Source organism: Mesorhizobium sp. M1252, assembly GCF_040318265.1.
In the GTDB taxonomy this organism is placed as follows: Bacteria; Pseudomonadota; Alphaproteobacteria; order Rhizobiales; family Rhizobiaceae; genus Mesorhizobium.
In genome coordinates, this window is sequence record NZ_JAMYLX010000012.1 from 55658 (window position 1) to 168742 (window position 113085).

General features: G+C 61.8%; 114 protein-coding genes, 1 tRNA gene and 1 pseudogene (2 of these 116 only partly in view). 64 read left to right on the plus strand and 52 right to left on the minus strand.

Features of this window, described 5'->3' with window-relative positions; translation table 11 throughout:
* On the plus strand, positions 1 to 1511 hold the 3' portion of the coding sequence (locus NKH22_RS22735) for a sodium-translocating pyrophosphatase (RefSeq protein WP_023689501.1). It extends 631 nt beyond the left edge of the window; only the last 1511 of its 2142 coding nucleotides appear in the window; its start codon lies off the left edge, out of view; it ends in the stop codon at positions 1509 to 1511.
* Positions 1512 to 1588: 77 nt separating this feature from the next.
* Here the strand turns inward: NKH22_RS22735 and NKH22_RS22740 are convergent, their stop codons facing one another.
* Positions 1589 to 2587, minus strand: a complete 999-nt coding sequence (locus NKH22_RS22740) for a glycosyltransferase family 2 protein (protein ID WP_023727522.1) — start codon at positions 2585 to 2587, stop codon at positions 1589 to 1591.
* 1 nt (position 2588) lies between these two features.
* Complete coding sequence (locus NKH22_RS22745) at positions 2589 to 3134, minus strand: dTDP-4-dehydrorhamnose 3,5-epimerase family protein (protein WP_245260290.1); 546 nt, start codon at positions 3132 to 3134, stop codon at positions 2589 to 2591.
* Positions 3135 to 3429: 295 nt separating this feature from the next.
* On the opposite strand from NKH22_RS22745, the gene NKH22_RS22750 reads away from it, so the two are divergent.
* The gene (locus NKH22_RS22750; RefSeq protein ID WP_023727523.1) at positions 3430 to 3891 is read left to right on the plus strand and encodes an anthrone oxygenase family protein; all 462 of its coding nucleotides are present in this window, start codon (positions 3430 to 3432) and stop codon (positions 3889 to 3891) included.
* Positions 3892 to 3966: 75 nt separating this feature from the next.
* A complete protein-coding gene (locus NKH22_RS22755) occupies positions 3967 to 4524 on the plus strand; it encodes a hypothetical protein (protein WP_023705063.1) in 558 nt (185 codons plus the stop codon).
* A gap of 58 nt (positions 4525 to 4582) precedes the next feature.
* Here NKH22_RS22755 and NKH22_RS22760 read toward each other — a convergent pair whose 3' ends face one another.
* Positions 4583 to 5497, minus strand: coding sequence for a LysR substrate-binding domain-containing protein (locus NKH22_RS22760; protein WP_023727524.1), 915 nt, complete (start codon positions 5495 to 5497; stop codon positions 4583 to 4585).
* A gap of 209 nt (positions 5498 to 5706) precedes the next feature.
* Between NKH22_RS22760 and NKH22_RS22765 the strand changes: the two genes are divergently transcribed.
* Entirely contained in the window at positions 5707 to 6747 is a 1041-nt protein-coding gene (locus NKH22_RS22765; protein WP_198024431.1) for a helix-turn-helix domain-containing protein, read from the plus strand.
* 100 nt (positions 6748 to 6847) lie between these two features.
* Here the strand turns inward: NKH22_RS22765 and NKH22_RS22770 are convergent, their stop codons facing one another.
* Complete coding sequence (locus NKH22_RS22770; protein WP_023669368.1) at positions 6848 to 7360, minus strand: outer membrane protein assembly factor BamE; 513 nt, start codon at positions 7358 to 7360, stop codon at positions 6848 to 6850.
* 115 nt (positions 7361 to 7475) lie between these two features.
* On the opposite strand from NKH22_RS22770, the gene NKH22_RS22775 reads away from it, so the two are divergent.
* The 7 genes from NKH22_RS22775 to NKH22_RS22805 all read left to right on the plus strand — a co-directional run bounded on the left by NKH22_RS22775 (position 7476) and on the right by NKH22_RS22805 (position 12274).
* Positions 7476 to 8018: a ubiquinol-cytochrome C chaperone family protein gene (locus NKH22_RS22775; protein ID WP_352911073.1), complete on the plus strand. Its 543-nt coding sequence runs from the start codon at positions 7476 to 7478 to the stop codon at positions 8016 to 8018.
* A 15-nt stretch (positions 8019 to 8033) separates the two neighbouring features.
* A complete protein-coding gene (locus NKH22_RS22780) occupies positions 8034 to 8582 on the plus strand; it encodes a YceD family protein (protein ID WP_023715400.1) in 549 nt (182 codons plus the stop codon).
* A 147-nt stretch (positions 8583 to 8729) separates the two neighbouring features.
* Complete coding sequence (plsX, locus tag NKH22_RS22785) at positions 8730 to 9800, plus strand: phosphate acyltransferase PlsX (RefSeq protein WP_352911077.1); 1071 nt, start codon at positions 8730 to 8732, stop codon at positions 9798 to 9800.
* Between the two features lie 9 nt (positions 9801 to 9809).
* Entirely contained in the window at positions 9810 to 10781 is a 972-nt protein-coding gene (locus tag NKH22_RS22790) for a beta-ketoacyl-ACP synthase III (RefSeq protein ID WP_023669373.1), read from the plus strand.
* A 104-nt stretch (positions 10782 to 10885) separates the two neighbouring features.
* The gene (locus NKH22_RS22795; protein ID WP_006201891.1) at positions 10886 to 11209 is read left to right on the plus strand and encodes an integration host factor subunit alpha; all 324 of its coding nucleotides are present in this window, start codon (positions 10886 to 10888) and stop codon (positions 11207 to 11209) included.
* A 134-nt stretch (positions 11210 to 11343) separates the two neighbouring features.
* The gene (locus NKH22_RS22800; protein ID WP_023669374.1) at positions 11344 to 11886 is read left to right on the plus strand and encodes a MerR family transcriptional regulator; all 543 of its coding nucleotides are present in this window, start codon (positions 11344 to 11346) and stop codon (positions 11884 to 11886) included.
* An 85-nt stretch (positions 11887 to 11971) separates the two neighbouring features.
* Complete coding sequence (locus NKH22_RS22805) at positions 11972 to 12274, plus strand: hypothetical protein (protein WP_023669375.1); 303 nt, start codon at positions 11972 to 11974, stop codon at positions 12272 to 12274.
* A gap of 73 nt (positions 12275 to 12347) precedes the next feature.
* Here the strand turns inward: NKH22_RS22805 and NKH22_RS22810 are convergent, their stop codons facing one another.
* Positions 12348 to 12617, minus strand: coding sequence for a hypothetical protein (locus NKH22_RS22810; RefSeq protein ID WP_023669376.1), 270 nt, complete (start codon positions 12615 to 12617; stop codon positions 12348 to 12350).
* Between the two features lie 413 nt (positions 12618 to 13030).
* Here NKH22_RS22810 and NKH22_RS22815 point away from each other — a divergent pair, with 413 nt between their 5' ends.
* Complete coding sequence (locus NKH22_RS22815; protein WP_023693274.1) at positions 13031 to 13234, plus strand: hypothetical protein; 204 nt, start codon at positions 13031 to 13033, stop codon at positions 13232 to 13234.
* Between the two features lie 234 nt (positions 13235 to 13468).
* Here the strand turns inward: NKH22_RS22815 and NKH22_RS22820 are convergent, their stop codons facing one another.
* Both NKH22_RS22820 and NKH22_RS22825 read right to left on the minus strand, forming a co-directional pair.
* Positions 13469 to 13663 (minus strand): hypothetical protein, encoded by a 195-nt coding sequence (locus NKH22_RS22820; protein ID WP_032906048.1) that lies wholly within the window; start codon positions 13661 to 13663, stop codon positions 13469 to 13471.
* Positions 13664 to 13822: 159 nt separating this feature from the next.
* Positions 13823 to 14437 (minus strand): hypothetical protein, encoded by a 615-nt coding sequence (locus NKH22_RS22825; protein ID WP_023693276.1) that lies wholly within the window; start codon positions 14435 to 14437, stop codon positions 13823 to 13825.
* Positions 14438 to 14732: 295 nt separating this feature from the next.
* Here NKH22_RS22825 and NKH22_RS22830 point away from each other — a divergent pair, with 295 nt between their 5' ends.
* Positions 14733 to 15026 (plus strand): helix-turn-helix domain-containing protein, encoded by a 294-nt coding sequence (locus NKH22_RS22830; RefSeq protein ID WP_023693277.1) that lies wholly within the window; start codon positions 14733 to 14735, stop codon positions 15024 to 15026.
* A gap of 92 nt (positions 15027 to 15118) precedes the next feature.
* Here NKH22_RS22830 and NKH22_RS22835 read toward each other — a convergent pair whose 3' ends face one another.
* Positions 15119 to 15571, minus strand: coding sequence for a cupin domain-containing protein (locus NKH22_RS22835; protein WP_023693278.1), 453 nt, complete (start codon positions 15569 to 15571; stop codon positions 15119 to 15121).
* A 237-nt stretch (positions 15572 to 15808) separates the two neighbouring features.
* On the opposite strand from NKH22_RS22835, the gene NKH22_RS22840 reads away from it, so the two are divergent.
* From NKH22_RS22840 to NKH22_RS22850, 3 genes are all read left to right on the plus strand, one after another.
* Positions 15809 to 16267, plus strand: a complete 459-nt coding sequence (locus NKH22_RS22840) for a YbaK/EbsC family protein (RefSeq protein ID WP_023821112.1) — start codon at positions 15809 to 15811, stop codon at positions 16265 to 16267.
* Positions 16268 to 16362: 95 nt separating this feature from the next.
* Entirely contained in the window at positions 16363 to 17151 is a 789-nt protein-coding gene (locus tag NKH22_RS22845; RefSeq protein WP_023693279.1) for a hypothetical protein, read from the plus strand.
* A gap of 266 nt (positions 17152 to 17417) precedes the next feature.
* The gene (locus NKH22_RS22850) at positions 17418 to 17723 is read left to right on the plus strand and encodes a CatB-related O-acetyltransferase (RefSeq protein WP_050587086.1); all 306 of its coding nucleotides are present in this window, start codon (positions 17418 to 17420) and stop codon (positions 17721 to 17723) included.
* A gap of 82 nt (positions 17724 to 17805) precedes the next feature.
* Here NKH22_RS22850 and NKH22_RS22855 read toward each other — a convergent pair.
* Positions 17806 to 17882 (minus strand) — tRNA-Pro (locus NKH22_RS22855).
* Between the two features lie 248 nt (positions 17883 to 18130).
* On the opposite strand from NKH22_RS22855, the gene NKH22_RS22860 reads away from it, so the two are divergent.
* Both NKH22_RS22860 and NKH22_RS22865 read left to right on the plus strand, forming a co-directional pair.
* Positions 18131 to 19096, plus strand: a complete 966-nt coding sequence (locus tag NKH22_RS22860) for a glycosyltransferase family 8 protein (protein WP_210164288.1) — start codon at positions 18131 to 18133, stop codon at positions 19094 to 19096.
* Complete coding sequence (locus NKH22_RS22865) at positions 19093 to 20121, plus strand: glycosyltransferase family 8 protein (RefSeq protein WP_155921568.1); 1029 nt, start codon at positions 19093 to 19095, stop codon at positions 20119 to 20121. Before NKH22_RS22860 ends, NKH22_RS22865 begins: the two co-directional genes overlap by 4 nt.
* On the opposite strand, the gene NKH22_RS22870 is transcribed toward NKH22_RS22865, so the two are convergent.
* From NKH22_RS22870 to NKH22_RS22885, 4 genes are all read right to left on the minus strand, one after another.
* Positions 20039 to 21424 carry an O-antigen ligase family protein gene (locus NKH22_RS22870; RefSeq protein ID WP_023693281.1) on the minus strand — a complete coding sequence of 462 codons (1386 nt, stop codon included), beginning with the start codon at positions 21422 to 21424 and terminating at the stop codon, positions 20039 to 20041. The genes NKH22_RS22865 and NKH22_RS22870 overlap by 83 nt on opposite strands.
* Positions 21421 to 22956: an undecaprenyl-phosphate glucose phosphotransferase gene (locus NKH22_RS22875; RefSeq protein WP_023689486.1), complete on the minus strand. Its 1536-nt coding sequence runs from the start codon at positions 22954 to 22956 to the stop codon at positions 21421 to 21423. The genes NKH22_RS22870 and NKH22_RS22875 overlap by 4 nt, the downstream gene beginning before the upstream one ends.
* An 85-nt stretch (positions 22957 to 23041) precedes the next feature.
* Positions 23042 to 24172 (minus strand): glycosyltransferase, encoded by a 1131-nt coding sequence (locus NKH22_RS22880; RefSeq protein ID WP_023821111.1) that lies wholly within the window; start codon positions 24170 to 24172, stop codon positions 23042 to 23044.
* 7 nt (positions 24173 to 24179) lie between these two features.
* A complete protein-coding gene (locus tag NKH22_RS22885; protein ID WP_023669390.1) occupies positions 24180 to 24743 on the minus strand; it encodes a polysaccharide biosynthesis/export family protein in 564 nt (187 codons plus the stop codon).
* 264 nt (positions 24744 to 25007) lie between these two features.
* On the opposite strand from NKH22_RS22885, the gene NKH22_RS22890 reads away from it, so the two are divergent.
* Complete coding sequence (locus tag NKH22_RS22890; RefSeq protein ID WP_023821110.1) at positions 25008 to 27218, plus strand: GumC family protein; 2211 nt, start codon at positions 25008 to 25010, stop codon at positions 27216 to 27218.
* Positions 27219 to 27316: 98 nt separating this feature from the next.
* On the opposite strand, the gene NKH22_RS22895 is transcribed toward NKH22_RS22890, so the two are convergent.
* The 6 genes from NKH22_RS22895 to NKH22_RS22920 all read right to left on the minus strand — a co-directional run bounded on the left by NKH22_RS22895 (position 27317) and on the right by NKH22_RS22920 (position 33301).
* Complete coding sequence (locus NKH22_RS22895) at positions 27317 to 28153, minus strand: GNAT family N-acetyltransferase (RefSeq protein WP_023669392.1); 837 nt, start codon at positions 28151 to 28153, stop codon at positions 27317 to 27319.
* Between the two features lie 5 nt (positions 28154 to 28158).
* The gene (locus NKH22_RS22900; protein ID WP_023730871.1) at positions 28159 to 28905 is read right to left on the minus strand and encodes an aspartate/glutamate racemase family protein; all 747 of its coding nucleotides are present in this window, start codon (positions 28903 to 28905) and stop codon (positions 28159 to 28161) included.
* Positions 28906 to 28907: 2 nt separating this feature from the next.
* Positions 28908 to 29726 (minus strand): ABC transporter permease, encoded by an 819-nt coding sequence (locus NKH22_RS22905; RefSeq protein ID WP_023730872.1) that lies wholly within the window; start codon positions 29724 to 29726, stop codon positions 28908 to 28910.
* A gap of 1 nt (position 29727) precedes the next feature.
* Positions 29728 to 30639, minus strand: coding sequence for an ABC transporter permease (locus NKH22_RS22910; RefSeq protein WP_023821109.1), 912 nt, complete (start codon positions 30637 to 30639; stop codon positions 29728 to 29730).
* Positions 30640 to 30876: 237 nt separating this feature from the next.
* Complete coding sequence (locus tag NKH22_RS22915; RefSeq protein WP_023689479.1) at positions 30877 to 32166, minus strand: ABC transporter substrate-binding protein; 1290 nt, start codon at positions 32164 to 32166, stop codon at positions 30877 to 30879.
* A gap of 34 nt (positions 32167 to 32200) precedes the next feature.
* Positions 32201 to 33301 carry an ABC transporter ATP-binding protein gene (locus tag NKH22_RS22920; RefSeq protein ID WP_023821108.1) on the minus strand — a complete coding sequence of 367 codons (1101 nt, stop codon included), beginning with the start codon at positions 33299 to 33301 and terminating at the stop codon, positions 32201 to 32203.
* Positions 33302 to 33565: 264 nt separating this feature from the next.
* Between NKH22_RS22920 and NKH22_RS22925 the strand changes: the two genes are divergently transcribed.
* Positions 33566 to 34276, plus strand: a complete 711-nt coding sequence (locus tag NKH22_RS22925; protein ID WP_023669398.1) for a GntR family transcriptional regulator — start codon at positions 33566 to 33568, stop codon at positions 34274 to 34276.
* Between the two features lie 3 nt (positions 34277 to 34279).
* Here the strand turns inward: NKH22_RS22925 and NKH22_RS22930 are convergent, their stop codons facing one another.
* The gene (locus NKH22_RS22930; RefSeq protein WP_023821107.1) at positions 34280 to 35509 is read right to left on the minus strand and encodes a GNAT family N-acetyltransferase; all 1230 of its coding nucleotides are present in this window, start codon (positions 35507 to 35509) and stop codon (positions 34280 to 34282) included.
* 91 nt (positions 35510 to 35600) lie between these two features.
* On the opposite strand from NKH22_RS22930, the gene NKH22_RS22935 reads away from it, so the two are divergent.
* The gene (locus NKH22_RS22935) at positions 35601 to 36659 is read left to right on the plus strand and encodes a polysaccharide deacetylase family protein (protein WP_023821106.1); all 1059 of its coding nucleotides are present in this window, start codon (positions 35601 to 35603) and stop codon (positions 36657 to 36659) included.
* 15 nt (positions 36660 to 36674) lie between these two features.
* On the opposite strand, the gene NKH22_RS22940 is transcribed toward NKH22_RS22935, so the two are convergent.
* A complete protein-coding gene (locus NKH22_RS22940) occupies positions 36675 to 36890 on the minus strand; it encodes a DUF2842 domain-containing protein (protein ID WP_023821105.1) in 216 nt (71 codons plus the stop codon).
* A gap of 150 nt (positions 36891 to 37040) precedes the next feature.
* On the opposite strand from NKH22_RS22940, the gene NKH22_RS22945 reads away from it, so the two are divergent.
* Positions 37041 to 38165, plus strand: a complete 1125-nt coding sequence (locus NKH22_RS22945; RefSeq protein ID WP_023669402.1) for a COX15/CtaA family protein — start codon at positions 37041 to 37043, stop codon at positions 38163 to 38165.
* A 53-nt stretch (positions 38166 to 38218) separates the two neighbouring features.
* Here the strand turns inward: NKH22_RS22945 and NKH22_RS22950 are convergent, their stop codons facing one another.
* The 3 genes from NKH22_RS22950 to speB all read right to left on the minus strand — a co-directional run bounded on the left by NKH22_RS22950 (position 38219) and on the right by speB (position 41077).
* Positions 38219 to 39058 carry an aminoglycoside phosphotransferase family protein gene (locus tag NKH22_RS22950; RefSeq protein ID WP_023669403.1) on the minus strand — a complete coding sequence of 280 codons (840 nt, stop codon included), beginning with the start codon at positions 39056 to 39058 and terminating at the stop codon, positions 38219 to 38221.
* Positions 39059 to 39119: 61 nt separating this feature from the next.
* Positions 39120 to 40046 (minus strand): N-acetyl-gamma-glutamyl-phosphate reductase, encoded by a 927-nt coding sequence (argC, locus tag NKH22_RS22955; protein ID WP_023682318.1) that lies wholly within the window; start codon positions 40044 to 40046, stop codon positions 39120 to 39122.
* A 29-nt stretch (positions 40047 to 40075) separates the two neighbouring features.
* Positions 40076 to 41077 (minus strand): agmatinase, encoded by a 1002-nt coding sequence (speB, locus tag NKH22_RS22960; protein WP_023669405.1) that lies wholly within the window; start codon positions 41075 to 41077, stop codon positions 40076 to 40078.
* Between the two features lie 98 nt (positions 41078 to 41175).
* Between speB and NKH22_RS22965 the strand changes: the two are divergent.
* Positions 41176 to 41396: pseudogene (locus NKH22_RS22965) on the plus strand (glycerophosphodiester phosphodiesterase family protein); the annotation flags it as partial.
* 200 nt (positions 41397 to 41596) lie between these two features.
* Here NKH22_RS22965 and NKH22_RS22970 read toward each other — a convergent pair.
* Complete coding sequence (locus NKH22_RS22970) at positions 41597 to 42469, minus strand: aldo/keto reductase family oxidoreductase (protein WP_023821103.1); 873 nt, start codon at positions 42467 to 42469, stop codon at positions 41597 to 41599.
* A 91-nt stretch (positions 42470 to 42560) separates the two neighbouring features.
* Here NKH22_RS22970 and NKH22_RS22975 point away from each other — a divergent pair, with 91 nt between their 5' ends.
* Positions 42561 to 43460, plus strand: coding sequence for a LysR family transcriptional regulator (locus NKH22_RS22975; RefSeq protein WP_023682316.1), 900 nt, complete (start codon positions 42561 to 42563; stop codon positions 43458 to 43460).
* Between the two features lie 262 nt (positions 43461 to 43722).
* Here the strand turns inward: NKH22_RS22975 and rpsI are convergent, their stop codons facing one another.
* From rpsI to NKH22_RS22990, 3 genes are all read right to left on the minus strand, one after another.
* Positions 43723 to 44205 carry a 30S ribosomal protein S9 gene (gene rpsI / locus NKH22_RS22980; protein WP_023669408.1) on the minus strand — a complete coding sequence of 161 codons (483 nt, stop codon included), beginning with the start codon at positions 44203 to 44205 and terminating at the stop codon, positions 43723 to 43725.
* Position 44206: 1 nt separating this feature from the next.
* The gene (rplM, locus tag NKH22_RS22985; RefSeq protein ID WP_023669409.1) at positions 44207 to 44671 is read right to left on the minus strand and encodes a 50S ribosomal protein L13; all 465 of its coding nucleotides are present in this window, start codon (positions 44669 to 44671) and stop codon (positions 44207 to 44209) included.
* Between the two features lie 215 nt (positions 44672 to 44886).
* On the minus strand, positions 44887 to 45351 hold the full coding sequence (locus tag NKH22_RS22990; RefSeq protein WP_023669410.1) for a PaaI family thioesterase: 465 nt from the start codon (positions 45349 to 45351) through the stop codon (positions 44887 to 44889).
* 145 nt (positions 45352 to 45496) lie between these two features.
* On the opposite strand from NKH22_RS22990, the gene NKH22_RS22995 reads away from it, so the two are divergent.
* From NKH22_RS22995 to NKH22_RS23020, 6 genes are all read left to right on the plus strand, one after another.
* Entirely contained in the window at positions 45497 to 46318 is an 822-nt protein-coding gene (locus NKH22_RS22995) for an enoyl-CoA hydratase (protein WP_023821102.1), read from the plus strand.
* Positions 46319 to 46329: 11 nt separating this feature from the next.
* Positions 46330 to 46752 (plus strand): VOC family protein, encoded by a 423-nt coding sequence (locus NKH22_RS23000; RefSeq protein ID WP_023821101.1) that lies wholly within the window; start codon positions 46330 to 46332, stop codon positions 46750 to 46752.
* Positions 46753 to 46760: 8 nt separating this feature from the next.
* Entirely contained in the window at positions 46761 to 47537 is a 777-nt protein-coding gene (locus NKH22_RS23005; protein ID WP_023711526.1) for an AAA family ATPase, read from the plus strand.
* Positions 47534 to 48055, plus strand: coding sequence for a CoA-binding protein (locus NKH22_RS23010; protein ID WP_023669414.1), 522 nt, complete (start codon positions 47534 to 47536; stop codon positions 48053 to 48055). The genes NKH22_RS23005 and NKH22_RS23010 overlap by 4 nt, the downstream gene beginning before the upstream one ends.
* 167 nt (positions 48056 to 48222) lie before the next feature.
* Positions 48223 to 49503: an O-acetylhomoserine aminocarboxypropyltransferase gene (locus tag NKH22_RS23015; protein WP_352911091.1), complete on the plus strand. Its 1281-nt coding sequence runs from the start codon at positions 48223 to 48225 to the stop codon at positions 49501 to 49503.
* A gap of 216 nt (positions 49504 to 49719) precedes the next feature.
* On the plus strand, positions 49720 to 50052 hold the full coding sequence (locus tag NKH22_RS23020; protein ID WP_373420123.1) for a cupin domain-containing protein: 333 nt from the start codon (positions 49720 to 49722) through the stop codon (positions 50050 to 50052).
* 20 nt (positions 50053 to 50072) lie between these two features.
* Here NKH22_RS23020 and NKH22_RS23025 read toward each other — a convergent pair whose 3' ends face one another.
* From NKH22_RS23025 to NKH22_RS23040, 4 genes are all read right to left on the minus strand, one after another.
* Positions 50073 to 50600 (minus strand): type 2 periplasmic-binding domain-containing protein, encoded by a 528-nt coding sequence (locus NKH22_RS23025; RefSeq protein ID WP_280790547.1) that lies wholly within the window; start codon positions 50598 to 50600, stop codon positions 50073 to 50075.
* Positions 50485 to 50787 carry a transporter substrate-binding domain-containing protein gene (locus NKH22_RS23030; RefSeq protein ID WP_348625504.1) on the minus strand — a complete coding sequence of 101 codons (303 nt, stop codon included), beginning with the start codon at positions 50785 to 50787 and terminating at the stop codon, positions 50485 to 50487. Before NKH22_RS23030 ends, NKH22_RS23025 begins: the two co-directional genes overlap by 116 nt.
* Positions 50788 to 50805: 18 nt before the next feature.
* Positions 50806 to 52053, minus strand: a complete 1248-nt coding sequence (locus tag NKH22_RS23035) for a cytochrome P450 (RefSeq protein ID WP_352911094.1) — start codon at positions 52051 to 52053, stop codon at positions 50806 to 50808.
* Between the two features lie 107 nt (positions 52054 to 52160).
* A complete protein-coding gene (locus NKH22_RS23040; protein ID WP_023689466.1) occupies positions 52161 to 52751 on the minus strand; it encodes a hypothetical protein in 591 nt (196 codons plus the stop codon).
* Between the two features lie 310 nt (positions 52752 to 53061).
* On the opposite strand from NKH22_RS23040, the gene clpP reads away from it, so the two are divergent.
* The 4 genes from clpP (at position 53062) to NKH22_RS23060 (ending at position 58415) form a co-directional block, all read left to right on the plus strand.
* Complete coding sequence (gene clpP / locus NKH22_RS23045) at positions 53062 to 53691, plus strand: ATP-dependent Clp endopeptidase proteolytic subunit ClpP (protein WP_023682306.1); 630 nt, start codon at positions 53062 to 53064, stop codon at positions 53689 to 53691.
* A 295-nt stretch (positions 53692 to 53986) separates the two neighbouring features.
* On the plus strand, positions 53987 to 55261 hold the full coding sequence (gene clpX / locus NKH22_RS23050) for an ATP-dependent Clp protease ATP-binding subunit ClpX (RefSeq protein WP_023682305.1): 1275 nt from the start codon (positions 53987 to 53989) through the stop codon (positions 55259 to 55261).
* 273 nt (positions 55262 to 55534) lie between these two features.
* Positions 55535 to 57946, plus strand: coding sequence for an endopeptidase La (gene lon / locus NKH22_RS23055; RefSeq protein ID WP_023682304.1), 2412 nt, complete (start codon positions 55535 to 55537; stop codon positions 57944 to 57946).
* Positions 57947 to 58142: 196 nt separating this feature from the next.
* Entirely contained in the window at positions 58143 to 58415 is a 273-nt protein-coding gene (locus tag NKH22_RS23060; protein WP_023669423.1) for an HU family DNA-binding protein, read from the plus strand.
* A 91-nt stretch (positions 58416 to 58506) separates the two neighbouring features.
* On the opposite strand, the gene NKH22_RS23065 is transcribed toward NKH22_RS23060, so the two are convergent.
* Positions 58507 to 59529 (minus strand): aldo/keto reductase, encoded by a 1023-nt coding sequence (locus NKH22_RS23065; protein ID WP_023669424.1) that lies wholly within the window; start codon positions 59527 to 59529, stop codon positions 58507 to 58509.
* Positions 59530 to 59712: 183 nt separating this feature from the next.
* Here NKH22_RS23065 and NKH22_RS23070 point away from each other — a divergent pair, with 183 nt between their 5' ends.
* Positions 59713 to 60279, plus strand: coding sequence for an SIS domain-containing protein (locus NKH22_RS23070; protein ID WP_023821099.1), 567 nt, complete (start codon positions 59713 to 59715; stop codon positions 60277 to 60279).
* A gap of 3 nt (positions 60280 to 60282) precedes the next feature.
* Positions 60283 to 61026, plus strand: a complete 744-nt coding sequence (locus NKH22_RS23075) for a creatininase family protein (protein ID WP_023821098.1) — start codon at positions 60283 to 60285, stop codon at positions 61024 to 61026.
* A gap of 233 nt (positions 61027 to 61259) precedes the next feature.
* On the opposite strand, the gene NKH22_RS23080 is transcribed toward NKH22_RS23075, so the two are convergent.
* From NKH22_RS23080 to NKH22_RS23090, 3 genes are all read right to left on the minus strand, one after another.
* The gene (locus NKH22_RS23080) at positions 61260 to 62177 is read right to left on the minus strand and encodes a carbohydrate ABC transporter permease (protein WP_023739336.1); all 918 of its coding nucleotides are present in this window, start codon (positions 62175 to 62177) and stop codon (positions 61260 to 61262) included.
* Positions 62178 to 62186: 9 nt separating this feature from the next.
* Positions 62187 to 63302 carry a carbohydrate ABC transporter permease gene (locus NKH22_RS23085; protein ID WP_352625287.1) on the minus strand — a complete coding sequence of 372 codons (1116 nt, stop codon included), beginning with the start codon at positions 63300 to 63302 and terminating at the stop codon, positions 62187 to 62189.
* Between the two features lie 98 nt (positions 63303 to 63400).
* Positions 63401 to 65065, minus strand: coding sequence for an ABC transporter substrate-binding protein (locus NKH22_RS23090; RefSeq protein ID WP_023739337.1), 1665 nt, complete (start codon positions 65063 to 65065; stop codon positions 63401 to 63403).
* A 273-nt stretch (positions 65066 to 65338) separates the two neighbouring features.
* On the opposite strand from NKH22_RS23090, the gene NKH22_RS23095 reads away from it, so the two are divergent.
* The 5 genes from NKH22_RS23095 (at position 65339) to NKH22_RS23115 (ending at position 69675) form a co-directional block, all read left to right on the plus strand.
* Positions 65339 to 66394, plus strand: coding sequence for an ABC transporter ATP-binding protein (locus NKH22_RS23095; RefSeq protein WP_023689461.1), 1056 nt, complete (start codon positions 65339 to 65341; stop codon positions 66392 to 66394).
* A gap of 41 nt (positions 66395 to 66435) precedes the next feature.
* Positions 66436 to 66888 (plus strand): RbsD/FucU family protein, encoded by a 453-nt coding sequence (locus tag NKH22_RS23100; protein ID WP_023693301.1) that lies wholly within the window; start codon positions 66436 to 66438, stop codon positions 66886 to 66888.
* 4 nt (positions 66889 to 66892) lie between these two features.
* Positions 66893 to 67822: a ribokinase gene (gene rbsK / locus NKH22_RS23105; protein ID WP_023821096.1), complete on the plus strand. Its 930-nt coding sequence runs from the start codon at positions 66893 to 66895 to the stop codon at positions 67820 to 67822.
* Between the two features lie 110 nt (positions 67823 to 67932).
* Positions 67933 to 68910, plus strand: a complete 978-nt coding sequence (locus NKH22_RS23110) for an alpha/beta fold hydrolase (RefSeq protein WP_352911098.1) — start codon at positions 67933 to 67935, stop codon at positions 68908 to 68910.
* Positions 68911 to 69039: 129 nt separating this feature from the next.
* The gene (locus NKH22_RS23115; protein WP_023669434.1) at positions 69040 to 69675 is read left to right on the plus strand and encodes an SGNH/GDSL hydrolase family protein; all 636 of its coding nucleotides are present in this window, start codon (positions 69040 to 69042) and stop codon (positions 69673 to 69675) included.
* A 60-nt stretch (positions 69676 to 69735) separates the two neighbouring features.
* On the opposite strand, the gene NKH22_RS23120 is transcribed toward NKH22_RS23115, so the two are convergent.
* A complete protein-coding gene (locus NKH22_RS23120) occupies positions 69736 to 70749 on the minus strand; it encodes an NADP-dependent oxidoreductase (RefSeq protein ID WP_023669435.1) in 1014 nt (337 codons plus the stop codon).
* Positions 70750 to 70841: 92 nt separating this feature from the next.
* On the opposite strand from NKH22_RS23120, the gene NKH22_RS23125 reads away from it, so the two are divergent.
* The 5 genes from NKH22_RS23125 (at position 70842) to NKH22_RS23145 (ending at position 75849) form a co-directional block, all read left to right on the plus strand.
* Positions 70842 to 71774, plus strand: coding sequence for a LysR family transcriptional regulator (locus tag NKH22_RS23125; RefSeq protein WP_023730894.1), 933 nt, complete (start codon positions 70842 to 70844; stop codon positions 71772 to 71774).
* A gap of 195 nt (positions 71775 to 71969) precedes the next feature.
* Entirely contained in the window at positions 71970 to 72374 is a 405-nt protein-coding gene (locus NKH22_RS23130; protein ID WP_023682292.1) for an MAPEG family protein, read from the plus strand.
* A 646-nt stretch (positions 72375 to 73020) separates the two neighbouring features.
* Positions 73021 to 73926, plus strand: a complete 906-nt coding sequence (locus tag NKH22_RS23135) for an SMP-30/gluconolactonase/LRE family protein (protein ID WP_023693321.1) — start codon at positions 73021 to 73023, stop codon at positions 73924 to 73926.
* A 68-nt stretch (positions 73927 to 73994) separates the two neighbouring features.
* Positions 73995 to 75167, plus strand: a complete 1173-nt coding sequence (locus NKH22_RS23140) for an alpha-hydroxy acid oxidase (RefSeq protein ID WP_352911103.1) — start codon at positions 73995 to 73997, stop codon at positions 75165 to 75167.
* Positions 75160 to 75849 carry an RraA family protein gene (locus NKH22_RS23145; protein ID WP_023743581.1) on the plus strand — a complete coding sequence of 230 codons (690 nt, stop codon included), beginning with the start codon at positions 75160 to 75162 and terminating at the stop codon, positions 75847 to 75849. The genes NKH22_RS23140 and NKH22_RS23145 overlap by 8 nt, the downstream gene beginning before the upstream one ends.
* Positions 75850 to 75862: 13 nt before the next feature.
* Here the strand turns inward: NKH22_RS23145 and NKH22_RS23150 are convergent, their stop codons facing one another.
* From NKH22_RS23150 to NKH22_RS23180, 7 genes are all read right to left on the minus strand, one after another.
* The gene (locus NKH22_RS23150; protein ID WP_023669440.1) at positions 75863 to 76816 is read right to left on the minus strand and encodes a response regulator; all 954 of its coding nucleotides are present in this window, start codon (positions 76814 to 76816) and stop codon (positions 75863 to 75865) included.
* Between the two features lie 64 nt (positions 76817 to 76880).
* Positions 76881 to 77900 carry a chemotaxis response regulator protein-glutamate methylesterase gene (locus NKH22_RS23155; RefSeq protein WP_352911106.1) on the minus strand — a complete coding sequence of 340 codons (1020 nt, stop codon included), beginning with the start codon at positions 77898 to 77900 and terminating at the stop codon, positions 76881 to 76883.
* A gap of 21 nt (positions 77901 to 77921) precedes the next feature.
* A complete protein-coding gene (locus NKH22_RS23160) occupies positions 77922 to 80195 on the minus strand; it encodes a hybrid sensor histidine kinase/response regulator (RefSeq protein WP_352911109.1) in 2274 nt (757 codons plus the stop codon).
* Positions 80192 to 80896 carry a chemotaxis protein CheW gene (locus NKH22_RS23165; protein ID WP_081726107.1) on the minus strand — a complete coding sequence of 235 codons (705 nt, stop codon included), beginning with the start codon at positions 80894 to 80896 and terminating at the stop codon, positions 80192 to 80194. The genes NKH22_RS23160 and NKH22_RS23165 overlap by 4 nt, the downstream gene beginning before the upstream one ends.
* Positions 80896 to 82137, minus strand: a complete 1242-nt coding sequence (locus tag NKH22_RS23170; RefSeq protein ID WP_023734098.1) for a CheR family methyltransferase — start codon at positions 82135 to 82137, stop codon at positions 80896 to 80898. The genes NKH22_RS23165 and NKH22_RS23170 overlap by 1 nt, the downstream gene beginning before the upstream one ends.
* Positions 82134 to 82601 carry a chemotaxis protein CheW gene (locus NKH22_RS23175; RefSeq protein WP_023700505.1) on the minus strand — a complete coding sequence of 156 codons (468 nt, stop codon included), beginning with the start codon at positions 82599 to 82601 and terminating at the stop codon, positions 82134 to 82136. The genes NKH22_RS23170 and NKH22_RS23175 overlap by 4 nt, the downstream gene beginning before the upstream one ends.
* A 23-nt stretch (positions 82602 to 82624) precedes the next feature.
* The gene (locus NKH22_RS23180; protein ID WP_352911112.1) at positions 82625 to 84262 is read right to left on the minus strand and encodes a methyl-accepting chemotaxis protein; all 1638 of its coding nucleotides are present in this window, start codon (positions 84260 to 84262) and stop codon (positions 82625 to 82627) included.
* A 1111-nt stretch (positions 84263 to 85373) separates the two neighbouring features.
* Here NKH22_RS23180 and nanR point away from each other — a divergent pair.
* The 12 genes from nanR to ligD all read left to right on the plus strand — a co-directional run bounded on the left by nanR (position 85374) and on the right by ligD (position 98187).
* Positions 85374 to 86081, plus strand: a complete 708-nt coding sequence (nanR, locus tag NKH22_RS23185; RefSeq protein WP_023682279.1) for a transcriptional regulator NanR — start codon at positions 85374 to 85376, stop codon at positions 86079 to 86081.
* Positions 86081 to 86386, plus strand: a complete 306-nt coding sequence (locus NKH22_RS23190) for a putative quinol monooxygenase (protein WP_023669450.1) — start codon at positions 86081 to 86083, stop codon at positions 86384 to 86386. Before nanR ends, NKH22_RS23190 begins: the two co-directional genes overlap by 1 nt.
* A gap of 47 nt (positions 86387 to 86433) precedes the next feature.
* Positions 86434 to 87210: an HpcH/HpaI aldolase family protein gene (locus NKH22_RS23195; RefSeq protein ID WP_023807875.1), complete on the plus strand. Its 777-nt coding sequence runs from the start codon at positions 86434 to 86436 to the stop codon at positions 87208 to 87210.
* Positions 87211 to 87224: 14 nt separating this feature from the next.
* Positions 87225 to 88277: an NAD(P)-dependent oxidoreductase gene (locus NKH22_RS23200; protein ID WP_352911114.1), complete on the plus strand. Its 1053-nt coding sequence runs from the start codon at positions 87225 to 87227 to the stop codon at positions 88275 to 88277.
* Between the two features lie 120 nt (positions 88278 to 88397).
* Entirely contained in the window at positions 88398 to 90053 is a 1656-nt protein-coding gene (locus NKH22_RS23205) for an extracellular solute-binding protein (protein WP_352911117.1), read from the plus strand.
* A gap of 27 nt (positions 90054 to 90080) precedes the next feature.
* On the plus strand, positions 90081 to 91079 hold the full coding sequence (locus NKH22_RS23210) for a carbohydrate ABC transporter permease (RefSeq protein WP_352911119.1): 999 nt from the start codon (positions 90081 to 90083) through the stop codon (positions 91077 to 91079).
* Positions 91079 to 91927 carry a carbohydrate ABC transporter permease gene (locus NKH22_RS23215; RefSeq protein ID WP_023827582.1) on the plus strand — a complete coding sequence of 283 codons (849 nt, stop codon included), beginning with the start codon at positions 91079 to 91081 and terminating at the stop codon, positions 91925 to 91927. Before NKH22_RS23210 ends, NKH22_RS23215 begins: the two co-directional genes overlap by 1 nt.
* A gap of 12 nt (positions 91928 to 91939) precedes the next feature.
* Positions 91940 to 93034: an ABC transporter ATP-binding protein gene (locus NKH22_RS23220; protein WP_023669457.1), complete on the plus strand. Its 1095-nt coding sequence runs from the start codon at positions 91940 to 91942 to the stop codon at positions 93032 to 93034.
* Entirely contained in the window at positions 93031 to 95004 is a 1974-nt protein-coding gene (locus tag NKH22_RS23225; RefSeq protein WP_352911122.1) for a D-apionate lactonase family protein, read from the plus strand. Before NKH22_RS23220 ends, NKH22_RS23225 begins: the two co-directional genes overlap by 4 nt.
* 423 nt (positions 95005 to 95427) lie before the next feature.
* A complete protein-coding gene (locus NKH22_RS23230) occupies positions 95428 to 95922 on the plus strand; it encodes a YidB family protein (protein ID WP_023669459.1) in 495 nt (164 codons plus the stop codon).
* A 39-nt stretch (positions 95923 to 95961) separates the two neighbouring features.
* Complete coding sequence (locus tag NKH22_RS23235) at positions 95962 to 96321, plus strand: DUF4112 domain-containing protein (RefSeq protein ID WP_023669460.1); 360 nt, start codon at positions 95962 to 95964, stop codon at positions 96319 to 96321.
* A 96-nt stretch (positions 96322 to 96417) separates the two neighbouring features.
* Complete coding sequence (gene ligD, locus NKH22_RS23240; RefSeq protein ID WP_352911125.1) at positions 96418 to 98187, plus strand: DNA ligase D; 1770 nt, start codon at positions 96418 to 96420, stop codon at positions 98185 to 98187.
* 81 nt (positions 98188 to 98268) lie between these two features.
* Here the strand turns inward: ligD and NKH22_RS23245 are convergent, their stop codons facing one another.
* From NKH22_RS23245 to NKH22_RS23265, 5 genes are all read right to left on the minus strand, one after another.
* A complete protein-coding gene (locus NKH22_RS23245) occupies positions 98269 to 98391 on the minus strand; it encodes a DUF3606 domain-containing protein (protein ID WP_348529184.1) in 123 nt (40 codons plus the stop codon).
* Between the two features lie 576 nt (positions 98392 to 98967).
* Positions 98968 to 100005, minus strand: a complete 1038-nt coding sequence (locus NKH22_RS23250) for a sensor histidine kinase (RefSeq protein ID WP_031199112.1) — start codon at positions 100003 to 100005, stop codon at positions 98968 to 98970.
* Positions 100005 to 101492 carry an ATPase domain-containing protein gene (locus NKH22_RS23255; protein WP_023669465.1) on the minus strand — a complete coding sequence of 496 codons (1488 nt, stop codon included), beginning with the start codon at positions 101490 to 101492 and terminating at the stop codon, positions 100005 to 100007. Before NKH22_RS23255 ends, NKH22_RS23250 begins: the two co-directional genes overlap by 1 nt.
* A 174-nt stretch (positions 101493 to 101666) precedes the next feature.
* Complete coding sequence (locus NKH22_RS23260) at positions 101667 to 101870, minus strand: CsbD family protein (protein WP_023669466.1); 204 nt, start codon at positions 101868 to 101870, stop codon at positions 101667 to 101669.
* Positions 101871 to 102142: 272 nt separating this feature from the next.
* Positions 102143 to 102907, minus strand: coding sequence for a CGNR zinc finger domain-containing protein (locus NKH22_RS23265; RefSeq protein ID WP_352911127.1), 765 nt, complete (start codon positions 102905 to 102907; stop codon positions 102143 to 102145).
* Between NKH22_RS23265 and NKH22_RS23270 the strand changes: the two genes are divergently transcribed.
* Complete coding sequence (locus NKH22_RS23270; protein WP_352911129.1) at positions 102894 to 103865, plus strand: DMT family transporter; 972 nt, start codon at positions 102894 to 102896, stop codon at positions 103863 to 103865. The two genes, NKH22_RS23265 and NKH22_RS23270, sit on opposite strands and share 14 nt — an antisense overlap.
* Before the next feature lie 276 nt (positions 103866 to 104141).
* On the opposite strand, the gene NKH22_RS23275 is transcribed toward NKH22_RS23270, so the two are convergent.
* From NKH22_RS23275 to NKH22_RS23285, 3 genes are all read right to left on the minus strand, one after another.
* Entirely contained in the window at positions 104142 to 104402 is a 261-nt protein-coding gene (locus tag NKH22_RS23275) for a hypothetical protein (RefSeq protein WP_245260004.1), read from the minus strand.
* A gap of 1032 nt (positions 104403 to 105434) precedes the next feature.
* Positions 105435 to 106325, minus strand: coding sequence for an adenylate/guanylate cyclase domain-containing protein (locus tag NKH22_RS23280; protein WP_023669471.1), 891 nt, complete (start codon positions 106323 to 106325; stop codon positions 105435 to 105437).
* Between the two features lie 416 nt (positions 106326 to 106741).
* Positions 106742 to 107770, minus strand: a complete 1029-nt coding sequence (locus NKH22_RS23285) for a LacI family DNA-binding transcriptional regulator (RefSeq protein ID WP_023669472.1) — start codon at positions 107768 to 107770, stop codon at positions 106742 to 106744.
* Between the two features lie 357 nt (positions 107771 to 108127).
* Between NKH22_RS23285 and NKH22_RS23290 the strand changes: the two genes are divergently transcribed.
* The 5 genes from NKH22_RS23290 to NKH22_RS23310 all read left to right on the plus strand — a co-directional run.
* Positions 108128 to 109741, plus strand: coding sequence for an extracellular solute-binding protein (locus tag NKH22_RS23290; protein ID WP_352639233.1), 1614 nt, complete (start codon positions 108128 to 108130; stop codon positions 109739 to 109741).
* An 81-nt stretch (positions 109742 to 109822) separates the two neighbouring features.
* Entirely contained in the window at positions 109823 to 110683 is an 861-nt protein-coding gene (locus NKH22_RS23295) for a carbohydrate ABC transporter permease (RefSeq protein ID WP_023697398.1), read from the plus strand.
* Positions 110680 to 111636, plus strand: coding sequence for a carbohydrate ABC transporter permease (locus NKH22_RS23300; RefSeq protein ID WP_023713725.1), 957 nt, complete (start codon positions 110680 to 110682; stop codon positions 111634 to 111636). The genes NKH22_RS23295 and NKH22_RS23300 overlap by 4 nt, the downstream gene beginning before the upstream one ends.
* Entirely contained in the window at positions 111633 to 112724 is a 1092-nt protein-coding gene (locus tag NKH22_RS23305; protein ID WP_023697396.1) for an ABC transporter ATP-binding protein, read from the plus strand. Before NKH22_RS23300 ends, NKH22_RS23305 begins: the two co-directional genes overlap by 4 nt.
* 1 nt (position 112725) lies before the next feature.
* On the plus strand, positions 112726 to 113085 hold the 5' portion of the coding sequence (locus NKH22_RS23310) for an ABC transporter ATP-binding protein (RefSeq protein WP_023697395.1). Its footprint extends 702 nt past the window's final position; only the first 360 of its 1062 coding nucleotides appear in the window; the start codon lies at positions 112726 to 112728; the stop codon falls past the right edge of the window.

The window sequence follows — 113085 nt, forward strand, 5'->3', positions numbered from 1 at the left end:
CCACCATCGCCGACAATGTCGGCGATAATGTCGGTGATTGCGCCGGCATGGCCGCCGACCTCTTCGAGACCTATGCGGTGACCGTCGTTGCCACCATGGTGCTGGCTGCCATCTTCTTCGGCGGAACCGCCGCTCTGGGTGCGGCGATGCTCTATCCGCTCGCCATCTGCGGCGCCTGTATCCTGACCTCGATCGTCGGCACCTTCTTCGTCAAGCTCGGTTCCAACGGCTCGATCATGGGCGCCCTCTACAAAGGCCTGATCGTCACCGGCCTGCTGTCGATCGTCGGTCTCGGTGTCGCTACCTCGGCAACCGTCGGCTGGGGCGAGGTCGGCACCGTCGCCGGCATGACCATCATCGGCAAGAACCTGTTCATCTGCGGCCTGATCGGTCTCGTTGTGACCGGTCTTATCGTGGTGATCACCGAATATTATACCGGCACCAACAAGCGCCCGGTGAACTCCATCGCCCAGGCCTCGGTGACCGGTCACGGCACCAACGTCATCCAGGGACTTGCGGTGTCGCTCGAATCGACCGCACTGCCGGCAATCGTCATCGTCGGCGGCATCATCTCGACTTACCAGCTCGCCGGCCTGTTCGGGACGGCGATCGCGGTCACCACCATGCTCGGCCTGGCCGGCATGATCGTCGCCCTCGACGCCTTCGGCCCGGTCACCGACAATGCCGGCGGCATTGCCGAAATGGCCGGCCTGCCCAAGGAAGTGCGCCACTCCACCGACGCGCTCGACGCGGTCGGCAACACCACCAAGGCGGTGACCAAGGGCTATGCCATCGGTTCGGCCGGTCTTGGCGCGCTGGTGCTGTTTGCGGCCTATTCGAACGATTTGAAGTTCTTTGCCGCCAATGGCGACAAATATCCGTACTTCCAGGGCATGGGCGATGTCTCCTTCGACCTCTCCAATCCCTACGTCGTAGCCGGCCTGATCTTCGGCGGTCTGATCCCGTACCTGTTCGGCGGCATCGCCATGACGGCCGTCGGCCGCGCGGCGGGCGCCATCGTCGAGGAGGTGCGCAAGCAGTTCCGCGAGGATCCGGGCATCATGGCCGGCACCTCCAAGCCGAACTATGCCCGCGCCGTCGACCTTCTGACCAAGGCGGCGATCCGCGAAATGATCATCCCCTCGCTGCTGCCGGTGCTGGCGCCGCTCGTCGTCTATTTCGGCGTGCAGCTGATCTCGGGCTCCAAGGCGTCCGCCTTTGCGGCACTCGGCGCCTCGTTGCTCGGCGTCATCGTCAACGGCCTGTTCGTCGCCATCTCGATGACTTCGGGCGGCGGCGCCTGGGACAATGCCAAGAAGTCGTTCGAGGACGGTTTTGTCGACAAGGACGGCGTCAAGCACCTCAAGGGGTCCGAAGCGCACAAGGCTTCGGTCACCGGCGACACGGTTGGCGATCCCTACAAGGACACCGCCGGCCCGGCGGTCAACCCGGCAATCAAGATCACCAACATCGTGGCGCTTCTGCTGCTGGCCGTGCTCGCGCACGGCTAAGGCAACGCCACTGCTTCAGGAACAAACCCGCGGGAGCGATCCCGCGGGTTTTTGTTTGAGATTTACGCTGGTGGCAGTCAACCCTCATCCGGCTCGGTCCCCACATCGCCGCGCTTGCTGTAGCGATCCAGCAATTCGCTCACGCCAGGTTCGCGCTCAGGCATCGGCGCCAGGCCACGCAGGCGCCGCAGCTTGGCAAGGAAGGCGCCTCGCTTATACTTGCGGCGGAAGGCGCGGGCGCGGGGATGGATGCCAAGAGCCGCCATCAGCCTGCGCCTGAGATAACTCGATGCCGCCAGGCGAATGGGTTCGCCCGCGCAGCCAAGGATTTTCACGCGCAAGGCGTCCGGCGTCTGCATGGCATCCAGAAGATCCTTCTGTTCCTGCGCATTGTCGCCGAGATAGGAACCCTTGCGTATGCCGGAATGCAACTTGATCACCGTGAGGTGCGGCATCGTCGCGATCACCGCGCCCTTTCGCCATGCCCGAAACAGCCAGTCCTGCGAGCTTTCGCAAAAGCACTGGCTGGCGGGTCGCCAAGGTCCGAGCAGGCTGAACGAAGCGCGGCGAAACATGTGTGCCGAGCCAAATCCTTCCGTCGTGACGGGGTCGTAAAAACCATCCTTGCCGATCCCGAAGATCGAATTGACAGGATTGCCGGCCGCTGACGGCGGCTGGATGACGGCACCGCGCGCCAGCACCACGTCGGCGCCCGAGGCGTCGATCCAGCCGGTCATCGCCGCCAAATGGTCGGGAAACCACAGATCGTCGTGGTTGAGCAAGGCGACGAAGCGGCCACGCGCCCTGGCAAAGCCGATATTGTTGGGACCGGACTGTTCGCCGAAATTGACAGGAAGATCGATGTAGACGATGCGGGCATCGTCAAATTCAGCGACAACGGCCGCCGTATCCGGCCTGCAACCGTCGCCGATGACCAAGGCTTCCCAGTCTTGCATCGTCTGGCGCATGACGCTGGTCAATGCCTGCCGCAGTGCTGCCGGCCGGTTGTGCGTCGCGATCACGATCGAAACCAGCGGTTCGCCGCCGGCCTGTTCGCGCTGCGCCGATGCTTCCACGCTACACCAGTCTGTAGGGAATGTGGTCGGTGTCTGGCGGCAGGCGCCAATGGTCGGGCTGATCGTAGGCATAGGCCTTGTCGACGAGGTTGAGCAGCACCGCCGTCTCCGCTCCGAGCGAAACAACACCGTGCCATATTCCGGGTGGAATGATGACGACCGCCGGGCGCAACGGGCCGATAATCTTGTGCCAGACGGCGCCGAAGGTCGGCGAGGCCTTGCGTCCGTCAAACAGCGAAATGCGAACGCTGCCGACGCAGCAGAACAGCCGGTCGGTCGTCACCGCATGGGCATGCCAGCCCGTCACCGCGCCGGGATACAAGGTGCGTTGGAAGACCTGGCCGACCGGCTCCGAATCGAGCTCCCACTCCTCGCGAAAGATCTCGGTCAGATAGCCGGTGGAGGTTGCGACCGGCCTGATCTCCTTGACCCTCACGCCATCGATCGCCACCGGCTCGATGGGTATCCAGTCAGGCGTGACCACCTGGCCGTCAGCCGTTCCGGTCGCCATCCAGTCTGTCGGTTTTGTCCGGGTTTTTTCCGGCACGGATGCTCCTCCCAATTCAGCGTGATGCGCCATTGGCCAGCACGGTCTGATACGAATTTGACCGGTCGCTGGCAAGTACGCGTCAAGGTTTGCTGATGGGTTTCGATCTCACGGCACTTGATGTTTTGATGCAATCGGAGGGCCGCATTGCCCAAACATCGTTCCGTTCTGCCCAAGCCCGGACCGTTCGCCTGCTTTAATACCCCGGCCATGGCCAGGACATTGCGATCGACGCGGTGTCTGCTCGCCCTCGCGGCGATTTCGGGCAGGGAAAGGCATTTCGGCAGGAAAAGACATGGACATGTTTTTGATGACGGCTTCGCTTGCGCTGGCTGGAATTATTGCCGGCATCTACGTCTCGGGCGTAATCCATGATTTTCGCATCGATGATCTTACCGCCGGCCAGTACATGGCCATGCATCAGATGCGCGACCGGACGTTTACCCGGGTGATGCCGGTCGTCAGGCTGACGACGCTGGTGCTGATCGCGGCGACGGCGATGTTTGCGGTCGATGCCGGCCTGCCGCGCATCCTGACGATCGTCGCCGCGGCGCTGGTGGTGATCGACATTGGCTTCACCGTCAGCCGTCAGGTGCCGCTCAACAAACAGGTGCAGAGCTGGACGCCGGTGACCATCCCCGATGATTGGGCGCAGACGCGCGACAGCTGGGCGGCCAACCACAATCTGCGCCTTGTGCTTGGACTGGCCGAATACGCCTGCCTGTTTGCCGCGGTCATCCTGACGCTCAGCCGGTGATTCAGTTTTCGCGGAACGCCGCGGCATGGGTCGGCACTTCTGCCGGCCGCCGCCGTTGAAAACAGGAGTATTGCCATGCTGCACCACGCTTCATTCAACGCCCGCGATCCGCAGGCCGTCGCCAGCGTCCTTGCCGAAATGCTTGTCGCCACCGCGGTTCGTGCGCCGTCGCCGCCATTTCCTGAGGGAGCATGGTTCGTCTGCCTCGGCGACGATTTCGGCTCGCTGATCGAAATCCTGCCGTGCGGCACGGTTCTGGACCAGCAAGCGCCGCTCGGCATCGGCTTCGACCCGAACATGCGCCTGCGCTCCGGCTCGCATGTGCTGCTCAGCACGCCCAATTCGACCGAAACCATCCAGGGCATTGCCGCCCGCATGGGCTGGCATAGCGAGCTGATCGATGCGCGCCTGTTCAAGGTGCTCAAGGTCTGGGTCGAGGACGAAACCCTCGTCGAATTCCTGACGCCCGAGATCGCACCGCTGTACCGCGCGACATTCGGCTGGGGCGGCATGGCGACACTCGACGCCAAGCTGCGCGAGCTGGAGAGCCAGATGGCGGCAGCGCTTGCCGCCAAGGCCGCGAACCAGTCGGGCCGCAAGGATGACCAACCGGCCGGTGCAATGAGTCCGTGAGCACCGGGGGGCGCCTTCTGCTGACCTCCCGAGGAGAGTTCCCAAACGGCCGCCGAGGTCAACCGGCGCCGGCGCTGTCGCCGGCTTCCGCCTTCAGCCAGTTGATGAATGATCTGGCAGGCTCCCAGGCGGAGATGGACGGGTGGACGACGACGTAGTGGTTCCAGTTCGTCGGTATGTCCGTTGTCAGGAGGCGGACGAGCCTGCCTGTGCGCAAATCGCTCTCGACCAGCGACTTCCTCGCGATGGCGACGCCCAGACCGCTCGCCGCCGCTTCGACCGCCAGCAAGGTGCCGTTCAGATTCATGCCGTCGCCAACCGTATCCAGCGGCAGATTGTTTCTCTCGAACCAGTGGCGCCAATTGGCGCCGCTCTCGTCATTTTCGGCCGTCGTGTCGAGGATGCGAAACAGTCGCAGCACATCGTGCTGGTCTCTGACCGGGCCGTTGGCGGCGAGATAGTCGGGACTGACGACAGGAAAGATCGCATCTGCCATCAGCCATTCGGTCTTGACGGCCGGATAGTGTCCGCCGCCGAAGCGCAATGCGATGTCGACTGTTCGCTGCGAAAGGTCGACGACTGCAAGATCCGCATTGATGTCGATCTCTGTTTCGGGATGCTTTTTGCGAAACCTGTGCAGGCGCGGGGCCAGCCAGCGTACGGCATGCGAAGGAATGGCGGTGACCCTCAGCCTCGTGCGCTCGTTGCGCGCGACACTCGCGATCGTGCTCTGGATTTCCAGCAATGCGCGTCGCACGCCTGCGGACAATCTTTCGCCTTCAAGCGTGAGTTCGACGCGGCGGACATGGCGGGTGAACAGAAGCACGCCGAGATCGGCTTCGAGATCGGCGATGCGGTGGCTGAGCGCGCTTGGCGTAACATTCAGCTCATCGCCGGCGCGCTTGAAGCTGCCCAGCCGGGCAATGACCTCGAAAGCCCGAATGGATTCCAGTTGTGGAAGCCGTCTTGTCATTTGCCGTTACCCTATCCTGCCCATGGGTTCCTTAGCATGAATGAACTAAGCTCATCCATAGCTTCGTAAATAGTCTTTTGTCCAAGTGCGCAAATCATTGTAGCCATCCACTGCCCCCCGATTGCCGCCGTCGGAATGAGAGGCCGTTCATGGAACGAGCCTCGACTACGAACGACAGTGAAATGAAGACAATCGCTTGGGAGTACCCCATGACTATTCGACCCCCCGAGTTTGCGCATGCGCGCTTTTCGACCGCCATGTGGCCCCGAGCCGAATGGAGAAACGTCTATTGCGACCTGTTGCGCCGGATGGTGACCGACATGGATTTTAACGTCACGGAGGAAAAGCTCTCCGTCGACGCGACCATCCTGCGGCTGCCGGGCGTCGGCATTGCCGATTCGAGGACCACCGCCTTCCGCACCATCCGTTCCAGCGCCATGGCCAAGGGGACCGATGACTACATTTTCTTCATGTGTCTGGAGGGCGCTGCCACCTTCTCGCATCTCGGCCGCGAGGCCAGCATCGAGGCCGGCCAGGCAATCCTTCTGTCCTCCTCTGATCCGCATGTGATCGAGCGGGCGATGTCGCATCATCTCTTCATCACCATCCCCAAGGCAGCGCTCGGGCCCGTGGCTGCGAATGCGGATGCCGCCCTGATGACGCCGATGTCATGCGTGGGCGAAAAGTTCTTGCTGCTGACCAGCTATGTCCGTCTGCTGATGCAGGAGCCGAACCTGGCCGCGTCCGAATTGCGCTGGCTTGCCGCCAAGCACATACAGGACCTTGTCGCGGTCGTGGTCGGGGCAACGCAGGACGCCACTGAGGTCGCCGCAGGCCGCGGCATACGCGCCGCGCGGCTGCGCGCCATCAAAGCCGATATCGAAAGCAATCTGGCTTCCGGCGATGTCGGGTCCGACGCGCTGGCCGGGCGCCACCGCGTCAGCGCGCGCTATATCAGAAAGCTGTTCGAGGGTGAGGGTACCTCGCTGTCGCAGTTCGTGCTTGGCCGGCGGCTGGCGCTGGTTTGCAGCAAGCTATCCGACCTGCGCCTGGCACACCGCACCATCGGCGCCATCGCCTTCGACGCCGGCTTCGGCGATCTCTCGACCTTCAACCACGCCTTCCGCCGGCATTTCGGCATGACGCCTTCGGAAGCGCGGCAGAGTGCGGCTGTGCACCGCGCCTCGCTGGAGCCCGGCGGCCGAACAGGCCACGCGCGGCAAAGCGCGACGGGTGTTGCGGCCGCATGACCTCAAAACAAAAGCCCGCAGGATCGCTCCCGCGGGCTTTTGGTCGCCTGAGATGGTGTCGCTTCGGGGGAAGCAAAAATCTAAGGAAGGCGGTCGCTTCTTAGGCGCCGCCGCCAGGAATGGGGGGCGCCAGCTTGCTGGCGCCTTTGATGATCTGGCTGAGGAAGTTCTGGTCCTTCCCGCCGGTCGGCGTGGTGCGCGAGATGAAGTCGAAAATCTTACCGTCCTTCAGACCGTAATTGGCAATCTGGGTGACGCGCCCGTCCTCGCCAAAATAGACCGCGAGCACTTTCTGGTCGACCAGGCGCGGCTTGTCGAAAGCGACATAGCGCTTGCGCGTCTGCGAAATGTAATAGAACGCCTCATTGTCGAAGGTGGCTTTCGTCGATGGCGTGCCGAGCGCCAGAAGCACCTGTTCGCGGCTGGAGCCCACCGGCACCGAATCGACCGCCTGCTGGTCGATAACATAGCCCTGCGTCAGCGTCTCGCTAGGGTTAAGGTCGCCGAACATCTTGGACGAATTGCAGCCCGACAGCGCGGAAGCCACCAGCACCAGCGAAACCGCGGCGGTGGCCCCAGGCAGAAAAGTCGACTTGAATTTCAGCGCGCGCAACAACAACTCCATTAGCTGGCCGCAACTTGCGCTGGGCGGCAAAACCGGTAAACCAGCTTGCTTGCCGATGCAACAAGGCCCATTCAAACAATCGGTCCCCAGGAGACCACCCTCAATGTTCCAGCGCCTTTTTGGCCGCGAACGCAACGCCAACCGCGCTATCACCGAGGCGCTTTACGCACAAATCGTGGCGGCGGCGCGGCAGACCGTGTTTTATTCCCACTGGAATGTGCCGGATACGCCGCTCGGCCGTTTCGAGATGCTGTCGCTGCATATGTTCCTGTTTCAGCACCGGCTCCGCGGCGAAGAGGGCGTCGCGCATGAGGTCGCGCAGGTGCTGATCGACGAGTTCTTTCTCGATGTCGAGCATTCGCTGCGGGAACTGGGCGTTGGCGATGTCGGCGTGCCCAAGCGCATGAAGAGGCTGGCCAAAATGTTCTACGGCCGTACCGCCGCCTATGACGACGCGCTGGAACGCAGCGACCGCGACGCGCTTGCTGCCGCCCTGGCGCGCAATGTCAGACCCGATGTCGGCGCCTGGCCGCAAGCCTTGCCGCTGGCGTCCTATGTAATCGATGCCGCAAGGCAGCTTGAAGCACAGCCGTCCGAATCGATCGTTTCCGGTGCCGTGGCGTTTCCCGTCGCGAAAGCGGAGTGAGGAGGGGAGACCAAGATGAAACATGTGGACACGCCTAGCCCGGTCTCATTTGCGGCCAATGTCGGCCGCCTGCCGCACAAAGGTTTGCAGGTGGTGATCGACGCCGACGCCGCGCAGCGCGCAATGCTTGCGCGCGAGCACGAGCTGCTTTCGGTCGAAAACTACCGTGCTGAGCTTTTGGTGGCGCCGTGGAAGCGCAATGGCGTCAAGGTCAGCGGCCGCGTCGAGGCTGATATCACCCAGGCCTGCATCGTCACCCTTGAGCCGGTCGCGGCCCATATCGACGAAGAGGTCGAGGCGCTGTTCCTGCCCGAACAATCCAAACTCGGACGGCAAGGTTTCGAAGGCGGTGGCGAAATCCTGCTCGACGCCGAAGGGCCGGACAGCCCGGAAACTTTCTCCGGCGACACGATCGACGTCGGCGCGCTCGCCGAACAGTTCTTCGGGCTGGCGATCGATCCCTATCCGCGCAAGGCAGGCGCCTCGCTCGATGCCGCCGGCCCGAACGAGCCCGTCGAGAATGAATTCCAGCAAAAGCTGCGATCCTTGCTTGGAAAATCCTAAAACACGAAGCGATCGGAGAAAAGCCGGTTGTGCGGCAGCCCAAAACCGCTATTTTCGCCGAACCTTCGCGAGCCCCTGAATTTCGCGAGTTTCGTATTTCTTTCGCGGGCCATGTGCCCTGGCCCAAGCTAGTGAGATAAAGACCGCGTGATCAGGATTTCCATCGATGCCATGGGTGGCGATCACGGGCCAAACGTGGTCATCCCGGCACTCATGACGGTCGCCGTCAGGCGTCCCGACATCCGCTTCGTCATATATGGGCGCGAGGAATTGGTGCGCACCGAACTCGCCAAATTCCCCAAACTGGCCGAGGTCAGCGAGTTCCACCATTGTGAAGTCGCGGTCAGGATGGACGACAAGCCGAGCCAGGCGCTGCGCCACGGCCGCTGGAAGTCGTCGATGTGGAAGGCTGTCGAAGCAGTCAAGAGTGGCAGCGCGCAGGCCTGCATTTCGGCCGGCAATACCGGCGCGCTGATGGCGATGTCGAAATTCTGCCTGCGCACGATGGCGACCATCGACCGTCCGGCGATCGCGGCGATCTGGCCCACGATGCGCGGCGAGAGCGTGGTGCTGGATGTCGGCGCCACCATCGGCGCCGATGCGCACCAGCTGATCGACTTTGCCATTCTCGGCACCGGCATGGCGCGCTCGGTGTTCGGCATCGACCGGCCGAAAGTCGGCCTGCTCAATGTCGGCGTCGAGGAGATCAAGGGACAGGAAGAGGTCAAGGAAGCCGGGCGCATGCTGCGCGAGGCCAACATGGCCTCGATGAATTATCATGGCTTCGTCGAGGGTGACGACATCGGCAAGGGCACGGTCGACGTGGTCGTCACCGAGGGCTTTGCCGGCAACATCGCGCTCAAGACGGCAGAAGGCACTGTGCGCCAGATCTCAGGCTATCTGCGCGCCGCGATGAACCGCACGCTGATGGCCAGGATCGGCTATGTCTTCGCCAAGGGCGCTTTTGACCGCCTGCGCGAAAAGCTCGATCCGGGCCGCTCCAATGGCGGCGTTTTCCTGGGTCTGAACGGCATCGTGGTAAAGAGCCATGGCGGCGCCGATTCGGACGGTTTCGCGGCGGCCATCGAGCTTGGCTACGACATGGTGCGCAACAATCTGATCGACCGCATCGAGGCCGATCTCGACCTGTTCCATGCGCGCAACCCGCATGCCCAGGCAAACAGGAAATCCGACGCCACCGTCGACGAAAAGGAATAGGAAAGAGCTTTGATCAGATCAGTCGTGCGCGGCACCGGTGCTGCGCTGCCCCGCCGCATCATGAAGAATGCCGATTTCGAAGGCATGGTCGAGACCTCGGACGAGTGGATCGCCCAGCGCACCGGCATCCGCCAGCGTCATATCTCCGCTGATGACGAGACGACGGCGTCGCTGGGCGAGGCGGCGGCGCGCGCAGCGCTCGACAATGCTGGTCTTACGCCTGCCGACATCGACCTGATCGTGCTGGCGACCTCGACGCCCAACAACACCTTTCCGGCGACCGCCGTCGAGATCCAGAACCGGCTCGGCATGCATCACGGCTTTGCCTTCGACCTGCAGGCGGTGTGCTCGGGCTTCGTCTATGCGGTGACCACCGCCGACCTCTACATCAGAGGCGGCCTCGCCAAGCGCGTGCTGGTGATCGGCGCGGAGACCTTTTCCCGCATCCTCGACTGGAGCGACCGCTCGACCTGCGTCTTGTTCGGCGACGGCGCCGGCGCGCTGGTGCTGGAAGCGGATGAGGGCACCGGCGGCATTGCCGACCGTGGCGTGCTGGCGATGAGCCTGCGCTCCGACGGCGCCCACAAGGACAAGCTTTTCGTCGATGGCGGTCCCTCGACCACCGGCACGGTCGGCCATCTCAGGATGGAAGGTCGCGAAGTGTTCAAGCACGCCGTCGGCATGATCACCGACGTCATCGAGGCGACGTTTTCGCAGGCCGGCATAACCGCCGACGACCTCGACTGGTTCGTGCCGCATCAGGCCAATAAACGCATTATTGACGCTTCGGCCAAGAAGCTCGGGATTGCTGAGCAAAAGGTGGTGGTCACCGTCGATTTGCACGGTAACACCTCGGCTGCTTCCGTGCCGCTGGCGCTTTCGGTGGCCGTCGCCGACGGTCGCATCAAGAAGGGTGATCTCGTGCTCCTGGAAGCGATGGGCGGCGGCTTCACCTGGGGCGCGGTTCTCGTTCGCTGGTAAGTGCCGAACGGTCCGGTTTCGGTCCTTGACCTTGCCGGATCAATTACTTAGGCTCTGCCTTTACCTGTATCGATTTATGTTTTTTGAACTGATGGGACGGTCGCATGGGGGGAAAGACACTTACGCGCGCCGACCTTGCCGAAGCTGTTTACCGTAAGGTCGGCTTGTCACGCACTGAATCGGCAGAACTCGTCGAGGCGGTGCTGGACGAAATCTGCGAAGCCATCGTACGCGGCGAGACGGTGAAGCTGTCGTCCTTCGCCACCTTCCACGTCCGTTCCAAGAACGAACGCATCGGCCGCAATCCCAAGACCGGCGAGGAAGTGCCGATCCTGCCGCGCCGGGTGATGACCTTCAAGTCGTCGAACGTGCTGAAAAGCCGTATCCTGCGCTCGCACCAGAACAGCAAGGCCAAGGGCGGCAAATAGGTTCTGCCGCAGGCTTCGGTTGAAAACGCCGGGCCGTTTTGACGCCGGGCTTGAATATTGTTTCATAAACCGCTGAAATGATACCCGATTCGGCAGACTGGGCCGGATCGCCGTCCAGCGTGAGGATTTCGCCCATGGACAAGAGCCCCGACGCTTTCCGCACCATCAGCGAGGTCGCGGAGGATCTCGATCTGCCGCAGCACGTGCTGCGCTTCTGGGAAACCCGTTTCAACCAGATCAAGCCGATGAAGCGCGGCGGCGGCCGCCGCTACTACCGGCCGCAGGATGTCGAACTGATCAAGGGCATCCGCCACATGCTCTACGACCAGGGTTACACGATCAAGGGCGTGCAGAAACTGCTGCGCGAGAACGGCAACCATTTCCTGGTCGCCATCGGAAATGGCGACATGGCTGCCGTCGAAGCGATCTCGCAGCGCAGGCAGGCCGATCAGGTGCCGCTGACGCCAGCCGCCCAGCCGCGCGGCATGGATGACGAGATGCTGGTCGGCCAGCCCAAGGTAAAACCCAGCCGCCGCTTTTTCGGCCTGGGCAAGACCGAGGAGGAAGGTCCGGTCCAGCCCGGCGCATCGAAACTGTCGCGCGACAACCGGGCCTTGCTGCAGGAGGCGCTGTTTGACCTCCTGGAGTGCAAGCGCCTGCTCGACCAGGTGCGCTAACCTTTCCGCTGCCCTCGGGCAAGCAGACCGGAACCGGTTCTGCGGCCATGCGTTTGGCCTTCTCTCAAAAGAAGGAAAAACAATCATGGTATCGCTTTCGACCCTCTCCGATCTCGATCTCGAAAAGCAGGTCGCGACCCTTTCCAAAGAGCTCGCCGCGTTGCGCAAAGTCGTGGCCAAACGCGGCGGTGCTTACTACGAGGACGGGCGCGATGCCGCTTCGGACTATTATGGGCAGCTTGCCGACCTTGTCAGCGATGCGCTGCCGGCGATCAGGAAGCAGGGCAGGGCGATCGAAAAGACGGCGCGCGATCGTCCGGCAACAGCCGCTGCTGTTGGGTTGGTCGTGGTCGGCCTTCTCGCCAGCCTGTTGCTCAGCCGGCGCTAAAACAATTCACGAAAACAAAAAGAAAATGGCGGCCGTCCCGCGGACGACCGCCATTTCCCTGATCTGCGGCCGATTACTTGGCGAGCTTGATCTTGGCCTGCGGCGAAACCTGCGCGGTCTGGCTGCACTTGCCATAGACAGTGCCATTCTTGTCCGTGGCGTCGGTATAGGTGCCTTTGCACTCGATCGAGAGCACCAGGCAATGACCGGAGCCCTTGCAAACCGCGCCGCCGTCGCCCGTGGGATGCGTGCCGTTGGCGAAAGCCGAGGTCGGAACGGAAGCCGAACCGAAGGCCGAGACGATGAGGGCTGCGGCGAGCGTGATGCGCTTGAAGTTGGTCATCTGAGCATTTCCTTCTCTGGATCGAGGATCGCCACCATGGCGTCCTTCTGTGTTGGGATCGCCTTCTCGGCGTCCATGCCGGTTAGTGCGGCCTCCAAAGCAAAGGTTCATGCGTGGTTCGAATTTTCTTCGCGTTTTTTCGCGACGTCGATTTTTAGCCTTCGCCAACGGACGGCGCCTGGCGGGGGCGGCATCGATCATGCATTTTCGCGTGAAGGCCGCTGACGTAGTAGCGCGGCATCCCATGCGAAGGTCACACCGTGGCGTGCCCAAATGGCCGGCCAAGACCGAGTCCGCGCCCGGCTCTTGTCAGGTGGCGGCAGCAGTCATTGCCGCCACTTGGCACCGCGCTTTCTGCCACTCCCGGCTGCGACTATAACGCCAGTCCAAAGGTACCGGCGGAGGAGACGGGCGTGGTCGCAAATTACATCGACGAGTTCATCATGTTCTGCGCTGGGCTGTGGATGACAGGCGTTGGTTTTGGGCTGCTCCAAAGTCCTTTTCAGGCCCAGAATGGTCAGCAGCCAGGGTGGCTGCAGGTCGCGAAGCATTTGAAATGGATGGGACCGCTTTTGATTTTGATCGCAATAGTGCTCGCGTTCGCGGCGCCGTCCTAGCGGGTTCCGACAGCATTGAGAGACCCGTGGTGTCCTGCAACTGGCAACCGCTGTGTTGTCGGCCTTGCGCCTGATACGTTCGTTGGGGTGCGCTGTGGTTGCTCGCGTTCTGGCGCATCGGCGCCATCGAATCCTGCCTTCGGCTTTTCCACGTGTCGCCTGGCAAAAACCAACGGGAAGGCGGCCTTGGCGAGGACTCCAGGGCCGGCCTTCCCGTTGGGCAAGTCGGCCGTGTCAGGCCTTCTTGGCCTCCACCTTCTTGTGGTGGTGGTGGTGATGGTGATGGCGGTGATGCTTGTTGTGATGATGATGATGGTGGTGATGCTTCTTGTGCAGCGGTGCTGCGTCGGCGCTGCTGGCGCCGATGAGGGGCAGAGAGACAGCCAGGGCAAAAGCCAGCCCGAGAGCCGACAGGAGGGACTTCTTCATGACTTCGTTTCCTTTTCTGCGGGCTGAATTTGACCGTCACGGAGCAAGATCGGTGCCGGTTAACCCCGCAGTCATGACTATCGCCTCCGAACTTTTCGACAGTTTTTCCGGACTGTAGAATTTTGTTTCTGGATTGTGTCTGGCGGCTTCGTCGGCAACTTACATCGGCGGAACGACGCCGTTGGTGCCGACCACGACCCGGCCCGCGGTCAGCTTGCCGTCGCTGCCACGCTCGGCGTTGACGAACACCACAGCGCCAGGCTTGAGGTCGGCGGGCGTCGCCGGCGCGAAGGTCACCACCGGCGTCGTCTGCGGAATGGCGATCTGCTTTTTCTGGCCATTGTCATAGGTCAGCGTCACCGTGCGGCCTGCGATCTCGGTGACATCGGCGACCGTGCCGTTGGTCATCCGGCTGTTGGGCTCGAGATCCCACGGGCGGTCGCCTTCGCCGGCGCCTTTGAGCGCGGCCGGGAAGATCACCACCTCGAGCGCGCCGCTGCCGCCATCGGCCTTCGAAACAGAGGCAATGCCGAGGAAATCGCCTTGCTTGATATCCCCGGCATCCGCCTTGACGACGCCGGAAATCTTCCACCCTTCAGCCAGCGCGATGGCGTCGGTAGCGCCTTCGCGGGTCTTCACCGTCAGCGTCGATCCGGCAAAGGCGGTCACCGTGCCGCGAATGCGCACGGCCTCGGCGGCTTGCGCCGCGACCACGCTCGCGCCGGCGAGGCCTGAGATCGTGGCGAGCACGATGGCTGATGTCTTAAATGTCATGGATCTGATCCTCTTGGGGAAAGCTGGCCCGATGCGGCTGCCAGCAACATCAGGCTAACGCGCGAGCGGCGCAAAACCGCTGAACACTTCGGCGTGCGGTCCTTCAAAAGAACTTGATTGGGAGATCGGGGCAGAGATCCTATATGTGCCTGGCGCCTGGGGTTTTGACGCCGGTTCACGATGCTGTGACGGTCGGTTTGGGTCTTGGCAAATCGCCGTCAAGCGGGCATTGTCCCGGCTCTCAGGCAACACCCTATTATTTGATCCAAAACTCTTTAGCCCCATGGAGTTGCCAATGCCCCAAACTGCAAAACACGAACCCTTCTCCAGGCTGGCGGCCGATGTTGCGGCCGATGTTGCGCTTGAGCACCCCGGCCTCAAAGCCATCCGGGAGACAAAGGGATACAGTATTGAAGAGCTTTCCCTGACCTGCGGTCTGTCGACCAGCGAGATTGCCGACATAGAGAGCGGCAAGGACACCGATCCGTCGAAACTTCGCCGGATCGCCGCAGCATTGCAATTGCCGGAAACGGCCCTGATCGATGCCCCGGCGCCGACGGCCCCTGTGGAAAATCGGTCCGTTTCATAAACAACGACGCCAAAGCGTCGTTCAACGCGTCGTTCAACAAGCCCGCCATGGTTTGCCCTGGCGGGCTTGTTACATTCGCCCAATGGCGAATGTCATTTCTTGCTCGGATCGTCCGCCGGGTTGACGTAGGTGATCGCGAACGGTCCCTCGCCATGAACCTGGACAATGGTATCGCTTGTCGCCCAGGCGTAATGGTTCATTCCATGCGGGGCTACGCCGAAGCCGCCAGCGGTCAGTTCGATGCCTTTGGCCTCGTCGAGCTTGTCGCCCATGCCGATATGAAAATTGCCGGATATCACCGTCACATATTCCGAGGTGGGATGATTGTGCGCGGCAATTTTGTAGCCGGCCGGCAACTTCAACCGCAGCACGTAGATGCCCTCCTTCGACGGGTCCCCGGCGATGACAGCCATGTCCGCGCCGGCGGGCAGGACGGCAGGAGCAGGACCCCATTTGATAGCGTCCGCGTTTATCGGCATGTCGTCGGCAAGCACGGGCGCCGTTCCGATAAGCAGCAGCGCCAGAGCCGAGGCGAGCTTGAGCATGATGATCTCTCCGGTTGGTCGTGGGAGCACAGCATCAGCGCCGGCCCTGATCCATTGCGACCTACCAAGGCAGCAGCCCGAACACATCTCCCGCACGGGGGATGCGCCTTGCGTTGCCGACATGCGGCGCGACCCGTGGCATCGCTGCAGCCGTCGAGGGGCGGGGAGGTTGCCGCCGACCGAGCGTGAAGCTATCCAGTGTGAACGCTAACCGTTTTCGAATGGGACAATGCCGAGATGAGCCTTGAATCCGTGCGCGCCTTCCTGGCTGCCCATGCGCCCGATGTCGAAGTGCTCGTCACCGAAGCGAGTTCCGCGACGGTGGCGCTGGCGGCTGAGGCGCATGGCTTGGAGCCGGCGCAGATCGCCAAGACCATCTGCCTGCGCGTCGGCGGTGAGACCATGCTGATCGTGGCCGGCGGCATGTCGAGGCTCGACAACCGCAAATTCAAGGACCGTTTCGGCGGCAAGCCGCGCATGCTTGACGCCGACGAGGTTGTCGCAATTACCAGCCATCCCGTCGGCGGCGTCTGCCCATTCGGCCTGCCGGCGCCGCTGCCGGTCTATTGCGACGTCTCGCTGCGCGCCTTCGATGAAGTCGTGCCCGCGGCCGGCGCCACCAACGCCGCTGTAAGGCTCAGCCCGCAGCGCATGGCACAGATTGTCGGCGCCGAGTGGGTCGACGTCTGCCAGTAGCGAATCGTCGGCTGATTTCAGCAGGAGATTTCTGGGAGCAAAACGACTGCGAGCGCAGCTAGTAGAAGATTGAACGACCCATTATACGTGGCGGAATGAACGACGTTTTTGGTTACATCGCCTATGGTGAGAACGAGCTTTACCATCGCGGCGCGCTACTCAGCGCCCTCAAGCTTTTGCACCGTTGCCCGACCGCCAGAATAGTCGTCGCAACGGACAGGACTGACCTCTTTCGCGCTTATCCTGTTGAGACAATGCTCATAACGGCCGAACAGAAAGACCAGTGGTCTTTCGGCGGAAGCTACCATTTCGGTATCAAGGCCGGGGCTATGCGTGAGCTTTTGCAGCGAGCAGATCGGCTCCTTTTCATGGACACCGATATGTACCCGGTGGGTGACCCCTCGAAGGGCTTCCGCTCGATCTCTGCGACCCATTCCACTATGCGCCTGTGCGAAGGGCCGCATCGCATCTATCAGAACGCGCTGCCGGGCAAGAACATCAGCGTCGGCGGCCAGGTCCTGACCGGCCAGGAACCGATGTGGAACAGCGGCATCGTCGGGATCCACCGGGACAACCTCACAGCCATGGTGGACGCCTTCGCCGCTATCAAGGCGGTTCATGAGGTGACCGACACTTGGGCGCCCGAGCAGTTCTGCCTCGGGGTAGCCCTTTCTCAAAATGGCCGAACCATAAGCCCTCATAGCCTGCCGATCCGACACTACAATACCCGAGGCAAAAAGCAGTTCGCTGAGCCGCGCGTACATGCGTTCTTTAATGCTTACGGCTCGGTGCCAGTCGGCCAGCAGGTTGCAAAGGCCGGTAGATATCGTCTGTGGCGGACGCCCTTGGATTTATGGCATCAAAAGCATAGGAAGTCACTGTGACGGGGGGGCTATGCATGAGGAATCCGTTTCGATCCAGGCTGCCCTCAAGCGTGATCCTCGGACGTCACACCTATGGGGTGAGCCGGAGGAAGGTGTTTGGAACGTCTGCGGCCACTCCGTTGACCATAGGGGCGTTTTGTTCGGTGGCCGGCAATGTCAGCTTTGAGTGTTCGGGGGGAAGTCACACGCCCTGGGCTGCAACCACATTCCCGATCCATAGCCGCTTGATGGAATCAGTTGATCCCACTGAGCACGGTGGCGAACCCGTGGGCATCACCATTGCCAATGATGTTTGGATCGGCCGCGATGCGCTGATCATGCCAGGCATTCACATCGCCGATGGCGCCATTGTAGCGGCCGGGGCCGTCGTCACCAGGGATGTGCCGCCATACGCCATCGTCGGCGGGGTCCCGGCCAAGCTCATCCGCTATCGCTTTTCAGATGATGTCATTGGGAAGTTGCTGGCGATCCGGTGGTGGGAATGGAGCGACGAGAAGATCAAGCAGGAGGCTGCTTTTCTTACCGGCCCGATCGAATTTTTCTTGGAGCGACATGCCGGTGCGACACCGTAAGAACGCATCTTGCTGGTCGCTGCAGTGGGGCTGAGAAATTGCATGGCCACTTTGGGGGAAGCAGCTAGTCGCCTGTGTTGTTTGGTCGGAGTGGCCGGATTCGAACCGACGACCCCTTGACCCCCAGTCAAGTGCGCTACCGGGCTGCGCTACACTCCGGACCGCGCAAAGCCTTATATTTTCGAGAGTTGTGGTGCAAGGGCTAAAACGGCGCATGTGAACGAGCCGAACGAATATCACCTCGCTTGGCGACAGCGTGCCGAATCGCGGCGGCTCTGCGGATAGCTGAGAAAGTGGGACGCACCCAAATATCCAGGCAAACGTTCAATAGTGAGCACCAACATCCAACTTGTCGATGAAACACCAAGGGGATATGGCTCGCGCTTGAGCGACGAGAAGGATTGGACGTGAACTCCTGCTTTTTTCTTGCGGCTGACGGGGGCTATTTTCCGTATGCATGCTTGACAGCGCGCAGAATATTGGACGTCTCGGCGCCGACGACGCCAGGCTTCATTCTTTACGTTGGCGCAGGCGACGATGACATGCGGGTGGCGCGGCGCCTGCTCAAGGGTCAAGTCGAACTGGTCGACGTTTCGTCGTTCATGGAGAAGGTGAGATCCGGATTTCGCGACAGCGGCATTGCCGCGTTCATTCGACTGTTTGCGGACCAGATACCTGAATTCGAAGCTTATGATCGTATCGCGTACACGGACTGCGACGTGTTGTTCAACCGAGACATTGGCGACCTGACAGGCCAGAAGCTTCAGGCCCCGCTGCTGGCGGCCCATGATGATTATATGTATTTCCTGCCGACCTATCGGCAGAAGCTCTCGATGCAGCCGGGAGCTCCGTACTTCAATTCGGGCGTGCTGCTGTTTGACATGATATCTGTGCGTGCCCAATCGCTTTTGGAGCATACCCGTCAAGTCGCCATCGAGAAAAAGCTGAACGACCAGAACGCGCTAAACATCGCTTTCGAAGGCAAGTGGCAGACGATGCATCCGAACTGGAATTTGATGTCCAACTACACGAAAGAGTATCGATTCTCTCAGGCATACGCCCGGCATTTTTCAGGCAGCAAGCCATGGGGAAGCCAGGTCGGCGTAGAGCTCGACGCCTTGGCGGTCTATCGCGACCTTGCGAAGGACACGCCTTGGCTTCAACGCTTTCGGCAACGCATTCCATTCGAGCGAGGCGTGCTGAAGAGGCTGGGGCGCCGGATCGATGCCGCTCGGGGGCTTCTGCTCAACGATAAGAGAAAGAAACGGCGAGCTTACTATGATGGCCGCAAGACCCACAAGATCTATGCGGAGCAAGCTGATTCCGGGGCCCTGGCCGTCAGTTTCCCAGAAGTACTGGGAGGGTTCGCTTGAGCCGCTACGACGGGCCACAGTCAACGGGCGGGTATTGTAGCATGCAACAGAGATCATGTTTCTTTTTTGCTGCCGACCAAAAATTCTTCCCCTTTGCCTGTCTGGCGGCTCGCCGCGTCCTGGATGTTTCGGCACCGGTCGACGGCTTTATCCTGCACACTGGCATGATCTCCGCCGAAGACCGGGTTGCCGGCGAGCGTTTGCTCGATGGGAGGATCGGCATCATCGACGTGACGAAATTCATGGAGGCGACGAACTTCAACCGTGGAACGCATCCCACCCTTGCGACCTACATCAGGCTGTTTGCCGATCAATTGCCTGAATTCGAGCCATACGACCGCATCGCCTATTCAGACGCCGATGTGCTTTTCAACCGATCGATAGCCGATCTCGGCAACACCCCGCTCAATGCACCGTTGCTGGCCGCTCACGACGAGCAGAGTTACTTCGATGCAAAGTACAGGCAACATCTGCCGATGCAGCCTGGAGCGCCGAAATTCAACGCCGGCGTTCTTCTCTTCAACATGCCCCTGCTCAGGGCTGAGGGGCTTCTGGAGCGTACGCGGCAGCTGGCGTCCGAGCATGTCTACGGAATGGATCAGGGCGCATTGAACGTGGCCTTCGAAGGCCGATGGCAGACGATGCACCCGTTCTGGAACGTGATGACCAACTACAGCAGCCAGATTCCTTTCAGCAGGTGCTATGCTCGGCACTTCGCGTGGGGCAAACCTTGGGAGCCCCGGCCAGTCGGTGTCGAGGTCGACGCCATGGCGGTCTATCGCGACCTGGCGAAAGGCACCCCCTGGGCAGGACGCTTCAGCCGCAGCTGGCCGGTCAAGAGAGGGTTGATGAAGAATTTTGGCCGCAAGTTCGATGCCATCAGCGGCATCTTGTTGAACGACGAGAAGCGCAAACGCAGGGCGAGATTCGACGCCGAAAAGGTCAGCGCCATCTTCGCCGATCACGCCGACAAATCGATGCTGGCAGTGCAGTATCCCGAGCGGGTGACCGGTATCGCGAGATAATCGTCGGTCGCAATTCGTCCCGAGGGCGGGGCCACTCGAACCCGTCTGCTTTCCCATCGGTTCGGTTTGCCGCCACCGGCCGCAACCCGCGCTGATGCCTGTATTCCAGCGCGATCGCGCCCCAGATTAGGCCGAGCAGCAGGTAGACATGGCGCCAGTGGTCGATGTCGATGAAGGTGCCGAGCCCGATATTGCCGATGAAAGCGACGTAGGCGCAGAGCAGATAGGGCTGCCACGGCCGGTCGCGCAAAAGGATGCGGAAGCCGGCGGCGATCGTCCACAGCGTCAGCGACAGGAACGAGACGAAGCCGAGCCAGCCATAATCCATCAACGTCTTCAGCCAGATGTCGTGCGTGTCTTCGCCAAAAATGGTGCCGAACACCAGCGGGCCGATGCCGAGCGGATATTCGAGCGCCATCTCGAAGCCGATCGTGTAGCGGGCGAAGCGGCCAAGGCGCGCCGTGTCGTAGCTCTGTTCCAGCTGGGCGCGGCTTGAAAACATCTCGCCGACGCCGGGCAGCTGCAGGATGACGATCATGGCGACCACCAGCAGGGTGACGGCGGCAATGGTCATGATGATGACGCGCAGCCGGAACTTGCCGCTGTTGCTTTGCAGGAACAGGGCGCCGGTGAGCAGGATGGCCGAGACGGCGAACATGCCCCAGGCGCCGCGCGAGAACGAAAAGAAGATGCCCGCGGTGATGATCAGCAGCGGCACCGCCAGAAGCGGCATGCGCGCGATTGAGCCGGTCAACAGCAGATAGAGCAGATAGATGCCGGGCAGCACCAGGAACGGCCCGAACACGTTCGGATCCTGGAAGGCGCCCTGGGCGCGGTCGTATCTGGTGAAGATTTCAGCGCCCGGGAAAGCGTGGAAATAGCCGGCAATGCCGAGCAGCGAGGTCACCACCGCGGAGACAACATAGGCGATGAAGATCAGCCGGTAGAGGCCGGGCTGCACCGCCGTCACCGACGAGAAGAACACCGCGGTGACCGCGAGAAACAGCGAGACCGCGAGATAGAGCGGTGTGTTGGCGAGATCGGCCATCTGAGTCATTGCAATCATGCCGCCGATGTTCATCGTGATCAGCAGCACCAGCAGCGGCACGGCCGCGCGCGATATGCGCAGGCCAAACAGCCCCCACACCCCGATCAGCCCGACCATGAAAAGATCGTAAGGCGCCGGCTCGTCGATGACGAAGCCTGACAGGAAGACGCCGAAAAACACCGCGCCCGACGATATCAGCGCGATCAGCTTGGCATTGACCGCAGCCTGCGGCACATCATGGGAAATCGCGCTCAATAGGCGTTTTCCGTGTTGAGCAGCCGCAGCGGCGTCATGAGCAGGATGCGCAGATCGAACAGCATCGACCAGTTCTCGATGTAATAGAGGTCATATTCCGTGCGCATGCGGATCTTCTCATTGGTGTCCATCTCGCCGCGCCAGCCATTGATCTGCGCCCAGCCGGTAACGCCGGGCTTGACCTTGTGGCGGGCGAAATAGCCGTCGACCACCTCATTGTAGAGAAGGTTGTGCGACTGCGCGGCAATCGCATGCGGGCGCGGGCCAACCAGTGACAGCGTGCCGAACAGCGAGTTGAAGAACTGCGGCAGCTCGTCGATCGAGCTCTTGCGGATGAAGCGGCCGACGCGGGTGACGCGCGGATCGTTCTTGGTCACCGTCTGCTTGGCGGTCGGGTCCGAGCGGTCGGTGTACATGGAGCGGAATTTGTAGACTTCGACGATCTCGTTGTTGAAGCCGTGCCGCTTCTGCTTGAATAGCACCGGCCCCTTGCTGTCGAGCTTGATGGCGATGGCAGTCGCCAGCATCACCGGTGAGAACAGGATGATGCCGATCAGCGAGAAGACGATGTCGAAGGCGCGCTTGGCGACCGAATCCCAGTCGTTGATCGGCCTGTCGAAGATATCGAGCATCGGCACCGAGCCGATGTAGGAATAGGCGCGCGGGCGAAACTGCAAAGCGTTCGAATGCGCCGAGAGCCGGATGTCGACCGGCAGCACCCAGAGCTTCTTCAGCAGCTGCAGCACGCGCGTTTCGGCAGTCAGCGGCAGCGACACGATCAGCATGTCGATGCGCGCGATGCGAGCGAATTCCATCAGCTCCGAAATGGTGCCGAGCTTGGGATAGCCGGCCACGATCGGCGGCGAGCGCTTGTCGCCGCGGTCATCGAAGATGCCGCAGATGCGGATGTCGTTGTCTGGCTGCTTCTCGACCGAGCGGATCAGCATCTCGGCCGCCTTGCCGCCGCCGACGATGACGGCGCGGCGTTCCATGCGGCCGTTGCGCGCCCAGCGCCGGATCAGCTTCGACATCACCAGCCTGAGGCCGAACAGCAGAAGCAGGCCCACGACAAACCAGGTGCCGAACAGCAGACGCGAATAATCCTCCGACATTTTCATGATGAAGGCCGTCAGCGCCATCAGCGCGAAAGTGCCGGCCCAGACCATCAGCACGCGGCCGAGATTGGAGATCGGTCGCATCAAGGCGGAGATCTGGTAGCAATCGCTGACGTCGAGCAGCACCACGGCCACGAATGACGCCGCGGCAATGGTCAGCGGATATTGCCAGGCGAGATAGTTGAAGAAGCCGACAAAGTGGAAGTAGAGCGCGAGCCCCGACAGGAACAGCAAGCCGAATTCGACGATGCGCAATACGCCGCTGACCATGACCGGCGACATCGTATCGCGCCGGTATTGCGAGGCGACCTGGCGGGCAACACTGTTCATGCCGCCCGGCGTGGGGCTCTCGGCAGGACTGTCGAATTTGCGCACCGCATCGGCCGAAAAGCGGCGCGTGGGGTCGGTCTCGTTCATCGGGTTTCCCACAAGCTTCCGCGATGACGATAGCAGAAAGAGAGCTAAAAAAACCTTGAGACAACTTGTGGTTTTGGACGGTCGTCTATCTGTTGAGCGCGGCGAAATAGGCCTTTTCGATTTCGGCGGCCATCACATCGGCGCCGAATCGCGCCTTGAGGCTGGCGGTATCGGGCATGACGCGCCGGTAGGCGTCGAGATCGCGCAGCGCTTCACCCATCTTGTCGCCGAGTTGGCGCGGATCGGGACGGATCAGGGCAGGGGATCCCTCACCGAAGATTTCGGGAATGCCGCCGACGGCCGTGGCGATCATCGGCCTGCCGGCCGCCAGCGTCTCCAGCACGATATAGGGCATGGCTTCCGCGCGGGAGGGGACGACGACCAGATCGGCCAGCGAAAATGCCTCCCTGGCCGGCATCGGCGGCAAGAAGCGGACCTGTTTTCCGAGGCCCAGCCGTTTCACCTGCGCATGGTAGCGCGGCAGGTCGTCGCCATCGCCGACCATGACCGCGGTCAAGCGGCGCTCAAGCTGGGACCCGGCCAGCACCAGCGCGTCGATGAAAATGTCAGGCCCTTTGAGGTCGCGCATCATGCCGATGTAGAGCAGGTCGGCCGCGTCGGGCTGTGCGACCACCGGTTCGAACTCGGCGGCGCGCAGGCCGTTATAGACCAGCGTGTTCGGGATAGGCGGTTCACCGACCTTCCTGCGATAGGTGCGCCGCTCATAGTCGGAGACGAACAGCAGGCAGTCGGTGAAGCGCGCCATGAAGCGCTCGAGCGCGAAGAACAGCTTCCCGGTCGTCGTCGTTTCATCATAGTGGAGGGAGCCGCCATGCGGCGAATAGAGGCGGGCTACGCGAGACCTAGATACCCGCAACAATGAGCCGAACAGACGGGCATAGGCGCCACCTTTGGCGCCGTGCCCGTGCAACACGTCCGGCCGCAATTCCTTGATGATTCGATAGGTACGCCAGGCCGAGGCGAAGTCGCCCGGCCCGACATGGCGCTGCATCGGCGTGCGATGGATGCCGAGCGCCAGGCTGTCCTTCATCTGGTCGAACAGGCGTTCCTCGTATTCGCCGCCGGTGGTCGAATCGCAGACGATGCCGACAACATGTCCGGCGGCGAGCTGGGCCTCCGTCAGGTCGCGCACATGCCGGAAGATCCCGCCGACGGGTGAGCGAAAGCAGTGGACGATCCTGAGCTGGTCCGCCACGTTGATGTCAGAACAGGCGTTCGCGAACGTAGACCGTGTCGCCCGGCAGCAGCGGATCGGAGGTAACCACCCGGCCTGTCATCACCTTGCCGTTGATGTCGCGGGTGATGTCGACGCTTTCCTGGTTGGCGCGCGGCGAGAAACCGCCGGCAATCGCGATGGCCTTCTGCACGGTGAGGCCCGGCACGTAGGAATACTGGCCGGCGGCGCCCACTTCGCCCATGACGAAGATCGGCCGGTAGCGATCGATCTCGACCGACACGTCGGGGTCGCGCAGATAGCCTTGGCGCAGTTTGTCGGCGAGCGCTTTTTCCAGCTGCTGGGCCGTGTGGCCGCGCGCCGGCACCGCGCCGACCAGCGGGAAGGACATGTAGCCGGACTGATCGACACTGTAGGTGTTGGTCAGACCGTCCTGTTCGAACACGGTGACGCGGACACGGTCGCCGGCGCCGAGCCGATAGGGCTGGTCGAGTACCTCGTGGAAGGCCGCCGGCGTCGGCCGGTAGCTGGAGCAGCCGGCGAGCATCGACACGGCCAGCAGAGCGCGAAACAGACCAGCAGCGCTTTTCATGATCGGACACACACCTTCGTCGCTATGGCCGCCAGGACACGGCGGCAAACCTTAAGGATCTGGGTTCGTTATCATCCTGTTAGGGTTAATGGCCGGTAAAGGGACGCGGCCGATTTGGCGGCAATCGACAAAAAGCCGTATAGTTTTGCTGGCTTTGTTTACCGGATGTCAGCAAACCCTAACAGCTGCTTACCGCGATCTTAACGGCTGAGTTACCATAGTTGTTTACGCTACCATCTAGCCTCATGTCCGGAGCAGGAATGCATGTCCGACCAGTCCGCGGCCGCAGATGTCGATGTCGACCTGAGACAGCTCTTCGCCAGCCTGGCGCGGAACTGGCTGCGCATTCTTGTGATCACGCTTCTCGTCACTGGTCTCGCCTTCGCGTTCGCGTGGCTTGCCACGCCGCATTATAAGGCCACGACGCAGCTGAAAATCCAGTTGAGCGAATCGGCCTATACGCGGCCTGCCGGCACCAATGAAGACGACAAACCTGTGCTCGATGCGGAAGGTGTAGCAACCGAGGTTCAGGTCATTTCCTCGTCCGACATTCTCAAGCAGGTGGCTGCCGACCTTAAGCTGGGCGACAAGCCCGAGTTCAACTATGCGCTCGGCATGTCGCCGGTCACCCGGCTCCTGGTCATTGCCGGGCTGAAGAGCGATCCGGAAGAAATTCCGCTCGAAGAGCGCGTGCTGACGAAGATGCGCGACAAGCTCAATGTTTATGGCGTGGAAAAGACCCGCGTCATCGCCGTCGAATTTTCCTCTGAAGATCCCCAGCTTGCCGCTGACATTCCGAACGCCATCGCCAAGGCCTACCTGGCCTATCAGGCGGACGCCAAGACCAAGTCGAACGCCGCCGCGACCGCCTTCCTCGGGCCGGAAATCGACGATCTGCAGAAGCAGGTCAGGGATGCAGAGGCCAAGGTCGCGGCCTTCCGTTCCGCCCAGTCGGACCTGTTGATGGGCGGCAACAATTCGGTGCTGGCGACACAGCAATTGTCCGAGCTATCGACCGAACTGTCGCGTGTGCGCGCCAGCCGCGCTTCGGCCGAGGCGACGGCCGAAAGGGTGCGCCAGGCTTTGCAGAATGGCGGTTCGCTGGACGCTGTACCCGAAGTGCTGTCTTCCGATCTGATCCAGCGGCTGCGTGAGCGTCAGATCGAGCTCAGAACCAACATCGCCGATCTTTCCACCACCTTGCTCGACAACCATCCCCGCCTGCGGGCGATGAGGTCGCAGCTTGCCGATCTCGACGGCCAGATCCGCAACGAAGCGCAAAAAATCATGCGCGGGTTGCTGACGCAGGCGCAGACCGCCCAGGCGCGCGAAAACCAGCTGATATCGGACGTCAACAAGCTGAAAGCGGCGTCGTCGCGGGCCGGCGAGGAGCAGGTCCAGCTGGATGCGCTGCAGCGCGAGGCGAACGTCCGGCGCCAGCAGCTTGAATCCTATATGGCGAGCTTCCGCGAAGTGTCCTCGCGCAAGAATTACCTGCCGGTCGATGCCAGCGTGTTTTCCGAGGCGCGCGTGCCGTCGGAACCCTATTTCCCCAAGCTCGTGCCGATCGTCGGCGCCGCCTTAGTCGGCTCGCTGCTGCTGATGTCGGTCATCACGCTGCTGCAGGAGCTGTTTTCCGGCCGCGCCATGCGTCCGGCCCCAGGGGCGCGCTTCGAGCGTATCGAGCAGGTTGCGATGTCGGCAATGTCGGCGCCGGTCGTCCACCCGGAACCGGCTCCTGAGGTCGTGGAAGTGGACGATCAGCCGACGACCGTGGAGTCTGAACTGGTGCCAGAGCCCGAGCCGGCTCCTTCAGTGCTGGAAGGAGCAGCGGCTGCCGGTTCCGAACCGCAAGCCGAACCTGTCCGCTCCAGCCTTGGCGAGATCGATGTCGAGAAGGCGGCGGAAAAGCTGATCGCCAGCGGTGCTGCGCGCGCCATCTTCGTGTCGCCCGAAGGCGATGAGGCGGCTGCATCGGCAGTGCTGGTAGCGCGCGAAGTCTCCGACGCTGGCCTGCGCGTGCTGCTGCTCGATCTCACGGCGTCAGGTGCCGCCTCGCGGCCGATGCTGGACAGCGGACTTTTCCCCGGCATCACCAATCTGCTGGCTTCGGAAGCGCAGTTCAGCGACGTCATCCACGCCGACCTCTATTCGGACTGCCATGTCGTTCCCGTCGGCACCGCCGATCCGGTTCGCGCCATGCGCGCCGCCGACCGGCTGCCGATCATCATGCAGTCGCTGACCACCGCCTATGATCTGGTCATCGTCGAATGCGGACCGGCCGATGCGCAAGGCATCAGCCGACTGGTCGGCGACAGCACCGAGGTCTTCATGTCCATGCTGCAGGCGGACGATGAGGTGGCGCAGGCCGCCGTCGAGCTGATCGAAAGCGGCTATCCCGACCTCACTCTGGTGACGCCGATCGGCCACGAGACGCCGGGTAACCCCGTGCCGGGACGACGTAGCGCCGCCTGAGACATCAGACAATTCAACTTAGGCGGCGCTACTACGGATCGGCTCGTCCATCGCCCGCCGGCTCCCGAAAAACCAAGCCTGTCAGTCGGCGCCGGGATCTACCCCAACTCCAGGGTCGTCACGCCAAATATTCGGCGCGAGTCGACCTTCGGAGGCGGGCCCTTGTACATGCGCGTGGTGGTGAAGGTCGGCCTGAAACCAATTGCTGAAAGCGCCGTGGTGAAATCGAAATTTTCGGCAGGAACGTCGATATGCAGGTCGCCACCTTCGCATGCGGCAGCCAGACTGCCCATGAGCTGCATCGCCGTCTCGGTGTCGTCGGCAAACAGCGGGCCGATCTTGTAACCCGAACGGCAGGGACGAGCCACGGCGTAGCCTATGGTGCCGAGTGAACTGATCGCGGCGAACCCGCAATGCGGCGGCTGCGCCCAGCGGTGCAGGAAGGCTCGTCGAGGCGCGGGGAAACAGCGGGCGTCATAGACGATGATGTCGGGCACGAGTTGCGTGGTTATCATGCGCACCCCTTCGCTTCGGACGGGCGGGGTCGCGATACGGCCGCTGAAGCGGATGGTTTCGTACGCCGAGCTGAATCCCGTGCGGCGATAATTCGCCAGCTGCGCGGCGACCCCGTCGAGGCCGACCGTTCGGCCGGCCAGCCTGGCCATGCCCGCATTCCAGACTGCTTTGCCATGGCCTTTGCCGCGCATGTCTGGTCGGCAGATGTAGAGACCGATGAAACCGAAGTTGCCGCCATAGGCGACAGCCGAGATGGCGGCGGTCATCTCGTTGTCGACAAAAGCGCCGATGAACCCTTCAGGATCGGTTGGCCGGAACGCGGCGGCATCGTCAAGGCCAGGATTCCAGCCTTCAGCCGCCGCCCAGTCGATGAGAACGGTCAGTTCCGGCGGAGACAATGCGCGGACGGTAGGCTTCATAGCGTTCACTCCGCGGCGACCACCCCCGGCGAGAAGGATTTCAGCACGCCGCGATAGGGCTTGGCCAGCGGACTGGCATAGGAGCCGCGCTTCGAGGTCGACAGGCCCAATGCGATCAGCGCCTCGGCCTGTTTGAGGGCGGCGCCGACGCCGTCGATGACGGGCAGGTCGAACTCTTGCTGCAACCGGTGTGCCAGGTCGGCCATGCCGGCGCAGCCGAGCACGATGGCCTCGGCGCGGTCTTCCGCTATGGCGCGGGCGATCTCGGCGCGCAGTTTCTCGACAGCGCCGGAAGCAGCGTCTTCAAGCGAGAGTACGGGAATGTCGGCGGCGCGCACGCGGGCACGCCCGGCCATGCCGTAGCGGTGCACCAGCCCCTCGACAGGGACACGCGAGCGTTCGGTGGTCGTCACCACTGTGAAGCGCTGGGCAATGTAGGAGGCGACACTGAGTGCGGCCTCGCAGATGCCGATGACCGGAATGGAGGCCATGGCGCGTGCCGCATCCAGGCCGGTATCGTCGAAGCAGGCGATGATGGCGGCCTTAGCCCCGGCACGTTCGCCGGCGGCGATCTCCATCAAAAGGCCGGGCACGGCCAATGCCTCGTCATAATAGCCCTCGATCGAGGCAGGACCCATCGAGGAGGTGACCGCGATCACCTCGGTCCCGGCGCCGGCAACGGCGCGCGCCGCCGCCGCGATCGTCTCGGTCATGCTCGCCGTCGTGTTGGGGTTCACCACCAGTATCTGCACGATCAAACCCTGGCCCGCTTGCGGCCGACATAGAGGATGGCGCCCAGTGTGGCCAGGATCACCAGGAAGGAGAACACGGTGGTCACCGTGCCCAGCGCATAGAGCACCGGCGTCGTGACATTGGTGGTCATGCCGTAGATCTCGAGCGGCAGCGTGTTGAAGGTGCCCGACGTCATCAGCGTGCGGGCGAACTCGTCATAGGACAGCGTGAAGCCGAACAGGCCGACGCCGATCAGGCTCGGCGCGATCATCGGCAGCACGACATGGGCGAAGGTCTGCCAGGAGTTGGCGCCCAGGTCACGCGCTGCTTCCTCATAGGCGGGCGAGAAGCGGTTGAAGACGGCGAACATGATGAGCACGCCGAAGGGCAAGGTCCAGGTCAGGTGCGCGCCGAAGGCCGATGTGTACCAGGCCGGGCGGAAGCCGACCTGCTGGAACACGACGCCGATGCCGAGCGAAATGATGATCGAGGGTACGACGAGGCTGGCGACCGCCAGGTAGAACAAAGCGGTGGCGCCACGAAATTTTTGCCGGAAAGCGAGCCCTGCCAGCAGCGACACGACGACGGTGACGATCATCACCATGAGGCCGAGCACGAGCGAGCGCTTGAAGCTGCCGCCGAAATCGCCGACCGCCTGGCGCTCGAACAGATTGGCGAACCAGTGCAGCGACACGCCATTGAGCGGGAAGGTGAGGCCGCCGGTCTCGCCTTGGAAAGAAAGGATCAGGATCGCCGATAGCGGGCCATAGAGGAACAGCACGAACAGAGTGAAGAAGGCCGCAAGCACATAGAACTCGAAGGTGCGTTTTTCGTGGCTCACCTCAAAGCTCCTTGCGGATGTCGACGATGCGCAGGATGCCCGCGACCATCAACAGTACCAACACCAGCAACACTACGGCATTGGCGGCGGCTGCGGGATACTGCAGCAGCGACATCTGGTTCTTCATCATCAGTGCGACCGACGCGCTCTGGCCGCCCGACATCACCTGCACAGTGGAGAAATCGGCCATCACCAGCGTGACGACGAAGATGGTGCCGATCGCCATGCCGGGCTTGGCCAGCGGGATGACGACGTTCCACAAGACCTGCCAGCCGGACGCGCCGGCATCGCGCGCGGCCTCGACCAGCGAGCGGTCGATGCGCATCAACGTGTTGAAGATCGGCGTTACCATGAACAGCGTGTAGAGATGCACCATGGCCAGCACCACGGCGAATTCCGAATAGAGCAGCCATTCGATGGGTTTTGGCACCAGCCCCAATTGCACCAGCGTCGAGTTGATCAACCCGTTGCGGCCAAGCACCGGGATCCACGAGATCATGCGGATGATGTTGGAGGTCAGGAACGGCACCGTGCAGACAAGGAACAGCACCATCTGCATGGCGGTGGTGCGGATATGGAAGGCGAGGAAATAGGCGACCCAGAAGCCGATGAACAAGGTCAGAGCCCAGACGATGGCAGCGAATTTGATGTTGTTGAGATAGGTCTTCCAGGTGACCCATGATCCCAGCACGTCGGAATAGTTCGTCGTCAGGAAATCCGGATACATGGCGGCGAAGTCGTAGTCCCAGAAGGAGACGACGACGATCATGATGATTGGCAAGAGCAGGAACGCACCGAGGATGACCGCCAGCGGCGCCGATTGCAAATAGGGCGTGACGGCGCCAAGGGAGACGCGGCGGCGTCTGGCGGGCTTGGCTGCTGCGATGGCGGGGCGTTCGAGCGCGACTGTCATTGGGAAAATCCTCCGCGTGATCGCGATGACTTGCGATCCTTCGCGCCCCCCTCTGTCCTGCCGGACATCTCCCCCACGAGCGGGGAGATCGAACTCTCATAACGGCCTTCGCCAAACTCCAACGTTGCTAACGAAGAGCCGGCCATGACGCTGCCAATCTCCCCCCAAGTGGGGGAGATGTCCGGCAGGACAGAGGGGGGCGCGAAGGATCGCAACATCACAGTGAACGCGTCCGCTCTACGCCGCGATGAATTCGTTCCAGCGCTTCACCATGTAGCGGTCCTCGTCCATGACCGAGTTCCAGCAGGCGACTTTGCCCATACGCTCTTCGAACGAGCCGCCGTCGCGCACGGCGCCGGCCTTTTCCATGACGGTGCCGTCCGGCGCCTTGATCTCGCCCTTGGCCGGCTTGCCTTCGATCCAGTAGCCCCATTCGTCCTCGGACATGAACTTCTTGGCCGAGACCATATTGGCGGAATAGTAGCCCTGGCGGTTGAGATAGCCGCCGACCCAGCCCGACGTATACCAGTTGATGTATTCGTAGGCGGCGTCGAGCTCGGCGCCCTTGAGATGGGCGGCAAGGCCAAGGCCGCCGCCCCATGAGCGATAGCCCTCCTTGAGCGGCTGGAAGCGGCATGCGATGCCTTTGGAGCGCACGGCAGCGACGGCCGGCGACCACATAGACTGGATGACCACTTCGCCCGATGCCATCAGGTTGACGCTCTCGTCGAACGACTTCCAGAAGGCGCGGAACTGGCCGGCCTGCTTGGCCTTGATGAGGAAGTCGATCGTCTTGTCGATCTCTTCCTTGGTCATGTTGCCCTTGTCGGCATATTTGATGTTGCCTGTGGCCTCCATGATCATGGCCGCATCCATGATGCCGATGGACGGGATGTTGAGGATCGCGGTCTTGCCCTTGAAGGCCGGGTCCATGATGTCGGCCCAGGTGGTGATGTCGCGGCCGACGAGGTCGGGCCGGATGCCTAGCGTATCGGCGTTGTAGATCGTCGGCACCATGGTGAACCACTTGGTCGGCGCCTTGGCGAAGGTCTTTGAGTCCTGCGCTTCGACATAGCCGACCGTGTGCGGCGCGGTGCCCTGGGCAATGATGCTGTCGGGCGTCAGCTTGCCGGTTTTGAACAACGGCACCAGTTCGTCGTAGTATTTCAGCTTGCTGACATCCATCGGCTGCAGCACGCCGCTCGGGAACACCTTCTTGCAGATCCAGTATTCGATGTCGGCGATGTCATAGCTGTCGGGCTGGGTCACGGCGCGCTGGGCGGCCGCGTCCGAATCGGTCGCCGTCATTTCCAGCGTGATGCCGAGGTCGGCCTTGCACTTGTCGGCGATCGCGTTCAGGTTCGACACGCCGGTGCCGAACTGGCGGAGCGTGATGTTGGACTGCGCCCAGATGGTCGGGAAGCCTGTAATGGCGCCCGAGCCTGCGGCGAGGCCGACGGCGGCCGCACCTGTCTTGAGCAACGAACGGCGCGAAATTCCGGTCTTTGTTTCTACTGTTTTTGTCATTCCTATTCCCCTGTTTTGTTTTGCTTCGTTGGATTCATGAATGAAGGCGCCCGAGGACGATGGCGTCCTTGGAATCCCAGGCGAGCGGTACGGCGTCGCCAAGGGCGACGGGTTTGGCGAAGAAGTCGGAATCGTCGATGATAACGGTGAAATCGTCGATGCCGCCGCCGGTGACCGACAGCTTCAACGTGGCGCCGCGATATTCGATGTTGGAGACGATGCCGGTGAAGCCAAGGCCGGGCGAGGGCGCTTCGCCGATGCGCACATGGTCGGTGCGGATGGCAATGTCGATCGGCGTGCCCACCTCCTGGCCCGCCTCCCGGCCTTGCCCGCGGGCGGCGAGCGAGGCGCCACCATTGACGTCGAAGACGACCATGCCGTCGCGCGCGCCGGTGACCCGGCCGGAGATGACATTGTGGTCGCCCATGAAGCGCGCGACGAAGGCGGTGGCCGGTCTTTCGAACACATCTCGCGGCGGCGCCGCCTGTTCGATGCGGCCGTCATTCATCACCACGATCAGGTCCGCCAAGGCCATGGCCTCTTCCTGGCTGTGGGTGACGTGGACGAAAGTGATGCCAAGCGAGGTCTGCAATTTCTTCAGCTCGGCGCGCATGCGTATCTTCAGGAACGGGTCGAGTGCCGACAGCGGCTCGTCGAGCAGCAGCGCCTCGGGATCGGTGATCAGAGCGCGGGCGAGTGCAACACGCTGCTGCTGGCCGCCGGAAAGCTGCGCCGGCCGGCGCGTCGCATAGGCCTCCATCTGCATCAGCTTGAGCATGTCGAGCGCCTTGGCACGGCGCTGCTCCTTGTCGACGCCCTTCATCTTCAGGCTGAAGGCGACATTGTCGACAAGGTCGAGATGCGGAAACAGCGCATAGGACTGGAACATCATCGCCGTGCCACGCTTTGCCGGCGGCAGGTCGGTGACGACAATGTTGCCGAGGCGGACATCGCCCGACGAAATGCTTTCGTGGCCGGCGATCATGCGCAGCGTCGAGGTCTTGCCGCAGCCGGAGGGGCCAAGCAGGCAGCAATAGGTGCCTGCCGGTATTTTCAGGCTGATGGCCTCGACGGCAGTCGTCGTTCCGTACACTTTCGAAACGGAGACGATGTCGATCTCGGCGGCTTTGGACATTCAGGCTTCCCCGTTTGGTCGCATTAACCAATGCATTATGCGTGCCAATCGGCGGCAATCGGCCCAAGCGTTTGAATCGACAGCGAAATCGGGGTTCTTGCCCACTGCCTAGCCGGTAGGCTATCTTGTGCATTGCACAAATTATGGGCGATTGTGCGCGATCTGCACAAGAATCGTATGCAATCTTTTTTGGCTTCGTGTCCACTTTGCCTCTCGTGCGCAGGCGACGAGTCGCGCTAGAAGAGGCTGGGAACCATCATCGCCATGAACATTGCCGATCAGATCCATTCCGCCGACAGCGCCAACCAGGATCGCGCCCAGGCGATTCGCGACAATCTGCGGGACGCCATCGTCGACCGTCGGCTGACGCCCGGCACCAAGCTGTCGGAAGGCGAGGTCGGCACGCTGTTCGACGTCTCGCGCACCGTCGCGCGCGCGGCGCTGCAGATGCTGTCCTTCGAGGGGCTGGTGCGTACCGAGCGCAACCGTGGCGCCTTCGTCGCCAACCCTTCGCCCGAGGAAGCGCGCCAGGTGTTCGCATCGCGCCGGCTGATCGAGCCGGGCATCGCCATTGCCGCCTGCGGGCGGGTCACAGCCACCGATATCGCTGCGTTCCGCGCGCAGCTCGACGAGGAAGGGCGCTTCATCGCCGAGCGCGGCCCAACCGCCCGGCGCTCCGAAATCAAGGCATCAGGCGATTTCCATCTGCTGCTCGCCTCCGTCGCCGGCAATGCCATCCTGCAGCGCTTCATGGAGGAGCTGGTGGCGCGTTCGTCGCTGGTCATCGCCCTTTACGGACGATCCGGCGTGTCGGCCTGCGGGCACAGTGAGCACACGGAAATGGTCGGCGCGCTGGAGAGCGGCGATTGCGGGTTGGTGAGCCGGCTGATGCTGCACCATATCGACCACATCGAGGCGGATCTCGACCTGCGGGTCAGGGCCGGCCCGGCGCTCCGCGAAGCGCTGAATTTCTGAACGCTAGTTTTCGTCGTCCGTGGGAGCGGGCGCTGCCTGTCCGGCGGCCTTGCGGCGCAGCATCTTGGTCAGCTTCCAGACCGTCGGGTTGTTCTTGATGAAGGCTTTCGCCCGTGCGCCCTGCCGCAGCGCCGACGCCAGGGCGCGTCCCTTCAGCGTCAGGGGCGCCAGCACCTCGAAATGCTGGGACTCGATATCGCACCAGAGCCGCTTGTAGGGCTCGTCGCCGACCGAGAAATCATAGACATCGAAGCCTGTTTGGCAGGCTTCCTCGATGATGTCGAAGAAAAGGAAATCGCCGGGGCTGGTGTGGCCGAGATCGTCCTCGGCGATGGCGCCGAATTCGCAGATCAGGCGTTTGCCCGAGCGGCTCGAGCCGGTGATTGCGCGCAGCTTGCCGGCCACTTCGAGCCCATGCAGCACAAAGGCCGGTTTCTCCTCGGCCAGCGCGCCGGCGAAGAGGGCACGGAAGAAAGCCCGCACCTCCGGCTCGCCGAAGACATTGGCGATGCCCATCTTGGCGAAGCGGAACTCCTTCATCTCGAAGAAAGCGTCGAGCAGCCGGTTCACCTCTTCGGGTGTCTGCGCCTCGATGCGGCGATGAACGCCGACCGCCTCGAACTTGCGTGTCTGCGAACGGTGCTTCTTGCGCTTGCGCTTGCCGCCCACACGCGACAGCAGCGCATCGAAACCACCGTCGAGATTGACGGCGAGCGACAGGTTTGGGCTCGGAAAGTTGGAGAACGCCGCCAGCGGATTGGCAAAGCCATCGAGGTCGGGCAGCAGCCTTTCCAAGGCAACGAGATCGATGTCGGGACGCGCCTTGCCGATCGCCGTCACCAGCCTGCGGATCCCCCCAGCATCTGCCTTTGCCAGCCATGCCGGATCGGCGGCGGCGAAATTGCCGTTGGCATGGCGCCCGCCCATGAAGCGGGCGACGCGGAATGGACCAGTTCGCGTGATTTCCAGTGCCAGTGCAAAGACCGGCCTGTCCTCGATTGTCAGCGTGGCGACGACCGCATCGGGATTGGCCTGCGCCGTCCAGGCACGAACCCAGGCCGCGCTTTGCGCCGGCGCAAACAGCGCCGAACGGCAGAATTCGCCGTAAGAGGCGAGCGCGGCAGCATCTGCGATCGACACCGACAGACTGGTCTGGTCGGCAGCCGGCGTGCGCGCAGACGCCTTGCTTGCGGCGAGCCGATTGCCGTCAAATGACGCGGTGGCGTCAACCATACCTCAATCCTTAAGGCGTATTCGTCGCGATCAGGAGTTCGCGTCGGCGCGTTCCGTGCTTGGATCGAGCCTAGGCGCAAAAGGTGAATGAATGATCGACGGTGGTGAGGCAGTTCGGAAACTGGCGCTTAATATCGCCCGCTTTACCGGCCTTGCACCGCTGGCCAAGCCGTTCGTCGGCGGCATTGGCGCAATCCTCATGTTGCATCGGGTCACCGCCACGCCGGAGAAGCCGGACGGCGTCAACCGCCACCTCAACATCGCCCCGCGATTCCTCGACGCTCTCGTCGCCGACATGAAGGCGAGGGGCTATGCCTTCGTCACCCTCGACGAGGCGATCGAGCGCATCAAGGCCGGCGGCAAGGACGGCCAGTTCGCCACCATTACCGCCGACGACGCCTATCGCGACAACATGACCGAAGCGCTGCCAGTGCTGGAAAAGCACGACGCGCCGATCACCATCTATGTCGCGCCGGGTCTGATCGACGGCAGCGCCGACCTCTGGTGGGACGTCGTCGAGGACATCGTCAACGCGCGCGACAGGCTGACGCTGGCGACGCCGAAGGGGCCGGTGACCATAGACTGCTCGACCCACAGCAAGAAACTCCACGCCAATGCGCGTCTGCATGCCTATCTGACGCTCGAGGTGCGCGAGGAGGATCAGCGCGCCGTGCTGCGCGATCTGGCGCACTCGAACGGCATCGACCTCGATGGCTTGCGCCCAAGCACGCTGATGACTTGGGACGATATCCGCGCCGTGGCCGGGCACAGGCTGGTGACGATCGGCGCGCATACGGTCAACCACCGCAATCTGAAGCGGCTCGACGAAGCCGATGCGCGCCATGAAATCTTCGACGTCAGGCGCCAGCTGCAGGCGCAGCTCGGCGAAGACCCCCGTCATCTCGCTTACCCCTATGGTTACGCCAGCGCTGTCGGCTGCCGCGAAGTGGGCTTTGCCCGCGACGCCGGCTACGCCTCGGCGGTGACCACTCGCCACGGCGTGCTGCACGCCGAGCACGCCGGCTTCCTGCACGCGCTGCCGCGCATTTCGATCAACGGCCGCTACCAGAGCGTCGCCCATATCCGCACCATGTTGTCGGGCGTAACGACGCCGCTGGCCAATGCCGGCAAAATGGTCGTCACCATCTAACCTGGGGCGGGCTCTTCAGCCTTTCGGCGGCGGCTCCAGGATCAGCCATTTGATGATGCCCATCGCAGGCAGCACCCAGCACAGGCCGCTGAACAGGAAGAACAGGAAGTGCACCAGCGGGCTGGATTGCGACAGCTGCGCGACCGCTATGATCGACGCGACCAGCGCATAGATGATGACCAGCGCCACCAGCAGGAAAGTTCCGATCAGCTTTTTCAGGCGGATGGGCATGAGCGTTCTCGTTGATCGCCTCCGCTTAGGCCCAACCGCGCGCCTGTGCAACCCGGGAGATGCGGCGCGACGGCGTGCCGCGCCGTCCGGTCTTGTCAGCCGGGTTGCGATGGTTCACCAATCCGCCACGTCAACCTGCCGGGACCAACCATGGCCGCCATATCAGCCGCCGCGCCTTACATTGACCGCGATCGCGACTTGAAAAATCGGGCGCTGGTGCGCGGCTGGCTGTATGTCGTGCTTCTGGTGCTGTTTGCGCTGGTGCTGGTCGGCGGCGCCACCAGGCTCACCAATTCCGGCCTGTCGATCACCGAGTGGAAGCCGATCCACGGTGTGATACCGCCGCTCAATGACGCGGAGTGGCAGGAGGAATTCCAGCTTTATCAAAAGATTCCGCAATATGCCGAGCTCAACAAGGGCATGAGCCTGGACGCCTTCAAATCGATCTTCTGGTGGGAATGGGCGCACCGCATCCTGGCGCGCAGTGTCGGCCTGGTCTTCGGCCTGCCGTTGCTGGTCTTGTGGGCGACGCGCCGCATCGAGCGCGGCCTTGGGCCAAAGCTGGTCGGTATTCTGCTGCTTGGTGGCCTGCAAGGCGCCATCGGCTGGTGGATGGTGGCCTCCGGCCTGGTCGACCGCGTCTCCGTCAGCCAGTACCGGCTGGCGACGCATTTGACGCTTGCCGCCCTGATCTTCACTGCCACCATGGTGGTCGCGCGCGGGCTGGCGCCGCATTCGGAGCCTGCCGCCGGCCGGTCGACGCAAAGACTGGCCGGTTTCATCGTGCTGCTGGCGCTGGTCCAGATCTATCTCGGCGGGCTGGTCGCAGGGCTCGACGCCGGCCTGAGCTACAACACCTGGCCGCTGATGGACGGCAAGATCATCCCCGGCGAGCTGCTGCTGCTCGAACCGGCCTGGCGCAATTTCTTCGAGAACCCGAAGACGGTGCAGTTCGTCCACCGGCTCGGCGCCTATACGGTCTTTGCCATCGCGCTCTGGCATATGATAGCGACGCGCCGGCGGCTGCCGGGCACGACACACGCACGCCGCGCAACGCTGCTGTTTCTGCTGGTGCTGGTGCAGGCCTCGATCGGCATCGGCACGCTGCTGATGCAGGTGCCGCTGCACATGGCGCTGACCCATCAGGCCTTCGCGCTGGTCCTGCTGGGATTTGCCGCCGCCCACTGGCGCGGCAACAAGGGCGCCTATCCACTGCCAACGCGGCCGCCCATGAACGCAGGTACATCGTCTACGGTGTCTTGGCCGTCGCAATAATCTATTTCGCGAACGAACTGCCTCGCTACGTCTAAAGCGCGAGGCTGCGCCGGTCAGAAGCTGAGCCGCACCTTTCGGATCACTCCCGCAACCGACAGCTCGCGGTTCTCGTCGACCGCATTCTCGTCCTCATGATGCCATGCGGCCGACAGGCAGCCATAGGCGATGGCATGGTCGAGAATGGCAGCCGGCGTCTGGCCGAGTGTCCTGGCGAAGATCTCAGCCATATGCGCGATGCGCTCGGGATCGAGGCAGAGGTCGTCGCGCCCCAGTGGGTTGTAGAACAGATTGGCGGCGTCGAAGCCGGGATCGCCGAGCACGCCCTTCGGGTCGATCGCCAGCCAGCCGCGCGCACCGTGCAAAATGTTGTCGTGATGCAGGTCGCCATGCAGCGGCTTGACCGCATGCGGGGCATCGAGCAGCCGGTCCGCGATTTCGGCGGCCTCGATATAGAGGCTGTGCTCTCCGGCGTCGCGATCGGCTCCGGCCTTTTTGAACAGGCTGGCAAACCGTGTCCGCAGCGGCTGCAGGTCCGGCGGGGCAGGGTGTCTTGAGGGCGAGAACAGTCTCCCCATCAACTCGGCCGCGATTGCGGTCGCGGCGTTGTCGCCTTCTTTGGCCAGAACGTCGGAAAGCAGGGTGTCGCCGGCATATTCGAGCAGCATGCGGTGGCCGTCCCGGCCAAGCAGCCGCACCGCGCCTTCGCCGCGCCGCCATGCGAGATAGTGCTCGCCGCGCAACTCGTCCTCGACATCGTCGAATGGTTTGAGCGCCTTGACGATGGCCGGCGAGCCGTCCTCACGCCGCACCTTCCAGATGCGGCTCGAAAACGTCTCCGCAATGAGCTCGGGCGCGCTGATCTTCCAGCGCTTTGGAAATGCAGGCGCGTCCATTCAGAGCGTGATGCCGAAAAGTGTTAAGCGGTTTTCGGGCAACATGCTCTCTCCAACTGAATTAAAGGCCGAGCATCAGATCCATGTTCTGAACGGCAGCACCCGAGGCGCCCTTTCCGAGATTGTCATAGACCGCAATCAGCAGCGCCTGCGCCCTGTCGTCATTGGCAAAGACATAGACCTTCATGCGGTTGGTGCCGTTATAGACCTCGGGATTGATCTCGGGCAGGCGCTCCACGTGCTCGTAAGGAGCTACCTCGACCACGCCGCCCTTGATGGCGGCAAAATGGTCGGCGATTGCCGCGTGCAGTTCGGCGCCGGCCGGCACATGGTCGAGCCCGCCGAGCTGCAGCGGCACCACTGTGATCATGCCTTGGGCGAAATTGCCGACCGCCGGCTGCATGATCGGATCGTGCGACAGCTTCGCATAGGTGCGCAGCTCCGGCACATGCTTGTGCTGCAGGGTCAGCCCATAGACCTGGAATTCAGAGGCATCCTCGCCCTTGGCGACATAGTCCTCGATCATCGGCCGGCCGCCGCCCGAATAGCCCGAAATGCCATTGACCGTGATCGGGAAATCCGCCGGCAGCAGACCGGCAGCGACCAGCGGCCGCAGCGTCGCGATCGGCCCTTGCGGCCAGCAGCCGGGATTGGCGACGCGTTTCGCATTGGCGATGATCCTGGCCTGATCCTTGTCCAGCTCGGCAAAACCGTATTCCCAGCCCTCGGCGACGCGATGCGCCGTGGAGGCGTCGATCACCTTGGTGGTGTCGTTGGCAATCAGCGACACGCTTTCCTTGGCAGCCGCATCCGGCAGGCACAGGATGGCGACATCGGCGGCATTGAGGAACTCGGCGCGCGCCGCCGTTTCCTTGCGGCGCTCGGCCGGGATCGAGATGATCTCGAGGTCGCCGCGCTCGGCCAGCAGCGCCCGGATCTGCAGGCCGGTGGTGCCGTGTTCGCCATCGATGAAGATTTTCGGTTTCATGTGCCCGTCAATTCCCTGCTAATTCAGGCCTATATGCCCTGGCCATGGTTTGCCGCGCCATGGTTGCCGCTGTTCAGCTCTTCCGCCCGCGCTTTTCGCTCGGCCACCAGGCCGAGATAGTGCATGGCCACCATCGAGCCGGCGATCGCCGTTATATCGGCGTGATCATAGGCCGGCGCAACCTCGACGACGTCGGCGCCGACAATATCGACCTGGCCGAGCTGGCGCAGCGTCGACAGGATTTTCGCCGAGGACGGTCCGCCGGCAACCGGCGTGCCGGTGCCGGGCGCAAAGGCCGGGTCGAGGCAGTCGATGTCGAAGGTGAGATAGGTCTTCCTGCCGCCGGTGCGGTCGACGATCGCATAGGCGATGTCGGAAGCCCGCATCTCCTCGATCTCGTGACCGTAAAGGATCTTGATGCCGAACGTATCGGGGGCATGCGTGCGGATGCCGATCTGGATCGAGCGGTCGGGGTCGATGATGCCTTCATTGACGGCGCGGCCGACGAACGAACCATGGTCGATGCGCTTGCCATCGTCAGGCCAGGTGTCCTGGTGCGCATCGAACTGCACCAGCGCCAGCGGCCCGTGGATGGCGGCATGTGCCTTGAGCAGCGGCCAGGTGACGAAATGATCGCCGCCGAGCGACAACAGGAAGGCACCCGATTTCAGGATCTTCGCCGCCTCGCGCTCGATCGTGCCTGGTGTCTTCTGGTGATTGCCCGAATCGAGCAGGCAATCGCCATAGTCGATGACGGCGAGATGCTCGAACAGGTCGCGCGAGAACGGATATTGCGGGTCGTTGTCGAGGATCGCCGAGGCGCGGCGGATCGCCTGCGGCCCAAAGCGCGCGCCCGGCCGGTTGGTGACGGCGGCATCGAACGGAATGCCCCACACGACGGCGTCCGCGCCCTTTGCATCCTTGGTGTATTTGCGCCGCATGAACGACAGCGCGCCGGCATAGGTCGGCTCGAAGGAAGGCCCCGTCTTGGAGCGGGCGGTGAACGCGTTGTCGATGGTCTGGTTCGCCATTACGGGTCCTTCTTTGTTCATCGGGCTGCCACAACTACAGAACCGGCACGCAAGATGCCAGTCACAGCTTGGCGAAGGACTTGTATAGCCAAGGCGCAAGGCCCGGCGGCTTCCTCTCCGGCGGCTGCGGCGATGAACTGGCGGTGCAGGCCGGCATTTTCGGCCGAGATCACGGTTTCTGGGCCGAACGCGGCGCCACCATCATCCAGACCGACGAACCGAAGGCTGCGATTGGCTGGCTGGGGGCCAATGGGTTTCGGGTGCCCTATGTGGATGAGGCGAAGCCGGCCGAGCCGCGAATACGGCGAGTATCAATTAGAAATCGTACGTCGGCGCCATCACCCCACCCGGCGCTGCGCGCCGACCTCCCCATCGAGGGGAGGTAGGGCGTTGGCGCTTTAGATTCCGACAGTCGTAGCGATTGCGAGGCATGCAAGGCTGCCGCGACCTCCTACCTCCCCTCGATGGGGAGGTCGCGCCGAAGGCGCGGGTGGGGTGACAGCGCCGCCCGCAAAATCTTCACGCCGCTTTCGCCACCCCATCCAATTCCCTCAGCACATCAGCCGACAGCTCCAGCTCCGCCGCCGCCAGGTTCTCTCTCAAATGCCCGATCGACGACGTCCCCGGGATCAGCAGGATGTTCGGCGAGCGGCGCAGCAGCCAGGCGAGCGCAACCTGCAAGGGTGTGGCGCCGAGCCGCGCGGCCACATCCGACAAGGTCGACGACTGCAGCGGGCTGAAACCGCCGAGCGGGAAGAACGGCGTGTAGGCGATACCGGCGCGCGCCAGTTCATCGATCAACCCGTCGTCGTCGCGATGCGCCAGATTGTACTGGTTCTGCACGCAGACGATCTCGGCGATCCCACGGCCTTCCTCGACCTGCGCAGGGGTGACGTTGCTCAGGCCGATATGGCGCACCAGGCCCTTCCGCTGCAGTTCGGCAAGCGCCGTCAACTGCGTCTCGATCGAGCCCTCGGCGGGACCCATCACCCCGAACATGATGCGCAGATTGACGACATCCAGCACCTCAAGGCCGAGATTCCTGAGATTGTCGTGCACGGCCTGCTCTAGTTCCTTGGCGGAATAGGCAGGCAGCCAGGAGCCGTCGCTGCCGCGCCGCGCCCCGATCTTGGTGACGATGACGAGGTCTTGCTGATAGGGCGCCAGCGCTTCGCGGATCAGCTGGTTGGTGACATGCGGGCCATAATAGTCGCTGGTGTCGATGTGGTTGACCCCGGACGCCACTGCTTCGCGCAGCACAGCAATGGCCGCGTCCCGATCTTTCGGCGGACCGAAAACGTGCGGGCCGGCAAGTTGCATGGCGCCGTAGCCGAGCCGTTTCACGGTGTGGCTGCCGAGGGTGAATGTGCCGGATTTTTGGATGGTGGACATGGTCGGTCTCCTTTGAGGAGGCGAAGATAGACGCTGCTCAACCTTGGGATAATAAGGTACAATCCGTACAGCTTGTGCGGAATGGCGAACAATGATGGATCTTGGCGATCTGAATGCTTTCGTGACGGTGGCGCGTGCCGGCGGTTTTCGCGAAGGGGCTCGCGCCGGCGGCGGCAGCGCGTCGGGCCTGAGCGAAGCGGTGCGCCGCCTGGAGACGCAGCTCGGCGTCAGGCTGTTCAACCGCACGACACGCAGCGTTGTTCCAACCGACGCAGGCCTCAGCCTCTTGGGAAGGCTTGGCCCGGCGCTGTCGGAGGTGGAGGCGGCCCTCGACGTGGTTAATGGCTTTCGCGACAGGCCGGCCGGTTCGCTGCGCCTCAACGTCCCGGTCAGCGCCGCGCGGCTGATATTGCCCGACATCGTTCCGGGCTTCCTCGCCGCCTATCCCGGCATTCGGCTGGAGGTCATCGCCGATGAGAACTTCGTCGACGTGCTGGCGGCCGGCTGCGACGCCGGCATCCGCTATGACGAGCGGCTGGAGCAGGACATGATCGCGGTGCCGATCGGACCGCGCGTCCAGCGCTTCGCCACTGGCGCCAGCCCCGCCTATCTCGATCGCCATGGGCGGCCGCAGCACCCGAGCGATCTGCTTGGCCATGCTTGTCTGCGCGGCCGTTTTGCCAGTGGTTCGATGCTGCCGTGGGAATTCGAGCGCGACGGCGAGGTGGTGCGGGTCGACACGACGGGGCCGTTGATCGTGCGCATCGGCGGGGCGAGCGATCTTGCCGTCCATGCGGCGATTGCCGGCAGCGGCATCGTCGCTCTCTTCGAGGGCTGGCTTCGCCCTCACTTCGAAAGCGGTGACCTGGAGCCCGTGCTCGAACCGTGGTGGCAGAGGTTTTCCGGGCCATTTCTGTACTATCCCGGCCGGCGTCTGGTTCCGGCGCCGCTACGGGCGTTTATCGATTACATCAAGGCCGGCAAGTTCTGAGACTTGAACCGAGGCGGGCGCCATCACCCCACCCGGCGCTTCGCGCCGACCTCCCCATCGAGGGGAGGTAGGGCGTCGCGCTCTTATGGTCTGGTTTTGGTGTCAGCCGAACCTTTGGATTATTCAGGGCGGCGAAACCGCCGTGACCCCTACCTCCCCTCGATGGGGAGGTCGCGCCGAAGACGCGGGCGGGGTGACTGCCGTGACCCAAACAAAAAAGCCGCCCGGAGGCGGCCTTTCGATGTCTGGAACGTCGCAGCGCTTAGCGCTTCGAGAACTGGAAGGAACGACGGGCCTTCGCCTTGCCGTACTTCTTGCGCTCGACGACGCGGCTGTCGCGGGTCAGGAAGCCGCCCTTCTTGAGCACGGCGCGCAGTGCCGGCTCGTAGTAGGTCAGCGCCTTGGAAATGCCGTGACGAACGGCACCGGCTTGGCCGGAGAGGCCGCCGCCGATGACGGTGGCGACGATGTCGTACTGGCCGGCGCGGTTGGAAGCGATGATCGGCTGGTTGAGGATCATCTGCAGGACCGGACGCGCGAAATAGGTCGCGAATTCCTTGTCGTTGACGACGATCTTGCCCGAACCCGGCTTCACCCAGACGCGCGCGATGGCGTTCTTGCGCTTGCCGGTGGCATAGGCGCGGCCCGACTTGTCGAGCTTCTGGACATGGACGGGTGCTGCCGGCTGGGTGTTGGTGTTGCCGGTGGCGGCGCCCAATTCTGCGAGCGAGGAAAGCTCAGCCATCTTATGCAACCTTCTTGTTCTTGGCGTTCAGCGCGCCGACGTCGAGGGTGACGGGCTGCTGGGCGACATGCGGATGTTCCGTGCCTGCATAGACGCGGAGGTTCTTCATCTGGCGACGGCCGAGCGGCCCGCGCGGGATCATGCGTTCGACGGCCTTCTCGACGACACGCTCGGGGAAACGGCCCTCGAGCAGCTGGCGCGCGGTGCGCTCCTTGATGCCGCCGGGGTGACCGGTGTGCCAGTAATAGACCTTGTCGGTGAACTTCTTGCCGGTGAACACCACCTTGTCCGCATTGATGACGATGACGTTATCGCCGTCGTCGACATGCGGGGTGAAGGTGGGCTTGTGCTTGCCGCGAAGATGATTGGCGATGACAGTGGCGAGACGGCCGACGACGAGACCCTCGGCGTCGATCAGCACCCACTTCTTCACCACATCCGCAGGCTTCTGCGAAAAGGTTGCCATGGATTTCTGCTTTCGATTTTGACCTTCCGAAGAAGGCGTTTCTTGTTGCTTGGATTGGCGACAAGGCACTTGCCCGCCGCCAATAACAAAACGGCGGCCTTTGCGGGCCGCTGCTTCGTGACGGCTTATAGGCGAGGGGAGTGGGCACGTCAAGGCGCAGGAAACGCACGTCTGCTCGCAAAGTGTAATAAAAACAAAGGTTTGACCAAAAGGTATTATTTTACCACATCGGCGGCGCGCTTCGGCGGGATCGAATAGGTGCCGGTCGCATGCGCTACCGTGTGTTCCCTCGGTCCGCCGACGATGTCGATATCGAACACCATCAGGCTCTTGCCCAGCTTCAGGATGCGGCAATGGCCGTCGATCGGGCCGGCCTCGGCCTTGCGGACGAAATTGATGTTGAGGTTGACGGTAACCGAAAGCGCATCCGGCCCGGCATGGCTGAGCACGCAGACATAGCCGCCAATGTCGGCCAGCGTGAACAGCGAGGGCCCGGACACCGTGCCGCCGGGCCGCAAATGCCGCTCGTCGGCATTGAGCCGCACCGTGCAGCCGCCCGGAAACACATCGAGCGCCTCATACGACGTGAACTCGTCGTTGAGCTGCGGGTAGACGCTGGCCATCAGCGCATTGACTTCAGCCGCCGTCAGCACCGGCTTGAGATTGTCCTGGGCGGGCATGTCGGTCTCTCGTTCTATGCCGGGCCTGTATGAACGCAATGATGCGCTTCTGGCAACACCTCTGGCGCAAGCGATGGGTGTTGATGAAACTCGATCCGATATTAGATAGTCTGGCGGCGCCCGGCGGAATCGCGGAGACCTTGTCATGGCCGAAATCCTTTCGATCAAACCTGTTGCCATAGACGGGCCGGTCATCGCCGGGCTGGACAAGGGCGTGCTGCGCCTGACGCTCGCCAATCCGCCCGCCAATGCCTTGTCGCTTTCCGTCATGGCGGCATTGAGCGCCGAGCTCGACCGTGCCAAGGCCAACAAATCGGTCCGCGTCATCGTCTTGGCGGCCGCCGGGAAAGTCTTCTGCGCCGGTCACGATCTCAAGGAAATGACCGCGCGCCGCGCCGACGCCGACAAGGGCAAGGGGTTTTTCGAGCAGACATTTTCGGCTTGCGCGGCGTTGATGCAGCAGATCGTGCGCCATCCGCTCCCGATCATCGCCGAACTCGATGGCCTAGCCACCGCTGCGGGGCTGCAACTGGTTGGCAGTTGCGACCTCGCCATTGCCTCGCATGAAGCGACCTTCTGCACGCCGGGCGTCAATATCGGCCTGTTTTGTTCGACGCCGATGGTGGCGCTGTCACGCAACGTGTCTCACAAGCACGCCATGGAAATGCTGCTCACCGGCGAGACCATCGATGCCGCAACCGCCAAGGAATTCGGCCTGGTCAACCGCGTCGTGCCGCGCGAATACCTGAATCAGATCGTCACCAAATACGCGCAAACCATTGCCTCCAAATCATCTCTGGTGGTCAAGACCGGCAAGGAAGCCTTTTACGCGCAGGCCGAGATGGGGTTGGCGGACGCGTATGCCTATACCGGCCGCGTCATGGTCGAGAACATGCTGGCCCGCGACGCCGAGGAAGGCATCGGCGCCTTCATCGGCAAGCGCAAACCGGAATGGACGGACGAATAGGTTTTCGATCCATGGAACCGCGCATCTCCATCATCACCATCGCCACCGACGATCTCGAGCGCGCCGTGCGCTTTTACGAAGGCATGGGCTTGAAGCGCCACGCCGGCATCACCGATGGCGTCGCCTTCTTCCAGATGGGCGGCGCCATTCTCGGCCTGTTCCCGAGGCCAAGCGCCGAGGAGGATTCAGGCATTGCCTTCGCCGCAGCACCGTCGGCGGTCTACCTCGCCTACAACACCCGTTCCGATGCCGAAGTCGACGACGTGCTGGCGGCCGCCGAGAAGGCCGGCGGCAGGATCGTCAAGCCGGCAGGCCGCGCCTTCTGGGGCGGCTGGTATGGCTATTTCGCCGATTCCGACGGCCATGTCTGGGAAGTGGCGCACAATCCGGCCTTCCCGATCGCGGATGACGGCACCATCTCGCTGCCGGACTGAGCGTCCGCATGGGCTATCGCAAGCAACTGACCCGGCTTAAGGCGCCTTATCTCAAACGCATCCTGATTGACCCCGAGCGCGTGGAAGATTGGGACAAGTATCCCTGGAACCTGCCGCTGTTCCGCGGCCGCGAATTCGAGCTCGAATTCACCACGCCGATCACCATCATTGTCGGCGAAAACGGCACCGGCAAATCGACGCTGCTGGAAGCGATCGGCGCGGTGGCCGGTTACGACGAAGCCGGCGGCGGCAAGGGCTACATGCCCGTCGACCACTCCGGCGCCATCGACGAGAGTGGTGCAGCGCTTGCCGACACGTTGCGCGGCCACTGGCTGCCGAAGGTCACAGCGGGTTGGTTCTTCCGCGCCGAATCTTTTTACACGGTTGCCCGCTATCTCGATCAGGCGGCGCTGGAATCTGGCGGGGCGCCGCCGGATTTCCTGTCCTGGTCGCATGGTGAAGGGTTCATCCGCTTCTTCGAGGAGCGCTGCCGCCGGCAAGGTATCTACATCCTCGACGAGCCCGAAAGCGCGCTGTCGCCATCGCGGCAGATCGAGCTGCTGAAGATGCTGCGGCGCATGGACCGGTCCGGCACGGCTCAAGTGATCATGGCGACGCACTCGCCGCTGCTGATGGCCTGTCCGGGCGCGCGGCTGTTCCGCATCAGCCGCTTCGGCCTCGACCCCACAGATTTCACCGATACCGATCATTTTCGCATGATGCGCGACTTCTGCACGGACCCGCAGTCCTTTATGGAGGAAGCACTGAGGGAGACCGACGAGTGAATCACGATAGCTACGACAATGCCTACATCGGCGGCATCCTCAATTCTGTGAAGACCATCGCCATGGTCGGCGCGTCGGCCAACGATGTCAGGCCGAGCTTTTTCGTGCTGAAATACCTGCTGGCCAAGGGCTTTTCGGTGTTTCCGATCAATCCGGGGCAGGCCGGCAAGGAAATCCTCGGCCGCATGACCTATGCCAGCCTTGCCGATCTGCCTGAACCGGTCGACATGGTCGACATCTTTCGCGCCTCCGCAGCGGTGCCCGGCATTGTCGATGAGGTGCTGAAGCTCGACCCCTTGCCGAAAGTCGTCTGGATGCAGCTTGGCGTGCGCGATGACGAGGCGGCCGCGCGTGCCGAGGCGGCCGGTATCAAGGTGGTGATGAACCGCTGCCCGAAGATCGAATATGGCAAGCTGTCGGGCGAGATCGGCTGGACCGGCGTCAACTCCGGTGTGCTTTCGTCGAAGAAGCCGCTGATGCGGTCGGGATTCCAGAGTTTCGGTGTGCGCCAGAAGTAAGGCAGTGAATGGTGAATGGTGAATAGAAGGATTTTCCTGGAAGCCGGGTAAAGCCGCATATGAGCGGCTTGCAATCAAGGTGGGACTGGCCGACTTTGCGACCACCATTCATCGCTCACCATTGACCATTTCATCATTCACACGTTTACCGCTCAGGGAGGTTTTCGATGACCCGCACGCCCGGTTTCAACACGCTCGCCGTCCATGCCGGCGCCAAGCCCGACCCGGCGACGGGCGCACGCGCCACGCCGATCTACCAGACGACCTCCTTTGTGTTCGACGATGCCGACCATGCCGCCTCGCTGTTCGGGCTGAAGGCCTTCGGCAACATCTACACCCGCATCATGAACCCGACCCAGGCGGTGCTGGAAGAGCGGATCGCGGCGCTCGAAGGCGGCACGGCTGCACTTGCCGTTGCTTCCGGCCATGCCGCACAGGTGATCGTGTTCCACAATCTCATGCGGCCTGGCGATAATTTCGTCGCCGCCACAAGGCTTTACGGTGGTTCGATCAATCAGTTCGGCCATGCCTTCAAGAATTTCGGCTGGGAGGTGCGTTGGGCCGACACCAACGACGTCTCCACCTTCGAAAGCCAGATAGACGACAAGACCAAGGCGATCTTCATCGAGAGCCTGGCCAATCCCGGCGGCACCTTCGTCGACATAGAGAAAATCGGCGACATCGCCCGCAAGCTCGGCTTGCCGCTCATCGTCGACAACACGCTGGCCTCGCCCTATCTGGTGCGGCCGATCGAGCATGGCGCCGACATCGTCGTCCATTCGCTGACCAAGTTCATCGGCGGCCACGGCAATTCGATCGGCGGCGCCATCGTCGATGGCGGCACGTTCGACTGGTCGAAATCCGGCAAATATCCGATGCTGTCGGAGCCGCGCCCCGAATATGGCGGCCTTGTCCTGCACGAAACCTTCGGCAATTTCGCTTTCGCCATCGCCGCGCGCGTGCTTGGCCTGCGTGACATCGGCCCGGCGATTTCGCCGTTCAATGCCTTCCTGATCCTGACCGGGCTGGAGACCTTGCCACTCAGGATGCAGCGCCATTGCGACAATGCGATCACCGTAGCCGGCTGGCTGTCCAACCACCCCAAGGTCGCCTGGGTCAACTATCCCGGCCTGCCCAGCGACAAGAACAACGCGCTGCAGAAGAAATACTCGCCGCAAGGCGCCGGTGCTGTCTTCACCTTCGGCCTGAAGGGCGGCTACGACGCAGGCATCAAGTTCGTCGAGGCGCTCGAACTGTTCTCGCACCTCGCCAATGTCGGCGATACCAAGTCGCTGGTCATCCATCCGGCCTCGACCACGCATCGCCAGCTTTCCGACGAGCAGAAGGTCAAGGCGGGTGCCGGACCGGACACGGTCCGGCTTTCCGTCGGCATCGAGGATGTCAACGACATCGTCGCCGATCTGGAACAGGCTTTGACCAAGGTTTGATTTTTTGAGTGAGTAGTGAGTAGTGATTAGTGAGTAGTGAGTAGTGAGTAGTGAGTAGTGAGTAGTGAGTAGTAGTCGGTATTCACTAGTTAGCAGTGATTAGTGATCAGCCACCCGCTCGAGGGAGCGCTTTCCGCTCACTACTCACTAGTCACTACTCACTGCACTACTCACTACTCACTAATCTGTTGGAGGCAAACCCTGTCCGCGCATTACTTGGCAATATCGACCGACAGCGTCGACGCCGAACATGGCGCCCCGGCGCCGGATCGTCTGATTGCGGGCGATCCGAAGTTCCGCACCTGGAATGTCGAGGAGCGCGATGGCCGCCTCTATGCCGGCATCTGGGAAGCGACGCCGGGCAAATGGCGCATCGAATATGACGAATGGGAGTTCTGCCACATCCTGTCCGGCGTCTCGGTGGTTGCCGAGGATGGCGGCGAGGCGCGCACGGTCCGGGCCGGCGACAGCTTCGTGCTCAGGCCAGGCTTCAGGGGCAGCTGGGAAGTGCTTGAAACGACCCGCAAGGAGTATGTGGTCAAGCTCTGATCTCGCGGCGCGCTTGGACTTCACAAAAGCCGATCGATGTCAGTGTCGGAAAAGCCGTATCCGCTCATCATCTCCCTGTGCCAGGGACTGCCAAGCAAATCACTGAGGCATAAGTCGACGCGCTGGAGCAGGGTGGCACTGCCTTTGGCGAGAGCGAAAGCGCCGGGCGCTGGCTGTTTTTCGACTGCCGGGACGTCGACGACGTCGAGAGGCGCGTCGGGTCGCCGGCTCAGATAGCCGCGATGCGCGAGCGCTACACTCGCATAGGCATGCACCACGCCGGCCGCGACGGCGTTAGCTGCTTCGGCCTGGGTGGCAAATATCCTTAGCCGTTCGGGCTGAATAGCGTTTTGCAGGGCCGTCCGGTGCTGGATCTGGCCCGATATGACGCCGATCAGCGCCGTCCGATCATTGGCGACGGACCGATAGCCATCAAAGGCGCGGGGATTGTCTTTCGCGACCAGCAATCCATCCGCCAGCATCCAGATCGGCCTTGTGAAGTCGACCAGCTTCCGGCGGTCTTCGGAAATGAACAGGCCGGTGGTCATGTCCCACCCCTTCGGCAAGCCCAGGCAGCAGCTCGGCAAACTCGGTCTCGATGGGCAAAAGTTCCAGCCCGAGCGTCAGGCAGACCCTCTTGGCCAGTTGGGCATCGCTGCCGCCCAGACGTCCCGATCCGTCGATAAAGCAGAAGGGTGGTTCCTGTAGAAAGGCGAATCTCATTTTCTCGGGCATGCGTCGGCTCCGCCGTCCTCACAAGCTCACAGTGAGCTTTTCCAGCCCATGGAAATGATAGGTGTCGCGGAAGCGCGGCTGCTCCGCAAGATGGAGTTGCGGCTGCCGCTCGAACAGGGTTTTCAGCGACACCTGCAACTCCAGCCGCGCCAGCGGCGCACCGATGCAGAAATGGATACCGGCGCCGAACGAGACATTCTTCTGGTCTGGTCGGCCGGGCCGGAAGGCGCCAGGTTCGGCAAAGGCAAGCGGATCATGATTGGCCATGCCGAGCAGCAGGCCGACCGTCTCGCCCGGTTGTACGACAACCCCCGATGTCACCTCGACCTCCTGATAGGCGTAGCGGGTGAACATGTGCAGCGGCGCGTCGAAGCGCAGGCACTCCTCGACCGTTGCAGCGGTTGCTTCCGGCGAGGTGAAGAAACGGCCGGGGTCGCCGCCTTGCGCCAGCAACGTGCGCACGGCGTTGCCGGTTTGATGGACGGTCGCCTCGTGGCCTGCATTGAGCAACAGGATGGCAGACGAGACCAACTCGTCTTCCGACAGCTTCTGGCCATCCTCTTGTGCCGCGATCAGCAGCGATAGCAGGTCGTCGCCAGGCTTCTTCCGCCGCTCGGTGACATAGCCGCGCAAAAAGTCGGAAAAATCGTGCGCGGCGCGATTGGCCGCTTCCTCGGTCTCGCGCGTCCGGCCATGCATGTACATGGCCACCATCCGGTGCGACCAGTCGAGCAGTTGCGGCCCCATTTCGACCGGCACACCGAGCATTTCGGCAATGATGGTGATCGGCAAAGGTGCGGCGAAGCTGGGCAATAGATCGACCTGGCGCGGTTCGAAACGGTCGATCAGCTCATTGGCCAGCGCCTCCACGCGCGGCCGCAGCCGCTCGACCTGGCGCGAGACGAAGGCGCGGTTGACCAGGGTTCTGAGCCTGGTGTGCACCGGCGGCTCCAGCTCCAGCATCGAATTGCTCTCGATGCCGTCGAAAGCGGCCAAATGCGAGCGATCCTCGCCGATGCCGCGGCTGTCGGGAATGCCGGCCGGGTTCTGGCGACCGAAGCGGCGGTCGCGCAACAGCCGGTTGACGTCGTCGAAGCCGCCAAAGCACCAAAAGCCGAATTCCTCCCAGAAGAAGGCATTCGATGCGCCATGCAGGACGGCATAGGCGTCGTAGGGGTTCTGGAAAAACGCCGGTTCGTGCGGATCGAGCCGCAGGCGGCGCGTGGCTGGATCAAAGGCGAGGTAGGGCGGCATGGATGTGGTCATGCCAGACCATTACCGCGGCTTGCCGGCTTGGTGCCAGACCGGATGTTGGCACCCGACGGCCCTATGGATTGAGCCAACCGAGGCGGACCTCGGCGAAGTACCGAAGTCTAATCCTCGCAATGCCTGGCAATATGCACGCGGCGCCAGCTGGTCGAGCCTTCCTGCACCACCACCCGGCGCGCCATCCTCTGGTATGACGGCGCTATCTGGGTGACGTGCCGCCGCTCGGGCCGCACCAGCACTTCATGGGCGACGCTCTCATATTCGGCCGGCAGCACAACCCGGCGGGTGCGCTCCGGTTCAACCACCACTGTTTCGGCCACACGCGCGTAGCGGGCCTTGCGCCACACCTTGCACAGCACCTTGCGGCCGTGGATGACGCGCCATTCCCAGGCATAGCCGCCATCGTCGACCTGGACCGTGCGGTAAACGGTGCGGGTTCTCGCCGGTACGATGTCATAGGTGACTCGGGGCGGCGCGATCTGCTCGACGCGCTCCATGGTGCCATAGATCGGCGGATCATAGTCGACCAACTGCCCGCCGGGACTGACCATGACGTCTTCATAGACGGTGTCATAGAGCGCCGGCCTGTGCACCGGCTCATAGCATTCGGCGGCCCGGCCGCCGGCAACCGCATCGGACACCATGCCGAGACCGGCAAGGCCGGAGATGGCGAGGCAAGCAGTTTTCCTGATCATGGCACTCCCCCTGTTTGAACCCGAAACGTGAGGTTCAATGTTGAATTGTAGGGGAAGGTTCTCCGGGGGAAAGCGGTTTCGCCGCATTTCGTTAAGCGACGCGGTTAAGGAATTGCTACACCGCAAAAACGCCGCTGGCCGCGTTCGGACTTTCCCTTGCGCGGAAACCTTGATTCGACTTAACCAGATGGCTAGGAGGAGGCGGCCTTGCGCTAGGGTGAGCCGGCATCCTATTTACATTCTAACCATCAAGAACCGATTCTGCCCGATGTTCCGGCGCCGGAATCCCCATCTCCAAAAAGGGTAGTCCATGAAGAACCCCGTCGAAACCTACATGAACCTCGTTCCGATGGTGGTCGAGCAGACCAATCGCGGCGAGCGGGCCTACGACATTTTCTCGCGCCTGCTGAAAGAGCGCATCATTTTCATCACCGGCCCGGTCGAAGACGGTATGGCGACGCTGGTTTGTGCACAGCTTTTGTTCCTCGAGGCCGAGAACCCGAAGAAAGAGATCAATCTCTACATCAACTCGCCGGGCGGCGTGGTGACCTCGGGCATGGCGATCTACGACACCATGCAGTTCATCAAGCCGGCGGTGTCGACGCTGTGCATCGGCCAGGCGGCGTCGATGGGCTCGCTGCTTCTGACCGCCGGCCACAAGGACATGCGTTTTGCCACGCCGAACGCCCGTATCATGGTTCACCAGCCTTCCGGCGGTTTCCAGGGCCAGGCCTCCGACATCGAGCGGCACGCGCAGGACATCATCAAGCTGAAGCGCCGCCTCAACGAGGTCTACGTCAAACACACCGGCAAGAGCTACGAAGACATTGAAAAGACGCTTGACCGCGACCATTTCATGACAGCCGACGAAGCCAAGGATTTCGGCCTCATCGACAAGGTCATTTCGTCGCGCGAGCCGGTCGAAGGCGCTGCGGCATAATCGCTGCATGGCAGTTGGGTGGCGGGATAACGCGCTTTTGCTGGGATTTGCGGCATTTCGGCCACAATTGGCTGTTCCCTCGGTGGATGGGATTGCCTACGTTAAGGCTATGTTGATTTTCGACGGCTTAGCTTTGTGCAGGGTTGGCGCGAATCATTGCGACGTTTTCTGATTTGTGTTTCGTACGGAATGCGTTGCGGGAGCCGGGACACTGGCGGCGGCGAATTCCCGCGATAGATAGAATATGCGCCCTTTCAGCCAGACCATCGGCGGGCGGCCATGAAAGGACAGGAAAATGAGCAAAGTCGGCAACAACAGCGGTGATTCGAAGAACACGCTTTATTGCTCGTTTTGCGGCAAAAGCCAGCACGAGGTGCGCAAGCTGATCGCCGGCCCAACGGTGTTCATCTGCGACGAGTGCGTCGAGCTATGCATGGACATCATCCGCGAGGAGAACAAGACCTCGATGGTGAAGTCGCGCGAGGGCGTGCCGACCCCGCAGGAGATCCTGAAGGTTCTTGACGACTATGTCATCGGCCAGCCCTACGCCAAGCGCGTGCTGTCGGTGGCGGTCCACAACCACTACAAGCGCCTCGCGCATGCCGGCAAGAACAACGACGTCGAATTGGCGAAGTCCAACATCCTGCTGATCGGCCCGACCGGCTGCGGCAAGACGCTGCTTGCCCAGACGCTGGCCCGCATCATCGACGTGCCCTTCACCATGGCCGACGCGACGACGCTGACCGAAGCCGGTTACGTCGGCGAGGACGTCGAAAACATCATCCTGAAGCTGCTGCAGTCGGCCGACTACAATGTCGAGCGCGCCCAGCGCGGCATCGTCTACATCGATGAAATCGACAAGATCTCGCGCAAGTCCGACAACCCATCGATCACCCGCGACGTGTCGGGCGAGGGCGTGCAGCAGGCGCTTCTGAAGATCATGGAAGGCACCGTTGCCTCCGTGCCGCCGCAGGGCGGCCGCAAGCATCCGCAGCAGGAGTTCCTGCAGGTCGACACCGCCAACATCCTGTTCATCTGCGGCGGCGCCTTCGCCGGGCTGGACAAGATCATCTCGGATCGCGGCAGGAAGACTTCCATCGGCTTCGGCGCCATCGTCGCTTCGCCCGAGGATCGCCGCACCGGTGACGTGTTCCGCCTGGTCGAGCCCGAGGATCTCTTGAAGTTCGGCCTCATCCCCGAGTTTGTCGGCCGTCTGCCGGTCCTGGCGACGCTGGAAGACCTCGACGAGCCGGCTCTGATCCAGATCCTGACCGAGCCGAAAAACGCGCTGGTCAAGCAGTATCAGCGGCTGTTCGAGATGGAAAGTGTCGACCTGACCTTTCATGAGAATGCGCTGTCGGCGATCGCCAAGCGCGCCATCGAGCGCAAGACCGGCGCCCGTGGCCTCCGCTCGATCATGGAAGCGATCCTGCTCGACACCATGTTCGAACTGCCCGCCCTGGAAGGCGTGCGCGAAGTGGTGATTTCGGAAGAAGTGGTGACCGGCAGCGCCCGGCCGCTCTACATCTATTCCGAGCAGAAGGAAAAGAAGGGCAACGTCAGCGCCTGATCTGGCATCTGGCCTAACCTTTTTATGGAACGGCGCCCGCGGGGCGCCGTTTTGCTGTGGTGAGGTACCGATCCTTGTGACGGAGTGGATGAACGAACGTGTCGACCCTTGATCTTTGCCCCTCGTGCATCCAACTAACATCGGAAGGCCGTGGTGCCGAATTCTGTGCTGTAAAACTCCCGTCACAAACGGTGGTAGGCGGAACGATCCTCGGTCGTTAATATGAGATTCGCGGTTGGCTCGATTAGCGGCCGCGACATGAAAGGTTGGACAATGGCCAAAATATCCAAGGCTCCCAGCGACGGCGTCTTCGCAGTCCTCCCACTGCGCGACATCGTGGTGTTCCCGCACATGATCGTTCCGCTCTTTGTCGGGCGTGAAAAGTCGATCAAGGCGCTGGAAGAGGTTATGGGTCAGGAAAAGCAGATCCTGCTTGCCACCCAGATGAATGCCGCCGATGACGATCCCGAGCCCGATGCGATCTTCGACATCGGCACGCTCGCCAATGTGCTGCAATTGCTGAAGCTGCCCGACGGCACCGTCAAGGTGCTGGTCGAAGGCGCGTCGCGTGCCAAGATCGTCTCGTTCACCGACCGTCCGGACTTCCACGAAGCTACCGCCACGGCGCTGGTCGAGCCGGAGGAGGAAGAGGTCGAGGTCGAGGCGCTCGCCCGTTCGGTCGTCACCGACTTCGAAAACTACGTCAAGCTGAACAAGAAGATCTCGCCTGAAGTGGTGGGCGCCGCCAGCCAGATCGACGACTATTCCAAGCTCGCCGATACGGTTGCTTCGCACCTCGCCATCAAGATCCCCGAGAAGCAGGAGATGCTGGCCACGCTGTCCGTCAAGGAACGGCTGGAAAAGGCGATGGGCTTCATGGAAGCCGAAATCTCCGTCCTGCAGGTGGAGAAGCGCATCCGCTCGCGCGTCAAGCGCCAGATGGAGAAGACGCAGCGCGAATATTACCTCAACGAGCAGATGAAGGCGATCCAGAAGGAGCTCGGCGAAGGCGAGGACGGCCGCGACGAGGCCGCCGAGATCGAGGCGCGCATCAAGAAGACCAAGCTCTCCAAGGAGGCCCGCGAAAAGGCGGAAGCCGAGTTGAAGAAGCTGCGGACGATGTCGCCGATGTCGGCGGAATCGACCGTCGTGCGCAACTACCTCGACTGGATCCTGTCGATCCCGTGGGGCAAGAACTCCAAGGTCAAGCAGGACCTGGCGTTTGCGCAGAACGTGCTCGACACCGATCATTTCGGCCTCGACAAGGTCAAGGACCGCATCGTCGAGTATCTCGCCGTGCAAAGCCGCCAGAAGAAGCTGAAGGGGCCGATCCTGTGCCTCGTCGGCCCTCCCGGCGTCGGCAAGACCTCGCTCGGCAAGTCGATCGCCAAGGCGACCGGCCGCGAGTTCATCCGCATGGCGCTTGGCGGCGTGCGTGACGAGGCCGAGATCCGTGGCCACCGCCGCACCTATATCGGCTCGATGCCCGGCAAGGTCATCCAGTCGATGAAGAAGGCCAAGAAGTCCAACCCGCTCTTCCTGCTCGACGAGATCGACAAGATGGGCCAGGACTTCCGTGGCGATCCGTCATCGGCTTTGCTCGAGGTGCTCGATCCCGAGCAGAACTCGACGTTCATGGACCATTACCTCGAGGTCGAATACGACCTATCGAGCGTGATGTTCGTGACGACGGCGAACACACTGAACATCCCTGCGCCCCTGATGGACCGCATGGAGATCATCCGTATCGCCGGCTACACCGAGGACGAGAAGATCGAGATCGCCAAGCGTCACCTGATGCCCAAGGTGATCCGCGATCATGCCCTGCAGCCGAAGGAATTCTCCGTCGGCGAGGACGCGATCCGCGGCATCATCCAGACCTACACCCGTGAAGCGGGCGTCAGAAGCCTGGAGCGCGAGCTGATGAAGCTCGGGCGCAAGGCGGTGACCGAGATCCTGAAGACGAAGAAGAAGACGGTGAGCATCACGGCGGCGAACCTCGCCGATTACCTCGGTGTTCCGCGCTTCCGCTTCGGCCAGGTCGAGGCTGACGATCAGGTCGGTGTCGTCACCGGTCTTGCCTGGACGGAAGTCGGCGGCGAGCTGCTGACGGTCGAAGGCGTCATGATGCCCGGCAAGGGCCGCATGACGGTGACCGGCAATCTGCGCGACGTGATGAAGGAATCGATCTCGGCGGCGGCCTCTTATGTCCGCTCGCGGGCCATCGATTTCGGCATCGAGCCGCCGCTGTTCGACAAGCGTGACATCCACGTCCACTTGCCCGAAGGCGCCACGCCGAAGGACGGTCCGTCTGCAGGTGCTGCCATGGCGACAGCCATCGTGTCTGTCATGACTGGTATTCCGGTCCGGGCCGATGTGGCGATGACTGGCGAGATAACGCTTCGCGGCCGCATCTTGCCGATCGGCGGCCTCAAGGAGAAGCTGCTCGCCGCATTGCGCGGCGGCATCAAGAAGGTGCTGATCCCGGAAGACAACGCCAAGGATCTGGCGGAGATACCGGACAATGTGAAGAACGGTATGGAGATCATTCCGGTCTCACGTGTCGGCGAGGTTCTAAGGCACGCGTTGGTGCGCATGCCGGAGCCGATCGAGTGGGTCGAGCCGGTCAATCCGCCGGCTTCCACCGATACCGTTGACGATGCTGGAAAGTCGCTTGCACATTAGAAACTACTAAAGTTGCAGTGCACAAAGAGAGAGCCGGGCCTTGAGCCCGGCTTTTTCATGTGAAAAACCCACCTTTTCCGGGCTTTTTTCAACTTATTTCCGGCTTTTTGACTTGGGTTTGCGAGCGCTTCTTTCTAAAGTCCCTCTCCTGCCGGATGAGTCGAAAGTTCCGGTTTTCTCATGGAAGGGAATTTTTATGAACAAGAACGAACTGGTTTCCGCTGTCGCTGAATCCGCGAGCATTTCGAAGGGTGACGCACAGTCGGCGGTTGAGGCGGTGTTCTCCGTCATCACTGGCGAACTGAAGAAGGGCGGCGATGTACGGCTCGTCGGCTTCGGAAATTTCACCGTCTCCAAGCGTGCGGCATCGACTGGCCGCAACCCGCAGACTGGCGCGGAAGTGAAGATTCCGGCGCGTACCGTGCCGAAGTTCTCGGCCGGCAAAGGCCTCAAGGACGCGGTCAACTAAAAATTTTTTCAGAGAATGTTGGAAAGCCGGGTTCGCCCGGCTTTTCTTTTGCCTCGATCGCGGCAAGCCGTCAGCCCGCTGAGGCGAGCCTTCAGCCCACCGGCGCATCCGCGCGCATCAGGCCTTCCTGCTTGAGGTCCGCCCACAGCGCCGCGGGCAGCTTGGCATCGAGCAGGGCGCGGTTGCTTTCGACTTCGCTCGGCCGCTGGCCGCCGGGGATGACCGACACCACGGAGGGGTGCAGCAGCGGAAACTGCAGCGCCGCCTCGATCAGCCTGACGCCATGGCGCTGGCAGACGGCCTCGATGCGCCCGACGCGATCCATGATGTCCCTTGGCGCCTCGGAGTAATTGTAATAGGCGCCTGGCTTCGGCCCGGTCGCCAGGATGCCGGAATTGTAAGGACCGCCGAGAACGATGCCGATGCCGCGTTGCTCGCAGAGCGGCAGGAAGGTGGCAAGCGCTTCCTGTTCCAGCAGCGTGTAGCGCCCGGCCAGCAGGAACAGGTCGAAGTCGCCACGCTCCGCCAGCGTCTGGCAAACCTCCCATTCGTTGATGCCGCCGCCGAAGGCCTTGATCACGCCCTGGTCGCGCAGCGCAACCAGTCCGTTGTAGCCCGAGGCCATGAATTCCTCGATGCGCTGGTCTGACGCCTCCTTGCTGCCATGGGTGAAGATGTCGAGGTCATGGACGAAAAGGATGTCGATGCGGTCGACGCCAAGCCGTTCCAGCGACGCCTCGAACGAGCGCATGACGCCGTCATAGCTGTAGTCGTAGACCTCCTTGCGCGTCGGTGTGTCGAAGAACTTGCCGATGCCGGTTCGTTCCTCCGGCGGGCAGGCGCGCAACAGGCGACCGACCTTGCTCGACAGCACATAATCGTCGCGCTTCCTGCCGCGCAGGAAGGCATTGAGCCGTGTTTCGGCAAGGCCCAGGCCATAGAGCGGCGCGGTGTCGTAGTAACGGCAGCCGGTCGCCCACGCCGCCTCCAGCGTCGCGTTGGCATCCGCGTCGGGGACGGCGCGGTAAAGGTTGCCGAGCGGCGCGCTGCCGAAGCCAAGCTCGGTGAAGTCGAGGCCGCCATTGCCGATGCGGTCGAAATGCCGTGTCTTCATGTCGTGCTGATTTCCTGGATTGATTGTCTGACATGACACTATCACGCCGCTGGCTCAGCAAAAGCCGCCATGGCCGTTGGACAGGCATTTTCCCGATGATAGCATGAACAAAAACAAGCCTTTTCCGAAAGCGCGCAACCGGAAATCACCGGCCACAAACCCGGCCCGACAGATGGGACTCTCATGGCGAATGCCGGCTCGGATATGTTTTCGACCGCCCTGCAAGAGCTGGGCGCCGTACTGGCGCGCGTCGACGAAGCCGGCATCGACATCGCCTGCGAAACCCTGGCCCGCGCGCAAAAGATCGGCGTCTATGGCTGCGGCCGCGAAGCGTTGCAGCTCAAGGGTTTCGCCATGCGCCTCTATCACCTTGGGCTTGAGGTGTCGGTGGTCGGCGACATGAACACGCCACCGCTTGGCGCAGCCGATGTCTTCCTGGTCAGTTCCGGCCCGGGCGAGACGACGACGGTGCTCACCTTGATGCAAGTCGCCCGCCAGGCCGGCGCCACCGTGCTTTTGCTCACCGCCGAGGCAGGCAGCAGTGCGGTCGCGCTTGCCGACTTCACCTTGCTGATCCCGGCGCAGACCATGGCGCGTGACCAAGGGCCGCAAAAGACATCGCTGCTGCCGATGGGCTCGGTCTTCGAAGGGGCGCTGTTCCTGCTGTTCGAGGTCATGGTGCTGAAGCTCAAGGCGCTGACCGGCCAGTCGTCCGAGGCCATGCGCGCCCGCCACACCAACATGGAATAGATCATGCGCTACGAACTGATGCTGCCGCACCAGATCCGCAAGGCGATCGCCGAGAACTGGCCGGTCGCTCTCCCGCTCGGCGTGCTCGAATATCACGGCGAGCACATGGCCGTCGGCATGGACACGCTGGCCGTCGTCAAGACGCTGGAGCTCTACGAGAAGGAGGCCGACGTCGTCATCCTGCCGGCTTTCTACTACGGTGCGGCGAGCTATGTGGTGGCAGCACCCGAAGGCAACGGCTCGGTGCAGGTCGGCGGCAACCAGCTGGCGCCGTTCGCCGAAGAATTGTTCTACAGCCTGCTGCGCATCGGCTTTCGTAACATCAACGCCATCATCCACCACCAGACCGAGAACTTTGCCGCCGGCATGCCGACCGATCTCGCCTTCAAGGCCGCCGGCCGCCAGGCGATCTTCCGCTTCCTCGAGAAGCAGCGCGGCGAGGGCTGGTGGGGCTCAGACGAGATGGCCGATTATTATTCCGGGCACGCCGCCGGCGAGAATTTCTTCAACTGGGTGCAGGTGCACCCGCTAATGTCGGCTGCCATGAACGGGAAGTATCCGTTCGATCACGCCGGTGTTGGCGAGACATCATTGATGCTGGCACTGTGTCCGGAAGCGGTCGATGCCGGGCGTTTTGGCGAGAATACCGCGTGGTATACGGCCAGTGCGCCGGAGGCCTCGGCGGAGCTGGGGCGAAAGGGTGTGGCGATGATCATGGATCACCTGAGGGCGATATTGGGGCGCTAGCAGACAAAGTCGCTCTGTAGCGATCCTTCACACCCCCCTCTGTCCTGCCGGACATCTCCCCCGCAAGGGGGGAGATCAGATGTCATTTCCGCTTTCGCCAATCACCTACGTCGCAAGAAAAGCGATGCAGCCAAAGCTGCCGATCTCCCTCCTTGCGGGGGGAGATGGCCGGCAGGCCAGAGGGGGGTGCTGTCCCGCCGAGGTCAACAGTAGAGGGGCACGCCGCCTCTCGCCTACTTCACCGCCCCCGCCGTCATGCCCATGATCAGATAGCGTTCAAGCGCAATCCCGATGACCGCCAGCGGTGCGATCGCGGCGGTGGCAAGCGCCGCCATCGACCACCAGTTGATGCCTTGCGAGCCGGTCTGGCTCGCCACCATCACCGGAATGGTCTTGGCGTCGGTCGACGTCAGGAGTGCCGCAAAAAAGTACTCGTTCCAGCACAGCACCATCGCCAGGATGAAGGCGGCGACCATGCCCGGCAGCGCAATCGGCATGACGATGCGGAAAAAGGCGCCCCAGATCGACAGGCCGTCGACCAGCGCTGCCTCCTCCAGTTCGACAGGGATCGAATTGAACTGGTCGCGCATGATCCAGATGACGATCGGCAGCACCATGAGCGTGTAGAGCAGGATCAGGCCGATGCGTGTGTCGAGCAGGCCGACCTCGCGGTAGAGCACCAGGAAGGGCAGGGCGAGCACCACCGGCGGCAGGATCAGCTGCGACAGGAAGAAGAAGGAGATGTCCTCGTTCTTGAACCAGGCGAACTGATAGCGGTACCGGGTCAGCCCATAGGCGGCGAGGCTGCCGATGACGATGGCGAGGCTCGATGCGCCGACCGAGGTGATGACCGAATTCATGAAGCGCTTGAAAAACTCCTCCCGCACCGTCGAGGTCTGGAAGATCGAATCCGGCGACAGGCCGAGCGAGCGCCAGCCCTTCCAGTCCGGTTGGAAGTCGACGAACGGGATGAGGTGTCCTTGCGTGACGTCGACCGCAGTCTTGAACGAGGTGGTGATCGTCCAGTAGATCGGGAACAGGCAGATGAAGGCCCAGAACGCCAGCGCGCCATAGATGAAGATGCGATTGGCCAGAAAACCTAGCGGTGAGCGGATTTCCGAGGCAGTATAGTCGGTGGTCTGGACGCTCATTGTGCCTCGTCAGTTCACGTTGCGCACGAAGCGATTGGCCAATTTCAACAGCCAGGTCACGAACACGACGATGATGACGAGATAGGCCATCGCCAGCATGGTGCCGTAGCCGACATTCGAGCGGTCGCGGTATTCGCGGTAGATGAAGCTCGACACCGAATCCGTGGCGCCGCCAGGCCCGCCGGAGGTCACGGTGATGATGATGTCGGCAAGCTTCAGCTTGAAGATGATGCGCAGGATCACCGCCGTCACCGACACCGGCAGCATCAGCGGGAAGGTGACCTGCCAAAAAGTCTGCCATGGCGTGGCGCCGTCGACGCGCGCTGCCTCCAGCACGTCGCGCGACATCGCCTGCAGGCCGGCAAGCAGCATGATCATCATGAACGGGATGAAGGTCCAGGCGTCGAGCACCATGATCGAGATGCGGGCGGTGATCGGGTTGGAGAAGAAGGCGGGGTTCTCCCAGCCGAGATGGCGCGCCAGCGTCGCCGCCGGCCCGAAACGGTATTCCATCAGCGATTTGCCGATCATCCAGGATACCGCGACCGGCGACAGCATCAGCGGCATCAGGAAGACGACTCGGAAGAATTTGCGCGCCCGGATCTGCGCGTTGAGCAGCAGCGCCAGGCCGAAGGCGATGACATATTCGACCAGCACGGCGAGCACATAAAGCACCATGTTGAACAGCGCGTTGCGGTAGTAGGGATCGGCCAGCATCTGCCAGAAATTGTCGAGCCCGTTGAACTTGCGGCCGGAAAAGGACGACAGGTTCCAGTCGGTCAGCGCGATATAGAAGCCGAACAGCGTCGGGAAGATCACCATGGCGATGGTGAACAGCAGCGCCGGCAGCAGGAACAGCGCGCGCTGGCCGTCCTCGCCGCGCGTCAGCACCTGGCCGATGCCGAGCGCCACGCCCCACAGAACATAGGCGTAGACGATCGGACGCCAGGTCTCGAAGCCGAGCGTGGTGATCTCGTTCTTGTAGAGGATCTCAAACGCGATCACCGCCAGCAGGCCAAGCGTGGCGGCCGCCATCAGGGCAAAACCCGCCCGCTTGCGGGCCGGCGAGATCAGATCGGCTGGGCCGGCGTTGGCCGGCCATGCATTGGTGGTCTGGTCTGCCACGCGTCCCCGTCCGTTTAAAAAATCAAGCCTGCGACCGGCCCGAGCCGGTCAGGTCCGGCGGCTTGCACCGCCGGACCTGTTGTCACGATAGGATCAGCCTACACGCCGAGCGAGGCCTTGTAGAGCTTGATCTGGTTTTCGCGGCCGATCTGGTCGGTCAGCTTCTCCCAGGCCGCGGCAATGGCGTCGGCGCCTTCCTGCGCCTTCATCTTGCCGGCGAATGTGTTGGCCAGAATGTCCTCGGCAGCCGAATAATACTGGAAGATGCCGGGGATGCGCGGCTCGATCGCCGCGTTCGGATGGTTGTAGCTGTCGGCTTCCGACTTCAGATACGAGGTGATGAACGCCTCGTCGTAGCCTGCCGCCACCCATTCGGGAATGTCGAAATGCGAGTTGCGGTAGGGCTGGAAGCCGGACGGATACATCGCCGTCCAGATCGACAGGTCCTTGCCGCCGAGATGAGCGGCGGCCGACCATGCCGCTTTTTTCTTCTTTTCGTCCGTATCGACGCGGGCCATGACGTAGACGCCCCAGCCGAGATAGGCGCAGTTCGGCGCATAGTTCGGGCCGCTGGCGAGTTTGTCCCAAGCGCCGGTCTTGGCATTGTAGACGTCGTCGGACCCCGGCAGGATCGAGAAGCCGGTGACGTCGCCGATGACCGAGCTATCGTTGGTCTTGACGTTGGAGCCGACGTCGCCCCACCAGGTGACCATCGAACCGGTGCCGGCCAGGAACTGCTGGAAGGCTGTCGTGTTCGGGTCGGCGTTGATCTGGTCGGCGGGCTCCGACGGCAGCGCGTCGATGACGTCCTGGATGGCGCGCACCCAGGCCGGATTGTTGATGCGCGGCTTCATCGTGTCGGCATCGAACAGCCAGGCCTTGTCGTCGGGATGCTTGGCATAGGCGGTGGCGCGGCTGCCGAGGAAGTAGAAGCCGAAACCGCCCCATGCCTTGGGCGCATCGAGATAGCCGAAGACGTCCTGGCCCTTGAACTGCTTGCCCTTGAGGAATTTTGTGACGGCCTGGACTTCCTGCCAGGTCTTCGGCACGCCCCATTCGGTGGTCGCGCCGCCGTCCTTCCACGCCTTGGCGAGGTCGGCATCGGCAAACACGTCGGTACGGTAATTGAAGTTATGCGCATCGCCGTCCACGGTGATCCGGTACTGCTTGCCGTCCCAGGTGCCGACCGGCGGCTGCAGATAGGCCACGACATCCTTCATGTCGATCTGCTCTTTGACCCAGTCGGGCATCTCGGACGTCAGGCCCTTGCCGCAGACATCGCCTTCGAAGGGCGCGCCCATCTCGATGATGTCGAAGTCGACGGTGCCGGTGGCGATCGACTGCTGCAGGCGGGCATTGTAGTCGGCCTGCGCCAGGTCGATCCAGCTGATCTTGGCGCCGGTATAGGCCTCCCACGGCTTCAGGAAACCGCGGAACAGCACATTGTGCAGGTTCTGGTTGTTGAGGCCCATGAAGGTGAGCTCGACGCCGGCGAATTCGCCTTCCTTGACGTTGGCCTTGGTGGCTTCCAGGCAGAGTTCGCCGACCTTCTGGAAATCGGCATCCGTCGGCTGACCCTTGCCGACGCCGGGGATCTGCAGAATTTTGGAGCGTAGCTCGCTGGCGGCTTCAGCCGGGCGGGTGAAAGCGCCGAGCCCAGCGCCCGATGCGGCGGCGATCGCGGCCATCGAGGCCGCGCCTTTGAGTATGTCACGCCGGGTGGCACCCGCGCGGACGAGTTTTTCGTACAGACCGACTCTCATCTATTCCTCCCAGAACAACAGTCGTGAATTAAAATGCCAATCCCTCCGACGCCGAAACGTCGGCGGTTCTCCTTTATCATACGGGGACGTGGGACCCCACCCTGCGTCGCCTGGAGCTCCGATTTTCGGATAAAAATCCGACTGCCGGATTGGCAACAGCCAATATTTGCGTAATCGATTACCTTGTCAACACGAATGGCTTTTTATCGATAACATACCGACTTGCCCTTGCCGTTGGCAATGGCTAGCTTCACCGCGAGAAAAGGGGGGACGATGGCTCAAGTCGCGATCAGCAATGTGGCCAAGGCGTTCGGAACCGTCAAGGTCCTGCACGAGGTCAGCGTCGACATCGCCGATGGCCAGTTCGTGGTGCTGGTCGGCCCGTCGGGCTGCGGCAAGTCCACGCTGCTCAGGATGGTGGCCGGGCTGGAGACCGTCTCCGGCGGCACGATCGCCATTGGCGAGCGCATCGTCAACAATCTGCCGCCGGCCAAGCGCGACATCGCCATGGTGTTCCAGAACTACGCGCTCTATCCGCACAAGACGGTGGAGCAGAACATGGCGTTTGCGCTGAAGCTGCGCAAGACCGATCCAGCCGTGGTCGCCGAGCGGGTCAAGCGCGCCGCCGACATTCTCGACCTCAATCCGTACCTGAAACGTTATCCGCGCCAGCTATCCGGCGGCCAGCGCCAGCGCGTCGCCATGGGCCGCGCCATCGTGCGCAATCCGCAAGTCTTCCTGTTCGACGAGCCGCTCTCCAATCTCGACGCCAAGCTGCGCGTGCAAATGCGCACCGAGATCAAGGAACTGCACCAGCGGCTGAAGACCACCACCATCTACGTCACCCACGACCAGATCGAGGCCATGACCATGGCCGACAAGATCGTCGTCATGCGCGATGGCCGTATCGAGCAGGTCGGCGCGCCATTGGAATTGTTCGACCGGCCGGCCAATCTGTTTGTCGCCGGCTTCATCGGCTCGCCGTCGATGAACCTGCTCAAAGGCGTGGTGCGCAAGGGCGACAAGGTCGAGATAGCAGGCACGCTGTTCCCGGTCGCGGCCGGCAGCGCCGCCAAGGAGGGCCAGGCCGTGGTCTATGGCGTGCGGCCCGAGCATCTCGAAATCCATCCCGACGGCGTGCCGGCAAAGATCTCGGTGGTCGAACCCACGGGTTCCGAAACGCTGGTCTTCGTGCGCTTCGGCGACAGCGGCGAGATGGTGGCGCTGTTTCGCGAGCGCCACGACTTCAAGCCCGGCGACACGCTCAATCTCAAGCCGCGCCTCGACCAGGTCCATCTCTTCGACGCCGAGACCGGCAACCGGCTCTGATTTCCAATCGACTTTGACCAAACTGTTTGACGAGGACTGCCATGCTCAAAGGGATCAACCCATTGCTCAATGCCGATGTGCTCCAAGCGCTCAGGGCAATGGGACACGGCGACGATCTGATCATCGCCGACACCAATTTCCCCGCCGATTCGGTGGCAAAGCAGACCGTGCTCGGCAAGCTGCTGCGCATCGATGCGCCGGCGGCCGATGTCGCCAAGGCGGTGCTGTCGCTCTATCCGCTCGACACTTTCGTCGACGACGCGGCCGCGCGCATGGAGATTGTCGGCAAGCCGGACGAGATTCCGCCGGTGCAAAAAGAGGTGCAAAAGGAGATCGACAAGGCCGAGGGCAAGGCCTGGCCGATGATCTCGGTCGAGCGCTATGCCTTCTACGAGCGCGCCAAGAAAGCCTATTGCGTCATCCAGACCGGGGAGCGCCGCTTCTATGGCTGCTTCGCCTTTCGCAAGGGCGTCGTGCCGCCGGACGCCGAGTAGGGCCATGGCGTCGGGCAAGCCTGTAGTCATTCTGGGCGTTTTCGTCGCCGACACCGCTTACCGGGCCGATCGACAGCCGCGCATGGGTGAAACCATTCTTGGTAATTCCTTCAAGCTGGGACCTGGCGGCAAGGGCTCGAACCAGGCGGTGGCGGCAGGCAAGCTCGGCGCGGACGTCACCTTCCTGACCCGGCTTGGCGTCGATGCTTTCGCCGACATGGCCAAGGCGACCTGGGCAGAGGCGAGCGTCAAATCCGCCGTCATCGACACGCCGCAAAGCTATACCGGCGCGGCCTATATCTTCATCGAGGAGACAACCGGCAACAACGCCATTATCGTCAGCCCGGGTGCAGCGATGCTGATCTCGCCTGAAGACATCGAGGCCAATGCCGGCCTGATCCGTGGAGCCGGCGTCTTCGTCACCCAGCTCGAACAGCCGATCGACGCGGCACTGCGCGCACTCGAGATCGCGCGCGGGGCAGGGGTGACCACCATTCTCAATCCGGCGCCAGCGGCCAAGCTGCCGGACCGCAGCTACACGCTGTGCGACTATGTGACCCCCAACGAAACCGAGGCCGAGGAACTGACCGGCATCAAGGTTTCTTCGATCGACGACGCTCGCCGCGCCGCCGACAGCCTGCTCAAAAAAGGCGTCGGCTCGGTCATCATCACGCTCGGCGAAAAAGGCGCGCTGCTGCACACGGCCGCTCGGTCCGACCATGTCCCGGTGGTCAATGCCGGCCCGGTGGTCGAAACCACCGGTGCGGGCGATGCCTTCAATGGCGGCCTGGCCGCCGCACTCGCCAAAGGCGTGGAGCCGCTGCAAGCCGTCCGCTTCGCCTGCGCCGTCGCCGGCATTTCGGTGACAAGGCCGGGTACGGCGCCATCCATGCCGACGCTGCATGAGGTTGAGGCGCTGCTGGCCGAGGGGTGAGGTCGTTGCGGGAGAGATCGAGTTCAGATCCGACCGGATCTGAATTGCCTCATGCAAGACCATGATTCTAGACGATTATGTCACATTTCTCCTGAGGAGAAATGGCGCGAGTGACGGGGCTCGAACCCGCGACCTCCGGCGTGACAGGCCGGCGAAAACGCCTGATTCATCAACGAATGGTTTCAATTCCTCACGCTCTCGAATTTGCGGGAAAAAGCGCGAAATTGAAACTTGCTTATCAGAACTCCTCGTCAACTCCGCGAGATATTAACTCTGATCGACGCCTCCGCTGCTGCCAGCCTAGCGGCTGGACCGGCACAGACTGCTCCCGGCGACTTCTGGATCGGCTGGAAACGGCAGATCGATGCGCTCGCTTCCGCCGGATTCCGGGTCATCGTCCCCGACCAGAGGGCGACCAGAGGGGCTACAACACCAGTGACAAGCCGAAAGCCATCCGTGAATACACGCTCCCCAAGCTCGTCGGCGATGTCGTTGCCATCGCCGACGCGCTCGGCATCGGAAGGTTTCACCTCGTCGGTCATGACTGGGGCGGTATCGTCGCCTGGGCGGCAGGCGCAAAGCTGCCGCACCGTCTGGAAAGGCTCGTCATCCTGAACGCGCCCCATCCCGAGGTGCTGCTTGCCCATTCCTTGCGATCTCCGACCCAGTTCCTGCGGAGCAGCTATGCGGCCTTCTTCCAGTTCCCCTTGCTGCCGGAGGCTGTTCTGGGAGCAGGGCACTCGGCTCTGCTGGCACGGGCGCTCATCAAATCCAGCCGAACAGATGCCTTCACGGCGGAGGAAATCGCAGAGTATCGGCAGGCCTGGGAACGGCCGGGGGCGCTGACCGGCATGCTCAACTGGTATCGGGCGCTGCGCTTCCGCCCAAGCCTGAGGCAGCGGATCAGGACACCGACCCTTGTACTGTGGGGGATGCAGGACCAAGCTCTGGAATATGGCCTGGCCGAGCGCAGTCTGGCCTTTTGCAACGATCGGGACCTGCAGACGTTCGAGAAGGCAACGCATTGGGTACAGCGCGAAGAGGCCAGCGCGGTGAATGCCGCGCTTCTGGCGTTCCTGGACGGCTGAGATGCCGTTCCGTTCTGCAGGTGGCCTGACTCGCCGTGATCTCCTGACCGTGCTCGCTGCCGCGGTCACAACCCACCACCTTACCTCCTCTGCTGATGCAGCATTGCAGAGGCCTCAACGGAGCATCCGATGCCACACGTCGTCCTTCTCGGGGATTCGATCTTTGACAACGCTGCCTATGTCGCGCACGGGCCCGACGTAGTGCGGCAGCTGCGGGAGCGCTTGCCGGAGGGGTGGCGTGCAACGCTAAACGCCGTCGACGGCGCCGTCACAAGCGGCGTCGAGCGGCAGCTTGAACGGCTCCCCCAGGATGCTAGCCATCTTGTCGTCAGCGTCGGTGGCAATGATGCTCTTCGTCATGCAGGGATTCTGGAGCAGGGGGCCTGTTCGGTGGCCGAGGTTCTGGACAGGATCAGCGATATCCGGGAGGAATTCGAGCACGACTACTGTACGATGCTCGAGGGGGCGCTGGGCCAAAACCTACCCACCGCTGTCTGCACGATCTACGAGGCGCGCTTTCCCGACCCACAGCGTCGTAGACTTGCCGCAACTGCCCTGACGGTCCTCAACGACGTCATCACCCGGGCGGCGTTCTCGCGCGGTTTGCCGCTCGTCGACCTGCGCTTGGTATCGAATGAGGACGCGGACTTCGCCAATCCTATCGAACCGTCAGTGCAAGGCGGCGCGAAGATCGCGGCAGCCATCGCGGCACTTGTAGTCGAGCACGATTTAGCCGGACGTCGGTCGGTGGTCTTCGTCGGCTGAACGGCGTAATCCCGCCCGACCGTCTGCACTCCCGATGGTCGGGCGACTGAAAGCAACAATTCAGACGGCCAGCACGATCTTGCCTTGAATACTGCCGTCGGCGGCGCGCTCATGTGCGCGCGACGCCTCGGCCAGAGGGAATGTGCTGTCGATGACGATACGCACAAGGCCGTCGTCGAGCAGGCGGGCGGCTTTTGCCAACTGCGCGCCATTGGATCGGACCTGTGCGGATGAGACCGTGATCCCCAGCCTCTCTGTCTCTTCGTGACCAGCGAAGCCCAGCGGGTTGACCAGGAACAGCGCGCCGCCCGGCTTCAGAACCTGGAAGAAGCGCTCCATGTCCGCGCCGCCCACCGCGTCGAGGACAAGGTCGACGTCTCGGACGACATCTTCCGCCCCGGTCGTCTTGTAGTCGATGAACTGATCCACGCCGAGACCGCGCATCAGCGCCTCGTTCTTCGCCGATGCCACGGCGATGACGCGAGCGCCCCGCCATTTCGCCAACTGGACGGCCAGATGCCCGACACCGCCTCCGGCACCATTGATGAGCACCGTCTTGCCGTCGAGGGGCACCGGCTCATGCGGTAAGGGCTGGAACGGATTCGGCTCGTCGTGGCCAAGTTCGATCAAGAACTGCCATGCCGTCAGAAGCGACATCGGCGCACCAGCCGCATGAATATGGTCGATGCCGGCTGGTTTCAACGCAACATGCGATGCCGGCACACTGACATAATGCGCGTAGGCATTGCTACCCGTCATCAAGTTATCGGGGAAGCGAACCATTGCGTAGACCTCGTCCCCGATGCTGAACTCAGCGACGTCAGCGCCAACCGCTTCAATGACGCCCGACACGTCCGTGCCGAGAATCAGTGGGAAGGACGCGTTGGGTCGCCATTCTGGCGGCAGTGCGCGATAGCCATCCCGCAGATACCAGTCGGGCGGATTAAGCCCGGCCGCCTGGACACGGACAAGCACCTCGCCGGGCTTCACACCCGGCCTAGGCGCGTCTTCGTACACCAGCATCTCGGGACCACCGAATGCGTGCAGACGGACTGCCTTCATCTTATCGCTCATTGGTGAAATCTCCAATCATCCATGTCATTGGAGCGAATCTAGCGGCATGACCGCCGGTTGATAATCGGTGCCGATGGCGGTTAAGTAATGCCATGGCGGAACATATCACTTTGGATCGGCTCACTGGCATCATCGCCTTCGCGCGTGCGGGATCGCTGGGCAGCTACACGGCAGCGGCGCGCGCGCTGTCGATTTCCCCGTCGGCGGTCAGCAAGAGCGTCCAGCGGCTCGAGCGGCATTTAGGAGTGTCGCTGTTTACCCGTACAACGCGCTCGCTCACCTTCACGCCCGAAGGGCGCGACCTGCATGAGCGCGCGCTGCGTCTGCTACGCGAGGCGGAGGAAATAGAGCAGGCGGCAATGACCGCGCGCTCCGAACCATCGGGCACGTTGCGCGTGGCCGCGTCGCTGCCGATCGGACTGCATCTGATCGCTCCGGCTTTACCGGCTTTCCGTCGGCTCCATCCGAACCTGATCGTCGATCTCAGGCTGGGTGACCAGATGGTGGACATGATCGAGGAAGGGATCGATGTCGCCATACGCATCGGTGATCTGGCTGACACCCGGCTACTATCACGCAAGCTCGCACCCCATCGGCTTTGCTGCTTCGCCTCGCCAGCCTATCTCGAGGAACGCGGCACACCGACCCATCCCGATCACCTGGAAGGGCACGACACCGTCAACCTTCGATATCAGAGCACAGGCCAGGCCTTTCGCTGGCCCTTCCGGATTGGCGACCGTGAAATCGAGATCGTGCCCAATTCCGGTGTGGTCGCCGATGCCAGCGATGCCGTGCTCATCATGCTGGCAGCCGGCGGTGGGATAGGCATAGGCGCCTCCTTCATGGCGGCTCCCTATGTGAAGCGCGGCGAACTGGTCCCAGTGCTGTCCACGTTCGCGGTCGAGCGAAACAATGTCACCGTGCTCTGGCCGGCAAGCCGACGCGCCAACCCCGCCGTGCGCGCCTTTCTGATCATGCTCGACGCCGCTTTCACTCTGCGAATGGCAGCTTCAAGCATCGACTGATCTGGCGCGGAAGGGTCGCTAAAGGGCGAAAGCGGTCAATCACTGCTAATTGGCTGAACGGCAGCTATTCCGGGCACAACGTCCAAAAGCTGCTATTCCGTTTCGGCCCCACTACAGGCCGCCCCTCCTCGTCGAATAGCATTAGACTAGTTGATCGGCTACAACGACCTAGAGTGCTAGCAACGGGGAGGGCACATGTCGGCGAGTGCTTACGCATTGACTGGCTTCATCTCGTGGGCGCTGGCCCTGCTGATCGTGATGGAAGTTATCCGGAGCTACCTGGTGATCTCTGGGCAAGTCCCGGCAAACGGCTTTACGCCAGATAACGGAGCCCTCTCCCCGTTTATGCGGAGGTTAGCCCGTGCCCACGCCAACTGCATTGAAGGGCTTCCAATCTTCGGAGGTCTGCTCGGAGTCGCGATCATCATTTCAAAGACAGATGTCACGGATCCCTTGGCCTCCACGATGTTAGGCGCACGTATAGTGCAGTCGGTGATCCACCTCGTCTCAACCAGCCAACTCGCGGTCAGTCTCAGGTTCACCGCGTTCGCTGTGCAAATGGTGATTGGTGCGTATTGGTGCTGGTTGCTGTTGATCTGAAGAGTGGCGGAGCCCCGACGCAAAAGTGGGCCACCTCGATTCCGGGAGCCTTGGCAAACCCACTCCGGATCGTGACCCGAAAGACTGTCCCTTTTGACAGGCGAGCGAACCGCAAAACTGGCAGTGGCAAAACCGCCGTTGAGGCATGATATTGCTGTTGGATTTTGGGGCTACTCCCCAGCTTCGGAGAAGGATCGGCGTTCAGAGAGCAATTTGCACGCCTGGGCGCTGCGGCGCTCCCCAGCTTTTGGCCACACGCACGCCCTGCAAACGCTCGGCTCAAGAGCGCCTGGCAGCGGAGCAGAGAATTGTTGGACTTTGTGAGTGTTAGAGGGAGAGGAACTGAGATTCAACCTTCTCCACCTGCACTTGTTCCTGGCACGCTGGCCTCAGCAGCACCTAATCCTGCCACCCAACCTGGAGGAGCAAGCCAGTGCTACCGAGCTATGTAGACACCGATCGGCTCGCGCTGTAGCCATAGGCCTCCGCCCGTCGGGGTTCACCGGCGCCGGGGTGGGGGGGCGGCCTAGGGGGGCCCAGCAACGCGCACGTCAGCCAAGCTATCTTTGAGTCGCCGGGTCCGGAGACCGCCAGGCTGGATTATACCCGACAAATCTTGTTAGGCTGCCGTTCTGGGGGTCGCACGATGAACGAGGTTGAAAAGCTGGCCGTCGAGGTTGTCGCGACCGGCCTTGGCTGGCCCGAGGGCCCGACGGTGCTGCCCGATGGCCGAATTGTCATCGTCGAAAGCTATCGCAGCCAGCTGACGGCCATAGATCGCGACGGAAGTGCTCGCCAGTTCGCGTATGTTGCCGGAGCGCCCAACGCCTGCGTTCTCGGATCGGATGACCTGCTCTATGTCTGCCAGAACGGCGGCACGACCGGACCTTGGCGGGCTGCGGACATGACGACGCCATCGATCCAGCGGGTTGCCGAAGGCGGAAAGCCGGAAATCCTGCTGAGCGAAGTCGCGGGCATTCGGCTCAATGGGCCAAACGATCTTGTATTTGCTGCTGACGGCCGGCTCATCTTCAGCGATCCCGGCACATACAACCCGGGGAATCCGGACCCAAGCTACATTTTTGCCGTCAACCCCGATGGCAGTGCTTACCTTGCTCTCGGTTTCGACAAGCCGACCTTCCCCAATGGTGTGGCGATCGAAGCCGACGGCTCGATCATTTGGGGGGAGTCCTATACGGGGCGCGTCAAGCGGCAGCGTCCGGATGGTTCCGTCGAAGACCTGGGCCGCCTGCCTGGGGCCAATCCGATCCCGGACGGGCTGAAGGTCGGAGCCGATGGCCGCCTTTATGTCACGGATATTGCCGCCAACGGCATTCACGTTCTGAAGCCCAACGGCACAGCGGAGGGTTTCTTCGTCTGCGGCAAGGCAACGACCAACTGCGTCTTCTCGGGCGAGATGCTTTGGGTGACAAATGCCGGCGTGCTGGCGACCGGCAGCGATCCCTCCTTTGAGGGAACACTCTCCTGCGTGCGTGTTCCGGGAGGCGGTGGACCGACGCATCATGGTCGCATCGGCGGAAAGCAACCGTGAGTAGCTCCTCGTCCGCCTCAAACACAGGCGATGACCGCGGTGCCGGCGGTGCGGCATCGTCTGCTTCGATGGCGGCGTTCAAGTGCCTGTACAGCGTGGCCGCGGTCCGCGTCGCCGCGCGGCGGACTTTGCCACGCCCGGTGTTCGACTTCGCCGATGGCGGTGCCGAGGATGAGCGAACGCTGCGCCGGAACGAGCAAGCTTTTAACGAGGTTGCCATTCTGCCGCGACCACTCAACGGTGCAACGACGCGAGACCTTTCCCTTGACCTCTTCGGCGCGAAACTTGCCATCCCGCTGGGCATCGCGCCAACCGGCCTGGCTGGGCTGTTCTGGCCCGACGGCGAGCGCGCAGCCGCCCGAGCCGCAGCGGCCGCAGGGACATTCTACTGCGCCAGCCACGGATCGGTCTGCACGCTGGAGGATATAGCAGCCACCGGAAGTAGCCCACGGTGGATGCAGGTGTTCGTCTATACCGATCGCGGCTTCACCCGAGAAATGGTGGATCGGGCGCGTGCCTCAAGCTACGACGCGCTGGTGCTCACCATTGATAACCAGATGCTTGGCAACCGTGAACGCGACATCCGCAACGGTTTTGCCATCCCGCCGCGCTTCGGTGTGGCCGGAACCCTCGCGGCCGCCACCAAGGCGGCGTGGCTTCTTCGTATGCGCACCCGACTCCCGAAACTGACTTTCGGCAACTACGCGCGCCCCGGAGATACGGCGACGGTCGGTGCATTGGCGGGCCGAATGGCCGCAATGCTCGATCCCGGACTCTCCTGGGCCGATGTCGACTGGCTGCGCACTGTCTGGTCCGGACCGTTGTTGCTGAAAGGCGTCCTGCATCCCAGCGAAGCCGCCGAGGCTGTAGCCCGAGGAATCGACGGCATCATCGTATCCAATCATGGGGGACGTCAGCTTGACGGCGCCGCCGCATCCCTGGACGCGTTGACGGCGGTTGTCGCGGCTGTCGCCGGCCGCGTACCAGTGCTTATCGACGGCGGCATCAGGCGAGGCTCTGACGTCGTCAAGGCCCTGGCGCTCGGCGCCTCGTGCTGTCTGATCGGGCGGCCGCAGTTGTGGGGGCTCGCGGTCGCCGGCGAGGAGGGGGTACGCCACGTGCTCGAACTCTACCGCAAGGAGATCGACCGCGTCATGGGACTGATGGGCGCGCGGAGCCTGCGCGACCTCGGGCCGGACTGTATTTCGTTCGTTCAGGGAATGGGGCCGCTACATGATTGAAGACCCACCACTGCTCACCATCAAGCGCCGTTTCGAACGGCCCGCAGCAGAAATCATCAGTGCTTTTGCGGACGTGCCGGTTAGCCAGGTCGTAGACGCGATGGGGGGACGCGGCGCCTTGCATTATGCGATCAAGCCACTGTCGCCAGCTACTGCGACGATGGTCGGCGTCGCCGTGACCTGTCACTGCGGTCCCGCCGACAACCTCGCCCTGTTTGGAGCACTGGATGCCGCAGCAAGTGGCGATGTCATCGTCGCGGCCACCGACAGCTTTGCCGGTACCGCGGTAACTGGCGATCTCGTGCTCGGCATGGCGCGCAACAAGGGGGTCGCCGGCTTCATCACTGACGGCCTGGTGCGCGACGTTGTCGGGATCGAGGCGGTCGGGTTGCCGGTTTACTGTGCCGGGGTCATTGCGAATTCGCCTGCGCGAAATGGTCCAGGCACGGTCGGATTCCCGGTGGTGCTGGGAGGAGTGACTATCTCGCCGGGAGACATACTGGTCGGCGACCGCGACGGTGTCGCCGTGGTGCCTCGCCTGGAGGCTGAGACTGTGCTGGCCCGACTCTCCGCCATCAGGGCGGCTGAGAAAACTCTTGATGGCCTGGTGCGGCAAGGTCTCGAGATGCCCGACTTCGCCAAGGTCGTCCTCAAATCGAACAGGGCGCGCTTCGTTGACTGAGATGTGAGCTTCTCTAGCTGCGGGACATATGAAGCGCAACACGATTTCGTCCTTCCGATTTGGCACGAAACAGAGCCAAATCGGCGGCATTGACGAAATCGTTTGGCGTCTCGTTCTCGGTGGGCACCGCTGTTGCGACGCCGACGCTGATGGTCACGCGATCCGGGCCGTGGGGTATGTTCAACTCTCGCACGCTCTGGACGAGCCGCTCGGCGATCGCACTGGATTGTTCCAGTATGGTGTCGACCAGCACGATGACGAACTCTTCGCCTCCGTACCGCGCAGCGAGATCGGTGGAGCGGCCGGAACCGCTCTGGATTACGCGGGCGATTTGCTTCAGCACATCGTCGCCGGCCATATGGCCATAGGTATCGTTGTATCGTTTGAAGTTATCGGCATCGATCATCAACAGCGACAGTGGGGACTGTGCGCGAAAAGCGCGTTTCCATTCAGCCGCCAGATATTCGTCAAAATAGCGCCTGTTACCGAGACCTGTCAGGCCATCGATCCGCGTCAGACGTTCAAGCTCTAGATTTGCACTGATCAGCTGTCGCTGGCTTTCCCTCAGCGCTCGGTGTGCCGAGTCTCGCTGGACGTGATCCAGATAGGCCCGCGTGTGATATCGAATGCGTGCAATCAACTCGATACGATCCGGCAGTTTGACGAGATAGTCGTTCGCGCCCGCAGCGAAGGCTTCGCCCTTGGTGGCTGGATCTTCCTTGCTCGACAGCACAATGACTGGAACCGCGCGTGTCGACGCATGCTTCCTGTATTCTCGCACCAGATGTAGCCCATCCACCCCGGGCATGACGAGATCCTGCAGGATGACGGTTGGCTTTACCTCATCCGCGACCGTCATCGCTCTCAACGGGTCGGTGCAGAAGTGTAAGGATATATCGGGCTCGTTGGCTAGGGCGCGCCTGACCGCCTCGCAAACCATGATCTGATCATCGATGAGCAGAACCATGGATGAATAGTTATCTGCGAGTGGCGGGACCAACTCTGGTTCTTGCGTCATCGGAAGGGGCCTTTCACGTGGAGCGCTCGCAGGCTTCGATTATACGTAAGCCGATCGCACCCAAAGGAAGAATATCAACAGCCGCGCCGATGTCGGCGGCGGCCTTCGGCATGCCATAGACGGCACTGGTTGCTCTATCCTGCGCGATTGTGAGATGTCCCTTGTCACGGAGCTGTCTCAGCCCGCGCGCACCATCCCTGCCCATGCCTGTGAGCAGAACACCAATCACCGAGCCAGGCCACCATTGCGCCGCACTTTCGAAGAACACATCTACCGACGGCCGATAAACATTGTCCTTGGGGCTGGGCGTATAGCCAAGTTGCTGAGCTGACTTGAAAACCAGATGATCCGCAGAACTGGCAACGAGAACGGTGCCCGCTTGTGGACTATCCCTTTCCCCCGCCGGACGGATCGGGAGACGCGTATGCTGCCCTAGCCAATCAACAAGGCCTGGAACGAACTGAGCATCGAGATGCTGGACGAGCACAATCGCGCCGCGAAAATCAACGGGAAACGCGCTCAGGACTGCGGCAACGGCAGCCGGCCCGCCCGCAGAGGCGCCGATTGCTATCACGTGTCGAGTTGACGGCTCAGCCGCACGTGACATCCGCCTTTTTGCCTGGGTAGGCGCATCGCCGATCAACTTGCCTATCGTTCGTATCTTGTTCGTCAAAAGCCGGGCGGATTGCGAGGACGCGTTGCCTTCGATGCCCACCGACGGAATATCGACTGCGTCAAGCGCGCCATGACCCATTGCTTCGTAGACGCCGGCGAGGTTGGCTTCGATACTGGCGGTCACCAGCAAGATTGAGCACGGGGTTTCCGCCATGATTCTGCGGGTCGCTTCCACGCCGTCCATCTCTGGCATCGCTAGATCCATGAGTATCAGATCCGGCAGATCACGTCTGCAGACCTCGACCGCCTCACGCCCATTAGTCGCGATCCACGCGACCTGATGTTCGCCGGTCAACAGAACCAGTCGACGCAGAAGTTCAACCGCCATCGGCATGTCGTTAACTACGCCGATTCTCATTCGCTGCTTCCAATCTCGATCTCATTCAGCCGCCTCGCCAATCATGTCCACGACGGCATGGATCAGCGCCTCGTCCTGAAAACTACTCTTGGTCAGATAATAGTCCGCACCTGCGTCGAGCCCGCGCGCGCGATCTTCTTCCCGATCCTTGTATGAAACGATCATAATGGGTGTGTTCTTGAGATCAGCGTCCTTTCTGATCAAACTCACCAGCTCGATGCCATCCATGCGAGGCATGTCGATGTCGGTGACGACGAGATCGAAAGGACCAGACCGGACGGCATTCCACCCGTCCATGCCGTCTACCGCCACTTCGACCTCATAACCGTAATTGCCGAGCATCTTGCGCTGGAGTTCGCGAACCGTCAGTGAATCGTCAATCACGAGCACGCGCTTGCGCCTGCTCGCTTCGGGACCGCCCGCGGCGCGCCGAAGAGCTCGAAATCCGCTGGACGATGCAAGCTTTTCCACCGATCGGATCAGATCGTCGACATCGAAGATCAGAACGGGCGAACCATCTTCCATCAGGGCCGCTGCGCTGATGTCCTTGATCTTGGCAAACCGTGGATCGAGAGGTCTGATCACTAACTCGCGTTCCCCGAGAAGACGGTCAACGATCAGGCCGTACGCATCGCCCCGACCCGCATCTACGACGACGACCGATAGTTCGTTCGGTTCCGATCCGGGCTCACCTCGATCGAGCACCTCGCGAGCGGTGACCAGCCCGATCTGTCGATCGTTCAATCGAAAATGCGGCCGGCCCTGCAGGACGTTGATCTCCGTCCGCTGCAGTTTCAAAGTCTTGGAAATGGCAGCGAGTGGAAAAGCATAGGGCTCTCCATCGACATCGACGAGCAGCGTGCGCAGGACCGACAGTGTCAGCGGCAATTGCAGTTGAAATCGGGTTCCGTGGCCAAATTCTGAGGAGACGCTTGCGACTCCCCGGACTTCCTTCGTCATGGCTTGCACTGCATCGAGCCCCACACCGCGACCTGAGACGTCGGTAAGGCCCGCTTTCATGGAAAAGCCTGGCAGAAACAGAAACGCGAGCAATTCGCTTTCGCTGAGTGTTTCAGCACTTTCCCTGGTTGCAAGTTGCCGGGCGACGACGGTCTCGCGCAGCTTCGAGAGCTCTATCCCCCTGCCGTCGTCCACCACGGCTATCTGCAGCAGCCCGGCATTGTGCCTCGCTTCGAGCCTGATGAGCCCCTCTTCGGGTTTGCCCATCGCGAGGCGCTCCTCAGGCGGTTCAAGCCCATGGTCTACAGCGTTGCGCAGAAGGTGCCCCAAAGGGGCATCGAGCTGCTCGAGGATATCGCGGTCGATGCCGGTCGAGCCGCCTACGATCTCCAGTCGCACCCGCTTGCCAAGGGTACGACCGAGGTCGCGGATCATTCTCGCATAGTGTCGCACGCCGTCCTCAAAAGGCCGCATCCGGCTCGCCAACGTTTCGTCGTACAATCTGTTGGCAAGATCGGTCGCTTTCCGATCCACTGAATCCAACTCATCGAAACGCTGCGCCAGGAACGCTTGGCTCAAGCGAAGCTTTCGCTGCGCTTCAGCCAGCGCCTCCACCACCGCCGCATCGTTTGAAACCGGCGGCAGCACTGCATGAAGATTGTCGAACGCACTTGCGAGGTCCGATTGAAGTCGCTTCAGCCGTAGCAGCCCGTCAGCGAATGGCCTGAGCCGCCGAGCTTCCATCAGCGACTCGCCAGCCAGCCCGAGCAATCGGTTCAGGCTGTCTGCCGTCACCCGAACCATTCTATCAGAGCCGATGCTGCCGTGGGCTTGCGGTACCGCCCCAACGAGGAGGTTCGCTGAAGAGGTCGTCGCCAGTTGCTCCTGGGCGTGATCTGGAGTTGCGAAATCAGCTGCAGAATCTTGGGGCCCGGGCTTTGCCTGGGGGAGGGACAACCCCTCGAACTTCGCGAGAAAGGTTTCGACTTCTGAGTTGGCGCTCTCGCTCGATGATCCCGATGCGATCAATTTCAAAAGGTCAGAACCTTGCAGAAGCGCATCTATATGCTCCCGTCGCACCCTCAGATGCCCGCGTTGCGCTGCGACCAGGCAGTCTTCCATCGCATTTGCAACTTTGACTGCGGGCATCAGGTCGATGATGCGGGCAGCTCCTTTCAGAGAATGCGCGGCACGCATGCATGCTTCCAGGGCGTCGGCGGCGATAGGATCGCGTTCGAGTGCCAGAAGTCCAGAGGTTAGAGCCCGTGACTGCGTCTCCAGTTCGGCCTGGAAGAGGCTGAGCATCGAAACCTGGCTGAAGTCTTCATCTGTCATGCGATGCTCCGATCCAGCATCGTGAGCAGTTGTCGTGGATCGAGACAGCCAACGGCTCGTCCTTGCCATGGCAGCACGGCAACCGTAGCGGCCGACAGTGCCTTGCCAATCATGGCCGGAACAGCGAGAGTGTCGCGTTCCTGGTACCGATGTAAGCCGTGGATCTCATCAACCATAAAAGCAACCCGCTTGTCGCGCTCGCCTACCACGACAAGGCGGCGAAATACCTTGGTTCGTGTGCCTTGTTCCCCTTCCTTGCGCTCGTCTATCCCGAGCAATTCGGCCAGGGACAGGCAAATGAGCAATTCACCACGGACATTCGCAATGCCGAGCAGTGCACTGTTCCTGCGATGTGGAAGTGAATGAACGCGACGAGATTCAGCCACTTCATGAAAAATACCGACTGGAAGTGCCAGCCATTCCTCCCCCAAACGGAAGAGAACGGCCGTCTGCAGCGCGTCGTTGTCTGCCGAATCGATCGCTGCACGACCAGCGTTGTCAGGCCATTCGTCGCGAGATGCCGAGGGAGCTGCACGGTCGAGGAGGCGTCGTGCGATCTTCTTGTAGGTCGGGCAATTGCGGCAGTGGAGATGCTGCTCTAGTAGCGGACATGACTTGTCACCCCGTACGCCTATTTGCCGCCAGCAGTCGTTGATTTCGATCTGCTCCACCGGCTGAGCGATCCTTGTCGAAGCCGCCATCAACTGCCGCTCCTTTTCTGGACCCGACCCAGCCGGCCGGCCAGCGCCTCGGCGCCGTTATGGTCGCCTTGCTTGCTAAGCAGCAAGGCCAGATGGACAAGAGCTTCTCGATGATTTGGCGCGAGATAGAGCGCCTTGCGATAACTTTGCGCGGCTTCGGGTGCAGAACCATCCGCATCCTGGACGAGGCCCAGCAGGTAGAAGATTTCTGCGGAAGGACCGAACTCCCTGAGATGCGCCAGGGCGACCTCCTGTGCCTCCTTTACGCGTCCTGCATTGGCGATCCGTTCAACCGCGATGAGGCTTTCCGAGGCGCGTGCAAGCGGCTTGGCCGGAGCCTGCCCGCGGCCTTCATTGCCAATTGTCGGTCGGAACGGACGAAGAGGCTCGCTCTTGTTGACCTTAGGGCTTGGCGTCCGCACCGGGACGGCGGCCGAAACCTTCGGCGCCGTGGTCTTGACGGGCTCCGATTTCAGAAAGGCGAAGGCCAATGGCCATTCAGCGGAAAGAAAGCCATGCACCCTTGGAAGAGCTGCTTCCGCCGGACCGACCAGAAGAAGTCCGTCTTTGGCCAGCAGGTCCTTCAGGCAGATCAATGCGCGATCCTGCAGCTCTCGATTGAAATAGATCAGCAAATTGCGGCAAAGCAGGATGTCATAGACCTCTTGCCCGAAAGGCGCGTGAGAACCGAACAAGTTTCCTACCATGAACCGAACCTGTTTCAGCACCCCAGCAACAGGCCGCAACCCGCCCTCGGCCGCTTCGAAATAGCGATCCTTGAATTCTAAATGGCTGCCGCGAAACGAATTGCGGCCATAGATGGCGTGTTCAGCCGTCGCGATATTGCGGCTGCTGACGTCCACGCCATCGATCTTGAACTCATGTGCCTCAAAGCCGGCATCGAACATGGCCATGGCGACCGAGTAAGCCTCTTCGCCGGTTGAACATGGCAGGCTCAGGATTCTTATCGGCTGAGCAGGCTTGTGCGCGCGCGCATGCCGCGCCAGCATCGTGAACGCTTCTCGGTCGCGAAAGAACCAGGTCTCTGGGATCACCACCGCATTGATCAGCTCCTGCAGCTCCTGCGAGGAACCGGCCAAGTGTTGCCTATAGGCCTGAGGGTTGGTTATCCGGCATGCTTCCATCCGTTCTCTGACCGCCTGACGAACCACTGTCGGACCAACGCTGGCACTGTCCAGTCCAATGGTTTCCGTCAGGAGCTTTTCTATTGCTCCGGTCATTGATCACCTATTGCCGCCTGGCGGAGCAAAGCGGTACGAATCTCTTCCGAAAGCAGCGCTTCCACTTTGACCCACTGAATGATCTCCAAACCATCGGAAGCCACCGGCCCAAGATAGGGCGGGGTTCCTGGTTCCAGTCCGAACGGCGCGAAATCGGCCGGGTCTCGCTCGATCGTATCCGTCACCCGTTCCGCGATCAGCCCCAGCAGGCGTCGCTCGCCATCATCCGCCGGATAGCGCGTCACAACGATCCGGGTGCTCAACAGGCGCTCCGATGGTCGGCCAAGCGCAAGAAGGGTGACATCGATCAGGGGGATGGGTATTCCGTTATAGCTGACCAAACCCACCACACCAGTTGGCGCACCCGGAAGAACTTTCACGTCGATATAGGGCAGCACCTCTTCAATTTTGTGGACATCGATCAAGTAGCGATCCGGACCCATGCTGAAGGCGAGGAATAGCATTGTCACCTCCTACTGCCGGCTCGCTATGCTCGTAGCTTGAACCTCGATATGCTACTTCGCATGCCGCCTGAGACTTGATTGAGCTCGTCGATCGCGAGCGTCGATTGCTGAAGGGACTCGACTGTTTGCTGAGCTGCCTCGCTTAGCTGGGTTAGCGTGTCGCTGATCTGACCCGCGCCGGTCGCCTGTGCTTGCATGCCTTCATTGGCGGTTTCGAAACGTGGCACCAGCCCCTGAACCTGCTGAATGATCTCGAAGAGTTGCCCGCCGACCTGCTGGATGTCCTGCATACCCCGACGGACCTGCTCGGAAAACTTGTCCATGCCCATCACCCCGGCCGCGACTGCCGACTGGATGTCCTTGACCATTTGCTCGATATCGTAGGTGGAGACAGCTGTCTGGTCCGCGAGCCTTCGGATTTCCGTCGCCACCACTGCAAAACCCCGGCCATATTGGCCTGCCTTCTCCGCCTCGATGGAAGCGTTGAGCGACAACAGGTTCGTCTGATCGGCCACTTTGGTGATGGTCGTCACCACCTGATTGATGCTGCCGGCTTTCTCGCTCAGGATCGCCAGTCTGGAATTGATCGCGCCAGCCGCTTCCATGACCTGCTGCATGGTTTCTTCCATACGGGTCAGCCCCGCTTGCCCCCCGCCAGCCACGGCAGCGGTTTGTTCGGCAACTGTGGAGACCTCGTTCATCGTGCGGACCAGTTCGTTTGATGTGGCGGAGATTTCCTTGGCTGTCGCTCGGATTTCTGTTGTGGTCGCTGCGATTTCAGTCGCAGTTGCCTGCTGTTGCTTGGAGGTGGCGGCGATCTCAGTTATCGACGTGCCGACCTGTATGCTGGACCTTTGAACCTGACCAATGAGGGTTGTGAGATCGTCAGCCATTGCGTTGAAGCCGTCGGCAAGCACGCTGAATTCGTCTCGGCGCCTCAGATCGAGCCGTTCGCTGAAGTCGCCTTGCCGCATCAATTGAACCGCGTCGACCAAACGGGTGAGCGGACCTGTAATGGCGCGAAACAGCTGGTAACCCAAAAGAAGGGCTAGCCCGAGGGCTATCAACAAGCCAACGCTCAAACCGACTTCGGCCGTTCTGACGATCGAGCTGATCCGCTGCGTCGCGCTGTTTGCCTCGCCTCTGTGATCCTCAACCATGGCCTGCAGAGCGGACTGCAATTTTACAAAGATCGGCTCTACTTCGTTCTTGATAGCTGGGCTTTCATTGGGAGTTTCACCTTTCGACAAGGCAGCCCGGCTTGTTTCCAGCACAGCAGTTTCAGCCAGACGGAATTGGTTGGCGAGTTGTTTGACGGCTGCATAATTCTGCTTGTCGATATCGGAGACGATCGTTGCCTCATAGTCGTCCATCGACCGCTGCACCTGGTTGCGATTGGTCGTGATCGCGTTTTCAACCGTGCTTCTGTCTGACGGGTTGTCCTGAAGGGCATATTCCTGAAGCAGACTATGGGCCGCCATCTGGCCCGTCATGATCTCGGTACTGTGATAAAGGTCCGGAAGGATGCCCTTCTCGACCTCAGTCGCCTCCTCCCCCGCCTGAAGAAACCAGGCGTACGCGATGAGGGCTATCACGGACATGACCACCAGAACGGCTGCGAAACTGACGAGGATGCGGTGGCGTATTGTCAGACTCTTCATGGAACCGGTTCACCAATGGGGGGCATCGTGGGCTGCGCGACAAGCGCTCGTTCCGACATATTCGAAAAGGTGCGTCGAAAAGCGGTAGTCTGATGCTGAATGGTTTCTTTTCCGTTCCATAGCTAATGATGGCGAGGCGGCTCGCCAATCGGCGCCGCCAGAAGCGGTGGTCAAAGGACGACTGCCGTCCACGCACATCAGCCCGAGATCGGCTGGATGGCACGCCGCGTCAGGAGGAGCGTGGATGAGCTGCTTGAGGCCACGAATTGAATGACTGCTTAGGCCAGGTCGAGGCAAGAAAGCCGACGTCCTGCGTGCTGCCCCTAAGCTGCCAGGCGGGAACGCGCCTCATATCAGCCGTCCAGCATGATCGTCGCTACTGAAAGCGGAATCGCCGAAACCAGATGTCGCAAACTGGCCAACGCGTAGATTGGCGTCGAGGGCGGGTTCGGCATTTGCAGGTGACGATAACTAAATGGCAAGCGCCCCCGCCTGAGGCCCTCAGGACTAAAAGATCTTGAGAAAACCAGTTTCAAATGCGCATCCTCAAGCGGCGGCCGCCCACCGCACGAGGATGGGCACAACGTGACGAGCGCTCTGGAGCCTAGAGAGAACTGACCCGACACCACCTTCCTTTGCGGCATTGCGGCGGCGCAAAAAGATTACGAGATGGAGCAGGCGTATTGCCAAATGGGTCCACCAGCGAGAGTTCGCGTTTTCCGCCTCGGCTGTGAACCCCACTTCCATTCGCTGGTCTTGCTCAGGTCGAGGTCTACTTTGCCATCGAGGGCTCATGTTGCGGCTCATAAGCAGGCGGTTGGGTAGGTCTGGGCCAGCACACGGCCCGGTGGCACTCACTGCGGTCCACACCGCAGTTGAAACTGACCACCCGACCCAGGGTTCGAAGACGGTCCCCGATCGGAACACCGAGCAGAGTGTGCTCGCGCTCCTCAAGTCACCGATATCCTTGGTGAAGACGTTGAAGGCGTGTGCAAAGGACGCCTCGACATCGGCGGAGTGATTAAACGGCTCGGCTACCGGATGCTTAGACATCGTTGACAAGGGTGCTATGGGATCATAACGTACCTGACTGGTATAACAGGTATGCCACATGATCGGAGTTCTGATCAAGCAGCGGAAGCTTTCGGACGAGGTGGCAGCGCACCTCGAACGGATGATCCGAGAGGGAGAGTTGGCCGAAGCCGACCGTCTCCCATCTGAACGGGAACTCATGCGGCAGTTCGGGGTAGGGCGGCCTTCCATCCGTGAGGCGCTGCTGCATCTGAGCAAAATGGGCCTTGTCGAGGTAAAATCGGGGGAGCGTGCCCGCGTCACTCGACCCACTCCTCAATTCGTGATTGACGCCCTTTCAGGGCCGGCTCGGCACATGATTTCGGCGCCGGGAGGCGTTCACGACTTCCAGAGCGCGCGCTTGTTTTTCGAGGTCGGTCTTGCCCGCAACGCCGCTGTGCATGCTACCCCGGAAGACATTGACAGCCTCAAGGAGGCGCTCGAACTCAACCGGCAGTCGATCGGCGATCTGGCGCGCTTCGAGCGCACGGACGTAGACTTCCATTACGTGCTGGCGGTAATCACCCGCAATCGGATCTTTACAGCTATTCACGCGGCCTTGGCTGAATGGTTGCTCGAACAGCGTCGCACCACATTGGCCAAGGGTGAAGACCGCAAGGCTTACCAGGCTCATCGCGAAATCTTCGAGGCCGTCGCCGCGCGCGATCCAGACGCGTCAGAGACGGCCATGCGCAGCCATCTCGAATATGTGGCCAAGCGGTATCTGCAACTTGCGAGGCCCAAGTGATGACCGGATTTGTCGTCTGGGTCGATTTCCGCCTGAGGCCTGGTGCCCGGGACAGATTCCGAGAACTTGTCGACGCCAATGCGACCGCCTCGATGCGCACCGAGGCCGGCTGTCGCCGCTTTGACGTGACGGAGGCGCGCGGCGAACTGGATCGGGTCCTGCTCTATGAGATTTACGATAGCGAGGCCGCATTCGAGGACCACTGCCGCACCGCTCATTTCGACGAATTCAATACGCAGAGCGCGCCGCTCGTCGTGACCAAGTTGGTGACGACCTGCGACCTCGTTCTTGAAGCCACGCATTGAAGCGAACATAGGCGGATTGGCCCATTGGGGCGAACGGGAGGAAGTGCATGTCGGAGCCAAGTCTCAGGGCGTTAGCTTCTCACAGGCGGGTCAAGCTCGGTACGCTCGTCGCCGAGTTCGCCACGCCGGGAATCGGTCACATCCTGAAGTCCGCTGGCTGCGATTTCGTCTTTTTCGACATGGAGCATTCGGGATTTAGCTTGGAAACGCTGAAGAGTGCGATCCGTTATTTCGAGGCGGCCGATCTGCCGGTCATGGTGCGTGTGCCGTCGCAGGACTACCATTTCCTCGCCCGCGCCATGGACATGGGCGCCGAAGGCCTGATCGCGCCGATGGTGAGCAGCGTCGAACAGGCGCAGCACATCATCAACTCCATGAAATACCACCCTGCCGGCGCCCGCGGCGTGGCGCTGCAGATCGCTCATGACCGTTACCGTCCGGGCTCGGTCGCTGACAAATTCGATGCCGCCAACAAGCGCTCGACGTTCATCTGCCTGATCGAGACCGCCGACGGCGTCAAGAACATTGACGGCATCGCGGGACTGGACGGGGTCGATTGTCTGTGGGTCGGACATTTCGATCTGTCCGTCTCGCTCGGCATTCCTGGCGACTTCGCCCACCCCACTTTCACTGCTGCAATGGCCAAAATCGTTGCCGCCGCCAAGAAGCACAACAAATCGCTTGGACGCTTGGTGCCCAACGTCGCCCAGGGACACGAGTTCTACGCACAGGGCTTCGATTTCATTTGTTATTCAGGCGACGTTTGGGTCCTGCACGACGCGATCGCCGACGCGGTTTCCAAGATCCGGGCCGGGTGCCAATAGGAGCGGAGGAGACGATGGACAGCGTGAAATTCAGGGTGGCGCTTTCCGGTGATTTCCGCAGGCCGGACGGCTCGCCGACCTACCCAGATTTCGATCTGGAGCCGCTGCGCAATGCGACAGCTGTCGAGATGGTGTTCCTGGAGTCAAACAGTCCGCTTCGCGCCGACCAACTTGAGGATTTCGATGCGCTGATCCTCCTCGCCCATCGTTTCGATGCCACGAGTGTCCCCAGGAGCGGCCGCCTGGCCGTCGTTGCCCGCTTCGGGGTCGGCTACGACACTGTCGACGTTGAGGCATGCACCGCAGCCGGTATTGCCTTGGTCATCACGCCCGATGGCGTGCGACGGCCCGTCGCCGTATCCGTCGTCACCTTCATGCTGGCGCTGACCGGCAAGCTGCTGACAAAGGACGCGCTCACCCGCAAAGGGTCTGTTGGTTTTGAGAAGCGCTCCGAACATATGGGGGTCGGCCTCGTCGGGCGTACGCTTGGGTCGCTGGGCATCGGCAACATCGGTGCCGAGGTCTTCCGCTTGGCGAAGCCCTTTGACTTGCAATTCATTGCCCATGACCCGTTTGCCGACAAGGGGGTCGCTGCCGACCTGGGCGTCGAGCTGGTAGGGCTGGAGGATCTGTTTCGCCGCGCCGACGTGCTGTCGGTGAGTTGCCCCCTGTCGTCCCAGACCCACCACATCGTCAATGCCGAGCGGATCGCCCTGATGAAGCCGACAGCTTACCTGATCAACACCGCGCGCGGCCCGATCGTCGACCAGAAAGCTCTGACGCAAGCACTGCAGGAGCGCCGCATCGCCGGCGCCGGTCTCGACGTGCTGGAACAAGAGCCTCCCGACGCAGACGATGCGATCCTCAAACTCGACAATGTCATCCTGGCGCCGCACGCGCTTTGCTGGACCGACCAGTGCTTTGCCGGCAACGGTGCCGCGGACGTCAAAGCGGTAATGGAGGTGCAGCGCGGTCGCGAGCCGCGCGGCGTGGTCAATCGCGAGGTGCTTTCGAGCGAGCTGTGGAAGACCAGGCTGTCTGGGCTCGCCGCCCGCTTTGGAACCTAGGAGGACACTGATTTTCGGCGCGCCGCCGCGGCCTGTTTGCGGCGACCTTACGGGAGGAAATGCTTGACCGCTGCGCCGGCGGACGAGTGAAGCAAAAGGAAAATGGGAGGACCAAGCACTATGAACGATCGTGAAAAACGTGACTTTCAGGCAGGTCTCGAAGCAGAGGTCGACGCCTTCATGCGCGGCGAAACCACCCGCCGAACTTTCATCACCCGCTTCGGTCAGATGACCGGCATGTTGGCCGTGTCCGGCCCGCTGCTGGGGATGATGACCGATTGGGCGCTGGCGCAGCAAACATTGGAATTGGCGGACGCCACGTCGCCGCTCGGCCAGGCGCAGGCCGCAGCCCTGAAAGCATCGAAGGAAGGGCCTGCGGACGGTTCCGCCTTTCGCGCGGCGGAGGCGGCCAAGGCGCATTCGGGCGTCACCCTCAACATGACCTACGAGGCTGGCCTGCAGGCACTCGACCCGCGCAATTTCAGCGGGCCGATGTGGGAGCAGCTTACCGGGATGAAGTCGAATGTCGTCGAGCTGTCGAACCCGGACCAGTACTCCAAGGCGGTCGCCGAGCACATCGCCGGCTCGGGTGCCTATGACGTCCTCGACATCTCGCCGGCCTGGACGCCGTCGCTTGCCGATGGCGGCGTCATCGCCCCGCTAGACGACTACATCGCCAAATACATGAACCCGGCAGACCTCGAGGACTATCATCCCCTGTACAAGGCGCTGCCGACCTACAAGGGCAAGATCTGGGGGTTCTTCGACGACGGCGACATGTTCGCTCTCTACTACCGCAAGGACATTTTCGAGGATCCGAAAATGATGGAGGCTTACCAGGCGAAGTTCAACACCAAGCTTGGACCGCCCAAGACATGGGAAGAATATGCCCAGATCGCCCAGTTCATCACCGACCAGATGGCGCCAAAGGTCTATGGCGCGGGACATTTCCGCAAGGCGGGCAGCCCCGGCAATCAGTTCGACTTTCTGCAGCAGTACCGGGCCAACGGCGGAAAACTCTTCGGCGACGACATGAAGGCAGGTTTGGTTTCGGATGCCGGCGTCAAGACGCTGACAAACATGCTCGCCGCAAACAAGGCCTCGATCCCCGGCAACAACGAGCTCGACGCCGTCTCCTTGTGGGCGGCTTTCCTGACCGGCAAAGTCGCGATGATCTATTCCTGGCCTCCTAGCGGCCGTATGGCGGCGAACTATTCGCAGTCGGCCACGGCAATCAACTTCATTCCGCAGTCCCAAATCGCCGGCAAGGTCGGCTATGCCGTGGTTCCGGGAAATCCGGAACATGCCACCGGCTACAACAAGGCACTGTCGGCCGACTCGCCCAACCCTGAGGCGGCGTATCTGTTCATGCAGTGGGTATGCTCGCCACCCGTCTCGCTGGCACGTTGCATGCTGCCCTACGCGCTACGCGACCCGTACCGCATCTCGCACTTCAAGTCCGAGCTCTACGGCGCGCTCTTCCCGAGTGCCAAGGAGTACCTTGCCAACCTCAACAACTCGGCAAACGTCGGTCTGCTCGACCCGATCATGCCAGGCGCGCAGGACTACTTCTTGAGCATCGATCGCATGTGCACGGCGGTGTGGGCTGGTGCGGATCCGAAGGCGTCGCTTGAAACGGCGGCCGCCGAGTGGAACGAGACGACCGACCGACTGGGTGTGGATTCGCAGAAGGGCTTCTACACCGAGTTCTTGAAACTGCCTGGCGCCACCGCCGACAACACGGTGGAAAAACTTGGCATGGCGGTCACCCTCTGAAGGGAGGCGGACTCTCTGGAGCAATTGGTGTTGCGGGTGCTTGGCTCGCAACACCTCCCCGCTAAGCGGCGATTGGATACGCCTATGCAGCCCACAGCCACGATCCGCCATTTGAAGGCCGCCGGCGCACCGCCCCGGCTGTCTGCCTTTGCCCAATGGGCTGACCGTCATTTCAAGTGGCTGCTGGTCGCCCCCGCTGTGCTGCTGATATTGGCACTGTCGATCTATCCGCTTCTGTTCTCGCTGGTGGTATCCTTCATCAACTACGACTTCCAGGTGCCGGGCCACGCCTTTGTCGGATTGAAGAACTTCGAGCGGGTCGTGTTCGATCCCGTAGCACGTTGGTCGCTGTTGCTGACAGCATCGCTGTCGGGCATCAGCGTCGCTATAGAGTTCGTTCTCGGCCTCCTGGTGGCGCTGACAATGGTGCGCAGCTTTCCGGGCCGCGGTGTGATCATGTCGATCCTGATCGTGCCGCTGTTCATCAGCCCGGTCATCGTTGGCCAAGCCTGGACGCTGCTCTTACAGCGGCCTTTTGGACCGACCAACTATGTCCTGACGCAACTATTGGGGCAGGAGGTTACGATCGGCTGGATGACGGAGCGCCCGTGGCTCTACGTCTCGCTGATCATCGCCGATGTCTGGCAGTGGACGCCGTTCATGTTCGTCATCCTGCTCGCCGGGCTGACCGCAATCCCACCCAATCTCTATGAGGCGGCAGAACTCGACGGCGTCAACGCCTGGCAGGTTTTTTGGGCGATCACGCTCCCGCATCTCGGGTCGATGATGCTGCTGGCGCTGACCTTCCGTCTGCTCGATGCAATCCGTATGTTCGATACCATTTTCATCATGACAGGGGGTGGCCCAGGAACACAAACCTACACGGCCTCCTATTATCTTTATACCATAGGCTTCACGCAGTTTCATCTGTCGCAGGCAACAGCAGGAAGTTGGCTGTTCCTGATCTTTACGGCGCTCATCGTGACGTTGCTGGTGCGTCGGCTCTTGAAGGTGGAACCGGTCTGATGGCCGCCGTCGCGCCCGCCCGCCGCAGGAAACGCCGGTCGTTGCCGATCGGCCGAATTCTGCTGCTGGGGTTCTTCCTGGTGTTCGTGCTCTGGCCGCTCTACTGGATGTTCAACACCTCCATCAAGCCCAGCGACGACTACCTCACCGTACCGCCTGTCTGGTTCCCCGCCGCTCCGACGCTTGTCCACTACAAAGCTGCGCTGTTCGCCTATCGTGGTCTCGACGGGCTCATCAACAGCCTGATTATTTCGCTTTCGGCCACGGTGCTTTCGGCGCTGCTCGGCACGCTGATGGCCTATAGCCTGGCGCGCTACGACACCGGCGGCAAGCATCTGTCTTTCTGGGTGCTGTCGCAGCGCTTTTTGCCGCCGATCGGGATCGTGCTGCCGGTGTTCCTGATCTATCGCCAGGTCGGGCTCTACGACACTCATGTCGGCCTGATCATCGCCTATACGGTCTTCACGCTGCCGGTCTCGGTGTGGATGATGTTCGCCTATTTCCGCGGCATGCCGAAGTCGATGGAGGAGGCGGCCCTCGTCGATGGCTGCACGAGATGGGAGGCGTTCTGGCGCGTTGCCGTGCCGCTCGCAGCACCGGGCATCGTCGCGGCGGCTGTCTTCGCCTTCATTGCATGCTGGACGGAGTTCTTCTTCGCTCTGATCTTGACCAGCCGAACTGCCTTTACACTGCCAACGGTCTTCCGCGCCTTCATCGGCTTCCAGGGCGCGCAATATGGCGAAGCCGCGGCCCTTGCCATCGTCTCCCTTGTGCCATCGATCGCCCTTGGGGTCCTTGCTCAACGTCATCTGGTGCGCGGGCTGACGCTCGGCGCCGTTCGCGGTTAGGAAAGCTCCCGCATGGCCGAAGTCAAAATTACCGGCTTGCACAAGCGCTACGGCGCGTTCCATGCCGTGCGCGGCATCGACCTGGACATTCGCGACGGCCAGTTCACCGTTCTGGTTGGACCGTCCGGCTGCGGCAAGTCCACGCTGCTCCGGACCATCGCCGGCCTGGAGGAGATATCGGAAGGCACGATCGAGATCGGCGGCGAGGTGGTCAATGATTTCCGGCCGCGCGATCGCGACGTGGCAATGGTGTTTCAAGATTATGCGCTCTATCCGCATATGAGCGTGGCCAAGAACATTGGCTTCGGCCTCAAGGCTCGCAAGATGCCGAAGCCAGAGGTCGAGGTGCGCGTGGCCGAGGCGGCACGCATGCTTGGCATCACTCCCTTGCTGGGGCGTTTCCCGCGCCAATTATCCGGCGGCCAGCGCCAGCGCGTCGCCATCGGCCGCGCCATAGTCCGCAACCCGCGCATCTTTTTGTTCGACGAGCCGCTGTCCAACCTCGACGCACAGCTTCGCGACGAAATGCGCGGCGAAATCAAACGCCTTCACCAGGACATTGCGACAACGATGATCTACGTCACCCATGACCAGATCGAAGCGATGACGTTGGCTGACCGCATCGTGCTGATGCGCGACGGGTTGATAGAGCAGCAGGGCGCGCCACTCGAGTTGTTCGAGCACCCGGCCTCAACGTTCGTCGCTGGGTTCCTGGGTTCGCCGCGGATGAGCTTCCTGCCAGGTACCCTTGCCTTGGACGCAGGCGCCGCTGCCATCCGGCTCGCGGATGCACTGCTGCCTTTAGCGCGCGGCAGGGGGCTGAAGGGCGTCGCGGACGGACAGCAGGTGCTGCTCGGGTTGAGGCCAGAACACCTCACTCGTGCGCACACTGCAACGCCGGAGCAGGGCACGTTTCGCTATGAGGCAACGATCGACCTGCTGCAGCCGACCGGCTCGCGCAGTTACGCGACATTCCGACTGGCCGGCGCGCCGGTGATGGCTGAGCTGCAGGCGCACGATGTCAGCCGTCCGGGCGAGAAGCTTGCGATCGACATCAACATGAACCGGGCCTCGATCTTCGACGCCACGACGGAGCGCGCAATTTGACCTCGGCAGCTTCCCTGGCAGTCCGCTTGTGTGGCACCGAAGAGCTCGAGGCACCGCTGCGCACGCTGCGCGCCGGATCCTTGTCGGTCGCGTTCGACAATGGGGCGTTGCGTTACATCCACGTTGGGACGATCGAGGTCTTGCGCGGAATCTCGTTTCTTGTACGGGACGAAAACTGGGGAACATGTACCACCGTTCTCGATGATCTGCGGATCGACGAGAGGCCGGATGCGTTCGCCATTGAATACCGTGCAACATGTGCTGCAACATCCGGCCGCCTGATTTACCGGGCGCGCGTCTCAGGCCGTGGCGATGGTGCGCTGTCGTTTGTGGCGGAGGCAGAGCCCGAGACCGACCTTTTGACGAATCGGACCGGCTTCGTCGTCCTTCATCCGATCGAGGGCTTAGCCGGCAAGCCGATAAAGGTGCTGCATGAGGATGGTCACGACGAGCTATCGTTCTTGCCGGACCACATCGATCCAAAATGTCCGTTCACCGACATCCGGGCGTTGTCGCACGAGATCGCGCCTGGGATCTGGGCGACATGCGCCATGGAGGGTGATGCCTTTGAGATGGAGGACCAACGCAATTGGTCTGACGCCTCGTATAAAACATATGTCCGCCCTCTGCGTCGCCCGTGGCCTTACAGACTGCCCAGGGGCCAGAAATTCACGCAGGCCGTCCGGCTTCACGTGTCAGGAACGCTCCCTGCCGGGACGTCTGAAAATCGCAATCCACTCATCAACCTGACGATCGGCGGACCGGTCGGCCGAGTGCCCCGCACTGGCGTCGGCGTCGCCGCCGACGAGGCAAAGCACGCGCTCGAAACCCCCGAGCTCCTACGACGAATGGCTCCCCAGTGGATGGTCTGCCAGGTCGATCTCCGGATCGCACACGGCCAGGACGAACTAGAAAGCTACGCCGCGCTCGCACGGCTGACCGGCGCTGGAGTGGTCCTCGAGATTATCACCAAGGGCACGCGCGATCCATTCGGCGAATTGGCGCCGGTCGCGGATGCTGTCCACTCACTCGGCCTCAAACTAGAAGCTGTCTCCGTCTTTCCTGCGCAGGACATGACATCCGTACAGCCGGGAGCACCGTGGCCGACTATGCCCAGCTTCCACGAAAGCTACTCCGCCGCTCGCCGGGCTTTCCCGGGCATCGCGCTGGGCGGCGGCATGGCCGCTTACTTCACCGAACTCAACCGCAAGCGTCCGCCAGCCGAAGCGCTCGACTACGTGACCTTCACCACCTGTCCCAGCGTGCACGCCGCAGATGATGTCTCGGTGATGGAGACACTTCAGGCAATCCCCCATCTAATCCGCTCCGCGCATGCTTTCATGGGGGAACGCTTGCCACTGCGTATCGGTCCCATCCAGCTCGGCTGCCGTGAGAACCCATACGGAAAATCCACTACGCCGAATGAAGCGAACGCTCGCGTCTGTCTATCGCGCATTGATCCTCGTCAGCGCGGGCTGTTCAATGCGGCTTGGACTGTCGGATATTTCGCGGCCTGCGCTCGCGAAGGAATCGATGCCGTCGCGTTCGGTGACTTCGCCGGCCCCTTTGGCCAAATCCATAGGAAGGCTGATTTCGTGCAGCCATGGTATGACCAGCAGGATGGCCCAACGGTCTATCCCGCTTTCCATGTCTTGGCTGGTCTCTCAAAGCTCGGCGGAGCCACCTTGCTGTCCGTAGGAACTTCCGGCTGTGACGGCGTCGTGACGATCGCGGCTGAAAAAGATCGCCGCGTGACCCTGTGGGTCGCTAACCTTACCGCCAAGACGCAATCTGTGAGGCTTTCGGATTCGCCGAGCAGCGCCCGCATTGCTCTTCTCGGCGCCGAGCAGTTCGAGCGGGCGGCAACCGATCCCGACTTCATGGAAAGTTCCGCAAGACCGCTGGATGATCAAAGCATCTCGCTTGGCGCCTACGCCGTCGCGCGAGTCGACCTCGATCGATCGTCTTAGGCCTAGCCGATGTTCGCTGTTTGGCCAAACCCCCGTCAAAGATGAGGGTGGTAGTTCCATACTCTAAGGCAGCGCGCGGGATCCATCTCGCTTATACGTTCTACTATCGCGACGCCGACCAGGCTCGCCAGGTTCCGCCTGCCGAGACGCCAAGTTTTGAGGCCGCTCGCGCCGAAGCGATCCGTTGCGTAATCGGGCGATGACGATATGACCGGATGGTTAGTGCGCATGCGCGATCAGGCAGGCAACGAGCTTTGCACGATCAGCGTCTGCGAGGCCGAAGCCGCACCGCAAACGGAAACAAGCCGGTTAGGCAGCACCGCTCACGTCTGTGTCGATACGCCAGCCCTTATTCAATTAGATCGTCGCCGATCGGAACTTTTGTGATGTTGAGCCCTTGTCCATTGAACAGTGGAGGTACCAATGGCTAACCTGGGAAAATTGGCGATCGCGATGCTCGGCGTCTTGGCATACCAAAATCGCGACAAGATCGGCGACATGATCCGTGGAGCGGGTGATCGCAACCCAAATGATCCGCAAGGCGGGATTCTGGATCAGCTTTCAAAAGGCGTTTCGGGGACCGCGCTTGGCGATATTCTCGACCGGTTCAGAGGGGCAGGCGCCGGATCGAAGGTCGATTCGTGGGTAGGCACCGGGCCGAACGAGCCGATCCAGCCAAGCGAGGTGGAAGCAGCCATAGACGAAGAAACCCTGACTTCCCTCTCGATGCAGACCGGCCTTTCGCGCGAGGAACTCATAAGCCGGATCACGCGAGATTTGCCTGAGGCCGTCAGCAAGATGACGCCTACTGGTGAATTGCCCGTTGAGGCGCCGAAAAGCTCCGGTGAGACGACCTTGCTCGACGACGTGCCATCGCACAGGACGCAAGCGAATTCAGGCGGTCAAAGCGATATCTAAGGTGACGGCTATCTAAATCGTACTGGCGCGCGAGTTGGCATGATCGGGCAGGGCGGTCACGGTGGTCATACAGCAAACGTACTTGCCGAGTTGGATCTATTGGCCGCGCTACTCGATTCCCGCTGGCGCATTCCAGGCACATCAATTCGTTTTGGACTGGATGCGCTCGTAGGTCTGGTTCCCGTACTCGGAGATGCGGCGACGGGCATTATCTCGGCCTACATCGTCTTGCGAGCTCGAAACGTCGGTGCCGGAAATGGGTTGGTCGCCCGCATGCTAGGCAACGTGCTGCTGGATACGCTCGTAGGAAGTGTCCCAATTCTCGGCTCGATCTTCGACGTCTATTTTAAGGCGAACAATCGCAACATCAGACTGCTGCGCCGTCACATCAACAAGTGAGGCGGATAAGCAATCGTCGCGATGCAATTCTTCTAAAAGGCTCGGAACCGACAGGGGCGCTGGGGCTTGAGTCGCGATTCCTGGAGTCGCGAGCATATGACCAGTGCCATTGACCGGCTTTCGTTCATCGAGTTCCAATCGCCCACACTGGTCGAGAAAGCTCCCGAAGGCGGAGATTGGCTTCACGAGATCAAATATGACGGCTACAGGACGCAGCTGGTCGTTGAAGGCGGAAAGGCGCGAGCATTCACACGTCGCGGCCACGATTGGTCCCACCGTTACAAGAGGATTGTTCAGGCCGCGGCAAGCCTGCCGGTCAAATCCGCTATCATCGATGGTGAAGCTGTCGTCCTGGGCGACACCGGCCTGCCGGACTATCAAGCCCTGGAACGTGAGCTGGGCAACCCAAGTTCGCTGCGGATGACTCTCTACGCTTTCGACCTCCTGTACCTCGATGGCCGTGATCTACGGGAACAACCGTTAGTGAAGCGCAAGGCTGCGCTGAAGAAGCTGCTGACCGAAACCGAGCCAACCCTGACTTATGCCGAGCATCTGGAGGTGAACGGCAATGATATGTTCGACCATGCCTGCCGGATGGGCATAGAGGGAATCGTATCCAAGCGAGCGGATGCTCACTACCGCTCGGGCGTCCAGACCAGTTGGGTCAAGGTCAAATGTGTCAAGAGCGACACTTTTCCAATCGTGGCTTTCGTCGAGAAACTTGGCGCGCAGCCGCGCCGCATCGCATCGTTGTACATCGGCAGGCGAGAGGGCGACCGGCTGCTTTATGCCGGGAAGGCCCAGACCGGCTATACGCTGGACGCAGCCCGGCGCGTTAGGGAGCGGCTTGATCCGCTTGTAACCGCCAAGTCACCGCTGTCGGAGCCGATCAAGAAGCCCAAGGCGACATGGGTCAAACCAGACGTTCTTGCCGAGGTGCAATTCAGTGGCGTGTCGGACCGGGGCATCTTGCGTGAGGCGGTCTTCAAGGGACTCCGCGAGGACCTTCAGGCAATCCCGCCCAAGCCTCCGTCGCCCTCCAAGCGGAGGTCGGAAGGCCAACACGGCGTCCCGCGCGAGAACATTCTCCAGCTGCTACCCGATGCGGTTGCACCTTCCAAGGAAGAGCTGGCAGACTATTGGCGGCGGGTCGCTGATCAAGCTCTAGTTGATCTGGTTCGGCGACCGCTGAAGCTGGTCCGCCACGCCTCCGGCGCAACCTTCTATCACAAGGGACCGCTACCTCGGATACCGGCGTCCGTACATCAGCTCCGGGTTCAAAAGCGCGAAGGCGGCGAAGGCATTCGGGTATGGATAGATGACATGGATGGTCTGCTTGGCTTGGTCGAGATGGATGCCGTTGAGCTTCATCCGTGGAACGCGACGATTGATGACATCGAACATGCGGACCGGCTCGTCCTCGACCTCGATCCCGGAGAAGGCGTTCCATGGGACGATGTGATCGAGGCCACGCTGGCGCTACGGGGCATCTTGGAAGCGGCAGGCTTGGAGAGCTGGCCAAAGGTCACTGGCGGCAAAGGCATCCACTTGATGGCCCCGCTCGTTGCGAAGATGACCCATGACAGCGCCCGGACACTGGCCAAGTCGCTCGCCCACCGTCTGGTTGATACCGATCCTGACCGATACCTGTTGTCAGCTGACCCCGCAGCCCGAGGAGGCCGGATCTTTCTCGACTATCTCCGCAACGGACAGGGCAATACCGCAATAGGCGCTTTTTCCCCGCGAGCGCGGCCCGGCTTCCCAATTGCCCACCCGGTCACATGGAAGCAAGTCGAGGCGGGCATCCGGCCAGACGTTTTCACGCTCGCGCAGCCTTTCAGACCCGCTCGTCGAAAAGCCGCGTGATGCGTCGCGACCATCAGCCGGTATCAGCGAGTTTCCTTGCCTCGCGTCCGAGCCTCTTCCGGTCGTTGCCGTGTTCTCTGATTAGCTCGCGCGTTCTGGCGTGATACGATGCTGTTTGGCGAAATAGCCAACCTCATAATCTTCATCGACTGATACACGGTTGCGATCTCGAAAATCACGCTTGCTCTTATCGTCTGCCATCATCTTTCCTCCTGATCAGAGAAACAACGACCGACGTTGTATGTTCCCGGCGCCTCACTTCGGCCGCCAGAGGCGCGGGCTGTCCGACCGTACTGGGGCCGCAGCCATTGCGAAGGTGATCTGGCGAAAGTTGGTTGGCCAAAGGCAAGGGTGATTTCGTTTGCTGTTCGGGATAGCTGACCGTCGATCGAGCCTGTCTGCGGGCCTCTTGGTTTTTACGACGCCAGTCGGAACCCAGACGGGTCGCAGATGATTCAGATGCGCATCCGGGCTATCAACGAGGATCGTGAGCAAAATGGCGGGGGGTGACCACGAAGGCGACAAAACTGCGCTCCGGGAGCCCAAGGTTTCGTCTAGGACGCATGACCCGGGTCACAGCGCCGCGGCACGAGTTCGACTTCATCACCAAGGTCGGCCGCATAGACCACGCCGGAGCTCTCGCAATGTTGCAGAGGCATATGGGAGATATAGAGGCGGTCTTTTTCGGAACTGATGTTTTGGCTAAAGCGCTAGACCAGCCTGCCGAGTGACGCTCAGTTAATCCCTATCGCGGCGCCCAGCCAGCCTTTCCGTTGCCGCTCAGTAAGCCGGCACAAGGCGCGTGTTTCGCAACGGCAAGGCCATGGTGAACTGCAAGCCGTCACGATGGTAGTTCAATTCGATCTTGGCGTTGCATTGCACGGTCACGACTTTTTCCAGAAGTGTCGTGCCAAACCCCCGGCGACTGGGCTGCTCGACTTTCGGCCCATCTCGTTCCCGCCAGTCAAGATTGACGATCTGTGTATCGCCGGACCCGCCTAACGACCAGCGGACATCAAGGCGGCCTCCCGTTTGCGAAAGCGCGCCAAACTTCGACGAATTGGAGGCCAGTTCGTGGAAAGCCATCCCGACAGGGACCGCAATGTCGGCGACTAGCGCTACGTTCGGGCCTTCCAGAACGATACGCGGCCTGTCGCGCGTCTCATAGTGGTCAAGCTCGCTTTCGAGCAGCTTGTGCAGGGAGGCAGTCTGCCAATAATCGTCGGTAAGCATCGAATGGGTCTGGGCCAGGGAAACGAGCCTGGCTGAAAAATCGCGTACGAAATCATCGACGTTGCCGCTCGACTTGGCCGTCGCGCCCATCATGGCGCGAACGTTGGCCAGCGTGTTCTTGACGCGGTGATGCAGCTCGCGGATGAGCAATTTCTGCCGATCGGCGACCTCCCGCTTCTGTTCGATGTAGGACTGGACCTCACGCTGGCGGGCGCGGGCACGCAAGGCGGAGCGCACCGAGTTGGCGAGGCTCGAAGCCAGAAATGGCCGTTCAAGCACGATCAGATAGCGGTCCAGAAATGCCATCCGCGTGTCGACTTCGTTCCCCCGCATCGTCAGAAGCACGATCGGAAAATCCGACCATGCGGGTTGGGCTTCAAGCCAGGCCGCAAACTGCGTTCGATCGGAACTGAGCAGGGCCTCCTCGGCCACGACAAGGCACTGAGCCTCGTCGAGAAGCGGCACTGCCTCTTCCAAGCTGCCGCACACACGCGAGGCAATCTGGTTTGTAGCCAGGATGGAGGCCGCGATCCTCGCGTCACGGCCAAGCGGCGCCAGCACGAGAACGGCGGGGCTGGACGACATCACAGCGCCTTATCCCTCAGAAGGTCTGTCGGCTTGCCTTCAAATTCCGGAGATCCCATCAGGATGCCGCGGAATTGTTCCAGTGGCTCACCTACGGCCACGCCGTTACCGCCGATTTTAAACTCACGAATCGTCTCTTCGTGGGGGCCGACACGTTTCTTGACAACGGAAATCGCGCGTCTCAACTGACCTGCGTTCTCGAAGAAGCGCAGAAGCATGATGGAATCGCAGAGATAGGTCATGTCGACCGGCGCTGCCGTTTGCCCAAACAGCCCGTGATTGGCCAACAGCAGGATCGTCGCCACTGCCTTCTGATTGAGATAGGTGAGGATCTCGTGCATCTGAAGCACCAGATGTTGTTCTTCGGACATGGCATTGAGATAGCCAGTTAGGCTGTCGATCACGACGATCCGCACATTGGATTCTTCGACGGCCGCTTGGATGCGCGAAGACAATTCGCCTGGTGAAAGCTCAGCCGGATTGACAGATTCAAGCATCAGCGTGCCGTCCTCGGCAAACGGCTCCAGGTCCATGCCGAGCCCGGCGGCGCGCGCCAAGAAGATGCGCTTTGTCTCGTCAAACAACAGCACCAGCACACGCTCGCCACGCTCGAGTGCGGCATAGCAATAGGTGCAGGCAATGGTAGACTTGCCAACGCCAGACGGCCCCATCAGCATCGTGCTGGTACCACGGGCCAGCCCGCCGCCAAGCAGGGTGTCGATCCGGTTGTTGCTCATGGCCGGCGTATCATGCTCGGCCACCTCATGCTCGGCTGCAACGAGCCGCGGATAGGCGATAACGCCGCCTGGGCGAATGACGAAATCGTGAAAGCCGCCCCGGATCTGCACGCCGCGCATTTTGATCACGCGTAGCCGCCGACGCTCTCCACCATAGACGGGCGACAGCTGCTCCATCCGAATGACGCCGTGACTGATCGAATGCAAATTGAGGTCATCCTGCTCAGCGGTCAGGTCGTCGAGCATAAGCACCGTCACATTGTTGAGCATGAAGAAGCTCTTCAATGCCAACACCTGGCGCCGATACCGCAGTGACCCTTGCGATAAAAGTCGAATTTCAGAGAGCGAATCGAACACCACGCGATCGGGTCTGACGCGTCCGATCTCGGCCATGGCAGACTGCACGGTTTCGCCGAGTTCCAATTCCGAGGAATGGATCAATGTCTGTAGCTGCGCAGGATCGAAACTGAGCTCCGGCGGCACAAGTTCAAGAATTTGCACCCCCTTCAGATCCCAGCCGTGACGGCCAGCAACCGAGAGCAGTTCGCGCTTGCTTTCTGACAAAGTGATGTAAAGGCATGTCTCGCCATTCTTGGCGCCCTCGATCAAAAACTGGAGGCCAAGAGTGGTTTTTCCAGAACCTGGTTTCCCTTCGATGAGATGGGAGCGGTTCCTGGCGTAGCCGCCACGAAGAATGTAGTCGAGGCCGCTAACTCCAGTTGTGATCGCCGAGGCGTCGTCTCTGTCCAACTAATCCCCCAATGTAATTTCGAGAACCAGATAACGACGGGCACCTTTCGCGGTTCCACGTCTCTCGGTGAGCGCCCTTGTCGTGAGACTCACGAAAAGGCGACAAGAAACGCGGCAAAAAAGGGCGCCGTACCTCTCGGAGCCCTTTTTCAAGTTCAGTTTGGAACCGGCGACCTACCAGCCTTGCCGGCCATACCAGTCATCGATGTCGCGCCGAGCGCGGTCCTTCTCAATGCCGTAGCGCTCCTGAATCTTGCCTTCCAACTGATCGCGGTTACCGGCAATACGGTCCAGATCATCGTCTGTGAGTTTGCCCCACTGTTCCTTGACCTTGCCCTTTACCTGCTTCCAATTGCCTTCGACACGGTTCCAGTCCATGGCACCTATCCTTGTTTGTTTCGGACTGAGAAAAACGCCGTAACGCTACCGGAGTTCCCGTCAAGTTTGAGCAGATCGACCGATCGAAGCGTGCGAGGTAGGCGGCCCCGAAGCAACCCGCTCTGGAACGCGATGATGGCTTGCCGCGCCGGCTGTGTTCTCCACACTCTTGGCCACAGTCGCTCGCGAGACCAGCTTCGTTGGACAAACAGCGACAGGGATAGCGTGAAGCCAACTATGCTGCGTTGGTCATCCAAGCCTGGCGTCAGATACTAATTCTTGCTGTCGGGAGCCATGTTCCCTGCGGCTTTTGCCCTGAAGCGCCTTACCCGGCTGCGTGTGCCGCAGCTCTCATCCGAGCACCACCGCCTGCGCCCGCCACGCGAGGTGTCGATGAAAAGCCAACCGCAGTTCGGCCCGGTGCACTCGCGCACGCGGCGGCGGTCATTCCTGGACACCAAAAACTCGGCTGTCTCAAAGGCCACGCGGTGGCCGATCGTGTTCAGACTGGCTGCGTCGGTCCACTGCCAAGCGAGGCGGTCGCCGGACGGGAAAAGCGAGCGCTTCGGCAGGGCTAGGGCGACTGCATCGCGCACGATTTGCAAGGCATCGTCCGGCACCCGGGCGCCTGCCGCCTCGGCCTGGAGAGCCGCGTAAACGGCCTCGCGCAAAATCTTGGCCTTTTCCAATGCCGCCTCCGCAAGGAGCGGGCGGGCGGGAGCCTCCGCGAGCAGTGCTCGCGCCTCATCGACGTCGATCAAATCGGCACGTCCAGCCCAGACGACCAGGTCGGCATAGGTCTGCAAGAGGTCTGGCCCCCACACATCGCGTCGCGCGTCGACCGTGTTGACGAAGTCCAAGCAGGGGTGACCGCCAACCATGCGCATGTCGACGATAGTCTTCGCACCATCCATCCCGGAAACATCGGTTGGCGGAACCGTATTGGCAAGAGGCCGTTGTAACGAAATAAACGTCTGTTGGCCGTTACGACGAACCAACAACGCCCAGCGAAGGCTGCTTCCGATGAACCGCAACACAGCGACATTTCTGGTTTTATGTGTGATCTGGGGCACCACGTGGATCGGTATCAAGGCAGGGATCGCCACCGTGCCGCCTCTGATGTTCGCAGGCACGCGTTTTACAGTAGCCGGCTTGCTGATCCTCAGCGCGACGCGCCTAAGGGGCGCTGCTCTACCACGGGTGGCGAAAAGGAGTTGGCCGCGTCTTTTCGTTGTTACGTTGTTCATGATTCCGCTTTGCTATGGCCCACTCTTTTGGGGCATGCTCTACGTCGATACGGGCACCGCGGCTGTTCTTGAGCTTTCGCTGACCCCCGTCACGCTGCTTGGGTTTGCGTTGCTTCTGGGGGACGAACGCTATGACGGCCGCAGGCTCTTTGCGATTTTGCTCGGTGCGGCCGGTCTGTGCGTCCTGTTCGGGCCCGAAGCCTATGCTAGTTGGACACACGCAGACCAGCAGGGCAGGGGGCTCCGGCTGCTGGCGATGACAGCGGTGGCGTCGGCAGCTTTAATCTATGCATGGGGTTCGGTGCTCGCGCGGCCGCTTCTTGAGGTATATTCATCGGACTTCATCGCCGGCTTCACCACCCTTTTCGGGGGCGCATTCCTAATTCTCATCTCACTCGTTGTGGAGCCAGGCGCGACCGCGGCTCTAAAAGGCAATTGGGGCTGGCCGGCCTGGGTCGGGTGGCTGTTCCTCGTGCTGTTTGGTTCGTTCATAGGCTACACTCTATTTATCCGGCTCCTGCACGAAATCGGCGCCTCGCGCGCCGGAGCATTTGCCTTCGTCTCACCCGTCATTGCCGTCGTGCTTGGCATCATCACCTACGGCGAGGAGGTTAGCCTGATCGACATCATCGGCATGGCTATCATGCTCTTCGCAGCGTTTCTTGCGCTACGCGAGCGCAAACAGGAAAGATCATCCGCTTCCCCGCCGTTGATTCCACGCTCCGCGCGGGCTGATGGCAGAATATGAAAGACGGCGCGCGCATCCAGCCGCCAATCAGCCTTGAGACGGAAAAGCACAAGGTTCGCGTCTATGCGAAAAGAGGGCTGTCCCGGGAGCGTATCCCGCCTACCACCGGCGGCGAGGAAAGCTCCAGCTCATATGACAACACTAGTCGGCGAGGGATTTTGCCGAGTTGCTGTCAAGATGGCAGGCGGGATTTGATGGAAAAATCGCGAGGCTGCAATCAGCGACCTATTCGTTCCGATCGCGATGCAGGCTATCCGCCAACGCGTCGACAAAGTGTCAGCCGCATCGCTTCAGTTCCGCCACCTGAACGCCGAGACGGAATGCCTGACCATCGGCATAAGAACGTGCATAGCTTTCTGCTTCGAACGGAAACGTCAGGGTGCTGCCGTAGGCGGTGATGCGGACCGTCCACTTCTTGTCGCGAACGAGTTCGACCGAATTGTCGGGCGACGTCATGATTTCCTCCGGCACCAGCAAGGCGAAGGCACGGATAACGTCGCAAAGGTCGTTTGAATGCAAACAATCCGACACGCTCATGTCGCTTGTTCTATACGCCCAGACTTTCTCTCGATTAGAGCAGCGCCCGGCTGCAATGTCGGTGGCGTTAAGTCCCCTAGCTGCCAAGACCTTTCCCATTGGGTCGGTCCCCTTGCGGCCTCACGCAGCGACCTTTCTGAACCCAATCGCCGAGATCGTCAGCCCGCAGTGTCTTCGAGAGAATAGCCGGCAAGCCGCAGGGTGCGAATGGCAACTCTGCGACGACTGCTTCAACAACTTTCGCGACTGGCTCATGTGAACGTCGACCACCTGGGCGCTCACACTGGCTTTCTGCGACCAGCCAGCTGCGATGAATTCATCACGGCTGATCACCTTTCAGGATTCTCGAGCCATGTGGCGCAGCAACTTGAACTCGATCGGCCCAAGAGGAATTTTCCCCGGTGCTGCAAAGACGGTGGTATCGAGCTCCATCTCGACGCCGCGATATGTCAGTGGTCTGCGCTTCTGGGCCAATTTTCGTGACGGTAGCCCAATCGCGAGCCTTCGCAGGTGTTCGAGGAGCTATTGCGGCGCAAATGGTCTGATGAAGCGTTCGTCGACCCCGGGCTGCAACAGCCGGTGCTGACCTTCAGCACCTGGGGATATCAAGGCGACACAGGGCAGGGAATTGGTCCGGGCATCCCGCTTCAGCCGGCCGCTCCCGTCGCCAGCTCATTGTCTGGCCGACAGTCCAGCACAATTCCCACGCACCGGCCTTTTCGCGGCAAGACCTAGCGCGTCATCGATCGAGCGGGCCAGCTTGCTGCCGAAGCCATCCACCTGCCGAATGTGGCTTAGGAGCAGATAGAACTCCGCATGCTGCGAGGGAGATGCACCGGCCCGCGGCTCCGTCGAACTCAGCGAGGGAAACGGAGGTCAGCTCTTCGCAGTCCAACTTCGAGAGCAGACGTTCCTGGATTGGCCTTGGCACATTTGTGAACGGTCGATTCCAATGGCTGTCAAAGAGTACGGCGCGACATTGAGGGCGCAGCGAACCACCTCGAAACCGGTCGAGCTAGTAGCCGGGCCGGGTCAATCCGAGACAATTTCGTAGTGAAGAAGCTGGGCTTCGTCGAGTGCCGACTTCACTCCAGGCGAGATGACGCCGCAGCCGAAGAGGATAATATCTTCACGGCGTACGAATACTTCATGGCCCAGTCCCATGGACACAAATGTGCCCGAAGAGCTTCGTTCGAGAAGCCGAGCTCTGCCATTCAATATGGTGAAGGCGGCGTGGCGCCTCGATACCCAGGGCCGCTCGACGATGATATCGCATTCCGCCGATCTGCCGACTGTCACGGATTCGCCGTTTCGACAGGATCGCAGCTGATCTCTGTAGCGGATGACCAGATGAATCTGCCGCGGCAGGACCGAGCGTCTATCTGTAGTGGCGCCATGGCTGGTGATCTGCGTACCGGGGCCCCCATCGTCGCTCCACAGGGTATAGACATCGAAGAACTCTTGCTTCCCCTTCAAGGCCATTTTGTCGAGGAGCCGCAGGCCCTTGCGGCTTCTCGGGGAAAGGGCTTCGCAGAAGCTCTGGCTGATCAGCACCTCTCCGGGGTTCGCCGTGGTGGACAACCTTGCGGTGACATTGACAACGTCACCGAATATCGCGCCCCGCGCGCGAATGACCGCCCCGAAATGCAATCCGATACGGGCGCTTAACGGACCTTTAGTCAGTTGGTGGCTGATTTGGCAGACGGCCGTCAGCGCCATTTCCGGGCTCTCGAAGAGGCTGAGTATGTCATCGCCCTTCGAGTAAATGAAATCACCACCGTGTTTGGCGACGATCTCGCGCATCGTGTCCAGGCAATCCGAGACCTGCTGTAGAGCGGCATCGTCTCCGATCCGCTCATAGAGTGGCGTGCTGCCCACGACATCAGCTAAGAGGACTGCGGCAAGAAGCGTTTCCTGGTCCATCGATCTCGTGTCCGACCCAAAAAGTCAGCGTGCGTGTATAACACACGAGGTTGCCTGCGACATATCTGCTCGTGCGCCTGGGGCCGGGGCGATGCCTCAGGTGATCGTCGCGGACGGACGGGCGTATGCCATTCATCGGCTTCGTGCCGACATCCAGAACCCTCTTCGCCCCAATCGTTCGCGACTTCGGTGCTATGAGTGGACTTGGTCTTTTTAGGTTCGGAAAGGCTGACCGAGTTGCAACGGGCGACGGCCTTCTCATGCACCATCAACCACGACCCGATCTCGGCCCTCCGACTTCGCACGGAATAGTGCCAGATCGGCGGCTTTGACGAGATCATTCGGGCTCTCGTTCGTATTTGGGACCGGTGGCGACGCCAACGCTGTGCTTTGCGATACGATCACGGATCCATTGATCAGATTTCAGGTATATTCTCTTTGAAGATCACCTGAAGTCGTGGTTGATGCGGTTCATAGTTCAGGTGCCTGACAGAGTGGCTTAAAATGTTGAGCGCTTCCCGCGCCTCGACGCGCGGATTTTGATCTATGACCGCATCGAGCGTCCCATCCAACAAAAGTTCCTTGGTGCCGTCTGTCACCTCGTGGCCGAGAAAGAGAATGTCTTTGGCGCGTCCACGCTCCTTGAGCGCCCGAGCGATGCCGGTGTTGCCGGCGCCGACATTGTAGATCGCGGCAAGATCGGGGTGCCGGTCCAGAAGCGCTGATGCTTCCGAATAAGCCTTCTCTCGGTCATCCAGCATTTCGCGCATCTCGACGATCTTGAGATTGGGCGACTCCTCGGTCAAGATGTGCCGGAATCCCATCTCGCGTTCCTCATGGCCGCGATAGGACAGCGAGCCGGCGAACAGCGCCACCTTGCTTGGGCGTTCGGATCCCATGAAGCGGTTGAGCAGATAGCCGGCCAGCCGCCCCGCGGCGCGGTTGTCGATGCCGATATAGGCCACTCTCGGAACATGCAGGATGTCGGAGGCGATGGTCACCACCTTGACATCATTGGCTGACAGCGAGCGGATCGCCTCGCGCACCGTTGGATGATCGAGCGCGATCACGCCGACGCCTTGTGTCTGTCCACGCAATTCTTGCAGCAGGCGGGCGAGCCGGTCGGGGTTGAAGCCCTCTATGGTGGCGATGTGGACGTCGAGATCGGGGCGCGCTAGGGCCTGCGCCTCGATGTGTCGATGCAGCATCTTGATGAAGGAATTGGTGCCGGCCGGCAGAGCGAAGTCGAGACGGATGACCTCTCCAGGTGAGGGCCTGGGCGGCGCTCCGTTCGGGCCCTCCGCGATGTAGCCGAGGCGCTGCGCCATTTCGAGCACGATCTCACGCGTGCGCGCCCGCACACCGGGCCTGTTGTTCAGCACGCGGTCGACGGTGGCGGCGGAAACGCCGGCTTCCCGGGCTATGTCAGTCAAGGTGGAACGCACCGTCTTCATCTCCTCAATGCATCAGATCGCACAATGCCGCTAGCCCGTCCGACGGCGCCACAGCTGCCAGCCATCAGCGATTCTGATGGGAAATGATGTATCGAGCCTTAGCCGATGCGCAAGGAGGTTGGGCTAAATCGCGTCGCCCGGCGTGATAGTCGCGTGCCAGAAAGGCAGATTTCCCATCAAATCGAGGCATTGAGCCCGTGTGTCGACCTTTGCATGACGTATTTTCTCCGCGGTTGCGGTGTTACGATGTATTTTGAGTATTTATGATGTTGACAGCCTTCCGGTGCTGCCGTCAATATCCCTCAATGGGCTCGTGGAGGAAACATTGGCCCTGAGGGAGGAATTCCAATGTCTGATCTGATCCGCATATCGCGACGCCGATTGCTGGCGTCCGGAGGAAAGGCGGCGGTGTTCGTAGCCGCGGCAGGTATCGCCCCGCAATTCATCCGTCCCGGCCGTGCCCTTGCGGCCGACGCGCTGGCGCCAGGCATGGTCGGCGGCCCCACCGGTTTCGAGGGCGCCGAGCGCTATCAATATGGCGCCGACACGCCGGAAGGCCGTGCCGTTGAGGCGGCCAAGGCCTTGAAGGGAGCTGGCAAGGCACCGGCCAAGATCGTACTTGGCCTGTCGGATGGCTCGATTGGCCAACTCACACAGCCTTTCCCTGCGGGTGCGCCGTCGATCAAGGAGCTGTGGGAAAAGGAGACCGGCATCCAGATCGAGATCGTCGGCCTGCCGAACGGCCAGGAATTCACCAAGACGATGCAGGACATCTCCACCAAGGGTGGGGCCTATGACATCTACTCGACGGAATGGAACCGCCTCGGCGACCTTGCCGAGACCGGCGGCATCGCCAAGCTCGACGACTTCGTCGCCCAGTACAAGCCCGAATGGGACGATCCCAAGACCGGCTATGTCGACGGCGCCAAGGGCGTGTCGCTGCTCAACAAATATCGCGGGTCCAACTATGGCGTGTCGCTGGACGGCGACTTCCAGACCTGGGTCTACCGCACCGACCTGTTCGGCGACGCTGCCGAGCAGAAGGCGTTCAAGGACAAATTCGGCTACGATCTGGCGCCGCCGAAGACCTGGAAGCAGCACAGTGACATCGCGGGCTTCTTCCAGCGGCCCGACAAGGGCCTGTTCGGCTCCACCGACCTGCGCAACCAGGGCTGGGGCTACACCAACTGGTATCAGCGCTATGTCTCGATGGCATCGCCCAACCAGTTCCTGTTCGGCGACGACGGCAAGCCGCTGATCAATTCCGAGCACGGCATTGCCGCCACCAACGAATATGTCGGCTCGCTGGTTCATCACTCGCCGGACGCGATCTCCTGGGGCTGGCCGGAGCAGTATGGAAATTTCGCCAAGGGCGGCGCGGCGATGACCTGCGCCTTCTCGAACCTGCCGAAATTCCTCGACAATGCCGGCAACAAGGATTCTGCCGTCACCGGCAAGATCGGCTCGATGCTGCCGCCCGGCCGCGAAGTCGACGGCAAGCTGATCAGCCGTTCCGTGCTGTGGTTCTCGCTGACCGGCATGGTCTCGTCGCAGTCGAAAAACCAGGAGGTCGCCTACCTTTTGCTGCAGTGGCTGGGCTCCGCCCGCATCTATGCCTGGATGAGCGCCAATCCGGGCGGCTATCTCGATCCGTTCCGGCTCTCGGATTTCTCCGATCCGCTGGTGCGCCAGACCTACCACGCCTACCACATCGACGTGGTGCGCGAGACGGTCGCCCGCACGGTGCCGACGATCAACTATCCCGGCGCCACCGCCTTCCACAACGCATTGGACGAAAATCTGATGGCGTCGCTGACCAAGGCCAAGACAGCGGAACAGGCGATGGCCGACACGGAAGCGGAGTGGAAGAAGATCGCCCGCCGCATCGGCGAGGACAAATTGCTCGAAGCCATCAGGACGAACAAGGAGGCCTGGCCGACGGTTCTCGACCCGATCAGCTGATCCGTCTCCCTGGATCAGCGCTGGAGGGGAGGAGCATCTGTTCCTCCCCGCCGCAGTCAACGCCACCAGCAAAGCAGCCAGATGAAGCGTTCCGTCCCCTTCGAGATATTCCGCTACGCCGCGATCTTCGCGGCGATGGCGGTGACGCTGGTACCGATCCTGTGGATGGTGTCGATGGCCCTCAAGCCGATCGCCGAATGGTCGGCGACCGGCGCCGACCTGACATGGTGGCCGAAGAACCCGACGCTCGGCAATTTCCAGTTCGTCTTCGGCGAGTCCAACAACAATCTGATCGTGGCGCTCGACCGCACCGCGCTGAAGCCGATCCTGTCGTCGCTGCTGTCTTCGGTGTTCGGCACGGCGATCGCAATGTCGGCGGGCACGGCTGCGGCCTACGGGCTGTCGCGTTTCGGCTCCGGCCAGAACCTGCCGCTGGCGCTGATCCAGCTCAGGCTGTTTCCGCCAATGGCGGTGATGATCCCGGTCATGATCATGTGGGCCTTCCTGAACTTCACCGACAGCTGGTTTGGCCTGGCCCTGATCTACGGCATCGTCACCCTGCCGTTCGCTTTCTGGCTCATGAAGACCTTCTTCGACGACATGCCGCGCGAGATCGAGGAAGCGGCGCTTGTCGAAGGTTGTTCGCGGCTGCGCGTCTTCACGCGCATCACGCTGCCGATGATGCGCGCACCGCTGGCCAGCGCCGCCCTCTTCGTCTTCATCCTCAACTGGTCGGACTATCTGATCGCGCTGCTGCTGACGACGCGTGAATGGGTGACGATCCCCGTCTACATGGCCTCGCTGTCCTCCTCGATGACCGGGCAGCTCTATGGCGCCAAGGCCGCGCTCGGTCTTGTCGCCGCGGTGCCGCCGGTCATCATGGGCATCGCTATCCAGCGCCATCTGGTGCGCGGACTGACCTTCGGCGCGCTCAAGCAATGAGCGCGGTGACCGTGACTGTCTCAAAGGACGCAAAGGCCGCGCTTGGCAAGCCCGTGCTGCGGGACGAGGGAACGCGGCTGGGATTCCGGCTGACGCTGCCGGCGCAGATCCTGGTGCTCTTCATCTCCGTCTTCCCGCTGCTGATGCAGCTCTACATCAGCGTCACCGACTGGTCGCCGCTCTCCGGCCTCGGCTGGTGGAACGCATGGGAGATGTGGAACAGCTTCGCCAACTACACCGACCTTGCCGCCGATGCGCGCTTCTGGAGCGCGCTGAGGCGCACGGCCATCGTCATGGTCGTGTGCGTGCCCGTCGAATTCCTGCTTGGCCTGGCATTGGCGACGCTGTTCGCGGACGATTTTCCGGGCAAGCGGATCTTCTATTCGATCCTGCTGATGCCGATGATGGTGGTTCCGGCGGTGGCCGGCTACATGTTCTTCATGCTGTTCCAGTCGGGCGGGCCGCTGAACGACATCCTGTCGGCACTCAGCGGTTCCCGCGTCACCATCGCCTGGCTGTCTGACCCCACACTGGCGCTGATCGCGGTGATCATCGCCGATATCTGGCAGTGGACGCCGCTGATGTTCCTGATCCTGCTTGCCGGCCTGGTCGGCGTGCCGCAGGACCAGATCAAGGCGGCGACCCTGCTCGGCGCCAACCCGTGGCAGCGCTTCGTCACCATCGTGCTGCCGAAGATGAAGACGATCATCATCATCGCGCTGGCGATCCGCGTCATCGAGAACTTCAAGATCTTCGACACGCTCTACATCATGACCGGCGGCGGCCCCGGCGTCGCCACGGAGACGATCTCCGTCTACATCTACAAGGTCTCGACGCAGGACCTGATCTGGGGCTATGTGGCGGCGATCGCGCTGGCCATCCTGGTCGTGCTTTCGATCGTTGCCGTATTCGCCATGAAGCGCATGGCGCGGGCAAGGCTGGTGCCGGCATGAGCGCGATCCAGCTGCGCAACCTGGTCAAGACCTTTGGCGAGTTCACGGCGCTGAAGACCATGGACCTCGACATCGCCGATGGCGAGTTCATGGCGCTCCTCGGGCCTTCGGGCTGCGGCAAGTCGACGACGATGAACATGATCGCCGGCATGGAGGAGCCGACCAGCGGCAAGATCCTGTTCGGCGAGCGCGACATGGCCGGCGTGCCGATGGGCCGGCGCGGCGTCGGCTTCGTTTTCCAGAACTATGCCATCTTCACCCACATGACGGTGCGCCAGAACCTTGCCTATGGGCCGCGGATGCGCGGTGCGGCGAAAGCTGAGATCGACCGCCGCGTCGGCGCCACCGCCGAGCTGCTGCAGTTGACGCCGCTGCTCGACCGCAAGGCCGACCGTCTCTCGGTCAACATCCTGCAGCGGGTGGCAATCGGACGCTCGGCGATCATGGAGCCGGCCATCTTCCTGCTCGACGAGCCGCTGTCCAATGTCGACGCCGCCTTCCGGGCGGTAATGCGGACCGAGCTCAAGCAGCTGCAGCGCCAGTTCAGGCAGACGATGGTCTACGTCACCCATGACCAGCTCGAGGCCATGACCATGGCCGACCGCATTGCCGTCATGGATCACGGCGTGCTGCAGCAGGTGGGAACGCCGCTGGAAGTCTACAACAATCCAGCCAATGTCTTCGTCGCCCGCTTCATCGGCGCTCCGGGCATGAACCTGCTGAAGGGAAGGCCGGCGGAGAGCGACCGGGGCCTGGTGGTCGATCTCGGGCCACTGGGGGTCACGCCGACGCTGCCGGATGCGCTGGCCGCCACCTTGCGCGGATCGCGCTCTGAGGTGCTTTACGGCTTCCGGCCCGAACAGGTGTCGCTGGTGCAGAGCGGGCAGGGCCTCGCCATGCCGGTGAGCTTCGTCGAGCGGATCGGCGCGAGGACCATCGTCCATCTCGGCGATGGCGAGACCGCCGTGAAGGCGGTGTTCGACAATGCTGTCGGACTGTCGATCGGCGAGCTTGCCGTCGTCGCCCCCGTGGCATCGTCCGTGTGTGTCTTCGATGCCCGCAGCGGCATTGCGATGAAGGCAGGTTGACATGGCCGATATCGTCTTTCGCAATGTCAGCAAGCGTTACGGCACGACGCTCGCCGTCGACGACGCCTCGTTCACCGTCAATGACAACGAATTCTTCTGCTTCTTCGGGCCGCCGCTGTCGGGCAAATCGACAATCCTGCGCCTGGTGCTCGGGCTGGAGACGCCTGACGCCGGAGAGATCCTGATCGGCGGCAAACCGGTCAACACCGTCTCGCCGGCCGAGCGCAATGTCGCCATGGTGTTCCAGAACCTGGCGCTGTTCCCCCATATGAGCGCGCGCGAAAATGTGCGTTTCCCGCTGGTCGAGCGCAAGGTCGCCGAGGCCCAGATCGAAACGCGTGTCGCCGATGTGGCCGCCAAG

Coding starts and splice junctions, on each gene's coding strand:
- NKH22_RS22750 (WP_023727523.1), top strand. CDS start 3,430: ATGGACATGTTTTTGATGACGGCTTCGCTTGCGCTGGCTGGAATTATT.
- NKH22_RS22755 (WP_023705063.1), top strand. CDS start 3,967: ATGCTGCACCACGCTTCATTCAACGCCCGCGATCCGCAGGCCGTCGCC.
- NKH22_RS22760 (WP_023727524.1), bottom strand. CDS start 5,497: ATGACAAGACGGCTTCCACAACTGGAATCCATTCGGGCTTTCGAGGTC.
- NKH22_RS22765 (WP_198024431.1), top strand. CDS start 5,707: ATGACTATTCGACCCCCCGAGTTTGCGCATGCGCGCTTTTCGACCGCC.
- NKH22_RS22775 (WP_352911073.1), top strand. CDS start 7,476: ATGTTCCAGCGCCTTTTTGGCCGCGAACGCAACGCCAACCGCGCTATC.
- NKH22_RS22780 (WP_023715400.1), top strand. CDS start 8,034: ATGAAACATGTGGACACGCCTAGCCCGGTCTCATTTGCGGCCAATGTC.
- NKH22_RS22795 (WP_006201891.1), top strand. CDS start 10,886: ATGGGGGGAAAGACACTTACGCGCGCCGACCTTGCCGAAGCTGTTTAC.
- NKH22_RS22800 (WP_023669374.1), top strand. CDS start 11,344: ATGGACAAGAGCCCCGACGCTTTCCGCACCATCAGCGAGGTCGCGGAG.
- NKH22_RS22805 (WP_023669375.1), top strand. CDS start 11,972: ATGGTATCGCTTTCGACCCTCTCCGATCTCGATCTCGAAAAGCAGGTC.
- NKH22_RS22810 (WP_023669376.1), bottom strand. CDS start 12,617: ATGACCAACTTCAAGCGCATCACGCTCGCCGCAGCCCTCATCGTCTCG.
- NKH22_RS22820 (WP_032906048.1), bottom strand. CDS start 13,663: ATGAAGAAGTCCCTCCTGTCGGCTCTCGGGCTGGCTTTTGCCCTGGCT.
- NKH22_RS22825 (WP_023693276.1), bottom strand. CDS start 14,437: ATGACATTTAAGACATCAGCCATCGTGCTCGCCACGATCTCAGGCCTC.
- NKH22_RS22830 (WP_023693277.1), top strand. CDS start 14,733: ATGCCCCAAACTGCAAAACACGAACCCTTCTCCAGGCTGGCGGCCGAT.
- NKH22_RS22835 (WP_023693278.1), bottom strand. CDS start 15,571: ATGCTCAAGCTCGCCTCGGCTCTGGCGCTGCTGCTTATCGGAACGGCG.
- NKH22_RS22840 (WP_023821112.1), top strand. CDS start 15,809: ATGAGCCTTGAATCCGTGCGCGCCTTCCTGGCTGCCCATGCGCCCGAT.
- NKH22_RS22845 (WP_023693279.1), top strand. CDS start 16,363: ATGAACGACGTTTTTGGTTACATCGCCTATGGTGAGAACGAGCTTTAC.
- NKH22_RS22875 (WP_023689486.1), bottom strand. CDS start 22,956: ATGAACGAGACCGACCCCACGCGCCGCTTTTCGGCCGATGCGGTGCGC.
- NKH22_RS22885 (WP_023669390.1), bottom strand. CDS start 24,743: ATGAAAAGCGCTGCTGGTCTGTTTCGCGCTCTGCTGGCCGTGTCGATG.
- NKH22_RS22890 (WP_023821110.1), top strand. CDS start 25,008: ATGTCCGACCAGTCCGCGGCCGCAGATGTCGATGTCGACCTGAGACAG.
- NKH22_RS22895 (WP_023669392.1), bottom strand. CDS start 28,153: ATGAAGCCTACCGTCCGCGCATTGTCTCCGCCGGAACTGACCGTTCTC.
- NKH22_RS22910 (WP_023821109.1), bottom strand. CDS start 30,639: ATGACAGTCGCGCTCGAACGCCCCGCCATCGCAGCAGCCAAGCCCGCC.
- NKH22_RS22915 (WP_023689479.1), bottom strand. CDS start 32,166: ATGACAAAAACAGTAGAAACAAAGACCGGAATTTCGCGCCGTTCGTTG.
- NKH22_RS22920 (WP_023821108.1), bottom strand. CDS start 33,301: ATGTCCAAAGCCGCCGAGATCGACATCGTCTCCGTTTCGAAAGTGTAC.
- NKH22_RS22925 (WP_023669398.1), top strand. CDS start 33,566: ATGAACATTGCCGATCAGATCCATTCCGCCGACAGCGCCAACCAGGAT.
- NKH22_RS22930 (WP_023821107.1), bottom strand. CDS start 35,509: ATGGTTGACGCCACCGCGTCATTTGACGGCAATCGGCTCGCCGCAAGC.
- NKH22_RS22935 (WP_023821106.1), top strand. CDS start 35,601: ATGATCGACGGTGGTGAGGCAGTTCGGAAACTGGCGCTTAATATCGCC.
- NKH22_RS22940 (WP_023821105.1), bottom strand. CDS start 36,890: ATGCCCATCCGCCTGAAAAAGCTGATCGGAACTTTCCTGCTGGTGGCG.
- NKH22_RS22945 (WP_023669402.1), top strand. CDS start 37,041: ATGGCCGCCATATCAGCCGCCGCGCCTTACATTGACCGCGATCGCGAC.
- NKH22_RS22950 (WP_023669403.1), bottom strand. CDS start 39,058: ATGGACGCGCCTGCATTTCCAAAGCGCTGGAAGATCAGCGCGCCCGAG.
- argC (WP_023682318.1), bottom strand. CDS start 40,046: ATGAAACCGAAAATCTTCATCGATGGCGAACACGGCACCACCGGCCTG.
- speB (WP_023669405.1), bottom strand. CDS start 41,077: ATGGCGAACCAGACCATCGACAACGCGTTCACCGCCCGCTCCAAGACG.
- NKH22_RS22970 (WP_023821103.1), bottom strand. CDS start 42,469: ATGTCCACCATCCAAAAATCCGGCACATTCACCCTCGGCAGCCACACC.
- NKH22_RS22975 (WP_023682316.1), top strand. CDS start 42,561: ATGATGGATCTTGGCGATCTGAATGCTTTCGTGACGGTGGCGCGTGCC.
- rpsI (WP_023669408.1), bottom strand. CDS start 44,205: ATGGCTGAGCTTTCCTCGCTCGCAGAATTGGGCGCCGCCACCGGCAAC.
- rplM (WP_023669409.1), bottom strand. CDS start 44,671: ATGGCAACCTTTTCGCAGAAGCCTGCGGATGTGGTGAAGAAGTGGGTG.
- NKH22_RS22990 (WP_023669410.1), bottom strand. CDS start 45,351: ATGCCCGCCCAGGACAATCTCAAGCCGGTGCTGACGGCGGCTGAAGTC.
- NKH22_RS22995 (WP_023821102.1), top strand. CDS start 45,497: ATGGCCGAAATCCTTTCGATCAAACCTGTTGCCATAGACGGGCCGGTC.
- NKH22_RS23000 (WP_023821101.1), top strand. CDS start 46,330: ATGGAACCGCGCATCTCCATCATCACCATCGCCACCGACGATCTCGAG.
- NKH22_RS23005 (WP_023711526.1), top strand. CDS start 46,761: ATGGGCTATCGCAAGCAACTGACCCGGCTTAAGGCGCCTTATCTCAAA.
- NKH22_RS23015 (WP_352911091.1), top strand. CDS start 48,223: ATGACCCGCACGCCCGGTTTCAACACGCTCGCCGTCCATGCCGGCGCC.
- NKH22_RS23025 (WP_280790547.1), bottom strand. CDS start 50,600: ATGACCACCGGCCTGTTCATTTCCGAAGACCGCCGGAAGCTGGTCGAC.
- NKH22_RS23030 (WP_348625504.1), bottom strand. CDS start 50,787: ATGCCCGAGAAAATGAGATTCGCCTTTCTACAGGAACCACCCTTCTGC.
- NKH22_RS23035 (WP_352911094.1), bottom strand. CDS start 52,053: ATGACCACATCCATGCCGCCCTACCTCGCCTTTGATCCAGCCACGCGC.
- NKH22_RS23040 (WP_023689466.1), bottom strand. CDS start 52,751: ATGATCAGGAAAACTGCTTGCCTCGCCATCTCCGGCCTTGCCGGTCTC.
- clpP (WP_023682306.1), top strand. CDS start 53,062: ATGAAGAACCCCGTCGAAACCTACATGAACCTCGTTCCGATGGTGGTC.
- clpX (WP_023682305.1), top strand. CDS start 53,987: ATGAGCAAAGTCGGCAACAACAGCGGTGATTCGAAGAACACGCTTTAT.
- lon (WP_023682304.1), top strand. CDS start 55,535: ATGGCCAAAATATCCAAGGCTCCCAGCGACGGCGTCTTCGCAGTCCTC.
- NKH22_RS23060 (WP_023669423.1), top strand. CDS start 58,143: ATGAACAAGAACGAACTGGTTTCCGCTGTCGCTGAATCCGCGAGCATT.
- NKH22_RS23065 (WP_023669424.1), bottom strand. CDS start 59,529: ATGAAGACACGGCATTTCGACCGCATCGGCAATGGCGGCCTCGACTTC.
- NKH22_RS23070 (WP_023821099.1), top strand. CDS start 59,713: ATGGCGAATGCCGGCTCGGATATGTTTTCGACCGCCCTGCAAGAGCTG.
- NKH22_RS23075 (WP_023821098.1), top strand. CDS start 60,283: ATGCGCTACGAACTGATGCTGCCGCACCAGATCCGCAAGGCGATCGCC.
- NKH22_RS23080 (WP_023739336.1), bottom strand. CDS start 62,177: ATGAGCGTCCAGACCACCGACTATACTGCCTCGGAAATCCGCTCACCG.
- NKH22_RS23090 (WP_023739337.1), bottom strand. CDS start 65,065: ATGAGAGTCGGTCTGTACGAAAAACTCGTCCGCGCGGGTGCCACCCGG.
- NKH22_RS23095 (WP_023689461.1), top strand. CDS start 65,339: ATGGCTCAAGTCGCGATCAGCAATGTGGCCAAGGCGTTCGGAACCGTC.
- NKH22_RS23100 (WP_023693301.1), top strand. CDS start 66,436: ATGCTCAAAGGGATCAACCCATTGCTCAATGCCGATGTGCTCCAAGCG.
- rbsK (WP_023821096.1), top strand. CDS start 66,893: ATGGCGTCGGGCAAGCCTGTAGTCATTCTGGGCGTTTTCGTCGCCGAC.
- NKH22_RS23115 (WP_023669434.1), top strand. CDS start 69,040: ATGCCACACGTCGTCCTTCTCGGGGATTCGATCTTTGACAACGCTGCC.
- NKH22_RS23120 (WP_023669435.1), bottom strand. CDS start 70,749: ATGAGCGATAAGATGAAGGCAGTCCGTCTGCACGCATTCGGTGGTCCC.
- NKH22_RS23125 (WP_023730894.1), top strand. CDS start 70,842: ATGGCGGAACATATCACTTTGGATCGGCTCACTGGCATCATCGCCTTC.
- NKH22_RS23130 (WP_023682292.1), top strand. CDS start 71,970: ATGTCGGCGAGTGCTTACGCATTGACTGGCTTCATCTCGTGGGCGCTG.
- NKH22_RS23135 (WP_023693321.1), top strand. CDS start 73,021: ATGAACGAGGTTGAAAAGCTGGCCGTCGAGGTTGTCGCGACCGGCCTT.
- NKH22_RS23140 (WP_352911103.1), top strand. CDS start 73,995: ATGGCGGCGTTCAAGTGCCTGTACAGCGTGGCCGCGGTCCGCGTCGCC.
- NKH22_RS23145 (WP_023743581.1), top strand. CDS start 75,160: ATGATTGAAGACCCACCACTGCTCACCATCAAGCGCCGTTTCGAACGG.
- NKH22_RS23150 (WP_023669440.1), bottom strand. CDS start 76,816: ATGGTTCTGCTCATCGATGATCAGATCATGGTTTGCGAGGCGGTCAGG.
- NKH22_RS23155 (WP_352911106.1), bottom strand. CDS start 77,900: ATGAGAATCGGCGTAGTTAACGACATGCCGATGGCGGTTGAACTTCTG.
- NKH22_RS23160 (WP_352911109.1), bottom strand. CDS start 80,195: ATGACAGATGAAGACTTCAGCCAGGTTTCGATGCTCAGCCTCTTCCAG.
- NKH22_RS23165 (WP_081726107.1), bottom strand. CDS start 80,896: ATGGCGGCTTCGACAAGGATCGCTCAGCCGGTGGAGCAGATCGAAATC.
- NKH22_RS23170 (WP_023734098.1), bottom strand. CDS start 82,137: ATGACCGGAGCAATAGAAAAGCTCCTGACGGAAACCATTGGACTGGAC.
- NKH22_RS23175 (WP_023700505.1), bottom strand. CDS start 82,601: ATGCTATTCCTCGCCTTCAGCATGGGTCCGGATCGCTACTTGATCGAT.
- NKH22_RS23180 (WP_352911112.1), bottom strand. CDS start 84,262: ATGAAGAGTCTGACAATACGCCACCGCATCCTCGTCAGTTTCGCAGCC.
- nanR (WP_023682279.1), top strand. CDS start 85,374: ATGATCGGAGTTCTGATCAAGCAGCGGAAGCTTTCGGACGAGGTGGCA.
- NKH22_RS23190 (WP_023669450.1), top strand. CDS start 86,081: ATGACCGGATTTGTCGTCTGGGTCGATTTCCGCCTGAGGCCTGGTGCC.
- NKH22_RS23195 (WP_023807875.1), top strand. CDS start 86,434: ATGTCGGAGCCAAGTCTCAGGGCGTTAGCTTCTCACAGGCGGGTCAAG.
- NKH22_RS23200 (WP_352911114.1), top strand. CDS start 87,225: ATGGACAGCGTGAAATTCAGGGTGGCGCTTTCCGGTGATTTCCGCAGG.
- NKH22_RS23205 (WP_352911117.1), top strand. CDS start 88,398: ATGAACGATCGTGAAAAACGTGACTTTCAGGCAGGTCTCGAAGCAGAG.
- NKH22_RS23215 (WP_023827582.1), top strand. CDS start 91,079: ATGGCCGCCGTCGCGCCCGCCCGCCGCAGGAAACGCCGGTCGTTGCCG.
- NKH22_RS23220 (WP_023669457.1), top strand. CDS start 91,940: ATGGCCGAAGTCAAAATTACCGGCTTGCACAAGCGCTACGGCGCGTTC.
- NKH22_RS23230 (WP_023669459.1), top strand. CDS start 95,428: ATGGCTAACCTGGGAAAATTGGCGATCGCGATGCTCGGCGTCTTGGCA.
- NKH22_RS23235 (WP_023669460.1), top strand. CDS start 95,962: ATGATCGGGCAGGGCGGTCACGGTGGTCATACAGCAAACGTACTTGCC.
- ligD (WP_352911125.1), top strand. CDS start 96,418: ATGACCAGTGCCATTGACCGGCTTTCGTTCATCGAGTTCCAATCGCCC.
- NKH22_RS23245 (WP_348529184.1), bottom strand. CDS start 98,391: ATGATGGCAGACGATAAGAGCAAGCGTGATTTTCGAGATCGCAACCGT.
- NKH22_RS23250 (WP_031199112.1), bottom strand. CDS start 100,005: ATGTCGTCCAGCCCCGCCGTTCTCGTGCTGGCGCCGCTTGGCCGTGAC.
- NKH22_RS23260 (WP_023669466.1), bottom strand. CDS start 101,870: ATGGACTGGAACCGTGTCGAAGGCAATTGGAAGCAGGTAAAGGGCAAG.
- NKH22_RS23270 (WP_352911129.1), top strand. CDS start 102,894: ATGAACCGCAACACAGCGACATTTCTGGTTTTATGTGTGATCTGGGGC.
- NKH22_RS23275 (WP_245260004.1), bottom strand. CDS start 104,402: ATGAGCGTGTCGGATTGTTTGCATTCAAACGACCTTTGCGACGTTATC.
- NKH22_RS23280 (WP_023669471.1), bottom strand. CDS start 106,325: ATGGACCAGGAAACGCTTCTTGCCGCAGTCCTCTTAGCTGATGTCGTG.
- NKH22_RS23290 (WP_352639233.1), top strand. CDS start 108,128: ATGTCTGATCTGATCCGCATATCGCGACGCCGATTGCTGGCGTCCGGA.
- NKH22_RS23295 (WP_023697398.1), top strand. CDS start 109,823: ATGAAGCGTTCCGTCCCCTTCGAGATATTCCGCTACGCCGCGATCTTC.
- NKH22_RS23300 (WP_023713725.1), top strand. CDS start 110,680: ATGAGCGCGGTGACCGTGACTGTCTCAAAGGACGCAAAGGCCGCGCTT.
- NKH22_RS23305 (WP_023697396.1), top strand. CDS start 111,633: ATGAGCGCGATCCAGCTGCGCAACCTGGTCAAGACCTTTGGCGAGTTC.